At 41.0% G+C, this 91,515-nt stretch carries 91 protein-coding genes and 4 pseudogenes; 50 read left to right on the top strand and 45 right to left on the bottom strand.

Annotated features, from left to right (window positions below):
* The 6 genes and pseudogenes from FV185_RS08420 to FV185_RS08395 all read left to right on the top strand — a co-directional run.
* Positions 1-740 (top strand): IS3 family transposase (locus tag FV185_RS08420; RefSeq protein WP_067496393.1); only part of this gene is annotated, 740 nt, incomplete at its 5' end.
* Positions 741-2,291: pseudogene (locus FV185_RS08415) on the top strand (ABCB family ABC transporter ATP-binding protein/permease); the annotation flags it as partial. It lies immediately after the preceding gene.
* Positions 2,292-2,409: 118 nt separating this feature from the next.
* The gene (locus tag FV185_RS08410) at positions 2,410-3,330 is read left to right on the top strand and encodes a serine hydrolase (protein ID WP_067496388.1); all 921 of its coding nucleotides are present in this window, start codon (positions 2,410-2,412) and stop codon (positions 3,328-3,330) included.
* A gap of 15 nt (positions 3,331-3,345) precedes the next feature.
* Positions 3,346-4,074, top strand: coding sequence for a (Fe-S)-binding protein (locus tag FV185_RS08405; protein WP_067496385.1), 729 nt, complete (start codon positions 3,346-3,348; stop codon positions 4,072-4,074).
* A gap of 2 nt (positions 4,075-4,076) precedes the next feature.
* Positions 4,077-5,492: a LutB/LldF family L-lactate oxidation iron-sulfur protein gene (locus tag FV185_RS08400; RefSeq protein WP_067496382.1), complete on the top strand. Its 1,416-nt coding sequence runs from the start codon at positions 4,077-4,079 to the stop codon at positions 5,490-5,492.
* Positions 5,476-6,123 carry a LutC/YkgG family protein gene (locus tag FV185_RS08395; protein ID WP_067496379.1) on the top strand — a complete coding sequence of 216 codons (648 nt, stop codon included), beginning with the start codon at positions 5,476-5,478 and terminating at the stop codon, positions 6,121-6,123. Before FV185_RS08400 ends, FV185_RS08395 begins: the two co-directional genes overlap by 17 nt.
* Before the next feature lie 7 nt (positions 6,124-6,130).
* Here the strand turns inward: FV185_RS08395 and FV185_RS08390 are convergent, their stop codons facing one another.
* The 5 genes from FV185_RS08390 to FV185_RS08370 all read right to left on the bottom strand — a co-directional run bounded on the left by FV185_RS08390 (position 6,131) and on the right by FV185_RS08370 (position 10,488).
* Positions 6,131-7,441: a hypothetical protein gene (locus tag FV185_RS08390; protein WP_067496376.1), complete on the bottom strand. Its 1,311-nt coding sequence runs from the start codon at positions 7,439-7,441 to the stop codon at positions 6,131-6,133.
* Entirely contained in the window at positions 7,429-7,737 is a 309-nt protein-coding gene (locus FV185_RS08385) for a hypothetical protein (protein WP_067496373.1), read from the bottom strand. Before FV185_RS08385 ends, FV185_RS08390 begins: the two co-directional genes overlap by 13 nt.
* A gap of 38 nt (positions 7,738-7,775) precedes the next feature.
* Positions 7,776-9,116 (bottom strand): HAMP domain-containing histidine kinase, encoded by a 1,341-nt coding sequence (locus FV185_RS08380; protein WP_067496370.1) that lies wholly within the window; start codon positions 9,114-9,116, stop codon positions 7,776-7,778.
* Positions 9,113-9,772 (bottom strand): response regulator, encoded by a 660-nt coding sequence (locus FV185_RS08375; RefSeq protein WP_067496365.1) that lies wholly within the window; start codon positions 9,770-9,772, stop codon positions 9,113-9,115. Before FV185_RS08375 ends, FV185_RS08380 begins: the two co-directional genes overlap by 4 nt.
* A gap of 92 nt (positions 9,773-9,864) precedes the next feature.
* The gene (locus tag FV185_RS08370; RefSeq protein WP_067496362.1) at positions 9,865-10,488 is read right to left on the bottom strand and encodes a cytochrome b/b6 domain-containing protein; all 624 of its coding nucleotides are present in this window, start codon (positions 10,486-10,488) and stop codon (positions 9,865-9,867) included.
* A gap of 574 nt (positions 10,489-11,062) precedes the next feature.
* Here FV185_RS08370 and FV185_RS08365 point away from each other — a divergent pair.
* On the top strand, positions 11,063-12,610 hold the full coding sequence (locus tag FV185_RS08365; protein WP_067496359.1) for a 2-isopropylmalate synthase: 1,548 nt from the start codon (positions 11,063-11,065) through the stop codon (positions 12,608-12,610).
* The gene (locus tag FV185_RS08360) at positions 12,607-13,458 is read left to right on the top strand and encodes a YihY family inner membrane protein (protein ID WP_067496355.1); all 852 of its coding nucleotides are present in this window, start codon (positions 12,607-12,609) and stop codon (positions 13,456-13,458) included. Before FV185_RS08365 ends, FV185_RS08360 begins: the two co-directional genes overlap by 4 nt.
* On the opposite strand, the gene FV185_RS08355 is transcribed toward FV185_RS08360, so the two are convergent.
* The 5 genes from FV185_RS08355 to rplU all read right to left on the bottom strand — a co-directional run bounded on the left by FV185_RS08355 (position 13,455) and on the right by rplU (position 18,097).
* Positions 13,455-15,173 carry a proline--tRNA ligase gene (locus FV185_RS08355; protein WP_067496353.1) on the bottom strand — a complete coding sequence of 573 codons (1,719 nt, stop codon included), beginning with the start codon at positions 15,171-15,173 and terminating at the stop codon, positions 13,455-13,457. The genes FV185_RS08360 and FV185_RS08355 overlap by 4 nt on opposite strands.
* 80 nt (positions 15,174-15,253) lie before the next feature.
* Positions 15,254-16,381 carry a glutamate 5-kinase gene (gene proB, locus FV185_RS08350; protein ID WP_067496350.1) on the bottom strand — a complete coding sequence of 376 codons (1,128 nt, stop codon included), beginning with the start codon at positions 16,379-16,381 and terminating at the stop codon, positions 15,254-15,256.
* Entirely contained in the window at positions 16,371-17,444 is a 1,074-nt protein-coding gene (cgtA, locus tag FV185_RS08345) for an Obg family GTPase CgtA (protein ID WP_067496347.1), read from the bottom strand. Before cgtA ends, proB begins: the two co-directional genes overlap by 11 nt.
* Before the next feature lie 55 nt (positions 17,445-17,499).
* A complete protein-coding gene (gene rpmA, locus FV185_RS08340) occupies positions 17,500-17,769 on the bottom strand; it encodes a 50S ribosomal protein L27 (protein WP_067496344.1) in 270 nt (89 codons plus the stop codon).
* A gap of 13 nt (positions 17,770-17,782) precedes the next feature.
* The gene (rplU, locus tag FV185_RS08335) at positions 17,783-18,097 is read right to left on the bottom strand and encodes a 50S ribosomal protein L21 (RefSeq protein WP_067496341.1); all 315 of its coding nucleotides are present in this window, start codon (positions 18,095-18,097) and stop codon (positions 17,783-17,785) included.
* Positions 18,098-18,357: 260 nt separating this feature from the next.
* On the opposite strand from rplU, the gene ispB reads away from it, so the two are divergent.
* Genes ispB through FV185_RS08315 form a run of 4 tightly spaced genes read left to right on the top strand, consistent with a single transcriptional unit; the run spans position 18,358 to position 21,650 of the window.
* Positions 18,358-19,326, top strand: a complete 969-nt coding sequence (gene ispB, locus FV185_RS08330) for an octaprenyl diphosphate synthase (RefSeq protein WP_156474222.1) — start codon at positions 18,358-18,360, stop codon at positions 19,324-19,326.
* Positions 19,327-19,385: 59 nt separating this feature from the next.
* Positions 19,386-20,234, top strand: a complete 849-nt coding sequence (locus FV185_RS08325; protein WP_067496338.1) for a UDP-2,3-diacylglucosamine diphosphatase — start codon at positions 19,386-19,388, stop codon at positions 20,232-20,234.
* The gene (locus FV185_RS08320) at positions 20,231-21,283 is read left to right on the top strand and encodes a glycosyltransferase family 4 protein (RefSeq protein ID WP_067496335.1); all 1,053 of its coding nucleotides are present in this window, start codon (positions 20,231-20,233) and stop codon (positions 21,281-21,283) included. Before FV185_RS08325 ends, FV185_RS08320 begins: the two co-directional genes overlap by 4 nt.
* Positions 21,258-21,650: a diacylglycerol kinase gene (locus FV185_RS08315; RefSeq protein ID WP_067496332.1), complete on the top strand. Its 393-nt coding sequence runs from the start codon at positions 21,258-21,260 to the stop codon at positions 21,648-21,650. The genes FV185_RS08320 and FV185_RS08315 overlap by 26 nt, the downstream gene beginning before the upstream one ends.
* A gap of 23 nt (positions 21,651-21,673) precedes the next feature.
* On the opposite strand, the gene FV185_RS08310 is transcribed toward FV185_RS08315, so the two are convergent.
* Complete coding sequence (locus FV185_RS08310; protein WP_067496329.1) at positions 21,674-22,570, bottom strand: DMT family transporter; 897 nt, start codon at positions 22,568-22,570, stop codon at positions 21,674-21,676.
* Positions 22,571-22,670: 100 nt separating this feature from the next.
* Between FV185_RS08310 and FV185_RS08305 the strand changes: the two genes are divergently transcribed.
* The 4 genes from FV185_RS08305 to pntB all read left to right on the top strand — a co-directional run bounded on the left by FV185_RS08305 (position 22,671) and on the right by pntB (position 26,528).
* On the top strand, positions 22,671-22,907 hold the full coding sequence (locus FV185_RS08305) for a PP0621 family protein (RefSeq protein ID WP_067496326.1): 237 nt from the start codon (positions 22,671-22,673) through the stop codon (positions 22,905-22,907).
* Positions 22,908-22,918: 11 nt separating this feature from the next.
* A complete protein-coding gene (ampD, locus tag FV185_RS08300) occupies positions 22,919-23,440 on the top strand; it encodes a 1,6-anhydro-N-acetylmuramyl-L-alanine amidase AmpD (RefSeq protein ID WP_197457846.1) in 522 nt (173 codons plus the stop codon).
* 123 nt (positions 23,441-23,563) lie between these two features.
* Positions 23,564-25,129 (top strand): Re/Si-specific NAD(P)(+) transhydrogenase subunit alpha, encoded by a 1,566-nt coding sequence (locus FV185_RS08295; protein ID WP_067496414.1) that lies wholly within the window; start codon positions 23,564-23,566, stop codon positions 25,127-25,129.
* A gap of 10 nt (positions 25,130-25,139) precedes the next feature.
* A complete protein-coding gene (pntB, locus tag FV185_RS08290; RefSeq protein ID WP_067496320.1) occupies positions 25,140-26,528 on the top strand; it encodes a Re/Si-specific NAD(P)(+) transhydrogenase subunit beta in 1,389 nt (462 codons plus the stop codon).
* 69 nt (positions 26,529-26,597) lie between these two features.
* Here the strand turns inward: pntB and FV185_RS08285 are convergent, their stop codons facing one another.
* The 5 genes from FV185_RS08285 to FV185_RS08265 all read right to left on the bottom strand — a co-directional run bounded on the left by FV185_RS08285 (position 26,598) and on the right by FV185_RS08265 (position 31,103).
* Positions 26,598-27,695 (bottom strand): alpha/beta hydrolase-fold protein, encoded by a 1,098-nt coding sequence (locus FV185_RS08285; RefSeq protein ID WP_067496317.1) that lies wholly within the window; start codon positions 27,693-27,695, stop codon positions 26,598-26,600.
* Positions 27,696-27,706: 11 nt separating this feature from the next.
* Complete coding sequence (efp, locus tag FV185_RS08280) at positions 27,707-28,267, bottom strand: elongation factor P (protein WP_067496315.1); 561 nt, start codon at positions 28,265-28,267, stop codon at positions 27,707-27,709.
* Between the two features lie 38 nt (positions 28,268-28,305).
* Positions 28,306-29,385: an elongation factor P maturation arginine rhamnosyltransferase EarP gene (gene earP, locus FV185_RS08275; protein WP_067496312.1), complete on the bottom strand. Its 1,080-nt coding sequence runs from the start codon at positions 29,383-29,385 to the stop codon at positions 28,306-28,308.
* Entirely contained in the window at positions 29,386-29,793 is a 408-nt protein-coding gene (locus FV185_RS08270) for a GlcG/HbpS family heme-binding protein (protein ID WP_067496308.1), read from the bottom strand.
* Between the two features lie 83 nt (positions 29,794-29,876).
* The gene (locus tag FV185_RS08265) at positions 29,877-31,103 is read right to left on the bottom strand and encodes a D-amino acid dehydrogenase (RefSeq protein ID WP_067496305.1); all 1,227 of its coding nucleotides are present in this window, start codon (positions 31,101-31,103) and stop codon (positions 29,877-29,879) included.
* A gap of 108 nt (positions 31,104-31,211) precedes the next feature.
* On the opposite strand from FV185_RS08265, the gene ppa reads away from it, so the two are divergent.
* Entirely contained in the window at positions 31,212-31,739 is a 528-nt protein-coding gene (gene ppa / locus FV185_RS08260) for an inorganic diphosphatase (protein WP_067496302.1), read from the top strand.
* A 6-nt stretch (positions 31,740-31,745) separates the two neighbouring features.
* Here the strand turns inward: ppa and FV185_RS08255 are convergent, their stop codons facing one another.
* Both FV185_RS08255 and bioB read right to left on the bottom strand, forming a co-directional pair.
* Positions 31,746-32,585 (bottom strand): methyltransferase domain-containing protein, encoded by an 840-nt coding sequence (locus FV185_RS08255; RefSeq protein ID WP_067496299.1) that lies wholly within the window; start codon positions 32,583-32,585, stop codon positions 31,746-31,748.
* Positions 32,586-33,560, bottom strand: coding sequence for a biotin synthase BioB (gene bioB, locus FV185_RS08250; protein WP_067496411.1), 975 nt, complete (start codon positions 33,558-33,560; stop codon positions 32,586-32,588).
* Positions 33,561-33,736: 176 nt separating this feature from the next.
* Between bioB and trmL the strand changes: the two genes are divergently transcribed.
* Positions 33,737-34,204, top strand: a complete 468-nt coding sequence (trmL, locus tag FV185_RS08245; RefSeq protein ID WP_067496296.1) for a tRNA (uridine(34)/cytosine(34)/5-carboxymethylaminomethyluridine(34)-2'-O)-methyltransferase TrmL — start codon at positions 33,737-33,739, stop codon at positions 34,202-34,204.
* On the opposite strand, the gene FV185_RS08240 is transcribed toward trmL, so the two are convergent.
* The 4 genes from FV185_RS08240 to FV185_RS08225 are packed head-to-tail and all read right to left on the bottom strand — an operon-like array spanning position 34,201 to position 36,364.
* The gene (locus tag FV185_RS08240; RefSeq protein ID WP_067496293.1) at positions 34,201-35,184 is read right to left on the bottom strand and encodes an NAD(P)H-dependent glycerol-3-phosphate dehydrogenase; all 984 of its coding nucleotides are present in this window, start codon (positions 35,182-35,184) and stop codon (positions 34,201-34,203) included. The two genes, trmL and FV185_RS08240, sit on opposite strands and share 4 nt — an antisense overlap.
* Before the next feature lie 2 nt (positions 35,185-35,186).
* Positions 35,187-35,654 (bottom strand): protein-export chaperone SecB, encoded by a 468-nt coding sequence (secB, locus tag FV185_RS08235; protein WP_067496290.1) that lies wholly within the window; start codon positions 35,652-35,654, stop codon positions 35,187-35,189.
* 13 nt (positions 35,655-35,667) lie between these two features.
* Positions 35,668-35,925, bottom strand: a complete 258-nt coding sequence (grxC, locus tag FV185_RS08230) for a glutaredoxin 3 (protein ID WP_067496287.1) — start codon at positions 35,923-35,925, stop codon at positions 35,668-35,670.
* Positions 35,926-35,944: 19 nt separating this feature from the next.
* Positions 35,945-36,364, bottom strand: coding sequence for a rhodanese-like domain-containing protein (locus FV185_RS08225; protein ID WP_067496284.1), 420 nt, complete (start codon positions 36,362-36,364; stop codon positions 35,945-35,947).
* Positions 36,365-36,485: 121 nt separating this feature from the next.
* On the opposite strand from FV185_RS08225, the gene gpmA reads away from it, so the two are divergent.
* Genes gpmA through FV185_RS08205 form a run of 4 tightly spaced genes read left to right on the top strand, consistent with a single transcriptional unit; the run spans position 36,486 to position 40,646 of the window.
* Positions 36,486-37,235 (top strand): 2,3-diphosphoglycerate-dependent phosphoglycerate mutase, encoded by a 750-nt coding sequence (gene gpmA / locus FV185_RS08220; protein WP_067496281.1) that lies wholly within the window; start codon positions 36,486-36,488, stop codon positions 37,233-37,235.
* Positions 37,236-38,447 carry a murein hydrolase activator EnvC family protein gene (locus tag FV185_RS08215; protein WP_067496278.1) on the top strand — a complete coding sequence of 404 codons (1,212 nt, stop codon included), beginning with the start codon at positions 37,236-37,238 and terminating at the stop codon, positions 38,445-38,447.
* An 18-nt stretch (positions 38,448-38,465) separates the two neighbouring features.
* The gene (locus FV185_RS08210) at positions 38,466-39,872 is read left to right on the top strand and encodes a S41 family peptidase (RefSeq protein WP_067496274.1); all 1,407 of its coding nucleotides are present in this window, start codon (positions 38,466-38,468) and stop codon (positions 39,870-39,872) included.
* Between the two features lie 6 nt (positions 39,873-39,878).
* A complete protein-coding gene (locus FV185_RS08205; RefSeq protein ID WP_067496271.1) occupies positions 39,879-40,646 on the top strand; it encodes a HesA/MoeB/ThiF family protein in 768 nt (255 codons plus the stop codon).
* Here FV185_RS08205 and tsaD read toward each other — a convergent pair.
* Complete coding sequence (tsaD, locus tag FV185_RS08200) at positions 40,643-41,668, bottom strand: tRNA (adenosine(37)-N6)-threonylcarbamoyltransferase complex transferase subunit TsaD (RefSeq protein WP_067496269.1); 1,026 nt, start codon at positions 41,666-41,668, stop codon at positions 40,643-40,645. The genes FV185_RS08205 and tsaD overlap by 4 nt on opposite strands.
* Before the next feature lie 101 nt (positions 41,669-41,769).
* Between tsaD and rpsU the strand changes: the two genes are divergently transcribed.
* From rpsU to FV185_RS08175, 5 genes are all read left to right on the top strand, one after another.
* Positions 41,770-41,982: a 30S ribosomal protein S21 gene (gene rpsU, locus FV185_RS08195; RefSeq protein WP_067496266.1), complete on the top strand. Its 213-nt coding sequence runs from the start codon at positions 41,770-41,772 to the stop codon at positions 41,980-41,982.
* Positions 41,983-42,002: 20 nt separating this feature from the next.
* A complete protein-coding gene (locus FV185_RS08190; RefSeq protein WP_067496263.1) occupies positions 42,003-42,455 on the top strand; it encodes a GatB/YqeY domain-containing protein in 453 nt (150 codons plus the stop codon).
* Between the two features lie 23 nt (positions 42,456-42,478).
* The gene (gene dnaG / locus FV185_RS08185) at positions 42,479-44,227 is read left to right on the top strand and encodes a DNA primase (RefSeq protein WP_067496259.1); all 1,749 of its coding nucleotides are present in this window, start codon (positions 42,479-42,481) and stop codon (positions 44,225-44,227) included.
* A 74-nt stretch (positions 44,228-44,301) separates the two neighbouring features.
* The gene (rpoD, locus tag FV185_RS08180) at positions 44,302-46,188 is read left to right on the top strand and encodes an RNA polymerase sigma factor RpoD (protein ID WP_067496256.1); all 1,887 of its coding nucleotides are present in this window, start codon (positions 44,302-44,304) and stop codon (positions 46,186-46,188) included.
* Positions 46,189-47,380: 1,192 nt separating this feature from the next.
* Complete coding sequence (locus FV185_RS08175) at positions 47,381-48,814, top strand: N-terminal phage integrase SAM-like domain-containing protein (RefSeq protein ID WP_067496253.1); 1,434 nt, start codon at positions 47,381-47,383, stop codon at positions 48,812-48,814.
* 3 nt (positions 48,815-48,817) lie between these two features.
* Here the strand turns inward: FV185_RS08175 and FV185_RS08170 are convergent, their stop codons facing one another.
* The 3 genes from FV185_RS08170 to FV185_RS08160 form a co-directional block, all read right to left on the bottom strand.
* The gene (locus FV185_RS08170; protein WP_067496250.1) at positions 48,818-49,387 is read right to left on the bottom strand and encodes a tyrosine-type recombinase/integrase; all 570 of its coding nucleotides are present in this window, start codon (positions 49,385-49,387) and stop codon (positions 48,818-48,820) included.
* A 363-nt stretch (positions 49,388-49,750) separates the two neighbouring features.
* Positions 49,751-50,200 carry a 5' nucleotidase, NT5C type gene (locus FV185_RS08165; protein WP_067496247.1) on the bottom strand — a complete coding sequence of 150 codons (450 nt, stop codon included), beginning with the start codon at positions 50,198-50,200 and terminating at the stop codon, positions 49,751-49,753.
* A gap of 2 nt (positions 50,201-50,202) precedes the next feature.
* Complete coding sequence (locus tag FV185_RS08160) at positions 50,203-51,075, bottom strand: restriction endonuclease (RefSeq protein WP_197457843.1); 873 nt, start codon at positions 51,073-51,075, stop codon at positions 50,203-50,205.
* A 184-nt stretch (positions 51,076-51,259) separates the two neighbouring features.
* Between FV185_RS08160 and FV185_RS08155 the strand changes: the two genes are divergently transcribed.
* Genes FV185_RS08155 through FV185_RS08135 form a run of 5 tightly spaced genes read left to right on the top strand, consistent with a single transcriptional unit; the run spans position 51,260 to position 57,905 of the window.
* Positions 51,260-51,445: a hypothetical protein gene (locus FV185_RS08155; RefSeq protein ID WP_067496242.1), complete on the top strand. Its 186-nt coding sequence runs from the start codon at positions 51,260-51,262 to the stop codon at positions 51,443-51,445.
* 20 nt (positions 51,446-51,465) lie between these two features.
* Entirely contained in the window at positions 51,466-53,013 is a 1,548-nt protein-coding gene (locus tag FV185_RS08150) for a class I SAM-dependent DNA methyltransferase (RefSeq protein WP_067496239.1), read from the top strand.
* Positions 53,003-54,349, top strand: coding sequence for a restriction endonuclease subunit S (locus FV185_RS08145; protein WP_067496236.1), 1,347 nt, complete (start codon positions 53,003-53,005; stop codon positions 54,347-54,349). The genes FV185_RS08150 and FV185_RS08145 overlap by 11 nt, the downstream gene beginning before the upstream one ends.
* Positions 54,350-54,353: 4 nt before the next feature.
* Positions 54,354-57,449: a type I restriction endonuclease subunit R gene (locus tag FV185_RS08140; RefSeq protein ID WP_067496233.1), complete on the top strand. Its 3,096-nt coding sequence runs from the start codon at positions 54,354-54,356 to the stop codon at positions 57,447-57,449.
* Positions 57,450-57,905: a hypothetical protein gene (locus FV185_RS08135; RefSeq protein ID WP_067496230.1), complete on the top strand. Its 456-nt coding sequence runs from the start codon at positions 57,450-57,452 to the stop codon at positions 57,903-57,905.
* Between the two features lie 77 nt (positions 57,906-57,982).
* On the opposite strand, the gene FV185_RS09735 is transcribed toward FV185_RS08135, so the two are convergent.
* A complete protein-coding gene (locus FV185_RS09735) occupies positions 57,983-58,210 on the bottom strand; it encodes a hypothetical protein (protein WP_197457842.1) in 228 nt (75 codons plus the stop codon).
* Between the two features lie 472 nt (positions 58,211-58,682).
* Between FV185_RS09735 and FV185_RS08125 the strand changes: the two genes are divergently transcribed.
* Entirely contained in the window at positions 58,683-59,120 is a 438-nt protein-coding gene (locus FV185_RS08125; RefSeq protein WP_067496224.1) for a DUF6641 family protein, read from the top strand.
* 63 nt (positions 59,121-59,183) lie between these two features.
* On the top strand, positions 59,184-59,342 hold the full coding sequence (locus tag FV185_RS09590; protein ID WP_156474220.1) for a hypothetical protein: 159 nt from the start codon (positions 59,184-59,186) through the stop codon (positions 59,340-59,342).
* A gap of 520 nt (positions 59,343-59,862) precedes the next feature.
* On the opposite strand, the pseudogene FV185_RS08120 reads toward FV185_RS09590, so the two are convergent.
* The 6 genes and pseudogenes from FV185_RS08120 to FV185_RS08100 all read right to left on the bottom strand — a co-directional run bounded on the left by FV185_RS08120 (position 59,863) and on the right by FV185_RS08100 (position 62,278).
* Positions 59,863-61,002 (bottom strand): annotated as a pseudogene (locus FV185_RS08120) (IS3 family transposase).
* 36 nt (positions 61,003-61,038) lie between these two features.
* Positions 61,039-61,251 (bottom strand): annotated as a pseudogene (locus tag FV185_RS09900) (HAD domain-containing protein); the annotation flags it as partial.
* 1 nt (position 61,252) lies between these two features.
* Complete coding sequence (locus FV185_RS08110) at positions 61,253-61,453, bottom strand: hypothetical protein (RefSeq protein ID WP_067496220.1); 201 nt, start codon at positions 61,451-61,453, stop codon at positions 61,253-61,255.
* Positions 61,450-61,758 carry a hypothetical protein gene (locus tag FV185_RS08105; RefSeq protein ID WP_067496218.1) on the bottom strand — a complete coding sequence of 103 codons (309 nt, stop codon included), beginning with the start codon at positions 61,756-61,758 and terminating at the stop codon, positions 61,450-61,452. The genes FV185_RS08110 and FV185_RS08105 overlap by 4 nt, the downstream gene beginning before the upstream one ends.
* A gap of 10 nt (positions 61,759-61,768) precedes the next feature.
* Positions 61,769-61,960, bottom strand: coding sequence for a hypothetical protein (locus tag FV185_RS09585; protein WP_156474219.1), 192 nt, complete (start codon positions 61,958-61,960; stop codon positions 61,769-61,771).
* A gap of 3 nt (positions 61,961-61,963) precedes the next feature.
* Positions 61,964-62,278, bottom strand: coding sequence for a hypothetical protein (locus FV185_RS08100; protein ID WP_067496216.1), 315 nt, complete (start codon positions 62,276-62,278; stop codon positions 61,964-61,966).
* A 109-nt stretch (positions 62,279-62,387) separates the two neighbouring features.
* On the opposite strand from FV185_RS08100, the gene FV185_RS08095 reads away from it, so the two are divergent.
* Genes FV185_RS08095 through FV185_RS08080 form a run of 4 tightly spaced genes read left to right on the top strand, consistent with a single transcriptional unit; the run spans position 62,388 to position 65,326 of the window.
* Entirely contained in the window at positions 62,388-62,678 is a 291-nt protein-coding gene (locus FV185_RS08095) for a hypothetical protein (RefSeq protein ID WP_156474218.1), read from the top strand.
* Between the two features lie 6 nt (positions 62,679-62,684).
* Positions 62,685-64,592 carry a DUF3857 domain-containing protein gene (locus FV185_RS08090; RefSeq protein WP_067496206.1) on the top strand — a complete coding sequence of 636 codons (1,908 nt, stop codon included), beginning with the start codon at positions 62,685-62,687 and terminating at the stop codon, positions 64,590-64,592.
* Between the two features lie 15 nt (positions 64,593-64,607).
* Entirely contained in the window at positions 64,608-65,048 is a 441-nt protein-coding gene (locus FV185_RS08085; protein WP_067496204.1) for a hypothetical protein, read from the top strand.
* Between the two features lie 26 nt (positions 65,049-65,074).
* Positions 65,075-65,326 (top strand): hypothetical protein, encoded by a 252-nt coding sequence (locus FV185_RS08080; RefSeq protein ID WP_067496201.1) that lies wholly within the window; start codon positions 65,075-65,077, stop codon positions 65,324-65,326.
* 213 nt (positions 65,327-65,539) lie between these two features.
* On the opposite strand, the gene FV185_RS08075 is transcribed toward FV185_RS08080, so the two are convergent.
* Together FV185_RS08075 and FV185_RS08070 are read right to left on the bottom strand one after the other, a co-directional pair.
* A complete protein-coding gene (locus tag FV185_RS08075; protein ID WP_067496198.1) occupies positions 65,540-66,145 on the bottom strand; it encodes a hypothetical protein in 606 nt (201 codons plus the stop codon).
* Positions 66,142-66,615: a hypothetical protein gene (locus FV185_RS08070; RefSeq protein WP_156474217.1), complete on the bottom strand. Its 474-nt coding sequence runs from the start codon at positions 66,613-66,615 to the stop codon at positions 66,142-66,144. Before FV185_RS08070 ends, FV185_RS08075 begins: the two co-directional genes overlap by 4 nt.
* Positions 66,616-66,760: 145 nt before the next feature.
* Between FV185_RS08070 and zorA the strand changes: the two genes are divergently transcribed.
* From zorA to FV185_RS08045, 5 genes are read left to right on the top strand one after another with little or no spacing between them, the layout of a single operon-like run.
* Positions 66,761-68,722, top strand: a complete 1,962-nt coding sequence (zorA, locus tag FV185_RS08065) for an anti-phage ZorAB system protein ZorA (protein ID WP_067496192.1) — start codon at positions 66,761-66,763, stop codon at positions 68,720-68,722.
* Positions 68,722-69,471 carry a flagellar motor protein MotB gene (locus FV185_RS08060; protein WP_067496189.1) on the top strand — a complete coding sequence of 250 codons (750 nt, stop codon included), beginning with the start codon at positions 68,722-68,724 and terminating at the stop codon, positions 69,469-69,471. The genes zorA and FV185_RS08060 overlap by 1 nt, the downstream gene beginning before the upstream one ends.
* Complete coding sequence (locus FV185_RS08055; RefSeq protein ID WP_067496186.1) at positions 69,450-70,931, top strand: EH signature domain-containing protein; 1,482 nt, start codon at positions 69,450-69,452, stop codon at positions 70,929-70,931. The genes FV185_RS08060 and FV185_RS08055 overlap by 22 nt, the downstream gene beginning before the upstream one ends.
* A gap of 59 nt (positions 70,932-70,990) precedes the next feature.
* Positions 70,991-74,926 (top strand): SNF2-related protein, encoded by a 3,936-nt coding sequence (locus FV185_RS09725; protein ID WP_197457841.1) that lies wholly within the window; start codon positions 70,991-70,993, stop codon positions 74,924-74,926.
* Positions 74,923-75,339 carry a hypothetical protein gene (locus FV185_RS08045; RefSeq protein WP_067496180.1) on the top strand — a complete coding sequence of 139 codons (417 nt, stop codon included), beginning with the start codon at positions 74,923-74,925 and terminating at the stop codon, positions 75,337-75,339. The genes FV185_RS09725 and FV185_RS08045 overlap by 4 nt, the downstream gene beginning before the upstream one ends.
* Before the next feature lie 362 nt (positions 75,340-75,701).
* Here the strand turns inward: FV185_RS08045 and FV185_RS09580 are convergent, their stop codons facing one another.
* Both FV185_RS09580 and FV185_RS08035 read right to left on the bottom strand, forming a co-directional pair.
* The gene (locus FV185_RS09580) at positions 75,702-75,851 is read right to left on the bottom strand and encodes a hypothetical protein (RefSeq protein ID WP_156474214.1); all 150 of its coding nucleotides are present in this window, start codon (positions 75,849-75,851) and stop codon (positions 75,702-75,704) included.
* On the bottom strand, positions 75,848-76,285 hold the full coding sequence (locus tag FV185_RS08035) for a DUF6641 family protein (RefSeq protein ID WP_067496174.1): 438 nt from the start codon (positions 76,283-76,285) through the stop codon (positions 75,848-75,850). Before FV185_RS08035 ends, FV185_RS09580 begins: the two co-directional genes overlap by 4 nt.
* Positions 76,286-76,978: 693 nt before the next feature.
* On the opposite strand from FV185_RS08035, the gene FV185_RS08030 reads away from it, so the two are divergent.
* Together FV185_RS08030 and FV185_RS08025 are read left to right on the top strand one after the other, a co-directional pair.
* The gene (locus FV185_RS08030) at positions 76,979-77,653 is read left to right on the top strand and encodes a hypothetical protein (protein WP_067496171.1); all 675 of its coding nucleotides are present in this window, start codon (positions 76,979-76,981) and stop codon (positions 77,651-77,653) included.
* Between the two features lie 232 nt (positions 77,654-77,885).
* Positions 77,886-78,458, top strand: coding sequence for a tyrosine-type recombinase/integrase (locus FV185_RS08025; protein WP_067496168.1), 573 nt, complete (start codon positions 77,886-77,888; stop codon positions 78,456-78,458).
* Here the strand turns inward: FV185_RS08025 and FV185_RS08020 are convergent.
* Complete coding sequence (locus FV185_RS08020; protein WP_067496166.1) at positions 78,451-79,320, bottom strand: hypothetical protein; 870 nt, start codon at positions 79,318-79,320, stop codon at positions 78,451-78,453. The genes FV185_RS08025 and FV185_RS08020 overlap by 8 nt on opposite strands.
* 107 nt (positions 79,321-79,427) lie before the next feature.
* Here FV185_RS08020 and FV185_RS08015 point away from each other — a divergent pair, with 107 nt between their 5' ends.
* From FV185_RS08015 to FV185_RS09470, 5 genes and pseudogenes are all read left to right on the top strand, one after another.
* Positions 79,428-80,060, top strand: coding sequence for a GNAT family N-acetyltransferase (locus tag FV185_RS08015; protein ID WP_197457839.1), 633 nt, complete (start codon positions 79,428-79,430; stop codon positions 80,058-80,060).
* 35 nt (positions 80,061-80,095) lie between these two features.
* On the top strand, positions 80,096-80,959 hold the full coding sequence (locus FV185_RS08010; protein ID WP_067496160.1) for a hypothetical protein: 864 nt from the start codon (positions 80,096-80,098) through the stop codon (positions 80,957-80,959).
* Between the two features lie 134 nt (positions 80,960-81,093).
* Entirely contained in the window at positions 81,094-81,474 is a 381-nt protein-coding gene (locus tag FV185_RS08005; RefSeq protein WP_067496157.1) for a hypothetical protein, read from the top strand.
* Positions 81,475-81,841: 367 nt separating this feature from the next.
* Positions 81,842-82,051, top strand: coding sequence for a TA system antitoxin ParD family protein (locus FV185_RS08000; protein WP_067496154.1), 210 nt, complete (start codon positions 81,842-81,844; stop codon positions 82,049-82,051).
* An 18-nt stretch (positions 82,052-82,069) separates the two neighbouring features.
* Positions 82,070-82,318: pseudogene (locus FV185_RS09470) on the top strand (type II toxin-antitoxin system RelE/ParE family toxin); the annotation flags it as partial.
* A 166-nt stretch (positions 82,319-82,484) separates the two neighbouring features.
* Here FV185_RS09470 and FV185_RS07995 read toward each other — a convergent pair.
* The 7 genes from FV185_RS07995 to trxA all read right to left on the bottom strand — a co-directional run bounded on the left by FV185_RS07995 (position 82,485) and on the right by trxA (position 91,296).
* A complete protein-coding gene (locus FV185_RS07995) occupies positions 82,485-83,357 on the bottom strand; it encodes an MBL fold metallo-hydrolase (RefSeq protein ID WP_197457838.1) in 873 nt (290 codons plus the stop codon).
* Positions 83,358-83,360: 3 nt separating this feature from the next.
* Positions 83,361-83,804 carry an FKBP-type peptidyl-prolyl cis-trans isomerase gene (locus tag FV185_RS07990; RefSeq protein WP_067496152.1) on the bottom strand — a complete coding sequence of 148 codons (444 nt, stop codon included), beginning with the start codon at positions 83,802-83,804 and terminating at the stop codon, positions 83,361-83,363.
* A 32-nt stretch (positions 83,805-83,836) separates the two neighbouring features.
* Positions 83,837-87,559, bottom strand: a complete 3,723-nt coding sequence (gene hrpA, locus FV185_RS07985) for an ATP-dependent RNA helicase HrpA (RefSeq protein ID WP_067496149.1) — start codon at positions 87,557-87,559, stop codon at positions 83,837-83,839.
* 5 nt (positions 87,560-87,564) lie between these two features.
* Complete coding sequence (locus FV185_RS07980) at positions 87,565-89,223, bottom strand: ArnT family glycosyltransferase (protein WP_067496145.1); 1,659 nt, start codon at positions 89,221-89,223, stop codon at positions 87,565-87,567.
* Between the two features lie 60 nt (positions 89,224-89,283).
* Positions 89,284-89,490, bottom strand: coding sequence for a 50S ribosomal protein L31 (rpmE, locus tag FV185_RS07975; protein ID WP_067496142.1), 207 nt, complete (start codon positions 89,488-89,490; stop codon positions 89,284-89,286).
* A 97-nt stretch (positions 89,491-89,587) separates the two neighbouring features.
* Complete coding sequence (gene rho / locus FV185_RS07970) at positions 89,588-90,847, bottom strand: transcription termination factor Rho (protein WP_067496138.1); 1,260 nt, start codon at positions 90,845-90,847, stop codon at positions 89,588-89,590.
* 122 nt (positions 90,848-90,969) lie between these two features.
* A complete protein-coding gene (gene trxA / locus FV185_RS07965) occupies positions 90,970-91,296 on the bottom strand; it encodes a thioredoxin TrxA (RefSeq protein WP_067496136.1) in 327 nt (108 codons plus the stop codon).
* Positions 91,297-91,515: the final 219 nt, after the last annotated feature.

Raw genomic sequence — 91,515 nt, 5'->3', positions numbered from 1 at the left:
CTGTAGCTAATGAGTCGTTGTCTCGACAAATTCGACATTTTTATGATTTAAGTAACGGCATTTATGGGAGTCCAAGGATTTATACCGATTTGAAAGAGGCAGGAATTCATTGCGGTGAAAATCGCATAGCACGCCTCATGAAAGTAGCGCAAATCAAGTCAGTGCGGGGATACAAACGTCCACGATATAAAGTAGGAAGGCCTTCACAGGTTGCTCCCAATAAGTTGCAGCGACAATTCACATATGATCATCCCGATCAAGCTTGGGTGACGGATATTACATATATTCGAACCTATGAAGGGTGGCTGTATTTGACTGTAGTGATTGATCTTTACTCTAGGGCTGTGATTGGCTGGAGCATGAGAAACAGCTTGGAGACCAAAATTGTTTTAGATGCATTAACAATGGCTAAATGGAGACGAAAACCCAAAGGAGAAATCATCATTCATTCCGATCAGGGCAGCCAGTTTGGCAGCGATGAGTTTAATCGCTGGTGCAAAGACAATCAATTAAGCCCCAGCATGAGTCGAAGAGGAAATTGTTGGGATAATGCGGTTGCAGAATCATTTTTTAGTAGCTTAAAAAGTGAGCTGATCAAGCGAAGGATATATCCAACAAGATCAGAGGCGAAGTCGGAAATATTTGACTATATAGAAGGCTTTTACAATCGAACGAGACGCCACAAACATCTCATGCAATTGAGTCCTATGGAGTTTGAAAAACGTCAAACTGCGTTATGAAGTATGTCTACAAAATTGGGGGAATGCCATGGTGTTTTTGCTAAGGTTACGCAAAGTGCCATTCGTCGTATTGCATTAACGGTTTTTAGGCATTTGCATTCTCTTAATCTTCGTTTCCATCTTGAGCGTCAAACAGGTGGGATGTCACGAGATATTGAGCGAGGAACAAGAGGTATTGAGTCACTAATGCGTTTTACCCTCTTTAGTATTATGCCAACTTTGGTTGAAATACTGCTGGTTGCAAGTATTTTGGCTTGGAAATACGACATCTGGTTTGCGTTGATTACATTGATTACTTTGGTTATCTATATTGCTATTACTGTCGTTATAACCGAATGGAGAACGCAATATAGACGGCGTATGAACGAATTAGATTCAAGAGCAAATGCGCGAGCTATTGATAGTTTAATCAATTATGAGACGGTTAAGTATTTTGGTAACGAGTCATGGGAAGCTAAACGTTACGATGAAAACCTAGAAAAATGGGAAAGCGCTTCTGTTAAAAGCCAGACTTCACTTGCTCTTTTAAATGCGTCTCAAAGTCTTATTATTGGTTTGGGTGCTACTATCCTGATGTACCGTGCAGCACTTGGCGTTTATCAAGGTCACTTATCTATTGGCGATTTGGTACTTATTAACTCTCTTTTACTACAACTGTATATTCCTCTCAATTTTTTAGGTGTCATTTATCGTGAGATTAAACAATCTCTCGCAGATATGGATCGCATGTTTCGTTTGCTTTCAGTGAATGCTGAAGTGAAAGATAAAGACAATGCAACGGAATTGGTATTAAAAGACGCACCACAGGTTTGTTTTAATACAGTGGATTTTGCTTATGATGCTCGTCGTCCCATTTTGCATCAGGTGAGTCTGACTATTAATCCTGGGAAAACTGTTGCTGTGGTGGGACACAGTGGGGCAGGGAAGTCGACGTTGTCACGTCTACTCTTTCGTTTTTATGACATTCAAAGTGGCAGTATTACTATTAATGGACATGATATACGTGACTTGAGTCAACATAGTCTTCGTGCAGCCATTGGTATTGTTCCTCAAGATACGGTGTTATTCAACGACACGATTTTTTATAATATTGCTTATGGTCGCCCTCAAGCAACTCGTGACGAAGTGATTGCAGCAGCAAAAGCTGCCCATATTGATGGGTTTATTGCAAGTTTACCTGAAGGGTATGACACGGTAGTGGGTGAACGTGGATTGAAGCTGTCAGGTGGTGAAAAACAACGTGTTGCAATAGCTAGAACCCTATTAAAACGTCCGCATGTGCTGATTTTTGATGAGGCTACCTCTGCATTGGACTCGCATTCGGAAAAAGAAATTCAACAAGAGATTACCGCTTTATCTAAAACGCATACTACGTTAATTATTGCGCACCGTCTTTCAACTATTGTGCATGCCGATGAAATAATTGTAATGGATCAGGGAAGAATTATTGAGCGTGGTCGCCACGAGGAGTTATTAGCAGAACATGGCGCGTATGCAAGAATGTGGGTATTGCAGCAAAAAGAAAAAGTGAAGCAGGAAAGTGAAGTTTAATTTACCTTACAAAAATCGTGTAAATAGTTGATCAATTTAAGGAAAATTTGTAGATTTCACTTGCGTTTAGAACTATTTTTTTGTATTGTTAATGCATTACAATAAAAGGGTCTTAAACGTGCTGACAAAACACCTTTTACGGTTAGTTTCCGTTGCTTTTTCTTTAACCGCTTTGAGTGGTTCGTTTTTAGTACATGCAGCTGACCAGCAACATACACATAAGCATCACCATCGGAAAATTCATCGAGTCTCTTTCGACCCTTCACATATTAATTTGTTATCACGCTCTGCACTCGTCATTGATGAATTAGATCATCATGTGGTTTTTTCAAAAAACCCAGACCCCATTCAACCGATTGCTTCAATTACTAAATTAATGACTGCAGTAGTGGTATTAGAGTCAAATCAAAATTTAGATGAAACTCTCACTGTATCAAAAGATGACGTTGATACCCTACGTTTTAGTAGCTCACATTTAAGAGTTGGTGCGCAAGAAACTAGACTTAACTTTTTGAAAATGGCTCTTATTGCCTCTGAAAATCGTGCAGCCAGTGCCTTAGGTAGAAACTATCCTGGTGGTTTACCCGCATTTGTTGCGAAAATGAATGAAGAAGCAAAAAAACTTGGCATGATACATAGTCACTTTGCCGATTCTTCAGGACTCAATGGGAAAAATGTATCTTCAGCAGAAGACTTAGTGCGTCTGGTTGAAAAAGCTAGAACTATTCCATTAATTCATAAAATCACTACTACATCGGAAGTAACGCTCCCAGTAGGCTATCGTCACCAAATGGTTCGTTTTAAAAATACCAATCCTTTAGTTGCTAAAGAAGATTGGGAAATTGGTTTATCTAAAACTGGTTATATTAACGAATCAGGACAATGTTTAGTAATGGAAGCGAAAATCACGGGTCATCCCATGGTCATTGTTTTATTAGACTCTCACGGTCACCAAGCACGTATTAATGATGCTCGTCGCGTAAGGCAATGGTTAGAGTATCGCTCCAGAACCAAGAACACAACAGTAGGGCAACTTTAAGGTTAGGTATAAATCATGAAAGTTGGTCTTTTCGTTACATGTCTTATTGATATGATGCGTCCATCTATTGGTTTCTCTGCCATTGAGCTATTACAGAATGCGGGTTGCGAAGTTGTGGTGCCAGATAACCAAACTTGTTGTGGCCAACCAGGTTTTAATTCAGGTGATCGAGAATCTGGAAGAACGCTTGCGAAACGCTTTGTTGAACTCTTTAACGGTTGTGATTATGTGGTAGTTCCCAGTGGCTCTTGCACTGGGATGATACGTATTCATTACCAGGATTTATTTCCTGAAAACAGTCAACTACAACTACAAATTAACACACTTGCACAACGTACTTATGAATTAACTGACTTTTTAGTCAATGTTCTAAAAGTTGAGATAGTGCCTAATGAGTTTAAAGGAACCGTCACTTATCATGATTCCTGTTCAGGCTTAAGAGAACTGAATATTAAACATCAGCCTCGTAAACTACTTGAGTCTATGAATGGGTTAACTTTGAAAGAAATGGATCAAGCTGAATTATGTTGTGGTTTCGGCGGTACTTTCTCAGTTAAGTTAGGTGATATTGCAACCCGTATGGCAGATAACAAATGTCATTATGCGCAACAAAGTGGTGCGGAAGTTATTGTGGGTGGTGATTTAGGTTGCTTGTTGAATATTGAGGGTAGGTTAAGACGAATGGGTGACAACACCACACAGGTCAAACATGTGGCAGAAATACTTACACATAAAGGGAAGTAATCATGGAGCTCACTTCCTTTACGTTTAAGAAAAACGTTAAAAAGAAATTATCCGATGCTCGTTTGCAAAACAATATGCGCCGATTTGGAGGTCGTTTTGTTGAAGCGCGCGCAAAAGTCATGCAGGAAGTGGATAACCTTGAAGAGATTCGTGTCGCTGCTGCGGCTATACGTGACCGTTCATTAGATAATTTAGATACCTATTTGACATTGTTTGAAGAACAAGCCACTCAACGTGGAACCGTTGTTCATTACGCAGAAACAGCCCATGATGTAAACCGTATTGTGCTTGAGATTGCTAAAGCCAACCAAGTTAAGAAAATCGTTAAATCAAAGTCTATGGTCAGTGAGGAGTCTGGACTGAATGATGCGGTTATTGCGGCAGGCATAGAAGCAATAGAAACAGATTTAGGCGAATATATTTTACAGTTAGCCAAAGAGCCTCCATCACATATTATCGCCCCTGCTATTCATAAGAGCGTGGAAGAAGTGGCTGAGTTGTTTTCAGAACATCACCACACACCTAAAAGTACTGATATACCAGCATTATGCCGTGAGGCAAGAGAACAGTTACGCCCACATTTCTTAAGTGCCGATATGGGGATCTCAGGTGGAAACTTTCTAATTGCAGAGACCGGGTCAGTGGCCATTGTTACTAATGAAGGTAACGGTAGGATGGTCACCACCATGCCTCGTATTCATGTGGCTATTACAGGTATTGAAAAGGTACTGGGTACATTAAATGACTTCTCTACCATATTAAGATTATTAACGCGCTCTGCCACTGGACAAAGTATAACCAATTACGTTTCTGTGATGACTGGTATACGTGATGCAGATAATGCTGACGGTCCTGAACAATCTCATATCATTTTGGTTGATAGTGGTCGTTCACGTCTGCTTGCTGGTCGATTAAAGCAAGCATTACGTTGTATACGATGTGGTGCTTGTATGAACCATTGTCCTGTTTATCAGAATATTGGTGGTCATGCTTATGGATGGGTTTACCCTGGGCCGATTGGCGCAGTGCTTACTCCCTCCTACGTGGGGTTAAAAGAAGCTCTCGATTTACCGCAGGCCTCTACCCTATGCGGTGCGTGTCAAGTAGTGTGTCCCGTTAAAATACCGTTACCTGAATTGATGCGTGTACTACGTGAAGATTCATTTTCTCAAGGTTTGCGTCCATGGCACGAAAGATTGTCAGTAACTATTTGGCGTTATACCGCTAACCACCCTAAGCTGTATGGATTCATGACGCGTCATGTGGTGAAGTTATTAAAAGTATTAGGTGGGAGCAAAGGACTCATTCACAGGCTACCCGGTTTAGATGGTTGGACTGAGGGACGTGATATGCCGGCACCTACAGGTAAAACTTTTAGAGATCAATATAAGGCTCAACAAGATGAGCGCAAGAGATAATATATTTGCCCGTATTCGTCGTGGTTTAGGTTTACCTACCACTCCTTTAGCTGAAGAACGTGAAAGAGCATTATCTGTCATTAATGATAAACCGCGCGGACCACGTCCTAGTCAAGTATGGCAAGATCCTATTTCTCGATTTATTGAACGCTGTCAACAATTGTCTACTACCACAGAAGTCGTATCTGACATAAGTGCTATTCCTCAAGCTGTATCTAACTATCTCAATCAATATAACTTGCCACGACAGATGGTTATCTGGCCAGATTTCAGTCAATATAATTGGCAAGAAGTAGGTATCACTGTTCGTGTTGGTAGTGCTAAGGGAGATGATCTTGTGGGAGTGACAGGTGCCTTTTGTGCTATTGCAGAAACGGCAACCTTAATGTTACCTTCCGGCGTAAATACGCCTTCCACTGTTAGTTTACTTCCTGAGACTCATATTGCACTATTAGATAAAAAGAGAATCGTCAACTACATGGAAGATGCCTGGGCACTTTATATGGCAGAAAAAGGGATATTACCCAGAGCAGTGAATTTTGTATCAGGACCTTCTCGTACCGCTGATATTGAACAAACTATTATTATCGGTGCTCATGGACCGTATCGTGTTCATATTATTCTTTACTAAGTAGCTGTCAGCGTTCTATTTCAATATTATGTTTCAGTGATCGCTTAAGTAGCCCATTAATCTGTTGTTCTGCTGTATTCAACGAGCTAATAAACGCACTCAGTATCTTTGGCTGCATTTCATGGTTTCGCCAAATATCCTCTAACAATGTTTTAGCAGTTACATTGTTGTTATAGGTCTCATTAATTAAAAAATGAAGCCAAGATATTTTTTTATTGACTTGTTTATTAACGAGTAAAGGAGATGAATGCATCGTTAATAGTTGTTTTTTTAGTTGCTGATGCTCTCGAGTTGATACTAGTTTTAAATCACTCAATCGTTCAATAATGGCGTAGTGTGTCTTGTGATGTAGAGGATTGGTTGTCCTACTATTAAAGGATAAGCGTGACTTGTTAGAATAATAGTAGCGTTGGGTTAGCTGAGCTAGGGAAAGTGCATCATGCAGAGGATTTTGATGAAAGAGTGCTCTTGTCCCATGTTCTTCAAAACATGAATAATAGTGTTGGTAATTCAGTTTACTTAAGGTATTGATTGTATTGATAGGGGAATAGGGACCCCATTTGTTAAGCAGATATTGTGAGCTTAATTTTTTATCAATAAGAGAAGGTTTAATATGAATGACATGTCCATTTAATGAAGTTGACCAGCTAAAGGATTGGTGTTGTGGTATCAATTGAATATGACAGTAATTCAATATTGTTTGAAACTGATCCCAATTACTGTGCGGCATATCGACGTAGTCTACTAATTGATCTTTTAAATAACGACGAAGCCATTGATAAAAGGTAAATGGTTTTGTATGGATAAATTCATAATTATGATCGTTTTTGGAGAAAATTCTAACGTCAGAATTATCCTGATGATGAGTTTTTACATCGCGTTTGAGTGATCGCAGTAATTGTTGTTGGTGATGGTCTGAAAACAATAAAATATGAACATGAGGATGAGGGGTGTTGGTATGGGTGAACCACAGAGCTTGACTATAAAACGATTGATGATGATTTAAAAAACGAGTGAGTTCCTTGTTGATTGATAGATAATCAGTTGAGGAAGACTGCCAACTGATTACGCCATGAACCATGAGCGTATGTGGATTTGCGGTAAGTAAAAACGCTCCTTTGAGTAAGTAGGTCATACTGAATATATCTTTTTTGTTATTAAGTGTGGCTTTAAAGCCCCTTTGTCCCATTAATCCCTGACTTAAACACCAATCTTCCTCTTTGAAGTAATCACGAGTTAAGTACAGTAATAGAGGTCTAAATGAAGTCATTTGACTGGTTGGTTTAATCGACAATAGTTTGAAACTTATCTTTGGCATTGATAAAAAAGATGTATTTCATCTAAGAGCTGACTAAGCTTGTTATAAATACGATTCAGCGAGAATTCATCATATTGAGATAGGTGAGACGTGTTTTCAATAATAAACGATACCATTAGTTTGAGTTCATGTAGTTCAACTAAAAATACTTCAATGCTCATATTATTAAGGTCGTAATCCAATAAGCGAGCCTTGACCCATAGAGCTTCGGGTAGGCCACTTCGCTTAATCGCAAGACGAACAGAGAATACTTCTTTGGCGTTGAGCGGAGCATGGCTAAAGGTAATGGGATCCATGCTGATAATCTGTATCAGTGGAAGTTTTTTAATTAAGATTAATTCTTTTTAAAAAATAGAATACTGACTTCAAACCCACTATGGTTGGCAAGTTGTTGCATATTGATTGAGGCGTGATGAAGTTCAATAATGCGTTGAACAATGGATAACCCCAGCCCACTACCTTGTGCAGTGGTTCCGTTTAATCGATAGAAGCGATTGAAAATGTTAATTTGCTCGTCCGGATCAATACCCTTACCTTGATCAATAACAGCAAGACGTATTCCTTCAGGCGTGTCTGTTAATTCAATATTGATATGTGAATGTTCAGGAGCATAGCGTAGCGCATTATCTAGTAGATTACGTAACACAATTTCAAGTTGCCATCGATTACCAATTACGCTTAAATCAGTCTGACAGTGGCATTGTATATTAATGTGCCGTTGATTTGCGTAACCCGTGAGATCAGATTTAACTTTATGAATAACCTGGTTTAATTCAACCTCAGTCATTTCGTTTTGTGCATTTTCAGGATCAACGCGAGCTAGGATGAGTAGTTGCTCGATTAAATGAGTGGAACGTTCAGTGCCTTGAATTACCTGTTGTAAGGCATGTAAACGGTCATCATCATTGTCCGCTCTCATGGCAACTTGTGCTTGTGTTTTAATAGCAGCCAAGGGTGTTCTGAGTTCATGAGCTGCATTTCCTGTAAATTGTTTTTCACTATCAAGAGAGCGTTTTAGTCGATTAAGTAAATCATTAATGGAGGCGGCAAGGGGAGTGACTTCATCGGGAACTGATGCTAAATCAATCGCATCCATACGAGAGGCATTTCTTTCTACAATCGCTTGTCGTATTCGCTGTAAAGGAGTCAGCCCCATTCTGACTGTAAACCAGATGAGAATACCTAAAATAGGAAAAAAAGCCAGAGTAGGTAACAGTATTTGGAAGCTAATATGTTGTGCTAATTTGGCGCGTGTAGCAACTGGTTCAGCAATAAAAATATGATAAGTGTGATGGCTATCCCACTCATTCAATAATCGCCATTTTTTATTTAAATAGTGTATTTCTTGAAAGCCAGGTTGATCATTTTGAATTAATGGTGTTTCTGGAGCATGCATTGAGCGCATGACAATTCCATCATTATCCCAAACTTGATACAGCATGGTTTGGGCATAAGGTTGACTCTCAGGTGGATTAAATCCACCATGCTCAATAATCTCTTCTTTTTCTCTACGCGCCATACCAAGTAAAATATGAGCAGCTTGCGTAATCTCTGCATCAAATACAGCATCAATTTCATCACGCGTTTCGTAACGTGTTAATAATGCTGTCATCAACCAGGCACTAGATAACAATGCGACCAATAAAACAATTAAACGTCGTCGTATGGAGGTCATAGTTTGTCGATTACATAACCAATACCGCGAATAGTGCGTATTAACTCATTACCTAGTTTTTTACGTAAATGATGGATATGAACCTCAACTGAATTGCTTTCGATTTCATCGTCCCAACCATATAACTTTTCTTCTAATTGTTCCCTTGAGAATACCCGCCCTTGATTGAGTAATAATTGCTCAAGAATACTGAATTCTTTAACAGATACGCCAATAACTTGATTATTCAACATAACGGTATGGGCAGCAGGATCAAGAATCAATTCTCCGCGGATTATGACAGCAGAGCTTTGTCCGCTACTACGTCTCACAAGCGCCCGAATTCGGGCTAATAATTCATCTAGATCAAAGGGCTTGATAAGATAATCATCAGCACCACTATCCAAACCTTTGATTTTATCCGATAGTGTATCTCGCGCTGTTAAAATTAAAACTGGAATTGCGTTTTTTTGACTACGACAATCAGCAAGAACATCTAAACCTGACTTCTTTGGTAAATTGAGATCTAAAATCATGGCACTATAGTCACCGGTTTTGAGAGCATGAGTAGCAGCCATTCCATCTTGTACCCAGTCGGTTGCGTATCCTGCTTGTTTTAAACCGGCACGAATCCCATCGCCTAGAATTGAATCATCTTCTACCAATAAAATTTTCATGATTAGTTCATATTTATTTTAGTATTCATATTAGGCTGTTATTTTTTTAAATTAATTGAATAAAATTAACAGCCCGAACCCTATAAGTATCATTACTCTTTATCATGTTTTTTTATCACACGATATAAATAACCACTGACCATAGCTTGAGCTAATGGCGTTTTATCTTTTACTTCATGCCATATTAAAGCTGCAATATGAACCAGAATAAATGCCCAAAAGAAGTTATAAATGAGTTCATGTGGTTCATGAAATAAATCTTTTAACGACTTATTACCACCTAATAATCCATCTAAGGGCCCCATATTAAGTTTAATTGCAGCAAGACTTAAACCTGTTAAGACCATTACAATTAATAATAAATAGAATAACAGATAAGCAGCACTGGCCATTGTAGAATGTCCCCAACGTTCAGTATCTAGCCATTTTCTGGTTTTAATAAAATTGATCCAAACTTGAGGATGCCATAGATCACTGAATTTAGCACTATTAGGCCCAATCACTCCCCAAATAAGCCTGAATAGTAGCCCGATAGCAATCCCATATCCTACCCACACATGAATATGCCACAGCGTATCTCGTTGAATTCCTTTTTCAATATAATCAGCAATCAACGCAGTAAAAATTTGAATGGTAATGAGTACACCATTCCATACATGAATGATACGTAATAGAGGATCAAATACTTTTTTCCGTTCATAGCTAAGTTGTTCCATGATAGGTTCTCCGGTTAGTTATCATGAATTGTAGTCCCTGATTCTTAATATGATCTTAAATTTTATTATTATCAATTTTTTGAGTAAAAAAAAGGTGGTCTGGGGAAGACCACCGAAAGGGGGAGACAGTGATTGCTGATTCACTCAGCTTACTGTCTAAGTTAATTAAAACATGAATTTCTTAAATGAATCTTAATAAAAAGCTCAGTACGAATAACTAATGGAGTCGTTGGTAGCGTATTTTTCATTTTCTCTAGTGGTTTTCAGTTAAGGAAAATTAATTAACTATGCGTAGAAAATAAAAAATCAGAGTCTACAATTTGTAGAACGAAGAAAAAAGTCTACTGAGAACTGTTGTATAAATGACTTGCTAATCAAGAAAAAAACTTTTATATTGATTATATGAAAAACACATGCATCAAATCATCATTTAATCTATATTTAGGTGGCTCACTAGGCCTCCTACTACTGCGCTCTGCGCGCTAAAACTATCCAATTCCCACAATTCGTTGTATTCTTGTCTCTTTAAATAGAGATAATTCTATTAAACAAATCAGATAGTTAGGAGCTGATCGTGAAACAACAACTGATTATATTTGACACCACTATGCGTGATGGTGAACAAAGTCCAGGCGCATCAATGACCCGAGAGGAAAAAATACGTATCGCTCGCCAATTAGAGAAATTACGTGTTGATGTGATCGAAGCAGGTTTTCCTGCTGCAAGCCAAGGCGATTTTGAGTCTGTTCGAGCTGTGGCATCGGTCATTAAAGACAGTACTGTTTGCGGCCTGGCTCGTGCCCAAGAAAATGATATTCGTCGAACAGCGGAAGCCATAGCACCCGCACAACGAGGCCGAATTCATACTTTTATTGCTACCTCTCCCATTCACATGGAAAAGAAGTTACGCATGGCTCCTGATCAGGTCTTAGAAGCCGCAGTAAAAGCAGTCACTTTAGCCAGACAGTTTACTGATGATGTAGAATTTTCTTGCGAAGATGCTGTCCGATCAGAAACTGATTTTATGTGTCGTGTGATTGAGGCAGTGATTCGAGCTGGAGCGCGAACAATTAATATCCCCGACACAGTGGGGTATGCCATTCCTTTTCAATATGGTGAATTAATTAAAACATTGATAGAGAGAGTACCTAATTCAGACCAAGCTATTTTTTCAGTTCATTGCCACAATGACTTAGGTTTGGCTGTATCCAATTCTCTGGCTGCAGTGTTATCAGGAGCGCGTCAAGTTGAGTGCACAATCAATGGCTTGGGTGAGAGAGCAGGGAACGCTGCATTAGAAGAAATTGTGATGGCAATTAAAACACGCCATGATATTTTTCCTGTGGAAACGCGTATTGATACCACTCAAATTGTTCCTGCTAGCCGCTTAGTATCGACGATTACAGGCTTTCCTGTGCAACCTAATAAAGCAGTGGTGGGAGCCAATGCCTTTGCTCACGAATCCGGTATTCACCAAGATGGTGTGTTAAAACATCGTGAAACCTATGAGATTATGAGAGCTGAGGATGTGGGCTGGAATACCAACAAATTGGTATTAGGTAAACATTCTGGTCGTTCCGCTTTTAAAGCGCGTCTTGCTGAGTTAGGTATTGAACTGGATTCTGAAGTGGCATTAAATACAGCATTCCAACGTTTCAAAGATTTAGCTGATAAAAAGCATGATATTTTTGATGAAGATATTCATGCCATTGTTAGTGAAGAATTAACTGAACCTGAAGCTGAGCTTTATGGTTTGATTTCATTGACGGCACACTGCGAAACAGGTGAAGCGCCTTATGCCCGTTTAGTCATTACTCATCAAGGTAGAGAGAGTCAAACTGAGTCCACAGGTAGTGGTCCGGTTGATGCAACATTTAAAGCTATTGAAGCGATTATTCATAGTGGTGCAGAGCTCCAGCTTTATTCTGTAAATAATATTACCAGTGGGACAGAGTCACAAGGAGAAGTGACAGTGAGACTGAGTCGCGGTGGTCGTATTGTAAATGGCTTAGGGGCTGACACTGATATAGTTGTGGCTTCTGCAAAAGCTTATTTAAGTGCATTGAATAAGTTGGATAGTAAAGCGCAACGAATGAACCCTCAGTCTGCAGGAGTGGTGTGAAACGTATTTCAATTTGGTTGTTCCCACTCACCCCATTGTTAAATACATTGGGGTTTTTATGGTTTGTATTAAAAAAGTTTCATCAAGATCGTTGTCTACAAACTGCATCTAGCCTTACTACTACCACATTATTTGCCATTATTCCCTTAGTGACGCTATCGCTGAGTATGTATTCTCTGATGCCAGGGTCACAACTAATAAGTAAGAGTGTACGCAGCTTTTTAATGGCTAATTTATTACCGGATGTGGCCTCACGGATGATTAGTATGTATACATTACAATTCTCACAACATGCTGAACAATTAACCGTGGTGGGGCTTGGTGTATTACTATTTGCTGTGTTGTCTTTAGTGGTGACTGTTGATCATGCCTTTAATGCAGTATGGGGTAGTACACCTAAGCATCAATGGTACGCACGTTTAATGATGTATTTGATCGTCGTAGTAGGGGGGCCTGTTATGTTAGGTGTCACCCTGTGGGCTTTTACCACAGCGATTAAAACCTCTTTGGGTTGGGTTGGTGAGAGTCACCATCTAATTAATAATGCAATTCAATGGAGCTCATTGATTACCCTGGTACTGATATTAAGCTCAGCTTACTATATTATTCCTGGAAAGACTGTCAAAAAACGTCACGCATTGGTAGGTGGGATAGTTGCTGCGTTTGCTTTTGAGGGGCTTAAAAATGGCCTCACTTGGTTTATCACCCATTTCTCTGCTTATAAAATTATTTATGGTGCGTTCGCAGCACTGCCCATATTTTTATTATGGATCCAATTATCATGGGCAGTGGTACTGTTTTGTGCGGTATTAACTGCGAGTTTACCGACTTGGAAAATGAAGCTTTAGGTTAAAGCGTTAGGCATAATCCATTGACGCAGAGTGTGTGCAAGATCAGTGAAAGACACTTTCTTGGATTCGCTGTCATGTCTACCTTTTACTTCAACAGTTCCCTCTTGCAAACCTTTGTCACCTACTACTATTCTAAATGGAATACCCATTAGCTCTTGATCAGCGAGCATCACGCCTAGCCGTTCATCGCGGTCATCCCACAACACATCAATCCCTTGATGGGTTAATAGGTCATAAATTTGGCTGGAGGTTTCTTCAACCAATGGGCTTTTCTTAAGACCGATGGAAATAAGACTGACTGAAAAAGGTGCAATAGCTAAAGGTAATGTGATGCCATTTTTATCATGGTGTTGTTCAATTGCAGCAGCAACAATTCGGCTTACTCCAATACCATAACAACCCATTTCCATAACTTTATTTTTTCCTTTTTCATCAAGGAAAGTTAAATTCATGGCCTCTGCATATTTGGTGCGTAACTGAAAAATATGGCCAACTTCAATACCACGGCAGAGCTTCAGTGAACCTTTCCCATCAGGAGAGGGATCTCCTTCAACGACATTCCTTAAATCTAGATACTCTTTAGGTTCACTGCAGTCACGTCCAAAGTTTACATTAATATAATGGCTATCGATGTGGTTAGCACCACACACAAAGTTAGCCATGAGTGACACTGAACGATCAGCTAGAACAGTAACTGAAGAAGGAAGATTAACCGGACCTATGAAACCTGAATAAAGACCTAGTTGAGTCAACTCTTCTGCACTGGCAAGTCTTGCTCCTACTATAATTTTTTCTGTTTTAACCCAGTTTAATTCATGATCACCTCTTAATAGAATAAGGTAGGGTTTATTCTCCTGATCAATGATTAAGAGCGACTTCACAATCTGTTGAATAGAGAGATTGAGAAATGTTGCTACCTCTTCACATGAAGTCACTGAGGGAGTATTGACTTGTTCCATAGTCGAGTTAGCTGCTGGGCGCTGACCTGAAGGCATCACTGCTTCAGCCAGTTCAACGTTCGCGGCATAATCAGATTGATCGCTATAGGCGAGGGCATCTTCACCTGAGTCTGCAAGAACATGAAACTCATGAGAGCCAGAACCCCCTATAGCACCTGTATCAGCGGCTACTGCTCTAAAATTCAGACCAAGACGTGTAAATATACGTTGGTAAGTGTCTTTCATGACTGCATAGGTGTCTTCAAGGCTCGTTAAATCGGCATGGAAAGAATAGGCATCTTTCATGATAAATTCACGAGCTCGCATGACACCAAAACGAGGGCGAATTTCGTCACGAAACTTAGTTTGAATTTGATAAAAATTAATAGGTAATTGACGATAGCTTTTAATTTCACGACGAGCTACATCACTAATCACTTCTTCATGTGTGGGACCATAGCAAAAATCACGATCGTGTCGATCTTTAATTTTAAGCATTTGTGGACCAAACTTTTCCCAGCGTCCTGTTTCTTGCCATAATTCAGCAGGGATAACAGAGGGCATCAATAACTCTAGAGCTTCTGCTTTATTCATTTCCTCACGTACAATTGCCTCAATTTTTCTGAGTACTCGAAGGCCCAATGGCATCCAAGTATATAAACCACTGCCAAGACGGCGAATATAGCCTGCTCGAAGCATTAACTGATGAGAGATTAATTCAGCCTCCTGGGGGGCTTCTTTGAGTGTAGAGATAAAAAATTGTGTGGCGCGCATGAATAGCTCGAATAATAAAAACTATTATTTTACTCTATCCTGAAGAATTGATTTGCCTTACTTATGACTGATGAGGGTAACTACGAACAGACTAGGTTATCTCTATGAATTAACTCTTCATCACTGACAAAGCCAAGAGTGCTTTCAATTTGATCACTGGTTTTGCCAAGAATTTGTTGTGTTTCTTGACTGTTATAGTTGATTAAACCACGAGCAATCTCTTGATTTTGCTGATTTAGACAGGCCACCAGTTCACCTCTATTAAAGTGTCCTCTCAGGGATTTGACACCGATGGGTAGCACGCTTTTTCCTTCTTTAACTACAGCCAATACTGCGCCCTCATCCAAAACAAGTTGGCCTTTTACCTGTAATTGACTCGCCAACCAATGTTGTTTGGCATTGAGTTTTTGGGTATTGGCTATTAGTTGGGTTCCAATTAACTCACCCTGGGCTAAGCGATAAAGAACATTACTTTCTCGACCACTCACAATAGCAGTATGTGCACCACGTGTGGCTGCTCGTTTAGCTGCTAATACTTTTGTGAGCATGCCACCTTTTCCTAAACTTGACCCAGCACCTCCTGCCATGGATTCAAGCGTACTATCACCTGCTGTTGCCTCATGAATTAAGATCGCGTCAGGATTATGTCTCGGATCTTTATTGAACAGCCCTGTTTGATCAGTCAGAATAATCAATCCTTCCGCATCCACAAGACCTGCAACAAGAGCGCCTAAAGTGTCATTGTCCCCTAAACGAATTTCATCGGTTGCAACGGTATCATTTTCATTAATAATAGGGATAACATTCATGTCTATTAAGGTTAACAGAGTAGAGCGGGCATTAAGGTAACGTGTACGATCAGCAAAATCCTCATGGGTGAGCAGAACTTGTGCTGTGGTGAGACCATGTTCTGAAAAACAGCTCTCCCACATTTGCGCTAACCCCATTTGCCCTACAGCTGCAGCAGCTTGTAATAGGGGTAGTTCGCGTGGACGTTCAGTTAAACCTAAGCGTTTCATTCCTTGTGCAACAGCACCTGATGACACCAATAACAGTGTTTTATTCGTTTCTTTGTTAAGTCTTACCATCTGTTCAACCCATTGGCTAATGGCATTGCGATCAAGACCTTGACCATCATTGGTCAGTAGGCTACTACCAATTTTGATGACGAGACGGGAGCTGTTTTTAACAAAAGAGTTATTCTTCATGCGCTGTGTTGTCTAGATGTGTACTATCAATTTCACCCGGTTCTTGTTCAATAGGGCTTAGTGTATCTAAATAGTTCATTACCGCATAGGTTACCGCCTTAGTCCCCTCGCCGGTAAGCGCCGAAATAGAAAATACAGGCAGTTCATTGAACTGTTCTTTAATGGTACTCACAACCTGTTGTTGAGTGGCTTCATCCAAGAGGTCGATTTTATTTAATAAAATCCAGCGTGGTTTTTGGTAAAGAGTTTCATCATATTTTTTAAGCTCAGTTACTAGTGCGTGTGCTTGTTCAATGATGTTTATCGATTCATCTAAAGGGGCACAATCAATTAGATGTAGGATCAGTCGAGTACGGGTTAAGTGTCGTAAAAATTGGTGACCTAACCCCGCACCTTCAGCGGCCCCCTCTATTAACCCAGGAATATCTGCAATAACAAAGCTCTTGTTATCATCAACACGAACCACACCTAAATTAGGATGTAAGGTAGTAAAGGGATAATCAGCCACTTTGGGACGCGCTGCTGATACAGAGCGAATAAAGGTGGATTTCCCTGCATTGGGGTAACCAAGCAAACCAATATCTGCGAGAACTTTAAGTTCTAGTTGTAATTCCTTGGATTCACCCTCTTCACCAGGAGTAAATTGTCTTGGGGTGCGGTTGGTACTGGATTTGAAATGTAAATTACCAAGGCCTCCTTGACCACCTCGAGCAAGTAATACGCGTTCATCATGGTGAGTTAAATCAGCTAGCGTTGCTCCTGTTTCTTTATCCTTAATAAGGGTGCCAACAGGAACGCGTAATTCAATGTCATCAGCACTTTTACCATTACAGTCTGAGCCACGGCCAGGTTCACCATTTTTTGCACGATGGATACGGGCGTAACGATAATCTATCAGAGTATTTACATTTCGATCAGCACGAGCCCAAATACTGCCACCACGGCCACCATCGCCACCATCAGGACCACCTTTAGGAATATACTTTTCCCGGCGAAAGCTGGCTGAGCCATTGCCACCTTTTCCTGCGTGAACTTGAATTATTGCTTCATCAATAAATTTCATAATAAAAAAAGCCCTATCGGTTGATAGGGCTTTCCTAAATAGTTTATCTCAGCCCTTAAGCACTAGCTGCGACGGGTTCGATTAAAGCAAATTTGTCCTTGAGTGGACCCTTGGTGCGAAACACAACACGGCCTTCAACCTTAGCAAATAAAGTATGGTCTTTTCCCATGCCGACATTTGCACCGGGATGAATGCGTGTGCCGCGCTGGCGAACAATAATGCTGCCTGCACTAACTAATTCACCACCGTAAGCTTTAACGCCTAATCGTTTCGATTCTGAATCACGGCCGTTACGTGAACTACCACCGGCTTTTTTGTGTGCCATGCGTTTTTACTCCTTAGCCTTTAACGATGCTATCAATTTGCACTTCAGTGAAACCTTGACGGTGACCTTGATGCTTTTGATAGTGTTTACGACGACGCATTTTAAAGATTTTTACTTTATCATGACGCCCATGTGCCAATACTTTAGCAGTTACTTTGGCTCCTGCCACGAGAGGGCGACCAAAAGTAATGTCTTCACCATCAGCAACCAATAATACTTGGTCAAGGTCAACAGTTGAACCGACTTCCACTGAAAGCAACTCAACTTTTAATTTTTCTCCAGATTGCACGCGATATTGCTTGCCACCGGTTTTAATTACAGCGTACATTTGACGCTCCTAAAATAGATCAATAAAACAGAATCCGAAATTATAGAGGGTTTTAGACCCTTTTGTCAAAATCTTCATTGGTTGTCCTTGTTAGCCCAAATTAGGCTTGTTTTGGTGCAAAGAGGCTTGTGAATAGTTAGCTTTCAAATCAACGCCTGGCGTTAAGCTGCAATATAGTTTAAATCTAATAGTTTAGGTTGACTCTTATGTATTGGTCACCCTATTATTGATTTTTCTGAACACACATAATAAAAAACTGAATGAAATTCAATGACATCAAATTATTAGCCCAAGCCGATATGGATGCTGTGGATCATGTGATTCGTAAGCAGCTTTATTCTGATGTGGTTTTAGTTAGGCAAGTTGCCGAATACATCATCCAAAGTGGTGGAAAGCGTTTAAGACCACTCATCACCGTATTGATGGCAAAAGCATGCGGTTATGAAGGGACTCACCACCATACTTTGGCTGCAGTCATTGAATTTATCCATACAGCAACGTTACTTCATGATGATGTGGTAGACAAATCTGAGTTGCGACGTGGGAAAAAAACAGCCAATGAGTTGTTTGGTAATGCTGCAAGTGTATTAGTTGGAGATTTTCTCTACTCTAGAGCCTTTCAAATGATGGTGGGGGTAGGGCAGATGACAGTGATGGATATTCTAGCTAATGCAACGAATATTATCGCCGAAGGAGAGGTGTTGCAATTATTGAATTGTCATGACCCGGATGTGGATGAAGAGCGTTATCGCCAAGTAATTAAATATAAGACTGCACAATTGTTTTCGGCGGCAGGTCAGCTAGGTGCGCTTATAGCCAATCAATATGAGCCCATTCAAACGCAAGCTAAAGAATACGGTACTTATTTGGGTAATGCTTTTCAGATTATTGATGATGTGCTGGATTACTCAGGTAACACAGAAGAGCTAGGTAAAAATCTAGGAGATGACTTAGCTGAGGGGAAAGCCACCTTACCTTTAATTTATGCTATGCAAAAAGCCAATAATGAAGATCGTGATTTTTTACGTTCAGTAGTTATTGAAGGTGGTACAGATCATATGGATCGAGTGATGGCAATTATTAACGCTACAGGATCCTTGATCTATACCAGAGAGGCCGCTGAACGAGAGGCTAGCTTAGCAATCGACTGTATTTCCACATTTCAAGATGGCCCATATAAAAATGCACTGATAAGCCTTGCTCATCTTGCTGTAGAACGCAATCACTAATTCTTCACTTGTTGATTGGTTTAGTCACAAAAATTTAATAAAAATGTCACGTTTCGTTCATGCCCGCATGGCTTAATGGACGCGTGAAAACCAATGACTTAGACATCAATCACCACTACAGAACCATCTGGATTTCAGATACCCATCTTGGAACCCCAGGTTGTCAGGCAGATTATCTACTCGATTTTTTAAGAACCCATGAAGCTGAAACCATTTATTTGGTTGGTGACATCATCGATGGATGGCAATTAAAAAAGGGGTGGTATTGGCCTCAAACACACAATGATGTAATACAAAAATTATTAAGAAAAGCCAGAAAAGGGACTCATGTTGTATACGTACCTGGTAACCATGATGAGCTAGCACGTCAATTTATTGGCTTGGCTTTTGGTGATATCAAAGTATGTGAAGAGGCTATTCATACCCTACGAGATGGACGAAAATTATGGGTAGTTCATGGAGATCTCTTTGATGGAATTACCCAACATGCGAAATGGTTATCGCATTTGGGTGATAGTCTCTACACCATGATTCTTAAATTTAACCAATGGTTTAATGCGGTAAGAGTGCGTATTGGATTACCCTATTGGTCACTGTCACAATATCTGAAACACCAAGTTAAAAACGCTATTAATTATATCGCTTCTTTCGAGGCGGTGATGGTAGCTGAAGCCAAGCGTCGAGGCTGTCAGGGAGTAGTATGTGGTCATATCCATCGTGCCGAAGTAAGGGAGATTGATGGTCTCTTATATTGTAATGATGGGGATTGGGTAGAGTCCCTAACAGCATTAGTTGAAACCCATGATGGTCAGTTAAAAATTGTCGAGTGGCGTAGTCGTGTTGAGGCACCGCTCAATCTAGGTCCGGTTCACCAAGAAGAGCTATTTCCAGAAGGAGTTGTTTCATGAAAATTATGATCGTGACTGACGCGTGGGATCCGCAAGTTAATGGTGTGGTGAGAACATTAAAAAATACTCGTAAAGAATTAGAGTTATTAGGCCATCAAGTGGAGATGCTGACTCCGCAGGAATTTAATACTATTCCCTGCCCAACTTATCCTGATATTCGCTTATCTTTATTTCCAGGGACCAAGGTTCGTGATCGTATTCGTGAATTTAATCCCGATGCTCTTCATATCGCTACCGAAGGCCCTCTGGGTCTAGCTGCACGGGCATTTGCAGTGAAACGTCAACTCGCTTTTACGACTGCTTACCATACACGTTTTCCGGAATACGTAAAGGCACGTTTTGCTATTCCTTTGTCATGGACCTATGCTTTCTTACGTTGGTTTCATGGTCCCTCACATGCTGTGATGGCACCTACTCCAGTTGTGATTAAAGATCTCCAACATTATGGTATGGCAAACGTAGTGCTGTGGACTCGTGGCGTAGATTTGGATATTTTTAAGTTTCAGAAAGAGAAAGGGCTGAAACTTAACACTGCTCCCCCGATTTTTTTATATGTTGGTAGAGTGGCAGTTGAGAAAAATGTAGAGGCGTTTTTGGAATTGGATTTACCTGGTTCTAAATGGGTGGCGGGTGATGGTCCTGCTATGGCTGATATCCGAGCAAAATACCCTGATGTAAATTATTTGGGTGTGTTAAGTCAAACAGAATTAGCTGAAGTTTATGGTTCTGCTGATGTATTTGTTTTTCCAAGTAAAACAGATACGTTTGGATTGGTTTTGTTAGAGGCAATGGCCTGCGGCTGTCCTGTGGCAGCATACCCGGTAACTGGTCCCTTGGATGTAATCGGACAATCTGGAGCGGGGGCACTAAACAATGATTTACGTCAGGCATGTCTTGATGCTCTGACTATTTCTCGTGAGCAAGCCCGTTTACATGCAGAACAGTTTTCATGGTCCAAGGCGACCGAGCAATTTGCCGGATATTTAAAACCTTTACCTGAGAATATTACTAATAATCTAACTCATGAATCCCTCTCCAGAGCATCTTAACGAAAGCCCCTTTAAGGGTAAATCCGGTATACGTCGGATCATTAATGCCTTGGGGTACTCAATTCAGGGATTAAAAGCGGCTTATCATCATGAAAGCGCTTTTCGACAAGAGGTTATTTTGTCTGTGTTACTCATTCCCATTTCTTTGTTTTTAAAAACATCAGGAGTAGGGCATGCCCTAATGGTAGGAAGCGTTTTATTGGTGTTATTGGTTGAGTTGTTAAATTCTGCCGTAGAAGCCGCGGTTGATCGAGTTTCTTTAGAAAAACATCGTTTATCAAAACGCGCAAAAGATATTGGTAGTGCCGCTGTGTTAATTAGTTTGATTAATGTTGCTGTGATTTGGTTACTGATTTTGTTTTACTAAGATTAAACAGTACTTTTACTACTCTACTTTGGTTTTTTAGCACGCACACCTAATAACGCACCAATACTTACCAGCACCACTCCAATACCTGTAGATAAAGTAATAGGCTCATTTAAAAATGGTATTGCAAGAATAGCTGAAGTTCCAGGTACGATAGCCAACGTGAGAGAAGCGGCACCGCTTCCTAACACTAACGTGGCAAAGGTATAACAAAATCCTGCTACCAGCGCAGCAATGATTCCTTGATAAAAGCCCTGTAACAAAATAGTTGAGAAGCTTGCTTCATGGATCCCTTTGGGGAGAAAAAGTAAATATATTGGTAAATAAATTAATAATGAAGTGACACCGATACCACTCATCGCATCAACAGGGCGAATGTTCCATATTCTTACTAAAATACCAAAGGTCGACCAAGCTAGCGCAGCAAGGATAAAGAAAATATCACCCCAAATAACATGGGGAGTATCTGCACTGTGAGTTTGTAGACTATGAAAACTAATGACTGCTACGCCCAAGGCAGCTAAGAATAGAGCCAGGAGTGAGAGAGGCTTTGGTCGGTCTTTCAGAAAAATCCAGGCAATCCCTGCAGTTGCAAGAGGAATGCCACCATTAATAATAATCCCTGCATGGGCGGCTGGAGCAAACATAAAGCCTGAGTAGGCGCACAATGCATAACCAAAGCCACCTACCGTACCTATAATAAACAGTTGTAGTTTATTAAGTTGATTACCAAAGATAAAGAAAATCGGTACCATGAATAAGCCAGATACCAAGAATCTTAATGCAGCTACGTCAAAGGGGGTAAGTACACTTTTACCGCCTAAACGAGAAACAATATTAAAGCCCGTCCAACAGCAAACTACTGTGAATGCGGCAAGATAGCCTTGCCATCTAGGAGTATTGGTACTGTTAATTGACATAGTAAGGTTGCAAATATCTTATAATACTGTAAAAGACATTGAATCTGTTAATTAAAACACTTTAACTTGTCGATTCTTAATAAAAGGGCATTCAGTGATTATGAAATTGCTTTTGTGGTTAGCGGTTATTTATTTTGCTGCAAAGTATGTTTTACCTATTTGGCGAAAGCATCAGGCTACTTTGAAGAAGTCTCAGGAATCTCCCATTGAGCATACTGAGGATATGGTGCGCTGTGCTAAGTGTGGTGTATTTGTTGTTCGCAATGAAGCCATCGCTTCTAAAGGCCGATATTATTGTTCTTTAGCGCACAAACAACAGGACCAAGCAGGTGCTTAATGACTCTTAGAATGAAACCTCAAGGTTGGGTGAGCGAGGCCGCGCAGGTGCTTTCTCCAAACTTCAACCAACGTCCTCGAGAGACAGAGGTGTCATTAATAGTGATTCATTGTATTAGTTTGCCTCCTGGAGAGTTTGGTGGCGAAGCTATCAGTAAGTTATTTTTAAACCAATTGGATTGTGACTCTCATCCTTATTATGAGTCTTTGAAGGGATTGGAAGTCTCCTCTCATTTTTTGATTCGCCGTAGCGGAGAACTGATACAGTATGTATCCTGTAATGACCGTGCTTGGCATGCTGGTATCTCAGTCTGGCAGGATAAGTCTAATTGTAATGATTACTCTATTGGTATTGAGCTTGAGGGAACCACTGATAGGAGTTTTACAGAAGAGCAGTATCTGAGTTTGGTTGAATTGGTAAAGTTATTAAAAAAACACTATCCCATTACTGATATTGTGGGGCATCAACATATAGCACCAGGAAGAAAAGATGATCCTGGACCGTATTTTGATTGGCATAGATTAACTTCTTAAAACAGCTTGTTAGTTGTTCACTTGATATGGGTCACTGTATAAAAGCGTTATCCTAGGATACAATGCCTCATTTTGGTAAAAAGCATTTTCTCGTAAAACGAATAATAGGAGTAGTTCATGGCCATGATGATTGGAGTCCCTCGGGAAATCCACCCAGGAGAGCGGCGTGTTGCAGCCACCCCTGAGTCTGCGTCTCAGCTTATAAAACTTGGTTATTCAGTCATGATTGAAAGTGGTGCAGGTGAATTAGCATCACTACATGATGAGGCTTATCGTGCAGTTGGTGTTGAGGTTGTGGATCGTGATACGGTATGGCAAAAGGCTGACATTATTCTCAAAGTTCGTGCTCCTCAATTTGATGCAACCAGTGGAGTTCATGAGGTCACTAAAGCGCGCCCTAAATCTATCATCATTGGTTTTGTATGGCCTGCGCAAAATGCTGAGTTACTAGAAATGTTTATCAAACAAGGAGTAACCGCCCTTGCTGTTGATACCATTCCACGCATATCGCGCGCACAAAAAATGGATGCCTTAAGCTCCATGGCTAATATTGCGGGCTATCGCGCCATTGTAGAAGCATCCAATCATTTTGGACGTTTCTTTACTGGTCAAATTACTGCTGCAGGTAAAGTGCCTCCAGCAAAAGTGATGGTTATCGGTGCCGGCGTTGCAGGGCTTGCAGCTATCGGTACTGCAAGAGGATTAGGCGCTATTGTTCGTGCTTTTGATACTCGTCCGGAAGTCAAACAACAAATTGAAAGTATGGGGGCCGAATTCCTGGAGCTTGATTTTGAGGAAGAAGGATCAGGAAGCGGTGGTTATGCCAAACAAATGAGCCCTGAGTTCATCAAGGCTGAAATGGAATTGTTTGCAAATCAAGCCAAAGAAGTTGACATTATTGTTACCACTGCCTTGATTCCAGGAAAGCCTGCCCCAAAACTCATCACAAAAGACATGGTTTATTCCATGAAAAAAGGCAGCGTGATTGTTGACTTGGCTGCAGAACAGGGTGGTAACTGTGAGTGTACTGTGCCAGGAGAAGTAGCCAATGTTGAAGGGGTGACAGTGATTGGTTACACCGACTTACCCTCACGTTTGTCAGCCCAATCAAGTCAACTCTACGGCACCAACTTACGTCATTTGTTAACGGATTTAACACCAAATAAAGATGGGCAAGTGCAATTAAATCTTGAGGATGATGTAATACGTGGCGCAACAGTTGTTCATGATGGTCAGCTAATGTGGCCTGCACCACCTTTAAAAATTCCTGCTATCGCACCAGCTAAACCTCAGGCTGCTATGCCTCCGCCAGCACCAAAACATGGTGAATCATCAGGACCGATGAAAGGGTCAACACTCGCTACCATCTTATTAGTAGGTGTGGTCTTATTTGCACTTATCGGCCTCTATGCACCGGCTGCTTTCTTGCCACATTTTACTGTATTTGTATTGGCTTGTTTTGTGGGCTATATGGTGGTGTGGAATGTCACACCAGCTTTACATACTCCGCTCATGAGTGTGACTAATGCAATTAGTGGAATTATTGTTATTGGTGCATTACTTGAAGTGGGAAGTTCTGATAGCGTGGTAATGATATTGGCTTTATTTTCTGTGCTAATCGCTACCATTAATATTGCGGGTGGTTTTAGAGTCACTCAGCGCATGCTTAACATGTTTCGTAAAGATTGAGGAGTGACCCATGAATCCAGGATTAATTACTGTTTCATATATCGCTTCTGCGATTTTATTTATCTTAAGTTTAGGTGGACTCTCTCGCCAAGACACAGCAAGACGGGGTAACTTCTATGGCGCAGCAGGAATGGCAATTGCTATCCTTGCTACCGTGCTTGGTACAGGAATCAGTCAATGGCTACTTATCCCAGCTATTGTGGTGGGTGGAGGGGTTGGTTGGATGCTTGCTGTAAGAGTTGAAATGACGCAGATGCCTGAGCTCGTTGCTGTTCTCCATTCCTTTGTGGGGCTAGCCGCCACATTGGTGGGGTATGCAAGCTTTTTAGATCCTAACGCCCACTACGTCGGTGCAGAACATACTATTCATGAATTAGAAATTTATATTGGTGTGTTTATTGGTGCAGTCACCTTCACAGGATCAATCATTGCCTTTGGTAAACTAAGAGGGATGATTTCTGGTAAACCTTTGACCTTACCTATGCGTCACTGGCTTAATTTATTCGGAATTCTTGTCACCATTTATTTGGGTAGCGTCTTTTTAAGTTCTGAAGGTAGTGCCGGTTTGCCTGCACTATTGATTATGACCGGTATTGCTTTATTGCTTGGTATTCATTTAGTTATGGCCATCGGTGGAGCAGATATGCCAGTTGTGGTTTCTATGCTAAATAGCTACTCAGGCTGGGCTGCTGCAGCAACTGGTTTTATGTTGTCCAATGACCTTTTGATTGTAACGGGTGCGCTTGTTGGTAGTAGTGGTGCAATTCTTTCTTATATTATGTGTCGTGCCATGAACCGCAGTTTCATCAGTGTGATATTGGGTGGTTTTGGGACAGGGAGTGGGACATCCAGTGCCGCTGCCGTTGAAGGTGAAGCCGTCTCAATCAGTGCTGAAGAAACAGCTCAATCATTAATGGATGCAAAAGAAGTGATTATTGTTCCAGGCTATGGTATGGCGGTAGCTCAAGCTCAGGGCGTAATTAGTGAGATCACCAAACGCTTACGCGCTAAGGGAGTAACTGTACGCTTTGCTATTCACCCTGTGGCTGGACGTTTGCCAGGTCACATGAATGTGCTGTTAGCTGAGGCTAAAGTACCTTATGACATTGTGCTTGAGATGGATGAAATTAATGAAGATTTCCCTGAGACTGATACAGTTTTAGTGGTTGGAGCTAATGATATTGTCAATCCTTCGGCACAAGAGGATCCTGGTAGTCCTATTGCTGGTATGCCTGTTTTAGAAGTATGGAAAGCAAAAACCGTGGTGGTATTTAAACGCAGTATGGCAACAGGCTATGCTGGTGTAGAAAATCCCTTATTCTTCAAGGAAAATACCCGTATGTTATTTGGTGATGCGAAGAAGAGTGTGGATGCCATATTGTCACATATCCCAGCTTAACTATTTGTGTTGCTAACCAAAAAAGCTCTTCAAAAAATGAAGAGCTTTTTTATTTTTCAGTGTTAAAGGTTATTTGGTTAATAAAGCCAGAGCCTTATCAATGCGGTGATCGATGCCTGAGTGTGTGCCAGGAAATTCACGGTAGATGTGGTTAATCCCATCACTTTTTAGTTGCCTTGATAGCTGACGCATACCATAGTGAATGTGGTATTGATCATTCCAGCCACAATCAAGATAAAGTGTTTTAAGTGTTCTTAATAAATCAGGTTGCTGTTTAACTCTATGAATAGGGTCCCAAGTTAACCAGTTATTCCAACGCTGATTAATTATTTCACCACTGTAAGCATTAAAAGGAATACGAAAGCCATTTTTAACCTGAGGATCTGGGTCATAGGTTGCTGCCATACAAATATTCATTAAAGCATGACTTTCATGATGGTTTGGGCGTTCATTTTTCCACATATAGTCAAGAAATGACTTCACTCGACCATCATCAATCCCAAGTGACAGTAGGTGGTTTATTTCTTGTGTGGGTTCATTACTGCTTTCAGCAATCAGTTGATCGGGTGCATATTTAGATAATGTTGTTAATGTGTTATGCCAGTCATTACGATAGAGAGCATCGAAAAAGCAATCGCCAGAGAGCATTCCAACGTTACCCCAAGTGGCAGGGTAAAGTAAGGCCGCCATGATAGCACCGTACCCTCCAGAGGACTTACCATAGATGACACGTTTCTCAGGTGCTCTAATTGTCGGTAGAGTGTGATCAACAAAAGCCAACAGCTCTTGGTTTATAAAGTCTCCGTATTGTCCTATGGCACTTGAATTTATGTATTGATTGCCACCTAAACGGGTAAAGGCGTCTGGGAAGACAACAATCAGATCAGGAATGGTTTGTTCATGGTAAAGACGACTAAGTCTATCTACAATATTCTCGTCAAAAGCGCGCCATGCAATCCTACCAGCACCAGTGCCTAAAAAACCAGCCAATTCAAAAACCAATGGAAAACGTTGACCTTGTTTGCTTTTTTCTTCAAAACGGGGTGGTACCCAAACTGGATGCTGACGAATTACAGGATCATTGAGAGGGTTATTATGTAAAACCTGGGAATGGTGTTCAAGAAAAAAAACACGCCCAGGTAAAATGTCTGGGCGTGTAATTAACATAGTGATAACGCTTAGGAGTTAACGCGACGACGATACTCACCGGTAGTGGTATCAATTTCAATTTTGTCGCCAGGTTCACAAAACAAAGGAACTGCAATTTCAAAACCATTTTTAAGTTTGGCTGGTTTTAGCACTTTGCCAGAGGTGTCTCCACGCACGGCAGGTTCTGTATACTCAATTTCACGAACTAATGAATTAGGTAACTGAACAGAAATAGGACGTCCATCATAGAGTGTGATTTCACAAGCCATCCCATCTTCAAGATAGTTTAGCGCTTCACCCATATTTTCTTGGTCCACTTCAAATTGATTGTATTCAGCATCCATGAATACATATGAGGGGTCAGCAAAATAGGAATAAGTAACTTCTTTGTGCTCTAAGATTACTTGGTCTAATTTGTCATCAGCTTTGTACACTACTTCACTGGCAGCACCTGTGAGTAGATTTTTCAATTTCATTTTAACAACAGCAGCACTACGACCACCTTTATTGTATTCTGTTTTCTGAATGACCATGGGGTCTTTGCCAACCATGATAACGTTTCCGGAACGTAATTCTTGAGCTTGTTTCATAATGGATCTCAAAGGATGAATTAAGCCCAATATTATACTCAATTTTTATTGTTTTTTTCTAAAAACTGGACAAGTTGGTCAATTAGGCTTGTTTGAACCAATAAACTATCTTGCCAAATTTGAGCATGTTCTTTGAGAATCAAATAGTTATCTAACAAATCTTGACAGTCTTTTTGAGTAATTGTCAGTCCTTTATTCCATTTTGTATGAAATGAAACCATACTCCTTATGGCGTCAGTTGCCTTCAAATGTTCACAATAACGCGTTAGAAACGCCTCTAATTTAGGCCAATGTGCATCTTCCTCTTGCGGATAAATTTGCCATATCAAGGGTTTTCCCATTAATTGAGCTCTGGCCCAAGTATCCTCACCACGTACAAATAGTAAATCCGCTGTCATTAAGTAGTCATCAAACTCAGTTTGTACAAGACGGGGTAGCCAAAGAAACCTTAGGGTAGAGTATGGATGATGTTGTTGCCAATTTTTAAGTTCTACGCTGAGTGGTAAGTCTTCAGGCACAATGATTTGGCAGACAATACCTAATGTATGCAAACTTGTTATAAAACTGATTAGCGGTGCGCTGTGATAGCAAAAGATAAATATTTTAAAAATAGCTGATGCGTCATCATGAGGGAGAATGGTATTTCTACCTCTAACAGTTAAGTCACACTTATCTTCTTGAATCAGCCCACCGCTTGTTGTGGTAAATCCAGGATAGAAAAAATACTCCACTAAAGGAGGATGGGGTGAGGGTTTTAAATGAAAGGATTCAATCCAACTTTCCGCGCTTAAATGCTCAACATTAACCCATTGTGGTAATGGATGAGTCGCCTTGGCAAGTTCACTATATTCCTTGGGGAGCGTGCAACCAAACAAGCTTATAATTCGCGCTGCAGGTAAAACTGTTGATGGAGAGATGGGCCACTGTTTGACTTCGAATAATTGCCGATCTCTTTTATCCATTAAACTGAAAATAAGAGAGGTATCATCGATAAATAGTGTCACTCGTTGGTGTTGACGAAGAGAGAGTTGCCTACAAAAACGCAGCGCCACACCAGCATCGCCAAAGTTATCGATAACCCGACAAAATACATGCCAGTGTGGAGACTCCTCGCTCATTTATAGTTGAGCAACAAAATCCGCGCCTGCTTGAGCAATGATGCCGTCTTGGAACGATTGCACTCCAGATATGCCAATCGCACCGATTAATTGGTTTTGGTACACTAAAGGTAGACCACCTTCTATAGGGGTTGAACCCGTGAGTTTTAACATGACAGTACGCCCACCACTCACCGCTTCTTCTAATTTTTTCGTTGGTCGATTAAATAAATAGGCTGTTTTCGCTTTTTCTTGAGAAACAACAATAGATCCCTTTTGGGTTCCGTCCATACGTTCAAGATAAATCAGATGACCGCCTTCATCAAGAATTGAGATGACCACGTTCCACTCATTCGATTCAGCTGTTTTACGTGCAGCTTCGGCGATACGCTTTGCATCATTGAGTTCAAGGCTAAAACGACTTTGCATGGGACAATCCTTTCAAAAATAATTAGTTTAGCACAATCATTTTTAGCTTTTAGCGTATAGTGCGAGTTAATAAACCAACTCTATTATGTCTCTTGTAGAATTTGCTCTACTAATAGTTCAGCACTGCCGGCACTCAGTGTCCAGCCAAGCGTTCCATGGCCAGTATTAAAGTAAAGACCTGTTATAGGCGAGGCGCCTATATAGGGATAGCCAGAGGGGGTGACGGGACGAAGCCCCGTCCATGGATTAATTTCATTAAAATCCAAGCCAGTTGGGAAAAATTGCTTGGTCCGTTTAACCAGAGCGCTAACGCGTTGTTGATTCAATGAATGATCCCAGCCAATAAATTCTGCCGTACCTGCAACACGTAAATAATCACCTAAACGCGACATCACAATTTTACCTTGGTCATCAGTAAGGCTTACTTGAGGAATAACTGATTTATCTATGATAGGTAATGTAATTGAATAGCCTTTTACAGGATAAATAGAGACTGATATACCCAGTGGTTTAATTAACTGCTGGGTCATCACCCCAGTACATAATACGATACGCCGAGCAGGTAATTGTTGTTGATTATTAAGTATCACTCCTTGACAACGTTGATTGCTATACCAAAGAGAGGAGACTGAAGCGTTGTTTAAAAAGTGTCCACCTAGAGACATAAAGTGTTGGCAGAGAGCCTGTGTCCATACTTTGGCATCGCCTGATGAATCATTTGGGCAATAGGTTGCGCCACTAAAAGACAGCGGACTAAATTGTAAGGTCGGCTCGATAATATTTAGAGCATTAAGATCTATGGGGTAGCGTTCATACCCTAAATCATTTACTACATGAGCATGGTGTAAGCCACGTTGATAAGCTTCATTGGAAGAATATAGATGAATTATCCCTTTATTCTGTTGTGCAAAATTTATCTGTAAGGATTGTTCTAAATTAATATGTGCAGAACGTGATCGCATGGCCAGAGACAGTAATCGTTTTAAATTATATTGATAACGCTCTGTAGTACCCTGGCGCAAGAAAGACATAACCCAAGCCCATTGTTTAAGATCCAATCTTAAGCGAAAAAGTATCGGCGAGGTTTCATCAAAGAGAGCTTTCAGGATATGTGGGTAAGTCTCTTTTGATGCCCAAGGCTCTACATGGCCATAAGACAATTGAGAACCATTGGCAAAAGAGGTCTCAAGTGCGGCTTCACTGTTTTGATCAATGAGTGTTACCTGAAAACCGTTTTTTTGTAGATACCATGCAGTATGAACGCCAACTACACCGGCGCCAACAACAATAATTGAAGAGGGGTCACTCATATTTTTAAAGACAATGGGTTAGGTTGAGAGTTCAGAGATTAATTGTAGCAAACACCAAAATTTCTGGGTCCGTTATAATAGATGTTTTTTTAAGGGTGGAGAACGACCATGATTTTAGATCGTGTGCCAGCAGGTAAAGATGTACCAAATAATGTTAACGTCATTATTGAAATTCCAATGAATGGTAGTCCTATCAAATATGAGTTGGATAAAGAAACGGGTGCAATGTTTGTAGATCGTTTTATGTCGACTGCAATGCACTATCCATGTAACTATGGTTATATTCCACAAACATTATCAGAAGATGGCGATCCTGTTGACGTACTTGTTATTACGCCTATTCCATTGATTACTGGAGTAGTCGTTCGTTGTCGCCCTATTGGGGTATTAAAAATGACTGATGAGGCTGGAGTAGATGCCAAGTTACTCGCCGTACCAGTAACCAAGTTATGTAATCTCTATGATGCAATTCAACAACCAGAGGATTTACCACCGTTAACCTTAAAGCAAATCGCTCATTTCTTTGAGCATTATAAAGATCTTGAGGCAGGTAAATGGGTTAAAGTTGATGGCTGGGAAGGGCCTGAAGTAGCTAAGGCAGAAATCTTGGCAGGTGTTAAAAACTATAATAAATAAACCAAATCATGTGGAGACCTGGATAGGAATGACAGGTCTCCCGTCAGGTGTTTTAGGTAAATCTTTCTTCCATGCATGTCCATAATTTAGTTCAAGTGTAATTTGGATATCTCCGTTTACACCTTGAGGAAGTTTCCCGAGCTCAATCATCCAAGGAGTGGATCGTTTTAATAACTTAAGTCTTGATTGAGCATAACCAAGATAAGTATAGAAATCATCAATCAATAATTGATGATTAGTAAAGGTTAGAGAAAGATTTTCTCGATCCATAACAGGATGTTGAAAACCGTGATGAATTAGCGCATCTCCCACATCATGCATATCAATCAATTGCTTTAAAAACCGTTGATGTTTAATTTGGTTAGGTATTTCTTTTAATGTATCAGGCCCAAAACTAGAAAAAATAAATAACCCATTGGGTTTGAGTATACGTTTCACTTCTTGTAATACTGTGTTGCCATCTACTACTGGGAGTAACAAATGGCAGATAACCACGTCAATACTATTTGATTTTATAGCTAATTGCTGCGCGTCGGAACAAAGAAAATGAAACTTATTTTTTTTTGTAATTTGTTGCCAAAAAGATCTTTTTTTACCAGAGATAGATGAAAGCATCTGCCAGGATATATCAACATTCAGTAATGAGGCATGAGGGAAGCGACCCATTAGTTCTGAATTGCCCCATCCAGGTCCACTGCCTAGATTGACGATTAAGTGAGGCGAGATATTAATAAAATCAAAATGTTCAATTAAACGCCCAGCAATATCCTGACTCCAGCTAAGATCATGCTGAGCTTCGACAAGTTGTTTCTCTTGATTCAAATAAGTGGGTTTCCCCATCATCATTTAAGCGTTTTCTGCATGTAACCCTAAGCGTATAAAGAGATCTTGATCTTTTTTAACATCAGGGTTACCGGTAGTTAATAGTTTTTCACCATAAAAAATCGAATTAGCACCAGCAAAAAAACATAAGGCTTGATGGGCATCGCTTAATTGTTCTCGACCTGCAGATAATCGAACTCTTGATTTTGGCATTAGAATTCTAGCAACGGCAATGGTTCTAATAAACTCAAAGGGATCTAATTCTTCTGTGCCATGTAAAGGGGTACCCTCAACTTGTACAAGTAAATTAATCGGTACAGATTCGGGTTGAGGAGACATACTGGCTAATTCATGAAGTAGACCAGCGCGCATAGCTCGCGTTTCGCCCATCCCAACGATCCCGCCACAACATACATGCATACCCGCTTGTCTGACTGCTTGAAGAGTATCGATTCTATCTTGGTAATCACGAGTCTTGATGATTTCCTCATAAAACTCGGGGGCGCTGTCTATATTATGATTGTAGTAATCAAGCCCAGCATTTTTTAATTTTTCAGCTTGGTGAGGCTTTAACATACCAAGAGTTGCACAGGTTTCAAGACCTAATTGTTGAACTTCAATGATCATATCAATAACTTGATCAAGGTCCTTATCCTTGGGTGAGCGCCATGCAGCACCCATACAAAAACGGCTTGCTCCTGCCTCTTTAGCGCGTTGTGCAGCCAAGCGTACCTCTTCAATACTTAACAAAGAAGAATTTGCAACTTGTGTTGGATGTCGGATTGATTGGGGACAGTAACCGCAGTCTTCTGGGCAGCCGCCGGTTTTAACTGACAACAAAGTGGACAATTGTATTCCATTGGCGTCAAAATGTTGACGATGAACAGTATGCGCCTTAAACAACAAATCATTAAAGGGTAGGTTAAATAACGCTTCAATATCAACACGACTTGGAACTTTGTGTTCACTGGTTACGGACTTGGTGGAGGATAAAGGCATATCAACTAACTGTGTCATATTCAACTCTTTTGGCAAAAACTTCACACATATTGTCAAATATTGATCAATTTGTCCATGTTATTAACATTTTTGGTGTCAGTATAGAAACGGGTTGTATTGCAGTAAAAAATAATGTTTTAATGGGTCTCTTTTTCTAATAGTCTACAGTTATCGTCATGTTTGATCTCATTTTATATCAACCTGAAATTCCACCTAATACAGGAAATATAATCCGTTTATGTGCGAATACGGGCACCAAATTACATCTTATTAAACCATTAGGTTTTCAATTAGATGACAAACAATTAAGGCGCGCAGGATTAGATTATCATGAGTTTGCGAGTTTATCTCTCTATGATGATTGGCAACATTATCGAAAAACCCATCCACAACAACATATTTTTGCATTAACAACCAAAGGTAGCGGACAAATGCATCGACATCAATTTGTTAGTGGTGATGGGTTTTTAATGGGACCTGAAACCAGGGGGCTACCACAAACGATTCTTGATGAATTTGAGCCTAATATGAGAATTCGCTTACCAATGGTGCCTGATAGCCGTAGTTTAAATTTATCCAATGCAGCAGCAGTAATTGTTTACGAAGCTTGGCGTCAAATTGGTTTTAGTGGCGCGCAAAATTAGATTTCTAACTTAGGCTCTCTATTAAGTAATGACTCTAAGGCTTGGTGGGCAGTGATTTGTCTATGTAGTAACGCTTCCACCATTCGGCTAATGGGTAAATCAACATGGTAAGTGTTGGCTAGATTAACTACTTCGAATGCAGCGCCTACCCCTTCTGCGACGTGTCCTAGTTGTTTTAAGATAACCTCTAAATGTTGTCCCTCTGCTAAAAATTTACCTACCCGGTAATTGCGCGATAGAGGACCAGTAGCAGTTAAAACCAAGTCGCCAAGACCTGAGAGTCCCATAAAGGTTTCACTTTTACCACCCATAGCAACACCAAGACGACTCATTTCGGCAAGACCACGGGTAATTAATGCAGCTCGGGCATTATGACCTAATGACAAGCCATCACTTAATCCTGCAGCGATAGCCATGATATTTTTCATGGCTCCAGCAATTTCAACACCAATTACATCTTGGCTGCCATATAGACGTAAGCGTGGGTGGTGAAGCGCTTGCATCAGGTGTTGTGTTAATTCAATATCATTTGATGCCAGGGTCACGGCAGTAGGTAAGCCTTTTGCGAGCTCTTGAGCAAAGCTTGGACCGGAGATAACGGCGCAAGGATATTTTTCTCCTAATATTTCTGCCGCAATCTGATGTGCTAATAAACCTGTTTTAGGTTCAAATCCTTTGCAAGCCCACAATACTGGATTATGAATAAGAGGTTGTAAGGTTGTTAAAACAGATCTCAACGCTGCAATTGGTGTAGCGACAAGTATTAAGTCAGTCTCATTAATCGTGTTTAAAAGATCATCGCTTAGCTTCAGTGCTGTGGGAAGAGTGATGCCTGGGAGGTAGGTTTCATTGACATGAGACTCCCTCATGTTTTGAATAGCATTGCTGTCTCTACCCCATAGAGTCACTTGATGCTGTTGGGACAAGTGGATCGCTAATGCGCTTCCCCATGCCCCATGACCTAAAACAGATATGTTCACGGTTATTGTGTTATCTGGGCACTGTCAACTTGGTCAATGTTATTTGCATTATTGCGTTGTTGGTAAAGTGCTTCAAAATTAACTGGATTAAGGATAACAGGAGGGAAACCAGCACGGACTACCAAGTCAGAAATAACTTCTCTGAGGTAGGGGAATAACATATTAGGACAGGTCACATTAAGCACAATATCCATGTCTTCTTGAGGGAGGTGTTCAATACGGAACACACCACCTTGAGTCGCTTCAACAAGAAACATGACTTTATCTTTCAACTTAGCAGTAACTGTTACTTTAACTGTTGTATGGTAAAGACCGCTCTCTAATTGGTTATGCTGATTTGAGAGCTCAACTTGTAACTGAGGGGTTTCTCTTTCTAAAAAAATCTGTGGAGCATGAGGTATTTCAAGAGATGCATCAACTACATAAAATTTTTCAACAGCAAAAACAGGTTGGCCAATTGCGTCTGACATAGTTATATTTCCATTAAGATTGTAAAAGTGGAAGGAGCTTACCTGATTTGTCTAAAGCGACTAAATCATCATATCCTCCAACATGGGTGCTACCAATAAAAATTTGCGGGACAGTTCGGCGTCCAGTTATTTCCATCATACGTGAGCGTTCTTCTGGATTGGCGTCAATTTCAATTTTTTTAATTGCGTCAACCCCTTTGCTTTTGAGTAATCGCTCAGCCATTACACAATAGGGGCAATATCCGGTGGTATACATCACCACATTACTCATGTTAAAACTCCTTTTTCCATTACTTACTTGATTTGTCTATCGGTAAACTGGCTTCAATCCAGGCCGTAATACCACCTTTGAGAATCAAAACATCGTTAAAACCTGCCGTTTTAAGAGCATTAATTGCTTTTTGTGGCACGCTACCTGCCATAGGGACGAGAATGACTGGACGGGAAATAAATCTTTTTAAATCAGCCAATTGCTCTTCGATTTGATCTAATTCTAGACGTTTAGATTGAGGGACGTGCCCTAAGTTAAAATCCTCTTGTTTGCGGCAATCAAATACCAAAGCATGTTTCTGGTTAATTAATTGTGTGGCGGTTAAGGGGGTAATTTGGTTTTGCTGCCCGATAAGTGATTGAACTTCAGGCCAAAGTACCATTAATCCGCTCGCAATAACCAGTACTACAAGGGCCAAATGTGCAGTGATGAATTCCAACTTTAAGTACCTTTGATTTAATGAAAAAGATTATTTTACCAGAGCAAAGCTGTTTTTTTGGTCAAAGTTGGTCCTTGACCTGTTAAAATACCGTATTTTGATGATAATTAAGTGATTAAACATGAAGAAACTCGTTTTATTACGCCATGGGCAGAGTCAGTGGAATGATGAAAACAGATTTACAGGTTGGGCCGATGTTCCGCTGACCAATGTGGGGTTACAGCAGGCCACTCTTGCCGGTCGTCTTATGAAAGAAGCAAAAGTGCTGCCTGATCTGGCTTTTACTTCACTGTTGAAACGTGCCATTAAGACGCTATGGTTGTCTTTAGATGAAATGGAAAGACAATGGATTCCTGTCACTAAAGATTGGCGTTTAAATGAGAGACATTATGGTGATTTACAAGGTTTGAATAAGGCTGAAACAGCAGCTAAATACGGTGAAGAACAGGTACTTGTTTGGCGTCGCAGCTATGATACACCACCCCCATCAATTGCTATTAATGACTCACGTTATGAAATTGCTGACCCGCGTTACGCCCATGTGTCACGTGATGTTTTTCCACGAGGTGAAAGTTTAAAAGATACTGTAGCTAGAGTTCTGCCTTATTGGCATTCAGATATTGCTCCGGAAATTCATGCGGGGAAACAAGTGCTAGTGGTTGCTCATGGTAATTCAATTCGTGCTTTGTTTAAGCATTTAATGCAAATAGATGATAAAAGTATCGTGGCAATCAATATTCCAACAGGCATCCCATTGGTTATTGAACTAAATGATGAGTTGATGGGAGTAAATCACTACTATTTAGGTGATGCTGAAGAGGTAGCAAAACAGCAACAAGCAGTTGCCTCACAAGGTAAAGCTAAAGCCTAAATGAAGCAATATGTGGTTTTTTTGGGGGGAGTATTATGGCTATCAACGCTCGCCATGGCCTCCCCAAGGCATGATCTGAATCATGTGCAAAAACAAATCCACCAATTAAAAAAAGATCTAAGTGAAACAAAGCATAATAGAGCCTTGGTTCAAAGCCAAATTAGACAGTTAGAGAAATCTATTGAGACTACGGCAAAAAAACGCTATCAATTACAATTACGTGAAAACGCCTTACGTCAAATTATTGCAAAACTGGAAAAAGAAACACAGCAAGCAGGGCGCGAACAAAATGCTCATCAATCAAACCTGTTTACACTGATTCACCAACGTTACGAACAAAGTCTTTTGCCTCAATCTAATTCGGATCAACAAACCGATGCGCAATTTTGGTTACAACTAGAGTATTTATCAGATCTCGCTCATGATCAAGATGTGGCAGCAAAACTTGCTTTACTCAAAGCCAATCAATTACAACAATTAGCAAATAAGCAGCGTGATAAGGTTAATGAATTAAAACAAGTAGAATCAACGTTTCAACAACAAAGTATCGTTTTGGAGGATCAAAAAAAGAAGCGTGATGCATTGTATGCTGAATTATCTAAAACCGAACAAGGACAGCAACAGCAACTCAATAACCTCATTAAAAACGAACAAGCGTTGACAAAACTCGTCAAGTTGCTAGAAAAAAAGGCAAAAGCCAGAAAGATTCGGCCGACCAACAAAAAGCCTAAACATATTGTCTCCCCTAATGCTGCGCAAGAACAACATATTGGTAACAATACAGTTTTACCGAGTCCAGAAGAGAGTAATTCACAATTCGCACTTCTTAAAGGACATTTACATTTACCGTTATTGGGGGAACTTGCTAATCGCTTTGGTAGTCCACGTTCTGATACGGGTTTAACTTGGCATGGCGTATATATTAAGTCAGATGAGGGGCAGCCTGTAAAAGCTGTGGCTCCTGGGCAAGTAGTGTATGCTGATTGGTTGCGAGGTTTTGGTAATCTAATCATTATTGACCATGGTGCGGGTTATATGAGCTTGTATGGTGGTGCACAGGCGCTATTAGCAGGCGTTGGACATGAAGTCAAAATGGGGGATACCATTGCGACAAGTGGACGATCGGGCAGTAATCCTCAAACCGGGATATACTTCGAATTACGTTATCAAAGTAAGCCATTTGACCCACTGAGTTGGGTTGGCGGCCGTTAATTAAATAAGAGGGATGTTATGGGGAGTCATTTTAAGAAAGTTGGTTTAGTACTAATGGGGGCGTTAATTGGTTTTGCTCTTACATTGAACTTTTCAGCGGTAGCTGATCGATCAAGTACGCTTACTAATGGTTTACCTGTAGACGAATTAAAAGCGTTTACGGAGGTTTATGGTCGAATTAAATCAGACTATGTTGAACCTGTTGATGATAAACAACTATTAAAACAAGCTATTATTGGCATGGTTTCTGGATTGGATCCTCATTCAGCCTATCTTGATCAAGAGGCATACAAAGAACTTCAACAGGGTACTCAAGGTGAGTTTGGTGGATTAGGAATTGAAGTCACTATGGATGATGGCCTTGTTAAAGTTGTTACACCACTTGATGACTCTCCTGCCTCACGAGCTGGTATTAAAACGGGTGATCTGATTTTTAAAATTGATAACGCTGCAGTGAAGGGAATGACATTAAACGATGCAGTTAAGCACATGCGTGGTAAGCCTGGGACCAGTATTGTTTTGACTGTATTAAGAAAGAACACCCCCAAACCTCTCACCTTTACTTTAGTAAGAGACATAATAAAAACCAAGAGTGTCACTATGACCACTCCTGAAAAGGGCTATGGGGTCATTCGTATTAGTCAGTTCCAAGAACGAACTGGGGAAGATCTGGCAAAAGCTATTGATGACTTGTATAAAAAAGACAATGGTCAAGTGAAAGGTATTGTTTTAGATCTCAGGAACAATCCTGGCGGGCTGTTAAATGCGGCAGTGGGAGTGGCAGCGTCATTCCTACCTAAAGATACCTTGGTGGTCTATACAGAGGGTCGAATTCCTGATGCTAAAATGCGTTTAACAGTAGCACCACAAAACTATCTACTATCAGCTAATAGCCCTGACTATATCGCAGATGAACCAGAGGCGTCACAAAAGGTACCTTTAGTAGTATTAGTTAATGGTGGTTCAGCTTCTGCTTCAGAGATCGTTGCCGGCGCACTTCAGGATCAGCATCGTGCAACAATTATGGGCACACAAACCTTTGGTAAGGGATCGGTGCAAACTATACTTCCATTGGGAAATAATACCGCCTTAAAGCTCACCACTGCCCGCTACTTCACACCAAGTGGTCGTTCAATACAGGCTAAAGGTATCGCTCCTGATGTGGTCGTCGCAGAACCCGGCATAATTGATGATGCTTTTGGGTTGCATGAAGCAGATCTAGAGGGTCATTTAGCCAATCCAAATGATGGGAAAAATGCAAAAAATATGGCTGCAGTTAAGGCTAATAAAGCCCCCACATCTATTGATAACGCCCATCTGAACGATAAAAAATCCGCTAAAACCGGTAAGGTTGATCCTAAGAAAGATGTGCAACTGGATGAGGCATTGTCATATTTAAAGCAGCATGCCAATACCAAGAAATAATGCCATATGGCGGAGTTGTTAAATGACAATGAGTTACTACGTTATTCCCGTCATATTCTATTAAATGAAATAGATGTGGCGGGAGTAGAACGAATCAGACGTTCTAAAGTATGTATTGTGGGTGTGGGTGGATTAGGGTCAGTAGCTGCACTGTATTTGTCCGCAAGTGGCGTAGGTGAGATTACACTTATTGATCATGACGCCATTGATTTAACTAATTTACAACGACAAATTGCTTTTAGCATGTCGGATATGGGGCTTAATAAAGCGCAGGCTTGTAAGCAACGAATTCAACAAATTAATCCGGATGTGGAGGTGACTGTTATTAGTGAACGGTTAACTACAGATCAAGGTGACAAGCTACTTCAATCAATGAATGTGGTATTGGATTGCTCAGACAACTTTGCCACCCGTCATGCTCTTAATAGGCTGTGTGTGAAACATAAAATCCCTCTTGTTTCAGGTGCTGCTATTCGTTTTGATGGACAGTTAACTGTTTTTGATGCCAGGCAGTCAGCTAATCCATGTTATGAGTGTTTGTTTCCAGATAGTGGCGTAAATCAAGATGAAGCCTGTGCCACTATGGGGGTGTTATCCCCTTTAGTGGGTATGATAGGTAGCGCTCAAGCAATTGAAGCACTTAAATTACTAGCTAATATTGGACAGAACTTGGTGGGGCGCTTAATGTTATTTAATGCCTTACGCTTTGAGTCACAATCTATTCAATATAAGAAAGATCCCCATTGCACTGTGTGCGCTCAACACGCGCTTTAATTTCTATAAAGAGTTGAATAAGCCTGTAAATCCCAGCGAGGATAAATGGCAAAATTTTCTTTTTGTGGAGAGTGCTGTCCCATTAGAAGCTTTTGTGCGCCTGCGTAGGCAATCATTGCTCCATTGTCAGTGCATAATTTTAGTGGGGGATAAAATACGTCACCGCCCTGTTCTTTGACCACCGTAGTGAGTTGTTTACGTAGTGTTAAATTGGCTCCCACTCCACCTGCGATAACCAATTGTTTTATACCGGTTTGTTTGATGGCTTGTAGTGCCTTTGCACATAAAGTATCCACCACGGCAGCTTCAAAGGAGGCGGCAATATCTTTGTAATCCTCTGCTTGATGTTGGGCTACAGTAAGCGATACAGCTGTTTTAAGGCCACTAAAACTCATCATTAAATCTCCACTATGCATCATTGGTCGCGGAAAGTTAAAGCGTTTAGGGTTACCTGTTTCAGCTAATTTAGCCAAATGGGGTCCCCCAGGATAGGGTAGACCCAATAATTTAGCTGTTTTATCAAATGCCTCACCGGCAGCATCATCAACACTCTCACCAAGCAGCTCATAACTTCCTACCTGGGTTACTTTCATGAATTGACTGTGTCCACCAGAGACCAATAGAGCAATAAATGGGAACTTAGGTGGTGTATCACTTAAGCATGGGGATAACAAGTGCCCCTCTAGGTGATGGATGGGGAGTGCTGGAATAGATAAAGCAAAGGATAAAGACTCAGCTACTGAGGCGCCAACCAAAAGCGCTCCAGCAAGCCCTGGACCAGCTGTGTAAGCAATAGCAGTAAGATCTGTGAGTTGGCAGTTGGCTGAAGAGAGAGTTTCTTTGATAAGGGGAGTAATGCGGCGAATATGGTCACGAGAAGCCAATTCTGGCACAACTCCTCCGTATTCATTATGTAGTTTAATTTGTGAATGAAGAGAATCTGCTAATAACCCTTGCTCGCTATCGTAAATAGCAACACCGGTTTCATCACATGAGCTTTCAATTCCAAGTACACGAACCATAGCTTTTCACATCAAAATTAAGATTTTAACCTGTATAGTGACAAAACTCGAGTTTTAATGCTAAAATATTTGTTTTTAATGATTACTTGTTAGAGGACTGAATGCCAAACATTCGTGTTAAAGAGAACGAACCATTTGATGTGGCCATGCGTCGCTTTAAGCGCGCCGTTGAAAAAACTGGCCTATTAACCGAATTACGTGCTCGTGAATTCTACGAAAAACCAACCGCTGAACGCAAGCGTAAACTGGCAGCTGCAGTGAAACGTCGTTACAAGCGTTTACGTAGTCAAATGCTCCCTCCAAAAATGTATTAATCCATTACTGGTTAGGTTGTATGGCAGGGCTTAAAGAGCAAATTTCTGAAGACATGAAGAATGCTATGCGTTCTCGGGATTCAGCTACCCTTGGAGCCTTGCGTTTGATACTCGCGGCTATCAAACAAAAAGAAGTTGATGAAAGAATCGCGGTTGATGATGCTGCGGTTTTAAATATACTTGAAAAAATGCTTAAGCAACGCCGTGATTCTATAGAGCAGTATAATAAAGCCAACCGCACTGATTTAGCCCAGCAAGAAGCCTTTGAAATTTCTGTTTTAGAAAAATATCTCCCCACGCCCTTAACCGATGCTGAAATTGCGACGCTGGTTAAACAGGCTGTTAATGAGAGTGGAGCAAAGGTAATGGCCGATATGGCTAAAGTTATGGCAGTACTGAGACCTCTTGTCAGCGGTCGTGCTGATATGGGTAAAATATCTCAACTCGTCAAAAAAGAACTTGGCGCAAACTAAAAATTAAATTCTAGGAGAGACGGATGATTCCACGTGATTTCATCCAGACTTTGCTGTCAAGAGTAGATATTGTTGACACCATCGAGCGTTATATTCCACTCAAAAAAGCGGGTGGTAACTTTGTAGCACGTTGCCCCTTCCACCAAGAGAAAAGTCCTTCTTTTTCAGTTAGTCCTGTAAAGCAGTTCTATTATTGTTTTGGCTGCGGTGCTACAGGTACTGCCATCAGTTTTGTTATGGAGTACACTGGCGCGGGCTTTGTTGAAGCGGTTGAAGAGCTAGCAAACCAAGTGGGCTTAGAGGTACCTCAAACTCATTCTAATGATCAACCGCATAACAAGGCTCAAGATCAGTTAGCTCCTTTATTTGAATGTTGCCAACAGGCTATGCTGCACTATCGTGAACAACTTAAACACTCTTCTGTGGCCATTGACTATCTTAAGAATAGGGGAGTGTCAGGGGAGGTGGCAGCTCGCTTTGGTCTAGGTTTTGCCCCTGACGAATGGCGCAATTTAGAGTCGTTTAAGGGCGCTTATACGGACTCTGCATGGATTGAATCCGGCCTTGTCATTCAATCCGATGAAGGAAAGCGTTATGATCGTTTTCGCGGTCGAGTTATGTTTCCTATTCTCAATGCCAAAGGACAGGTTATTGGATTTGGTGGACGTGTCATTGGTCAAGGTGAGCCTAAATACCTTAACTCTCCTGAAACCCCCATATTTGAAAAGGGACATGAATTATACGGTTTAACGCAAGCGAAAGAGTCTATACGCGAACGCTCGCAAGTCATTGTTGTCGAAGGATATATGGATGTGGTGGCTTTATCTCAATGGGGTATAGGCTATGCGGTTGCAACATTAGGTACGGCAACCACGGCTACACATTTACAAAAACTTATGCGTTTGGCAAGACGTATCGTGTTCTCATTTGACGGTGATAAAGCTGGTCGACGGGCAGCGAAACGAGCATTTGAAGGTGTGTTACCACTATTGCAAGACAGTAAAGAATTTAGTTTCTTGTTTTTACCTGAATCAGAGGATCCTGATAGTTTTATACGAGCACATGGCAAAGAGGCTTTTGAACAACAAGTTAACAATGCGCTTCCTTTTTCTGAATATTTTTTTGAAGTAATTGGTGAGGATAGTGATTTATCCACTATGGAGGGGCGAGCAAAAGTGTTAACCCAAGCAAAAAACTACCTCGAACAAATTAAAGCTCCTGTTATGTCAGCTTTGTTGCGCGAGGCAATTGCTAAGAGATTGGGGGTAACTGTTGATTTAGTGAAAGGGGTGGTGGGGGAAGTAAAAGTTCACACTATCGCTAAAAGAACTGCTTTGGTTCCGCGCCGAGATCAGCCAATGAGTTTGGCTTCGAGAATGTTGGTTGCTTTAATTATTGACCCTAGTTTAATTGAACGGTTTGGCTATCCTGAACATTATTTGCGTGGACGTGATGAAGAGGCATTGCTGGCAGTGGTAGATTTGTTACGTGACCAAAGTGGGCCTGTTTCTCCTCAAAGTGTACTTGAATTATTACGAGGCCATACCCACTTTCATCTAATAGAAGAAGCGTTGCGACGCGAATGGGTGGCCTTGGAGCATACTCCCCAAGATGAATTGGATTTGTTTTACCAAGATGGTTTATTAAGATTAGAAGAAGCCTATATTGGAGCAAGAGTCCAGGATTTAATGAGTTTGTCGCAAGAAAGGGTGTTAAATGAGGCCGAACTCGTTGAATTTCAACGACTTTTGAAGCTCAAAAAGAAGAGATAGGTTGCGTCTTTTATGGTAGAATACAAGGTTTTATGTATTAATTTTTAACAATTTTCAAAGGGGTGTCACTGATCATGGCAAATGATAATTCTAAGTCCGAATCCCGCCAAACAGATTTGGAGGAGCAACGGACACGCCTAAAAAATTTAGTGGTACTAGGTAAAGAGCGTGGTTTCTTGACTTATGCAGAGATCAACGATCATTTACCAGATGACATGTTGGATGCTGAACAAATCGAATCTGTTATTGGCATGATCAATGATATGGGTATCGCTGTCTATGACGAGGCACCTGATAGCGAACAGTTACTCATGTCTGATGCCCCACCCCCTGTTGCTGATGAAGATATTGTTGAAGAAGCAGAAGCAGCATTATCCTCAGTAGATTCTGAATTCGGCAGAACCACTGATCCTGTACGTATGTATATGCGTGAAATGGGTACAGTTGATCTTCTCACCCGTGAAGGTGAGATTGAAATTGCTAAACGTATTGAAGATGGCTTGAAGCATATGATTCAGGCTATTTCCTCTTGCCCTTCTACCATTGATCAAGTTTTAGAGCTAGCTGACAGGATTGAAAAAGACGAGTTACGTGTTGATGAGGTTATTGATGGACTCGTTGATCCTAACGGTGAAGAAGAAGAACTTGAAACACAAATGATGTCTGATGATGAGGACATGGAAATAGAAGAAGAGGAGGGGGAAGACGGTGAAGGTGGTGGCATCAGTAGCGCCAACCTGGAACAGTTAAAGGCCGATGCACTGGAGCGTTTTGGTTCAATTCGTCGTTTAAGTAAGCGCATGAAAAAGGCGTTAGCTGAAAAAGGTTCACGCAGTCGCGCTTACAAGGACCTACAAGAAAGTATTTCTCAAGAATTAATGGGTATTCGTTTTACCGCCAAACAAGTTGAAAATTTGGCTAATGGATTACGTCAATTAGTTGAACGAGTTCGTAATCATGAAAAAGAGATTATGAAATTATGCGTGGATATGGCGGGAATGCCGCGTAATCACTTTATTAAGTCTTTCCCTGGTAATGAAACTAACATCAAATGGGTTACTGAAGAGTCTGCTGGTCGCAAAGCTTATAGTGCCTCATTAGCTAGACTTAAACATAATGTGGTTGAGCAACAAGAAAACTTGTTGGAACTGCAAAAAGATGTGGGTCTTCCAATTAAAGATTTAAAAGAAATTGCCCGTCAGATGTCTACCGGTGAAGCACGTGCAAGACGTGCTAAACGTGAGATGATTGAAGCCAACTTGCGTTTGGTGATCTCTATCGCTAAAAAATACACGAATCGTGGTTTACAGTTCTTGGATCTTATTCAAGAGGGTAATATCGGTCTTATGAAGGCGGTAGATAAGTTTGAATATCGTCGCGGTTATAAATTCTCTACCTATGCAACATGGTGGATACGTCAGGCTATTACACGTTCTATTGCTGATCAGGCAAGAACTATTCGTATTCCTGTGCATATGATTGAAACCATCAATAAGATGAATAGGATTTCTCGCCAAATTCTACAAGAGACTGGTCTTGAGCCTGATCCTGCAGAATTGGCTAAGAAAATGGAAATGCCTGAGGATAAAATTAGAAAAATTCTCAAAATTTCTAAAGAGCCTATTTCTATGGAAACACCTATTGGCGATGATGATGATTCCCATTTGGGGGATTTTATTGAAGACACAGCAACCCTGGCGCCATCCGATTCAGCGTTATATTCAAGCCTACGTGATGCGACTAAAGATGTGCTTGATTCATTAACGCAACGTGAAGCCAAAGTACTAAGAATGCGCTTTGGTATCGAGATGAATACTGACCATACTCTTGAAGAGGTAGGTAAACAGTTTGATGTCACTCGTGAGCGTATTCGTCAAATTGAAGCCAAAGCGTTACGAAAACTTCGTCATCCTTCACGTTCTGAACGATTAAGAAGTTTTATTGATAACAACGATAATTAATAGGTAGTAAAAGTAAGGTATGGCTTTTTAATAGTCGCGCCTTACTGTACAATTTACTGTTTTTAAGATCTGTAGCGCAACAAATTAGTGTAAAGATCTAATAATAGAATTAAGTCATGAGTCCAAAACTGTAAATCAACAACTATGATGGTTTAGTGATGATAATAGTAAATATATGCAATACACCATAATGTTTTTTCTTGGTATGCAGTGATAAATGTTGTTATGTGGTTTGAGTAAAAAAAGTAGATTGTACGTAGTGTGGTAGTAAAAGATTGTTTCTATACTGCTTCTTCAGTTTGCACGTTTTGTGTGCGCTTCTTTAGCCAAAAAAATGTGCAACTAAAATTAGCTTCATGGGCCTATAGCTCAGTTGGTTAGAGCAGAGGACTCATAAGAAAGAAGCCCTAGGGGTCTTGTAACAAAGACCTCAATAGATTCAAGAGGTTAGTGGTGAATTAGGCGGTATAAATTCACTACACACCGCTTACACACCGAAGCAAAAACCGAGGTGTGTAGTAAATGCGGTTTTAGTGTGGTTTTGAAGCGGTTAAGAAGTGCAAAATTGCATGTAAAGATTAACGGGCCCATAGCTCAGTTGGTTAGAGCAGAGGACTCATAACCTATTTAACTAAGCGGTAAGTACTCAAAAAACCGCTTATAAATCAACAACTTAGGAGATTTTTAACCTTAAAATAGTGCTTCTACAGTGCTTCTACAGTTTTGCAAGTTTGCAATGTAGAAAAACGTGGAGAATATAGATTTTTCGGGCCTCTAGCTCATGCTTGGTTAGAGCAGCGGACTTAAAAGAAGCCAACCTAAAGCTTAGGCAATGGTTGGCAACGATTGGGTTGCATATAGGTAAGTTAGCTCTGCTTATATGTAGAACTACTCAAAGTCGGGGAAGCCTCTGTGTAACAGCGTGGTAATCCCGAGCGAAGCCAAACAGAAATGTTTGGAACGTGTAGAGACTGTACGGGTAGGTCGTAAAGACAAGAGACAGTCCAGACTACAAACTGGAAACAGGCAGTGAAAACTGTAGTGGTAAGCATAATCCGTTGGTGCCGTGTTCGACTCACGGGAGGCCCACCATATTAGATAAGGGTTGCACATTAGCGTGTGCAGCCCTTTTTTTCTTTCTGCTTCTACAAAATCCGTTGCACGTAAACTGCTAAGACTTTAAAGTAAGCACATGCCCGTAAAACGTGACGACACACATCAACTTATAGAGCGCGAGCTTGTTGTCTTCAAGCGCCCAAACACTGAAGTTTGGTATTGCAGATACAAGGTGGAAGACACGTGGTTTACGCAAACTACAAAAGAGCGTGATTTAAACAAGGCAAATGCTGCTGCACAAAAAATACTGGCTAAAGCTCTTTTGCGAAAAGAGGAAAACTTGCCAGTAGTTACAAAACGACTGCGTGATGTTGCACAGTTAGTTTTGAAAGCAATGGAAGCGCGAATAGCTTCTGGTCACAAAGTCGATTCCTACACACAGTACAAGCGCATCATCGACAAGTACCTTGTTCCGTTTTTTGGAAGCATGGTCATCTCAAATATTACAAGCGAAACCATCGAAGATTATGAGAAGTGGCGCGTGAAAGAGATGGGCAAGACACCCAAGTACAGCACAGTAAGAAAGCACAACGTTGTGCTCAATATGATTTTTAAGGAAGCAATCTCACGCAACTTGATGTCAGGTTTAAAAATGCCCTATCTGGAAACGAAAGGGCAAAAGAGCGAGAGGCACGCAACCTTTACGGTATATGAAACAAACATCATTCTTGCAAACATGCCAGAGTGGGTTGCTAATGGACGTCAACACCACAAAGAAAAGCGTCAAGTAGTACATGACTACGTAAGGGTGTTAGTTGATACAGGAGCGCGACCCGGAAAAGAGTTGTTAGATTTGCAGTGGAAGAACATAGAGTTCGAAGTGCAGCACGAAACAGCAGGTGTGCAGTTTGTTGAAGATGAAGTTGAAAAAGAAGAAATGATCGACTACGAACGAGAGTATGTTGAGTTGAGCAATGGGCCGTATGACGAAGAAGGAAATCCGCTTCCAAACACAGTCTGGACACCAATAGTTTCGTTATTCGTAGATGGCAAAGAAGGTACTAGGCATGCTGTTGGTTATGACATGACATACAGAGTGCTGAAAGAGATTGCGAATAGACGCTATAAAAATATTAGGAAATCAAACAAGTTACAGCACCTCATCGAAACTAAGAATGAAGACAAGATATTCATGACGAGTGACGGCGAAGGCTTGGCAAGTGCGCTGCATATGTTCCAGCACTTTCTTGAAGAGTACAACATGTTGAAAGATAGGAACACTGGAAGAAAAAGAGTGCTTTACAGCTTCCGCAGCTTGTTTAGTACAGCGGTAATGGACTATGACGATGTGGATATGCGTGACTTAGCTAAGGCACTTGGAAACTCGCCTGAAATGTTGATGAAGCGCTATGACCGAGGCACGCTCAAGCAAATCAAACACAAGCTTAAAGCGCCTAATGCTCGTCAAGCATTGTTTAAGCCTGTAGAAGTTCCTGACTTGTACCAATCTGCGAAAGTTGCAGCTAAGGCTAGCAAGGCTAAAAGCAAAGCTAAGACCAAGTCTCAGTAGCTATCAAACAAGTTCAATAGCGTTACGCAGCACTCCTGGACGCAAATCAATGTAACGTTGAGTAGTAGACATTGCGCTATGACCAGCAAGTGCCATCATCACTCTTACGCTAACGCCTTTCTCAGCAAGGTTAGTTAAAAAAGTTCTGCGACCGCTATGACTGCTGCCGCTGTCAAAGCCCGCTTGCTTGTAAATACCGTTAACGATTTGGGTTAGCGAGTTTGCAGTAAACGCTGCGCTGCGCTGCGTAGCAAACAAAGCTTGCTTTACATCTTTAATGCGCAACGTGCGGACGTAGCTTTCAAGCTCGCTGCGCATACGCTCATTTAAAAGCACTGTCCTGCTCTTGTTGCCCTTCGTTTGCATTGCGCTTAAGTTGATTTCATCACGCACTGTTCCGTCTGTAGCAAGCACATCGCAAACGCGAACAGCAGCAACTTCGCCAATGCGCATACCAGCTAAGTGCGTGAGCAGCAGGATTGCACGGTTGCGCTTTGCGCTTTTTGTAGCTGCTGCACTTTCAAGCAATCTTTGCAGTTCGCGCTCGTTTAGTGTTTTTGCTTGCTTCGTCATTTCGTCCTGCTTTCCTATTAAAACGTTGCATGCAGTATGTTTTCTTATGTTCAATATTCCTACCCCTTTTTTGCCTGTTGCTAGCCTATTGAAAATCAACGACTTAGCTGCACTGATAATGTTTTGTATAAAACATGCTCAGTACTTATTTAGCTGTTTTCGTGGCAGATTAGCCACTAACAATGCGTGATTTGCGCACAAGCCCTGCAAGCGTTTTGAAGGTTGAGGGCTGGCTTGGGTAGCAGAGCTGACACTAGCGCAGCTTGTAGGGCTTAAAAAAGGGTTACAGCAGACAAAAAAATAGCCGTGCAAAAAACGGCTATGGAGTACTTACAGATTTGAGGTGGTGATTTACAACCCCATCTATGTGTTTTGCTTTAAGTAGCTAGTTACTGAGTTCCAATCAGGAAAGTCGTTAGTTCCAAAGTGTATGTGAACGCCTTTGAATCTATCGACACCGTTCTTTGTTCTGTCGTCTACTAAGTAGTGACCATCGTTTAGATTTTTATGGTGCGACAGTATCAATCGCTTATGTGCTGGTTTCCCCAAATACTTCTTCACCCAATCCAACTTATCGCTCCAAGCCGTAGCATTTTCCCAAGGCGCAGTTGAGAGGATATAGGTATCAAATAATGTTGAAAGTTCTTCGAATGCAGCAACAGCACCTTCGATAGGTTGCATTTTTGAGAAGATGTGCGGCACTTCATCAAGTCTATCTTCATACTCCACTTGCACTGCTTCAGGCGTTTGTAATATGCCTGATGGAAAGTCCACCAACACGTTATCCATGTCGATATAAAGTGTCTTTTTCATCATTAAGCCCTTATTAGTCCAATACGTAACCCGAGTCGGTCTCTAAACTCTGTTGGCAAGTCTTCCCAGTGTTCAACTAACAAATCTACAAGCTGTTTGCCGTTTATTAAGCCGATTCTTGGGAAGCCTGCCTCTACTGCTACATCAGCAGCAGCACTTTGAAAGTCTGCGGTAGTAATAAAAGCACCTTGACCACCAACAGGTATAGCTGTTCTTAGTTGCTTAACAACGTTCGCATTTATTTTCGAACCACGCTTGTAACGCTTTGCCTGAACGAAGACCTTAACCTTTGCAAGGTTAGCTACGTTCAATATACCTGTCGCATCAACACCGCCATCACCCGTCTTGCCTGTAACTTGGCTTTCTTCAAAGCCTATTGCAGTCAAAAGGTATCCAACAAGTATTTCAAACTCTTTGTCATCTAACTCAAGAACTTGCTCGAGCACTGATTCGTAGGGGTCATAAACAGCCGTATTCTTTTGCGACACATGACCATCTGCTTTGATTACCGTTAGGAACTCATCTTGTTGGCTAATGCCGAAAACGGTTAGCGATGAACGAACGGTATTTTGAAATGGGACAGAGAAAGCAGACCTACTCAACTTTTCACTAGCCCACTCAACGCCGCGCTTGTGAAAGTATGGGCATCCATCGCTGTTCACATCATCAAACCAATAGGTTTTATCGGTTAGCTGTCCATAGTGCAGCCACTCGGTATCAGCTGCAGGGGTAATAACGTAATCACCCTCTTTCATGTCAAGAAGGAATCGTGCGATTTGTCCAACTTGCTGCCCGACAACCAAGTTACTTGTTTCTTCGGGGTGTGCAGCTTTATACAAAGAAGTCAGTTCTTCTCTAGTCGTAACGCTAGCCAAGCTAGAAGTTAAACCATAGCCGATACCAACGTAACCACCTTTTACAAAGTGGTTGGTATACGTACCAAACTCAGCTCTCACACACCAAACGTTTTTCATAGTCATATTTGCCTATATTTTCTAGCACCAGTCTACACCATCTGCTAGACTGTGGATACACATTGTGTAACCTAGAAAGACAGCTATGAAAGATGCAGGAATGCGCATACGGGTCGAGCCAGAGCTTCGCGAGGAGTTCGTGGAGCTGTGCCGAAAGAATGACGTACCAGCTGCACAAGTGCTAAGAGCATTTATGCGAGATTTCATCAAAACCAACAGTTCCAAAACAAAGCAGCTTGGTAGCTTCAATGCCAAAAAAGCTCTCCGCTAATAACAACGAGAAAAATACAAATGCTGGACGATATTAAAAAAACGCTTTGGGCTACTGCTGACAAGTTACGTGCAAACATGGATGCCGCTGAATACAAGCATCTTGTGCTTGGTCTCATCTTCGTAAAGTACATCTCTGACACCTTCTCTGCAAAGCAACAAGAGCTAACACAACGGTTGCGTGACCCAAAAGATGATTACTACATAGCTGATGCTAGCGATGAAGACATTGCAGTAGAACTGGAGGAACGTGACTACTACACAGCAGCTAACGTTTTTTGGGTTCCTGAGGCTGCACGATGGGAGGCTATTCGGGCTGCGGCAAAAGCTCCCGACATTGGCAAGCGTATTGATGATGCACTAACAGTCATTGAAACTGAAAATCCAAAACTTAAAGGCATCCTCGATAAACGCTATGCACGTGCGCAGTTACCCGATGGCAAGTTGGGTGAACTCGTTGACATGATTTCAACGATTGGGTTTGGTGAAAACCCAAGCACTGCCCGTGATGTACTGGGACAAATCTACGAATACTTTTTAGGAATGTTTGCTAGTGCGGAGGGTAAGCGTGGCGGACAGTTCTACACACCTGCATCAATCGTCAAAACATTGGTTGCCGTTCTCTCGCCGCACGAAGGTAAGGTGTACGACCCATGCTGCGGCTCTGGCGGCATGTTTGTGCAATCCGAAAAGTTTATTGAATCGCACGGCGGCAAGATTGGTGATGTAGCTATTTACGGACAGGAAGCAAACCCAACGACTTGGCGGCTAGCTGCTATGAACTTGGCTATTCGCGGTATTGACTTCAATCTTGGCCGCGAACCAAATGACACATTTACGAAAAATCAACACCCCGATCTTCGTGCTGATTACATCCTAGCTAACCCACCATTTAATATTAGTGATTGGTGGCATGGCAGCTTGATGGGAGATGCACGTTGGGTTTATGGTGACCCGCCTCAAGGCAATGCTAACTATGCATGGTTGCAGCACATGCTGTATCACCTTAAGCCAACGGGTCGCGCAGGCATTGTCTTAGCTAACGGCAGTATGAGTTCTACGCAAAATAGCGAAGGAGCGATACGTGCAGCCATGATTGAAGCAGATGTTGTTGAAGTAATGATTGCTTTACCGAGTCAACTATTTTTCAACACCCAAATACCAGCTTGCTTATGGTTTTTAGTTAAGAAAAAAACGGAACGCAAGGGTGATGTACTTTTTATTGATACTCGCAAGATGGCTACGATGATTAGCCGTGTTCAATCAGAGCTTACTGATGACGCTATTGGCTTAATAGAAAGAACAGTGGCCGCATGGCGTGGAGAGAAAGGGATTTATGAAGACGTTGCTGGTTTTTGCCGTAATGTAAAACTGGCTGAGATTGCAGAACACAACTATGTACTAGCTCCTGGTCGATATGTAGGGGCTGAAGAAGTCGAAGACGACGATGAACTTTTTGCAGAAAAGATGCAAATGCTGACTGAAAAGTTAGGGGAGCAAATGAGAAAAGGTACAGAGCTCGACATACTTATTAAAAATCAACTTGGCGCATTAGGCTATGACTTTTAATCACCAAATGGTTCGACTAGATAACATCGCAAAAATCAACCCTAAACGGTCTATTACAAAAGGGGTTGAGATTCCATTTGTAGACATGGCCGCAGTGCCGCAACATTCACGAAATATAACTGTAGATAGTATTGAAAAGCGAATAGCAAAAGCAGCTGGCTCACACTTTCAAAATGGAGACACACTTTTGGCACGCATCACACCGTGCCTTGAGAATGGCAAGACAGCACAGGTAAGCTGTCTTAATGAAAATGTTGTCGGCGAAGGTTCTACAGAGTTCATAGTTTTATGTGGCATCGATGAAGCTGACAATGATTTCATTTATTACCTCTGCAGAGAGCCTTCGTTCCGTGAATATGCGATCAGCCGTATGGAAGGCACTTCAGGACGGCAAAGGGTCTCATGGCAATCTATTGCAGAGTATGAGTTTTTTTGTCCTCCACAAAATGAGCGAAGACAAGCGGCTCAAATACTTTCAACTATAGATAATCGTATTCAGCTTTTACAAGATACAAATAAAACATTGGAGCAACTTGCGCAAGCCCTATTTAAGTCATGGTTCGTAGATTTCGACATAGTTCATGCCAATGTATCTGGGTTACTTCTACAAGGCATACCTGAAGCAACAATGAAACTTTTCCCTAAAGTTTTCACTGAATCTAAAAAAGGATTGCTTCCTGAAGGTTGGAAACTAGTTCCCTTCGGCGAACTGATAACGAATACGATTGGCGGTGATTGGGGCAGTGATGTTTCTGATGAAAAAAATAACGTTCGGGTAGCGATTATTCGTGGAACTGATATCCCTGACTTGCAAATGTCTACTAACAATCGTGTTCCCATACGCTACACATCACAAAAAAAACTTGCTACTCGAAGACTTCAAGATGGTGATATTTTGATAGAAGTATCTGGTGGTAGCAAAGAACAGCCCACTGGTCGTTCTCTTTTCCTATCTCAAAACTTACTTGATCGATTTGACTGCCCTGTCGAGCCCGCCAGCTTTTGTAGACTGATGAGACCCATCAATAAAAATATTGGTGTTCTACTAGCGCAACACTTGACGTATATATATGCAATAGGCAAAACGTGGGAATACCAAAACCAAAGCACTGGCATTGCAAACTTTCAAACATCACATTTTTTAGAAAATGAGTTAGTAGTTATCCCATGCGAGAGTGTTTTGATTGCATTTGCTGAAGCAGTGGAAGTTTTCGTCAACAGAATCCAAATGATGCAAATAGAAACACTGTCGTCTTTACGCGACACTCTACTCCCACGCCTCATCTCAGGTCAGCTTAGCGTTAATGATGTTGAACTTGATTCATTAACGGCATAAAACTATGACAGAAGACCAACTAGAACAAGAAACGTTAGGCTGGCTAAGCGACATTGGATACAAGTTGCTAAAGGGTCCTGACATTGCTTTTGACGGCATTTGCCCTGAACGAGTTGATTACATTCAAACGTTTCTCCCATTTCGCCTACGTAAAGCAATCAATCGCCTTAACCCAACTGTACCAACTGCCGCACGTGAAGATGCATTTAAGCAAGTACAAGACCTAGGCATCCCATCACTACTATCTGCTAACCGTCACTTTCATAAGCTGCTTGTTAATGGTGTACCTGTTCAGTATCAAAAAGACGGCGAAACACGAGGTGACTTTGTTAAGTTAGTTGACTGGCTGAATCCAACAAACAACGACTGGGCAGCAGCTAATCAGTTCACCATCAAAGGTCCCCGTCATACACGCCGCCCTGACATTATTTTGTTTGTTAATGGACTGCCGCTATCTCTCATCGAGCTAAAAAATCCAGCAGACCTTAATGCTGACGTTTGGAAAGCGTTCGACCAAATCCAAACCTACAAAGAACAAATACCTGACGTCTTCCAGTACAACGAGGTCTTAGTTATTTCGGATGGTACAGAGGCACTGCTTGGGTCGCTTTCTGCAGATGCAGAACGCTTTATGGCATGGAGAACTATTGATGGCTTAACGATTGACCCACTTGGACAGTTCCACGAACTCGAAACATTAGTGCGCGGTCTGTTTGACCCGCAATACTTCTTAGACTATCTCCGCTTCTTTGTTCTGTTTGAAGATGATGGCAAGTTGGTTAAAAAGATTGCTGGCTACCACCAGTTCCATGCTGTACGTGCAGCTATCAATCAAGTCGTAACTGCTTCACGTCCTAATGGGACGCATAAAGGCGGCGTTGTTTGGCATACGCAAGGCAGCGGCAAGAGCATCACCATGACATGCTTTGCAGCTCGCGTGATGCAAGAAGCTGCAATGGAAAACCCAACAGTCGTTGTTATTACAGACCGCAATGACTTAGATGGTCAGTTGTTTGGTGTGTTTAGCTTGTCTCAAGATTTACTTCGTGAACAACCTATACAAGTGGCATCACGACAAGACTTACGTGACAAGTTAAGCAAACGCCCTTCTGGCGGTATTGTGTTTGCAACCATTCAAAAGTTTATGCTGGATGATGGCGAAAACGCTTTCCCTGTTTTATCCGACCGCAGCAACATCGTAGTGATTGCAGATGAAGCGCATAGAACTCAGTATGGTTTTGAGGCGAAGCTAAAAGGTAAGGCTGGCGAAGAACGCTATCAAGCTGGTTATGCACAGCACTTACGTGATGCCTTCCCAAATGCAACCTTTGTAGCCTTTACTGGAACGCCTGTAAGCAGTGAAGACCGTGATACTCGCGCTGTGTTTGGCGACTACATACACGTATATGACATGCAACAGGCTAAGGAAGATGGCGCCACTGTTGCGATTTACTACGAATCTCGTTTAGCCAAGCTAAGGCTAAAAGATGAAGACTTGCCAACGATTGACGCTGAAGTTGATGAACTGGCAGAAGATGAAGAAGAAGGCGCACAGGCAAAGCTGAAATCGAAGTGGGCTGCACTTGAAAAGGTCGTTGGTGCTGCCCCTCGGGTCGCGCAAGTTGCCGCTGACTTAGTGCTGCACTTTGAAGAACGTAATAAGGCAATGGCTGGTAAGGCAATGGTTGTTGCTATGAGCCGTGAAATCTGTGTCCACTTGTATAACGAGATTGTCAAACTACGTCCTGATTGGCACAGCGAAGACCCCGAAAAAGGCGCAATCAAAGTTGTGATGACTGGCAGCGCAAGTGATAAAGCCTTGCTTCGACCGCACATTTACGATGGCAAAACTAAAAAACGTCTTGAGAAACGATTTAAAGACCCTAACGACGAACTGAAGCTGGTTATTGTTAGGGACATGTGGCTAACAGGCTTTGACGCTCCCTGCGTGCATACGCTGTACGTGGACAAGCCGATGAAAGGCCATAACCTAATGCAAGCGATTGCACGGGTGAATCGTGTGTTTAAGGACAAGCAAGGCGGCTTAGTCGTTGACTACATCGGTATTGGTAACGAGCTTAAAGCTGCCATGAAAGAGTACACGGGCAGCAAAGGCCGTGGACAAATCAAAGTCGATGCACAAGAGGCCTATAGCGTACTAGCTGAGAAGTTGGATATTCTTCGCGGAATGCTGCATGGCTTCGACTACAGCAACTTTATGACGGCTGGACACAAAGCACTAGCAGGCGCAGCTAACCATGTTTTAGGCATCAAGGATGGCAAGAAACGCTTTGCTGACACAGCAGTAGCTATGAGCAAGGCATTTACCCTTTGCTGCACATTGGATGAGGCGAAACAAGTACGCGAAGAAGTGGCGTTCATGCAAGGCATTAAGGTGCTACTGACTAAGCGTGACCTGACTGCACAGCGTAAAACTGACGAGCAACGTGACCTAGCTATCCGTCAAATCATTAGCTCAGCATTGGTCTCCGATAGCGTTGTAGATATCTTCGATGCTGTTGGCCTTGAGAAACCAAACATTGGCCTACTTGATGATGAGTTCTTGGCTCAAGTCCGAAACTTGCCTGAGCGTAACTTGGCAGTTGAACTGCTTGAACGATTACTTCAAGGCGAAATAAAGAGCCGCTTCAAGAGTAACGTTGTGCAAGAGAAGAAGTTCAGCGACCTTTTAACCAGTGTCATTCAGCGTTACCAAAATCGCGCAATCGAAACAGCGCAGGTGATGGAAGAGCTGATTGAAATGGCTAAGAAGTTCCGTGAAGCTAGTGGACGTGGCGAACAGCTAGGACTGACTGACGATGAAGTTAAGTTTTATGACGCATTAGCGAACAATGAATCTGCTGTTCGCGAACTGAACGATGAGATTTTGAAGAAGATTGCGCACGAACTAACTGAGAACCTGCGTCAAAACTTAAAGGTTGACTGGTCTGAGCGCGAAAGTGTTCGTGCAAGTTTGCGATTGATGGTTAAACGTATTCTGCGCAAGTACAAGTACCCACCAGACCAACAAGATGCTGCTGTAGAGTTGGTGTTGCAGCAAGTTCAGGCGCTAGGTGAAGATTGGATGGAGAAGGTTTAAATGAATAAACAAGAGTTAAAAGACGAATACCTAACAGAACTACATAAGCTCTTAAAAGTACTTATTGGTAGGTTTCACCAAAAAAATAATGGCGAGCATGAGTTTGTAAACAGCCTACTTGTTGCACCATGTGACAGAGAGTGTGGTACTGCTGGTCACGATGAGATAGATGAAGCAATCGAAGCATCGATAGCTTTCAATGATGATATTGCTGAAGCATCTGGCGTTTTGTTCTACGGCCTCTCTCTTACAAGTGACTTTGAAGTTGAATACACATTCAAACTATTTTCTAATGACATCGGCGATGTAGACTTAACATACAAAGCATCAGAAGAAGCCGTTACGCTAAACGAGTTCTTTAGCAATCAGTTTGATTCACTTAATGAAAGTGAACTTCAAACATTGATTCAAAACGTCAAGTCACAGTCTACTTTTGGTTTGTTGAAGAAAAGCTAATCACATTTCAAACAGACATGACAAAGAACTATGGACTCGCTAGCAGTCCATAGTTGTCAAATAAACTAAACGTAACTTCAGTCTGCGTTTAGCGCGGCGTGTGGTATCCAGCAGTTATTAACATCCCAAATACCATCCGTTGCCCATGCTTTGCTTGGTGCCTGTTGTGCCTCTTTTAGCGTGTAGCCGAACCAAGTGCCTGTCTGTTTTTTATAAACCTGTATATCCTGCGATAAGCCGGCCTTTTCATGCCAAGCGTAGCTAAACAAAGTCTGTATTTCTTCAGTTGTTAGCACTGTTGGCAAGTTGCCTATAGCTATATTGAAATGTATTGTTTGCGCCTTGTCGGTTGTCTCTCTAGCGCCTTCTATAGTTACAAAAGTGAGTGGCCTGTAGATGTAAGGAAAGCGTGTAGGCTTGTTGCTGGCTGAAGGGTATAGCAGCTTGTTAAAGCAGTTAAGCGCATACCTGCAGTCTTTGCTTGCCTGTTCTGCCATCTTGCCTATGCGTATTTTGTTGTTGCCTGTGTACTTGCTATGTGGGTTTAAAAATGGCCTGAAATGTGTGTGCGCGACTATGTAGTGGCTTACGTGCTTATCGTAAGACTGCATAAAAGTTTCGATGTTTTTAGCTGTGTATTGCATGTTTTATTTAGCCTAGTGATATGGATTTGCTTTTATTTATATCCACTCCATATCAGCCTTATTTTTTCTCTTGCCCAACCTTAAAGTCAGGCCATAAAGTTGCTTTGCCCAGTTAAACAAAAGGAGAAACACTATGGCAACACTTGCATCACTAAAGCTCGTAGCAGCTAAAAAACCTACTAATCAGCCACCTGTTGTGCAGCGCCGCAATAAGCTAAGCAGCAAGGTGTTCGAACAAATCCAGCTGGCACATGCACAAAGTCGCGGCGAAAGTTATGCGCCAACTAAAAACAAGACAGTTACAAGTACAGGCGGTGAGCGTGTCGTTGTAACAGTGCCTAAACGCATTAAGCCTTGGTGGTTTGTTGCAGAAAATGGCAAGTGCTGTATTGCTATACGTTACGGTGCAAAGGTTATTGAACTTGCAAAAGGCAAGACTGCTATTGAAGTTGCTAATCCTGATGCGCTTATTGAAGCTTTGGAAGCGGTAAACGTAGCAGTACTCGCGGGTGAGTTAGACAGCCAGATTGAAGCTGTTTCAGGTCAGCTGCGGAGTGGCTTTCTAAAGTAAGCGAAAGGGTGTGTTTGCCAAGCGCCAGCACACCCATAAATACTTTTTTAGAGAGGTACTGAAATGAGAGCATTTGAGTTTGTGGATGTTGGGCAGCAGCATGTAGATGCAATAAAACAGCAAGCAAAGGCTGCACAAAAACGAGCTAAGGAAGCGGCGTTGCGGTTAAGGTTGCAGCAGACGCAGCAACGCTTAACAAAGATGTCTACGCAACCTGCATGAAGCTAACGCTGAAATCCAGTCAAACGATTCAAAAGAGCAATGTTGATGAACTGACGCTATGCATTGCGTAAACATGTATCCATGACGTGTCTTGTATAGCTAAAATAGTCACTCAAGATGGCTGTTCTTTAGCAGTGCTAGTTTTACGTAAAATGCTACTTACTTCTACAGTTGCTTCTACAGTCTTGCAAATAGCCCGCTAAGCCGCATAAACACTAGGTTTATTTTTAGTTAATCGTCTCATAATCTATTTACTTAAAACGTTTTTTGGAGAAAAACATAACAAAAACAACAGGTTGTAGCCTGTTAAATCCGATAAATTTGCTTCTACGGTGCTTCTACGGTTTTTTGTAGTTGCCCAGCCCTTAAAAGCTGTCAACGTAGAATCTGTCTTTCGGGCCTATAGCTCAGTTGGTTAGAGCAGAGGACTCATAGCGTAAGTTGTGCACCAGATGGAGAAATCCGCTGAGTGAATGGTGTCAAATTCGGTGTGGCATTCCCCCAATTTTGTAGACATACTTCATAACGCAGTTTGACGTTTTTCAAACTCCATAGGACTCAATTGCATGAGATGTTTGTGGCGTCTCGTTCGATTGTAAAAGCCTTCTATATAGTCAAATATTTCCGACTTCGCCTCTGATCTTGTTGGATATATCCTTCGCTTGATCAGCTCACTTTTTAAGCTACTAAAAAATGATTCTGCAACCGCATTATCCCAACAATTTCCTCTTCGACTCATGCTGGGGCTTAATTGATTGTCTTTGCACCAGCGATTAAACTCATCGCTGCCAAACTGGCTGCCCTGATCGGAATGAATGATGATTTCTCCTTTGGGTTTTCGTCTCCATTTAGCCATTGTTAATGCATCTAAAACAATTTTGGTCTCCAAGCTGTTTCTCATGCTCCAGCCAATCACAGCCCTAGAGTAAAGATCAATCACTACAGTCAAATACAGCCACCCTTCATAGGTTCGAATATATGTAATATCCGTCACCCAAGCTTGATCGGGATGATCATATGTGAATTGTCGCTGCAACTTATTGGGAGCAACCTGTGAAGGGCCTTCCTACTTTATATCGTGGACGTTTGTATCCCCGCACTGACTTGATTTGCGCTACTTTCATGAGGCGTGCTATGCGATTTTCACCGCAATGAATTCCTGCCTCTTTCAAATCGGTATAAATCCTTGGACTCCCATAAATGCCGTTACTTAAATCATAAAAATGTCGAATTTGTCGAGACAACGACTCATTAGCTACAGACCTTGGCGACAAAGGCTTCTTGAGCCAAGCATAGAAACCGCTTCTATGCACCTTCAGAATGCGACACATGCTCAGCAACCTAAACTCACCTCGGTGTGCTTGAATAAAAGCGTACTTCACCCTTGCTGCTTTGCAAAGTACGCCGTTGCCTTTTTTAAAATATCGCGCTCCTCAGTCGTTCGCTTTAATTCAGCTCTGAGCCTGGCGTTTTCCTCACGAATAGATTTCATGTCGTCAAGCACCGGCTCTTGAGGTAGTCTACTCAACCTGACCCAGTGATATAAAAGTCCTTCGCCAAAACCTAAGCGTTTGGCCACATCAACAACAGAATGACCTTTTTCAACAACTTGCTTTACCGCTTCAGCCTTAAACTCAGCCGAGTAGTGAGTTCGTTTCATGATTTTCCCCTTTCTTAGTTGATAATAATACATGTCTACTAGATTGGGGGAATGCCACTTTTGTAGTTTTTCAAGATTGTGTGTAAAGCGCCAGCTAGATGAAATCACAATCTTGGGTGATAGTAAGGCAAAAGATTCTTCCAAAAGAGCTGCGCGTGAGAATGGAGATTCGCCCGCAAAGTGAGTTGGATGCAAAACCCCATCAAAATCTAAAAATAATAGTTTTTCTTTGGAGGGGCTATGGGACATCCTAAAGCTCGTCTTCAATTTCTTTTTCAAGAACTAAAAAATTACGTTGGATTGCGTTGTACTCGCTATCTCTGGCCCACAACTTTTGAATGCCGATAAAACGATAGCCATCTGATCCTCGATCATTAAGAATCTCTTGTGCGGTATCGCAGTCTGTTTCTACAGGCTCCATTTTTACTAATTCGTATTCAAAAGTCTTCATTGCCTTGATCCTGTTGGCGAATAACCAATTCGATTGCCATTGTTATCAAAAATGTTAGTCACGCCAGTGGGCGACTGAGTTTCGTAACCAATTCGATTTCCATTGTTGTCATAAACCCCATTGGTTGAGTTGTAGTTAAGGGGGCTGTTTTGATAGTTCAATGGTGAATTGCTGTAATTCAAAGAAGAGTTGTTGTAGTTAAGGGGGCTGTTGTTGTAATTTAAGGGTGAGTTATCCCAGCTAGTCACTTGGGCGTAGCTGAGGCTAGAAATTAGAAGGGCGCCTGTAACAAGTAATCGCTTCATTTAGATCTCCTTAAGATTTTTTGGCATATTTGTGGCGGGACGGCGTGTAGTTGGTGTTCAAATCTTTCCAGCAGTAGTAGCAATTCTCATGCCCACTAGGATTGCTATATTTTTGCGAGCTATTCTTGCCGCCGCCATCAGTACGTGCAAAAACAGGAATGGCCATGCTAATTAACATCGCAGCAATGACTAGCCTTTTCATTTTTTACCAACCTTTCGCAGAAGGCGCTTGAGGTGCTTGGCGCGGCGTATTGATAGAAGTGTTTGGCGCACCATAAACAGGTGTGGTTGAAGTGCCTTGATATGCGCCCTGAGGACTATAAAAACTGGTCTGCCCGTTATCGGTTTGAAATGACTGAACGTTCTGACCGGTGGCGTTGTAAACATTGGTGACACCGCTTGGTGCTGTTTGGCTATAGCCGAGGTAATACCCAGTTGGTCCATAGATAGCCTGAGCCAGTGCTCCCCGCGCCGTTAGAGCGGCTTGGGCTATTAAAAATAGAGTGATTAGATATTTCATGTTTACCTCCAAATAAGTCTTGATGGGGTTAGATTAAAAGTAATAAGGCTCACCCAATGAGCTAGTGGCTCAAGAAAATGAAATATCTAACAAATTTCATAAAGAACGAATGCTTACTAGTGCTTTGGTACTTATTACTATCATCCCTTTGCAGGTATCGCCTAGCGGCAAATCGGCTGTCTCACTGAGTACGCCATTGGCTGTAGCAGCATTTGTGGATACAGCGAAGATCTTGGGCTTACCTAAATTTAGACTGAGGGATTCAAGTGGCAATCCATACCTTCCAGACAAGGCTCTCTTACAAGAGCCATTAGCAACGGTTCACGACCAGGCGGGAATTGTGTTTACGAGTGAAGTTAACAAAAGAAAGGCTTACATACGTTCGTATGTAAGACGTTGAGAAATTATGAAATTTGCACTTCAATCAATCAGTAGCCTTGGGGCAATACTTTTAGCGTTTTTATTGCTAGCCAACGTAGGTATTAGTAGTGCAGGGAGAGGCGAGCTTGAATCACTCTCTGCGGTTGAAAGAGCCGTCATCACAGAAACTATTCAGGCAGATGGCACGGTAGTAGAGATTGATGAACTCACTACCTTGGTGAAGTCACAGCTAGTGGTTGACTCCGAGTCACAGGCGGACTTGCCATATAACTCCACGCTATCCAAGTTAGAAGTGCTTGAAGCCTACACAATTACCCCTAAGGGAGAAAAAATCCCGGTAGCAGCCAATGCCATACGCACAGTAGAGGATGACAACAGCACTGGGGCAGCAATGTTCTCTGACCAGAAGCACAAGATAATCATCTTTCCAAAGGTAACCCCTGGTTCTAAGACCTATTACAAAACTAAGCTCACAACCTTTAAGCCTCTATTGCCAGGATACTTTTATACGCGCCTGACGTTTTCTCCGAATGCAGAGGTATTGTCTTATGAGTACAACTTAAATTATCCCGAAGATCTAAAGCTCTATAGCGATATCAAAGACGTTAAGCAAACCAGGGATGAGGTAATAGATGGTGTACGCCATGTGAGCTATACCTATCAAAACCTGAAGATGAAAAAGAAGGAGCAGCTTCAGGTGGCTAGCAGTGATTTTTCCCCTCACATCTATATCTCAACCTTTTCTAGCCAGGAAGACTTTGCTAAATCCTATGAGGCTCGCATTGCAGATAATTCATTGGTGACTCCTGATATTCAGAAGATGGCTGATGAAATTACTAAAGATGTGGATAAGAAGGTGGCTGCAGATAAGACGCTGAACCTAAAGAAGGAGCAGGCTCGAGCGCTTTATAACTGGGTATCTCGAAACATCCGTTACGTAGCTATTTACCTTGGGGACGGAGGTATCGTGCCCCATGATGCTACAAGTATCCTGAAAAACCGCTATGGTGACTGCAAAGACCACAATGCCCTTTTGATAGCTTTATTAGCAGCCAAGGGAATTGACTCAAGTAGCGCTTTAATTAACTCAGGCGTAGCCTACACGCTTCCCAAATATCCTGTTATCGGGCCGTTTAATCATGTCATTACTTATATACCAGGTTGGAACCTGTATTTAGACTCCACTGCGGAGATGGCACCATTTGGTACTCTGCCATCAAGCGAGGTAGATAAGCCGACCTTATTAACTAAGCTTGCAAAAGTGGGTCATACACCTAAGCCAAAAAAAGAAGATAGCAAAATCATTACCGGAATTACTATGCAAATAGAGAAGGACGGCCGGATTAAAGGTAAAACGCACACCATGTATTTTGGCGGCGCTGAAATTAATGCGAGGTATAGATATGAAGGCGCGGAAACTACGCTTTCAGAAAAGCTCGTCAGAAGTGACCTCGCTAAATTTAGGCAGACTGGTGAAGGAAAGATTACAACCAGCTACGTATATGACTTAAATGAACCCTTTACTACCAATACAGAGTTCATTTTGGATGCTATTGCTAATGTACCTGGTCCAGGAGCTATAGCTATACCTGTAGGCCTCGCGCCCGGTGAGCTGGCGCTCATTGCAAATGACAGGCCTCCAGAGAAATTCACCGTGCCATATACATGTGCCACTAAGTGGATAGGGGAGAGCTACAAGATTGGATTCCCAAGCAATGCCAAGGTAACGCGAATCCCGCCAAATACGAGCTATAAGAAGGGCGGCATAGAGTATGAGTCAACTTATGAAGAATCCAAAAATGTTGTCTCAGTAACAAGGGTTTTGAAAGTGCAGCGACCTGGTGCCGTATGTCCGCCTGAAGAGCTGCAGAAATGGAAAGACTTTTACCAAGTTTTCATAAAAGATATGCGAGCACAGGTTTTTTATGAGTAGGTGGTTTTATTAATCATGGCAAAGATTGAATTACTTTTTGGAGGTCCCATTGCCCATGATGAGGAAATCTCGGTCGAAAATTACGCGTACAACTGGGATGTATCTATAGAGACTGCTATAATAAGGAAATTTAAATCCTGGATAAGTTACCTATCAATTAAGTCCGATGATAAAGACAACACTTTTTTTGAATTACTCCTTTTTATTGGGATTAACCAGATGCTTAAGCTACCAAAGATAACGTCAGGAACCTATCGTCACAAGGGCTTTGTACTGCCAAAAATCATTATTCATGGTGATCACGGCGTAGATAAGCAAACAGGTAATTCAGTCCCACTGACGAAAAGTTGCATCAACATTATTGGCAATAATTTTGAGGATGAGATTGGATATGAATACTTTGAGTATCGGCAGATTGAAAGCGGCAGATTGCCCCAGCTGTCTGCTTATTTGTAATGTAATTTTGCAAAAAGGAATGAAAAATGAATGATGGGTTAACTATACGTAATTGCGTATTTGCATTTAAATGTACGGCACAGTGGAGTGAGTTAACGCCTACGGATGATGAAAAGATAAGTTTCTGTGACGTTTGCCAAAAAGAGGTTCATCTATGTGAGGATGATGAAGAGTTGGTGAAGTCTGTCCGTTTGAATCGATGTATTGCCATTTATCGCGAGGATGAAATTGGGCGCGGTGGAATGCTCCTTGGTGATGTTGTTTTAACTAATCGGTAGTAAAAAACAGCCGGTCTTTCCCGGCCGTCCGCTTGCTCGCACCCTGAAAGGAGTCCCCAAGGATATGGGTATAAAAAGAGCGCACAAACTGGTATGGTTTTTTCATGAAAAGACTCTGTCTTCTGGTCTTAGGGTACTCATACCTTATCCCTGCAACCACAACAAATACATGCAATAGAGTTATTAAAACAAGCTTAAAGCTCAAATGATGAGCTAGTCCGATTCGGTTATGAATTCGCCTAAAACCTTGCCATTGCGGACCCTTGCGTAACCTTTGATATCGCTGGTTGCAGTAATGCGGTATTTCCCATGCTTACTTCCCTTGGGAATGAAGAAAGACCACATCTCATCCCGCTCATCAAGTATGTCAGCTAAGAAATTTGCCCAAGCTTTATTAAGATGCCCAAATGGGATTGCTGGTACTGTTCCAAGCGGATCAATCACGTAGCTGCTTGCTTCAGCTTCAACCTGATTAGCTTTATCGATTAGATGCTCGTGAAGGCAATTAAATTCAGGCTCGTCATAACGTTTTTGTCGAGCAGCCTCATCAAGCTTATCTTTAACAAGCCAAACCAAGAATCCCGGCCAACCAACCAGTACGCAAGTCATTCCGAAGCTAAATGCAACTGCCTCTTTAATTTTATCTAGCCAAGTTTCCTCTTTGCCAATAATTCGAACAAGGCTCTTTGCAAAGCCTGAGGGCGTGTCTAACAGGATCTTCACAAGTAGAAAGGCGATCATAGAGGCGCCTGACAGCATATATAGAAGAAGGTAATCAACCCATGTGCTTGGGCGCCATGCTGCTAGGGCCTCAATCATTGCTGCTTCCTTAAAAAGCTTGGGATCTTATCGATATCAATGGATTCATCTGGAGCTTTATTATATTTGGCATGCTTGGCTACAAGGACCCCTTGTTTGAATTCCATCAATAAGTCGTATTCATAAATACTTCCATACCCCATATGCCTATATTTCAGTTGGGCACCTTGAGGGCAGCGTAACTCGCCCGTAAACCAGTGGGCAAAGACTTTGTCGTAGCCAGGGAAGACATCCGAGAGCCCAATGATTTCTTCATAAGTCTTATGGGCTGAAAGCTTAACCAGGTAAAGACGCTCAACTCCATCGGATTCGATGATTTGCCATGTTCCAACGTAGCCTCGCCAATTGGCCGTATGCGGGGATTCAAAAGAAATTCTGGTTTGCTTCAAGTATAGGGAAAGCGGATTGGTAAATAAGGGAATTTCCTTTCCTCCATAGATTAGCTTTTCTGAAACCTGTGCAGTCATCATTTCCTTTCGGCGTCATGTATGAATGCAGTATGGTCGAGATAAAGCTCATAGTTTGAGCCCCTTAGATAAATTACCTATATAAAATAGAATAATTAAGGTGTAACTGTGTTATACTAGATAAAAACACAAAAGAAAGAAGTAAAAAATGAGTTTTTTAGGAAATTTAAATTGGCTAATTTTGGCGCCAGTTTTAGCGGTTATTGGTTTTCTACTATCCCGCTTTATTACTCAGTATCAAAATCCAGCAAAAAAACTTCAGTTGGAACTAGTCAAGATTGCTGATGGACTCCAAAAGTATAAAAAAGAAAATATTCAAATATTGGATATAGCTAATTTAAAACCCATATTTTCTGTAGAGCCATTTAGGCATTTATGGGCTGAGTATGAAGATACTCTGCATTTAGTGAGGGCACCAGATGGCGAGCCAATATCAATGAGAGCTACGGCCACTTCGGAGCTTTATTTTTCTAAAGAGTCGGTGGTAGATACTCAAATTGATGCTGATTTTTTTAGGCACTTACCAGGCATATTGACTGGTATTGGAATTATTGGAACTTTTAGCGGTCTCGTCTGGGGTCTATTTCAATTTAATCCTGTAGAGCCTGATAAAACCCTTGAGTTACTTTTGCATGAAGTAACTTCTGCATTTATTGGATCTGGAATTGCAATTCTTGCAGCTATCGGTATTACATATTTTGAGAAGACTACATTAAATAAATGTTACCGGCTATTAGAGACTGTTAACAATCGAATTGATGATTTATTTTCAAAAGGCGTTGGCGAGGAGTATCTGTATAGGTTAGTTAGCGCCTCTGAGAAAAGCTCAGCCAATACAGCAAGCCTTAAGGATGCATTAATTGATGATTTAAAGCAGTTAATGCATGAGGTAGCAGATAAACAAATCAATGCTCAGCTTCAGTCAGCACAAAACTTCTCATCACAGGTATCGGGTGCTATTAAAGAGAGTCTAGATGCTCCGATGAAGGATCTGATGGAGGTCGTTGCTAGAGCATCGGGTGAGCAGGGTGGTGCTGTAACAGGCATGCTGGAGAATTTACTGAGCGCATTTATGGCAAAAATTGATGAGACCTTTGGATCTCAAATTCAGAATATCAATACAGCAATTCAGAAGTCATCTGACTCTATGACTATGGTTCAAGAGGCAATGACTCGTTTGATTACGGATATCTCAGGCGCTGGTCAAAAAGCCACATCTGAAATGTCTGCGAAGATGGAGGAGTCAATGTCTAAGGCTGCTCTTGCACAAGAGCAGATGAACCAACAGTTGCGCAGTTTTGTTGAGGAGTTGCGTAAGTTAATCCTTGAGCAGCAAAATCAAACGAAGCAGGCAATGGATGAGACTATGCAAAAAATCTTATCTGAGCTTGAGAAATCAATCTCCGTAATTTCTGCAGAAAGAGAGAATCAGGCTGTAGCAGATAAGGCCCGGGCAGAGCGCTTAGTGGCAGAAACAGAAGGTCTCTATAGCGGCTTAACTGATAACGTTGTTCAGTTAATGGGCGATGTGAAGGATGCTGCTTTTAAGACCGAGGAAAATATTAAAGCCATTCAAAATGCTGCCACCGTTGCAATATCCGGAATGAATGACGGAGCTCTTGTGATGCGTGATGCAGCAGATCGATTCACTAAGGCTGGCGATAGTATCGGAGGTGTATTTGATAAGAGTCGTGTGGTAACTGATCAATTAGAGCAAACAGCCTCTACGCTTCAAATGGCTTCTGCATCGGTAAGAACTGCATTCGAGAAATATGATGAGTCTCGGGAATCTGTTCAGGGTTACGTGCTCCAGCTTCAAGCTCTTGTGGAAAACGCAAAAAAAGAAGCTGGATTAAGCACGCAAATGCTTTCAGATCTGGAGAGAATTTTAGGTTCATTGCAAACTGCTGAAAAGCAAAGTACTGACTATTTAAATCAAGTTAATTCGGTACTCAAGGGATCATTCCAGCAGTTTGGGCAGGAAATGGTAGCCCAGGTCGAGGCGCTCAAAGTGTCGTCTGATACTTTGTTAACGGGCTCCTTAAGCGCCTTAGAGGGTGCAGTTCAGTCAATGCTGATGTCAGTCGCCAAGCTTAAAAAGTCTGAATAATGTTTAACCAAAGATCTTCCAAGAAGTCGTACAAGGATGAAGGTGAGAAGCCCTTTTGGATTTCCTATTCAGATCTAATGACTGCATGCATGACACTTTTTCTAGTAGTTATGGCGGTAACAATTGTGATGTTGAAAAAGAAGTATGAAAATCAATATGCTGCCGAAGCAGCCAGAGAGGCAACGATTTCAGCTTGCGCAAAAGATCTTCAAGGAATTGCAAACCAACGCTTTCCTGGTCAGGCTCGTATTGAATATAGCAAGGGAGATGCAATACGGATTGATTTGGGGTCAATCGTTAAATTTGATGATGGCAAGCACGGAATTAGTTCAGAAGCCTCAAAGTTCTTAAGGGACTATATCCCAACAGTACTTAAAACAGTTAAGAATAATGAATGTAAGCAGTTTTTCAGAAGGGTGATAGTTGAGGGGTATACCAGTAAAACTGGTAACTATATGACTAACTTAGACCTGTCGTTAAAGCGCAGTAAAGAGGTTATTTGCGAACTCGCCAAAACCGATCCTGATGGAACTGGCGGATTATCGCTAGATGATAAAAATCAAGTTAAAAGCCTTTTTCTTGTCGGCGGCTTTTCATTTAACTCGCAGAAAAGAAGCGATGAAGAAAGTCGGCGGGCTGAGTTAAAGCTTGAATTCTGGCAGTTGGGTGACGATAAAAAGAGGCAAGAGGAATCTACGATTGATTTATCTGGAAAAGATTTTGGCGTATGTCCTTCACAGACCTATTAAAAAATTCACTTGCTGATTTAAATAGTACTTTTCAATATGAATTGAAGAGTGATCGTGGGGAGAGTTATCCCAAGCTTTCTAAAATCCATAAAAAAATAACTGATGAATTTACTTTCATCTTGAAACCAAAAGATGAAGTTGCTTATGCTGCAGCACGTAACTTTCTTGATGGCTCGTTAAATGGTGATGTTGGCGAGTATGAAATCATCTCATTTGTTTTAACAAAACCCATTTCTGAATTAGGCGGCATATCTGTTGCCTCAGCTTCTGAAAAGCTAAGGTCTCTTTTGGATCGTTATGCAAAAGAGTTTGAAAGTGATGAGATTGATGGAATATTTTGGTTCGGCGTTTTTCAATCTTATTTTCAGGCGCAAAAGCTGAATTACCAAGGGGATAGTTTCTTTAGCTCCCAGCGAGCTATAAGGAGCTTCCTAGTTAAAACTTGGCCAGATGTAAAAAAGAATGCAGCTTTCTCAACTAATTGGATGAAAAGTATTGAGGCAAATCAGCATTTGCTTGGTGAGTCACCATGCGAGGTTTATGGCGCTGAGTGGCTTGCCGGAAGTGAGGTTCGGGTTAAGCAAATTAAGCAGGAGTTGCATATTCCGGATACAAGTTGGTTTTGGGAGGAATTTTTTAAGTCATGCTTAAAGGCTTCGTTATCTCAATCAGATGCTAAGTTTAAAGAATCTATCCCACTTATTATTGCCCTACTTAAAAGGCATCCATCCTATTTAGATAATGGACTGCGTGCCTTATTGGATAGATATCGGGCTTCCTCAGATATACGGGTTCACAGGGAGCTCAAAGAATTTGCCCTAGAAACATGGAAGAGTCCCAAGCTACGAAATACAGGAGCTTCCAAATGGATTCACGTGTCAGAGCCAACTTGGCGAATGGTTTTAACTTGGGTACAAGAGGCCAATCTAAGGCTGTTCTTTGAGTTACTTAAGCGCCGTGGTGTTCCAGATCTACATGGAAGAGTTGATTTTTGGATGCAATATATAAATCAAATAACCTTTACTCGACTTGTATTGGGCGAGGATATGCGCAGATATTTGACGGCACATCCAGAGTTAAAAGAGCACTTTAAAAATGATGTCGAGTCATATGCCAATCTAATGGGGGCGAAAGGCGAGTCTTCGCTAGATGCATTCATTATGGAAATTAGCGGACATTTAATTGTTGAATTTAATCCCCATGGTGGATGCTACATCTATCAAAAAGGGGAAAACACATTTAATGTAAATGCCGTTAGTCTTGATGCCTCAACTAGCCAAAGAGGCTTAAAAGAGCGTTATTACACTGGTAGCGCCAAAGGTCCTGACATAGTTCATAGAGAGGGATGGCAATATAAAGCTAGAACCTATCAATTGCCTGCATTTGGCATCTTTGATGATGTCCGAGCTGGTAAAGTGGGTTCAGGAACAACCACATTTTCAATTGACAAATATTTCTGATGAATTTTCTTAGCAGGCTTTTTAAATCACGTCCCGAAGTTAAAAATGTTTTCGAGGAAATGGGTAATAATCCATCTTCCCAAAAGTTAATTCAACCTGCATTTTCTAACGATAGGATCTCTTACCTTATTGACGTTAATATCGGGTTAAGTGCCTCGAGTCAGTTAATGGATATTGCAACCGATCCTGTTTCTGGTAGTCAGCAGTTAATTTACCTTGCTCAGCTAGTGTCCGATGGCGTGGCAGCATTCAATAATTCCGAGATAGCTATTCCTTGGTCTGATCTTTACGCTTTATTCGAAGATGCTGAACATGAAGATTCTCTATATCTGCTGTCGCTTCCAAAGATTGATCATTCAATCCCAATTCTTGGGGAAGATGGAACAGTTGCAGATAAGTTCTTTAGGTTAAGAATTGATGGTTGGCGAGAGGTTTCAGGCCGTAGCATTAGAGTTAGAAAGTGGCTTGGAGGTGCTTTTGTTGATGGGTCTACTTACTCACTTCAATCAAAGGATTCTTGGCAATTAATAGACTTTATTAGTCGCAATCATGGATTTGAAGCCCAGTCACGCTCTCAATCTGAAAATGAAATATTGTGGGGTGAGGCTCGCAAATTCGCCTTGTTAGCAAAGGCAGAGCTTTCACCTTATTTGGCTGCAACCATTGTTTTAGTTCCAAGCTTGCTAAAGATGCGTTACATCAGAGCGCAAGCTCTGGGAACCAGTGTTGTCACAATTGAACCATATTTTGATGGGGCACCTGATGATTGGATGGGGCAATTTGATTCATTCAAATTCATTCCTGAACACAGTGATTTTCCAACGGCTACAGGCAGAACAAGGGTCATTTTTCCTGAGGCGATACGAGATGTTCTAACGGTTATCAAAACACAATTTGATGGGCGCAAAGTTGCTGGTAGTAAGGCTGAAGCCTTTCTTAGAAATCCTTTCGCTTATCTTGGTGAGGCTGCCTCCAAAGTATTGGATGAGAATCAGATACAAGAAGCCAAAGAAGAGGCTGGAATCTTTTCTACTCGAATATCACTATTTCCAGATATTTCAAAGGGTGCCATTGAAAGCGTAACAGCAAGCGTTTATCAAAATCTTGAAGATGGAATGGCGAAGGCCGATAGATCAATTATTTCAACTGCCCATGAGCTTAACTTGTTAATACAAGAAATTGAATCGGCTCTCTCGGAAGAGCGTCAATTTTTTACTTGGCGTAATTTTGTAATTGATGTTGATGGTGATCTTTATCAGACATTGGATAGTGCTAAGGCTTGGTTCAATGTTTGGAAAGATCAGGTAAAAAATTTCATAGACTTTAACGACATTTATGCTCTCGATAATTATGGTGGGCGAATTGATGGTATTGGAGTTGCAAAACCCATCTACTCAGCTTACATAAAAAAAGAGGGTGGAGATGACTCCTCTTGGGCGCCACCGCTTCTCGGTGTTTCATTAACTCCAGGCTCAGCGCCTGTTTTTATAGCTGTTGATGAAATATGGGTAACGGAATTTGAGGCCAAGATTGAGCAGGCAAAGGCAGCAGGTGTCGACAAAGTTGCCGATCCCCGATTACCAATTCCTCTTTCAATACCTGAAGCTATTGATTTGGTAAAAGATCTAAAGGTTTTACTTGGAATTATTGGTTCAGGGGGTGACCCTCTGCCACCTGACCCAACTCCTCCGGGGCCAACTCCTCCAGGGCCGACACCACCTGGCCCAACTCCTCCAGGGCCGACACCACCTGGCCCAACTCCTCCAGGGCCGACACCACCTGGCCCAACTCCGCCAAGTCCAAACCCGCCCGGAAAGGGGCGCAAAGAAACACTCTTGGTGAAAGTCAATATTACACAGCTTGACTATAGCGAAACTGCGGCAGAGGAAATGCGTGCGGCAATACTTAAGGTGCCCGAAGGCTTTTCGCCTCAATTGCCTACTGATCTGAAGAGTGAAATTAAGTTAAAAAAACATCAGTTAGATGGATTAGCTTGGATGCAGTACTTGTATTCAAAGGCTCCAGAATATTGTCGAGGTGCATTGTTGGCTGACGACATGGGTCTTGGGAAGACATTACAACTTCTATCATTGCTTTCTTGGTTTTATGAACGCAATCCTGAGGCGCCACCATCATTAATTGTTGCTCCCCCGGTATTAATGCAAAACTGGAAGAATGAAGCTAGGAACTTTTTTAATAATTTTCCAGAGATTTTATTGCTCCATGCTGAAGGATTGAGCGCTAGAAGACAGCCTAAGCAATTTATTGACCAGTCATTATTAGATAAAAAAATCGTTAATTTATTAACACCAAATTGGTTGGGTTCTGCTAAGGTAGTTTTGACCACATATGAAACTGTTCGAGATTATGAATTTAGTTTAGCCAGACAAGAATTTACCTTCATGATTTGTGATGAAGCTCAAAAAATTAAAACACCTAATGCGCAATCTACAACAGCAGCTAAGAAGCAGAAAGCTAAATTTAGAATTGCATGTACAGGAACGCCTGTAGAAAATAGTTTGGCAGATTTGTGGTGCTTGTTTGACTTTATACAGCCCGGTTTGCTCGGGGCATTAGACGAATTTGGTAGAACATATAGAAAGCCCATTGAAGCGAAGGAAGCTGGTGATGAAAAGGCAGCAGAAGTAATTGAACATCTGCGTGCAATAGTTAGCCCTCAGATATTAAGAAGGATGAAGAGCGATATTGCTGATGAGTTGCCTCAGAAGATACTGGTTTCAAATGATGAATATGAGTTTGATGGAGCCCTTAGAAAAAGGTTATCTGTGCCTATTTCAAATCATCAGAGAAATTTATATGCGCAGGGATTACGACAAATCGCTGCAGCAGCCCAAGAAAAGGATGCAAAAAGAAGGTCGAATGTTTCTTTTGCAGTTTTACATTTTGTAAGAGCCTTGTGTTCTGAGCCATATTGTCTGCCAAAGACAACGTTTACTATTGATGTAAACGGAATAGACGCCCATTTAAACAATGCCCCAAAACTAAAGTGGCTATTGAGTACCCTGGAATTAATCGCGCAAAAGCAAGAAAAAGTAATCATATTCACAGATATTAAGGAAATTCAAAGATCATTGGTTATGTTTATTCGTAAGCGCTTTGATTTTTCCGCGCAGATTATTAATGGAGATATTGATGATCGACAGGATTTAATTGATGCGTTCCAATCACGCGAAGGTTTTGGCGTAATCATTCTCTCGCCATTAGCCGTTGGCTTTGGAGTAAACATAGTTTCAGCTAATCATGTTATTCATTTCACGAGAACGTGGAATCCGGCTAAAGAGGGTCAAGCAACAGATAGGGCATATCGCATTGGGCAGACCAAGGATGTATATGTTTATTGCCCAACTATTACAGCTGAAGACTTTGTGACCTTTGACGCCAAGTTAGATCGATTGATGACTTTAAAGATGGATCTTGCTGGAGATATGTTAGATGGAGTGGGCTCTGATATCCCAACCGGAACATTGATGCCTGATAGTGGACCTGGCGGTATTCAAGTTGACGCGGATAAGTTAGTTGATATAAGCCGTGTGGATACTTTGGATGGAGCTACGTTTGAAGTATTTTGTCAGCTTTTATTTGGCGCTTATCCAAATAAAGCCTACATTACCCAGAAGCAAAGAGGCGACGGTGGCATCGATATCGTTGTTATTGGTAATGATGGCAAAGGAATGATTTGTCAGTGCAAATATAGTATGCAAGATGAGCTGGGTTGGGATGCGGTTAAAGAGGTTGCTGCTGGTAGTCCGGCTTATCAAGCACGACATCCGGGCGTAATGTTTCAAAAGGTTGCAATCACCAATCAAAAATTCAACTCTACAGCTATTCAACAAGCTAATACTTTAGGGGTAAAGCTGATTGGAAGGGCTGAGTTGATTGAATTGTTGAACAAAGTAAAGCTTAAGCAGCTTGCTTTAGATGAGGAAATTTTTAAGTTTTATATGAACACATCTAAATTTTCGGCCAATGTATGAGTAGAAGTTGGAATTGGGATAAAAGGGACGATCAAAAAGTACTTGCATGGGCAGCTAAAGCCAGTGAAGAAGCTTTACTTGAGGGTAATGACTATCTTGCTGCAGAAATTTTAAAGGGTGCTAGCAATTTTTTTTCTATCAGGACACTTGCAATGCTGGCAGGCAGCAATGCTGCACTCGTAGACAAGTGGATATATGGCATTCACTCTGAAATATATTCAGGCACCTCAAATATAAGTAATCTAGAAATTGAGTCTATATCAACTCGTCATTCGGTTATTGATTGCTTTAGGTTACTAAATGCATTTTATGATTTAAATGATTTGCATGTACCCAAAGCTATAACTGCAGGGACAGTAATGGCGGATTTAATAATTCCTGAGCCATTTCAGGATGATGGAATTAGTTGGTAGCACCTATCCTGAAATCGTGGCATTTAGGCGTTACTTTAAGTAACGGTGGCAGAGTCATCTGAAACCAGTCTCGCATACTTGTTCAACCCCATAGCAGCTCAGTGCTATTTTGCAATTAGAACCGCCAAAAACCAGCCTGATTTCACTCGAAATGAATCAAGGTCTCGAAAGATTAAAAATCTTACGCTGGGATTTAATAAGATTTTGCCGCTCTCGTTCAGCCTTATAAAGTTTTTTGGCTCGTTCGCTCGATTGCTTGAGGTGGGCAAGGCGTGCTTTTTCAGGAGTTAGGGCTGATAAGGGTTTAATGGATTTAATGCCAAATTCATAGAAGCGCATTACTGTATTTAACCTAATGCTTATTATTCATGAATTTCTGTGTAATTAAGTACATTTCCTATACCGTACTGCATCTCACCCAATTGCTTGGCTTGATATTGACCTTCTGCATACACAACCGTATGGGCTGTTTGGGTTTGGTTAATACGTACCCATAATAAGTATTTCTTCATTTGGCAAACCCTTCTTTAAGCAGTCCAGCTGCCCGCTCTATTTGTGCATCTAGCTCGCCAGCTTCTACAGCCGTTTTAATCATCTCTAATATATGTATAAGCTCATCGGGCTTATCTAGCTCAATAGTCGATTTACCTTGTGATATTTCTAGCGTTTTGGATCCGTACCTGACAACAAGGCAGGACTTGCCATTTTGGGCAGTAAACCACCAAGGCTTGATACGTTTTGGCACTTCTAAGATTTTGATATTGCCTTCAATATCTTTTAATCGTTTGGTTTTTAATGGGGCATAGCTTGTGCCAGCGCTTTTAGCTTCAGCTAATTGGATCTGTTCCCACAGCTTATCGGATAGCTTATTACGTCTCTGGACAACAGCGGGTAATTTAGTGGGTTTAGTAACGCTGACGAATTTCAGTGTTTCTAGTGTGCTCATGTATGGCTCCTTAATAGTGAATGGGCACATATAACAATATGATCAGAAATAGGGGTTGAGCAACCTGAAAATAGGCAACCAAAAGAATCCAGAATTAAGCAGGAATTTGTGTGGTTTGCTAAATAACTATGACGACAAAACAAAAGAACGTTTTGTATGCCATTACTTATTACTACCGAAACAAGGGCTGTGACACCTAGTCGTTATGTCACCCGAAAACTGGACATTGTTGATCACGGAGACGGAAATTCTGGGCGGTAGCAGAGACTTAATTCACTATCCTTTACAGGACGCCATTAGCCTTGCTGACTAATATGAATCAAGTATATAAATTAGCACAAAGATCATAAAACCTAGTTTTATGGATCACGAGCAAGAAGCTTACACAGCGAACTTGCGATTTAGTGCAAAGGTAGCCACTTATTGCTTTTGTATATATTGCGTTTCAAGCCGCACATAAAAGGAGACAGCGAAACCGCCCTTCCCAAATTGGTTGTGCCCATAAGTGGTGTAGCAAAGAACTCAGCGAAAGTCCTTTCCTATTACTGAGCCTGTTGCTTAAGGCTCAGTGTAGGTTGAATCTAGCGAAAATCATCAAAGATATGAAAAATGTGATGAGCGATAAGCGAAATCACAGGCGAAGCCATTCGCCTTATTATGTAGAATGGCTTAACTCAATTGAAAATGTGAATTATGTCTAAACATAACTTAGAGATGAAGATCTCAGGTCCTGGAGTGCAGATCAATCTTTATTGCATTGATAAGACCACTTTGCAGGCCTTGAAGGCCAATTCAAAATCTAATACTCCCAAAAAATACCATGAGATTCTCAATCTAAAAGGAATTGATGGTGAATTAATCTGTTGGGGCATAGATGTATTTGATGGTCCTCGTGAAATTTCTATCGAAATTGATGGCAAAACTTTTGAGATGGCCGAAGTTAGAAATGTGGATGATGAAGATGCCTCTCTTGAAGACTCAATGGGAAACATCTTGTTTTACAGCGATGAGACTATAAATGAGCTGGATGGTGAAATAGCTTCAGATCAATATGCATTAGTGGTCGTTGATAGATATAGCCTAGCAACTTTAAATGCTGGCTTTGAAACGGATGCTCCTATAGACATCAAAAATCTTAGACTGGAATTAAAAGACCTAGATACATCATCAGATTATTCAGGCGCCACTTGGCAGTTGGGCTTGGCTGATGATCTCGAGAAAGATGTCCAATCAATTTCTTATAACGGCCTTACTTGCGATTGTGAATTTCAGTGCTCAAATTTCGATTCTCAGGAAATATATCTTGTAGAGCGAGATTCCCAGGGTGACTGGCAGATTAGTAAGGATTCAGAAGCTTTGTTCCGCTAACGCAAAGATCATGGCATTTGAGCCATATCTTTTGTCATTTGCGCCATAGTTTTCCAGTAAAAAGTAGCTAAATAAAAAACTACACTTTTTCATGCAAAAGTGTAGTTATCTTGTAAGTCATTGAAATCGAAAGCCCTTTTTTCTGTGGCATTTAAGCCATAGTCGGTTGTCCAAACCAAACATCAGAAAACATACTGTAGCTGCGTATTTATTACAATTAAAGGACAGCTATATGCCACAAGCAAAATCGTTTAGTAGTACAGAGCTAACCCAAGTTTTGACATATGTAAAAACCACCAAACACAGCGTACGTAACCGTGCTATGTTGCTATTAACCCATTGGGGTGGGCTCAGAGTAGGGGAAGTAGCAGCCCTACGTATATGCGATGTTTTAGACCCTGAAAACCAGGTGAAAAGTGAGATCCGCTTATTGCCGGAGCAAACCAAGGGACGCCACCCAAGGACAGTCTTTCTCAATGAGCGCTTAAAAGCAGAGCTACAAGCGTTTGCCAATGAGATCACCAATAAAGACCGCAACCATGCCTTCTTCCCCACGCAAAAGCACCCAAAGCGAGGCTTTACAGCCAATACGCTGACGCAACACTTTAAAAGTATCTACAAAGCTTCTGGTATATCTGGTGCTACTAGTCACAGCGGGCGTAGAAGCTTTATTACTAACCTTGCAAGTAAAGGCATCGGAGTTAGGGTGCTCATGAGTCTAGCGGGTCATCGCAATATCAGTACTACGCAGGCTTACATTGATGTGAATGACGATATGAAGCGCATGGCAGTAGAACTCATTTAACTTTGCTGGGTCTGCCTACTTTACGGGTCTTTGATTCAAACTTGATAGCAAATGTACAAGGGGCATCTGTGGGAAAGCGTCCGCGAGCAGCATTTTCAGCAATAAGTTCTGCTTTTGCAATTAATTTGCTAGCGAGTACTTGTAAGCGCATCTTTTTTTCTGGCAAATTAAGCTCATTAGAAATAGGTTTACCATTTTTATCAATTTGAATTGCATGAGCTGGCGATAAACCTAGCTCATTTCCTATGGCCCAAAGTGGTTTGCCTACTTGATACATCTTTAATGCAATGGTGCCTAGCTTAATGGTGGGTTCACGCAGTTTTGATCGTACCAGCTCGTATTTCGGTTTTACAAGCTTGGGTTTTGACGTAATAAAAGTATTACTTCTTATGATTGCATTAATTTGCCTTAGTACCATCTGTTTGGTTTGATTAGTGGGAATAGCAACGATGAGACATTCTGGCTGAGCCATATCCTCCCAGAGCTTTTGTGAGTTAGAAATAATATTGCCACTCATAAGATTCTTATCGTCAGATTTGCCCACGGTAAAGCTTTGTGTCTTTGCTGCTTTAATGCCAAAGAGTTCTCGTCCGCGACTATCCCACCAACGACTCTCCGGTATGCGCCAAACATCCCCAAAATCCTCATAAGTCTTAGTGAGCTTGCTCCAATCCCGAGGCGAATTGGTGGGCAGGGTTTTTTGCCCCCTTTTAGTCCATTCAGACACCAGCTTGTAGCTGGGACTAAGTTTTAAGTAATCAACCAAGGCGTCATAGCGCCAATCAATAGCTGCGTATAAGCCGGCGCTCTCCCAACTACTGCCTTGATCCTTAAAACGAGGTAATTTTTGTCGATTTGCCATATTTAAATATTACCAGAATAGTGATTTATATATATGGTAATTTTTACAAACAGTAATAAATGAGATTCTTTCAATACGGGGTCTTCCCGTGATTAATGAAGGAATCAATGATGAAAACCGTAAGTCAAAATTTAATCAGCAAGCCCTCTATTACTCACTCTGCGGAGTGGTATGAGGGGTTTATGAATCTGAGAATGAAATCTCCCTCGGAATCAAAATTGGGTTACTCGAAAGAGATTGGGGTTTTGGATCCAGAAGTGATTGAAGTAACTAAATTAGCGGAGAAAATTAAATGGTCAAGTTATTTTATAAAGGCCTATTCAGGCGAGGCTAGAAAATTAAAACTTAATTCTTATGATCCAGAAGAATCTCGTATGTTTATTGCAAAAATTGGGAATAAGGAATTGGGTTTTATTCGTATTACTAACCACACAGATTATTTCCAGGGGCTTTATAGCGGTGAGATTTGGGGTATTGCAGAAGTATATGTGAAGCCACCATATAGAAGTCACGGCGTTGCATCGAAACTGATGAAGTATGTTTTGAGGCATAACCAGGTTAAGTCGATTTTCCTGGAGGAGGATCGATATAAGGAAAAGAAACGTTATTTCAACAAATTTGGATTTACGTATGAGGTACGAAGTGGCAATGGTCTTTCAAGATGCTACTTAAATTCTTTTGAAGAAGTTATTAGTAAAAAAGTATCCGAGATAAACCGGTCCAGTATGCTTTTTTCTTGAACCACATATCACTAGAATAATGAAAGGGAATAGTGATGAATTTGATTAATGAAGTGCAAGAAATAAATGCATTCAAGAAAGCTAGTCTAGTTATTGCTAAGACTTTAATTGGCCAGGCTGATGAATTAGCACGTGAACATGAAGAATTTAATGATAGATATATCATTTCAGGTCGAAAAGCCTTGTATGAGCTACTTGGAAAAATTTATGCCTTAGCTGAACGGTTGGATAGGAGTATTGATAGGGAAGACCAGGTTGCCATCTTAAGAAAGGTTTTATCTGAAAAGTACGGTATCCGTACACAGGAAAATACTTCAGATACTACAGTTCTCATACGTTATATAACCCAAGCGGATCGTAAAACTGCCCACGTCTATTCACGTGCAATTGAGACCGCTCGCCTGAATAAGATTGATAGCTCTAAATTTCCTGAGTATGTCGACCAGGCGGGTGGGGTAGAGCGTATACGCTCGGAGTCTGCTTGTAATCTCTTGATCCCAGATGAAGCTGTTGAAGTCAAGAGAACAAGAGAGAAAAGGCTTGAGCTAGCTCGGAAGTATCTAATAGCTCGCACCGAGCTCCCTCTTGCTAGTTTTAAGATGGGTAAGAAATATTTAAATACGCCTAAATCTGCCTCATTTATGCAATTTATTTGTTTGGAGCGTGATGGAAGATATTTTGTACTTGCGGAACAGGTACTTGAACAAAAAAATGATCATAGGATGTTGGAGCAGATTTCGGATAAGTTTTGTTCAGATTTGAAACGTGCAACTAATAGCGTTGATATTTTTTATAAAAAGGCTATGCAAAAAAGAAGGCGAAGGATAATCAAGGAAATATGTAGGAAGCGCCCCGAGTTGGCTAATGGAATGCTGGCAGCATTTCGCCGGAAAAAGTAAAGTGTGCCCTCTAATTCTGTTAATTAGACATAAGGCGCCTTAAATAGGGGCTATTAATACAAACTTCTTTCAAATTAATTATTAATGTAATAAGCTTTATGAGCGACTATTTAACAAGTAACTAAGGATTAATTATGTTTGGATTTGGGAGCAAGAAACAAGAATCCGCAATGGATCAGTTCATTAAAGCCATTTATGGAGACCCGCCACCAGCAAAAAGAGCGAATTTATCTGCCGCTATTGATCTTGCTGGAGAGTTATTAATGGGAGAGGTGTCAGAGAAGGAAATCTCAATTATCGGCACCAAACTTGAGAGTGGCCCTATCCCCTATTCAACACATGATTTGGCTCTGTCCATAGCTTTGAATTTTTTCAAGGATCCGCAATACTTACCTAAGCTTGGTATGGCTCAGATGATGGCGAGAATGACAATGCTTGAGTGGTTCCAGGAAAATAAAGTAGCTCCCTTGCTTGTTAAGAGTTTTGAAGACACCTTGTATAAGTTATATAAGTAAAGCTTGCTCACTACACATTTGCTTACACACCGACACTGACCACCCGCAGATCCCCTGTTTGTGGGGGTCTATCATGGGCTTCTGCTCTCATAATCCTTTGGTCCCAGGTTCAAGTCCTGGTGGGCCCACCAACATAAAAGCCTCTAACATTTTTTGTTAGAGGCTTTTTCTTTAAGCATTTATCAATCAAAATACCCATAGTTAATAATTTCTGGAATGCTAGTCAAATTCGGGTAATCCCAATCAGAGCAAGAAGTAGGCTCAAAAACAGCAATTGGCTGCCTTATAGTAGTCAAGCAGTCTTTTAATATAGGTTCCAAAAATAAACTTTTCAATCTATGATGGAACCTTCTAACGGAGATCCATCATGTCTATTAACGTGAAACTGTCAGAAAAGCTAGTTGAGCAAGCCAAAATGATTGGAAGTATTGAGCATCGCTCAGTGCCCAAACAAATTGAGTATTGGTCTCAGATTGGCAAAATTGCCCAAGAAAATCCAGACTTACCTTTTTCTTTGATTCGGGAAATTTTAATTGCCGATCAAGAGTCTACTGTTGGCGATTACGTTTTTAACTAATGCGTTTACTGGTCGGCTACTTTTATAAGGGCCACTAAAAAACTGCATACCCCACAAAAGTTAGAGTTAGATGCCGCGCTCAAACTTATCTGCAAAGATCCTACTATTGGAGAAGCAAAGCTAAGAGATTTATTGGGGATATATGTCTATAAATTTAGACTATTTCAGCAGCGGTGTTTATTAGCTTATCGAATTTTAGATGCAGAAAGCATCAAGCTTTTAACGTTTCGATCGCATGAAAATTTCTATCGAGATTTAAAGCGCTAAGATGAATAGTTCATTAGCTCTCCAAGCCTTTCGCAAATACGGATCAATATTCTTTTGTCTAAGTAGAGTATCACTACTTATAGTCACTAGGAACATCCGCTAACAGCACGACCTTAACTAAATATTACAGGACACTATTTATCTCTTTGGTTGATGAATGGATTTATTAGATAAAGTAATTTATAGGTGTTTTTAAGTAACTTACACCATTACTTTCAGGAGTGGGATACTTCCCTGCGCGAATATTTATTTGTATAGATGGGATAATTAAGTTAGGTAAAGTTAATGTTTTATCTCTATTTGATCTAAGCTCGACAAATTGTTCTTCTGTTACCCCAGTATGAACATGAATATTTTTTTCTTTTTGTTCCTTGATGGTGGTCTGATAAGAAATATGTTGTCTATCTTGAGGTGGATAATCGTGACAAAGATAAACTAAGGTATCATCAGGATAAGAGTAGAGTTTTTGAATCGACCAATACAATGAGCTCGCATCTCCTCCAGGAAAGTCACAGCGTGCTGTTCCTACATCAGGCATGAATAATGTATCACCAACAAAAAGACAGTTTTCAATTCGATAAGCTAGACATGCAGGGGTATGACCAGGGACGGTAATTGCTTCGCAGATGGATTCACCAAATTGAATACAATCTTTATCATTCAACAGAATATCAAAGTCGCTTCCATTAGGTATAAATTCATTGCCAAGATTGAAAATGTCTTTAAATACAGACTGAACACCTGTAATAGTCTTACCAATAACCAATTGCCCGCCCAGTGCTTGTTTTAAATAATAACCTGCACTGATATGGTCTGCGTGAGCATGGGTTTCTAATATATAGTCAACAATAAGATTGTTTTGTTTAACAAAATGAATGATTTCATCAGCTGAATGAGTATGAAACCGCCCAGATTTTTGATCAAAATTTAATACCGAGTCGATGACTAAAGCATGTGCATCATTAGGGGAATAAACCACGTAAGAAAATGTCCATGTCTCTTTATCAAAAAATGGATGTATTACGTGGTTTTTCATCATTGATTAATTGACTTCCAGTAATTCCACATCAAAAATAAGTTTGGCATTAGGGGGAATAACACCACCTGCACCACGGCTACCATACCCTAAATGAGGAGGAATAATTAAGGTTCTCTTACCCCCAACCTTCATTCCAGCCACGCCTTCATCCCAGCCTTTTATAACTTGTCCTGCACCAAGTGGAAACTGAAAAGGTTGGTTACGATCAACTGAACTATCAAATTTTTGGCCTTTATGATCCGTTGCGTTAGGATCATATAACCAACCAGTATAGTGAACCGAGACTTCTCGTCCTGCTTTAGCAGTGGCCCCTGTCCCAATCACATGATCAATCATTGTTAAGCCGTCTAGTGTCATTGTGGTTTTCTCCGTAGAACCTGAAAAACTATTATGGGCTATGAAAAAAGAAGCAAAAAAAGCAATAAAAAAAACCAGCAGTTTTTTCATAGAATCTCCTCAAAACGTAAATAGTAGCATGATTATTTTAAATGCTCAGTCCAATATTTCTCTAATCGTTGTAGCGAAATGGGAAATGTGGTTTTCATGGGTTGAGCGTATAAAGAAATATAAAATTCTTCTAACATTTTAGCAAATTGTTTAGTATGTGAGGATTGACCATATTTTGAGATATGGTCAGTCAGTCTTTTCTTAAAAGGCAGAGACTGTTTACATTTTTCTAAATCCTGCCGAGTATCTAAACTATACCTTTCAAGACGAATAATGAGTCCCTCTAGATAGCGTGGTACCAGCATTAGTTCATCAAATGTCAGATTAGTCCACATTGACCAATTCATTAAGGATTCAAAATGGGTAGCTATATCTGTTAATGAGACATTATTAGAAGATTTTTTTAACTTGTCTGTATGTGAGTAATAACGTTTTGCCAGTTCGATTATCTTTCGATGAACATTATTTAACTGATTAAGATAGGTGGTTAGGTTTGATTTAGTAAAGAGATAGAATTGATTAAATGCTTCTTCATCTTTAATAGTGGTATTAAAAGTAGTTAAACAGTGTCTTAGAAGAAGGTGAAGCCATGCTTTTTTTAGCCATACCTCAATAGGAGAAACAGGAGGATGTGCAAGTTTCGATAACAATAATCCCATTTCTTTACTATTTGAGAAATTTTTATCAATGTTATTTAACCAAGATTTAAATTGAATTTCAAATAGTCTTACAATTCCTTGCTGCGTTGTATTTTTTGCTTCAGTAGGATCTTCAACAGCACGAATAAAGAGATGATCGTTCTCATTAACGAGAGCAGGAAACACTCTAACTGTCATCTCTTGTTTTACAATATCAATGTACTCAGGTAAGGTTCCAAAGTTCCATTGTGTGATTTCTGCTAATTGTAAAAGCGGATGGCTAAGTTGTTGTTTTTCTTTTTCTAGACGTTGCTTGAGCTTATCTTTTAACGTGCTTAGAGACCTAGATTGAGCGATCTCTTGCAGAGAATCATCAACCACACGGATATTCATTAATAAATGATCTGATAGTGTATTAGGCCAATTATCTGGTTGTATTTTTTGTTGATAACGCTTTGCAATAAATTCTTCTAAACAGTTTTTTAGTGATCCATTTTTTTCTGAGTAACAATCTAAAAATTCTGTGATGAATTTTGGAACAGGAACTAAGTTACGTCTTATCTGCTGAGGTAAGCCTTTAATTAATTGTTGAATTTTATCTCGTATCAATCCAGGAACAAGCCACTCGAGGTTACTCTCCTGTAAGGTCACTAACAGGGGAAGTGGGACAGTAATGGTTACTCCATCAAGAGAATGTCCCGGTTCAAATCGATAGGTTAAATCGTAGGTATGATTGTTTATAGTTAAGGTATCAGGATATAAAACGATGGTTGTTGAAATACTATTATGTTTTTTTAATTGGTCTGGTGTGAATAATAGCTGTTGTTTTTCTAGTGATGAACGCTTTTGATACCAATTTTGTAACTCTTGTGCTTTAGTAATGTGAGAGGGAATATATTGTCGATATAAATTTACTATCGCCTCTTCATCGATAAGTACATCTTGGCGTCGTGTTTTATGTTCAATCAGAGCCACATTTTCAATAGTTTCATGATTAACTCGTATAAAGTCAGGTATGTTTTTTTCAGACTCTTGTAGTACACACAGATGACGAAGCAATAGTGTGTGTGCTTGTTCAGGATCACGTTGTGATAGTGACACCTTTCTTCTATTTATAATTTGTAAACCATACAAAGAGCCATTTTCATAGGCTATAGCTTGACCTTGTTGAGGATCCCATTCACCTGGAGTCAGGGTATAGTGCATTAATTGCTTAGCATATTCCTCAACCCAGTGATTTTGAATTTGACTTACTATTCGTGCTTGTAACAATCCTGTATCAAGAATATCTGCTGCCATAATCCATTTTGGTTTTTTCGACGCTAAAGTAGATCCTTTACTTATTTTAAATTTTAAGCTTCTCACACCCTGATAGTGCTCTAACTCCGTATGATAATAGCCAATTTGACTAATTAAACCACTTAACAATGCACGATGTAATTGTTCATAGGTGGCTTCTTTGTCGTTAGGTATGATATGAAAACCTTGAGCAGTTTGTTTGATTTGATGATGTAATTCATGCCACTCCCGCATTCTTTTGTAGTTTAAGAAATGTTCGTGACACCAACGTATTTGTTGTTTTCTACTTTTTCCTTGTTCTTTTAGGTAGGCATGCCATATGTTTATGATAGTAACAAAGTCAGATTGAGGGTCAGCAAAGAGTTTATGTTGTTGATCAGCTTGTTGTCGCCATTCAAAGGGACGTTCACGTGGATCTTGTATACTCAAAAAAGAGGTAATAATGAGAGCTTCCGTGACGCTATGATAATCTTGTGCGGCAATTAAAATACGTCCTAGATGCGGATCAATAGGAATTTTAGCAATTTGTTTCCCTAAAGCTGTTAGTTGGTATTGGTGATCAATGGCACCTAGCTCGAGTAATTCAATACGTCCACTTTGTATGGCTTTTGGTGAGGGAGGGTCGATGAAGGGAAAGTGTTCTATTTCACCCAGCTCGAGATAAGCCATTTTTAGCATGACCCCTGCCAGAGAACTTCTCAATAATTCTGGAGTAGTGAAAGCGGGTCGACTGAGATAATCCTCCTCACTGTAAAGGCGAACACAGATACCAGGGGCAATACGTCCTGAACGTCCTGCCCGTTGTTGCGCTGAGGCTTGAGAGTTTTTCTCTATGAGCAATTGATCGATTTTATTACGTTGGCTGAAGCGTTTAACTCTCACTAAACCACCGTCTATCACATATCGAATTCCAGGGACAGTGAGTGAGGTTTCAGCAACATTAGTAGATAAAACGATTCTTCTTTGGCCAGTTGTTTTAAAAATTTTATCTTGTTCCTCTTGAGATAACCTAGCATATAAAGGAACAATTTCTGTATGAGGAGGTTGTTGTCTTTTCAACGAATCGAGGGTATCTCTGATATCTCTCTCGCCCGGAAGAAATACCAGAACATCTCCTTGATAGGTTTCTTTCATTAAGTCATCTATTACATGTAAAAGATGACTTTTAGTATCTCGTTCTTCTTCGTCTTCTTGTTCATCATTTTCATCAATTAAAGGAGGACGGTATCGTATATCCACAGGATAACTTCTGCCACTCACTTCAACAATTGGAGCGCCATTAAAAAACGCTGAAAATTTTTCTGTTTCAATGGTTGCTGAGGTGATAATCAGTTTTAAGTCTTGTCGTCTGGGCAGTAAATTTTTTAAATAGCCCAATAGAAAATCAATATTTAAACTTCTCTCGTGAGCCTCATCAATAATAATGACATCGTATGCTTTGAGTAGGGGGTCATGATGGATTTCTGCTAATAAAATACCATCTGTCATAACTTTTACTGAGGTAAGCTTGGGGTTTACTCTGTCCTGAAAACGAATTTTGGTGCCTACTCCCACACCAACTTCAGTTTTTAATTCAAAGGCCAAGCGTTGTGCAACCGATCGTGCAGCCAGACGTCGGGGTTGGGTACAACCGATCATTTTGGTTTGTCCAAAACCGAGACTAAGACACATTTTAGGGATCTGAGTGGTTTTCCCTGATCCTGTTTCACCACATAAAATTAGTATTTGATGACTTGATATAAGAGATTGAATCTCTTCTAGATGTTCATGAATGGGCAATGAGCCATCAAACTCTGGACTCAAGGCAGTTTTTTCCATGGTAGTTATGATTTAGAGTAAAGATATAAGCGCTCGCTGTGGTCACCAGGACGAGATCCACTCCATAGTAGTGTGCCTTTTATAGAGGGATAAATACGGTGACGAGGATTATCTTGAATGAGAATTAAGTGGCAATTTTTCCCACGATTAATTTCTTCGCGCTCAGTATGTAGGTTAAGGTAGTACTCGAGTAAACCACGTTGTGGTTCTCCTAAACCAAGGCTTGCTACACAATCTTGATTATTAACTAAATGAGTTGATAAGGATGCCATTACAGAAGTGTATCCTCTAGCACGTTCTATGTAAGGTAACCAGAGAGTCATTAATAATAACCATGTGACAGTTAATCCGACAGACCAATTTATCAACGCTCGTCTGGCATTTTGATGAGAGCGCATAATGGTTACTATCCATAATAAGCTGATAAATAAAGCAAAGAGAAAGGGCAGAACATGAAACTGTGCTCTATAACCGGGTAATTTGTCATCTAACACATTTACAATACTTTCTGGAAAATTCAAAAGTTGCGCAATCCAACCAAGCCAAAGAACAAGGGTGATTAAACCGAAAGTAATCATCCCAAACCAATCAAGCGCGTGAGCTGTTCCTCTTTTTAATAAATCAATATTTCCGCCAGCCAATAATGAGAGAGGAACTAAAAGTACTAGTGTATAAAATTCATTAGGTTGTGTACAAAAGCCCAGCACAAAGTAAAACCACAATATGGTTAACATAATAAAGCGTATAGATGGTCTTGATCTTAAGGCTTTCCCCCCATACCAAACTACTCCTAAAGCAAGAGGGGCTGCAGGAAAGGCGAACCAAATACTTACACCAAGATAATACAGTGGACTTGTTGTAAGAATAAACCATTTTTCAGGATGCAAAAATGGTTCTACAAGTCTAATCCACCATTGCTGAAACTCATGTGGATGATGTAAATGAAGCGCGTAGGGCCAAATAACCAAGAAAGGTGCCAGAGTAACTGCAATAGCAAATAAATAAAAAAGTGGGTTTTTGGGTTTTACGGGTCTAATAACTATCGGACTAAAAATCATCAGTGGTAACAATAGCCCAATAGCTATTGGACCAATAGATAAAAACGCTATACCAAGCCCAGTTCCTGCTAATAAACCAGCCCATACAGATTGATTCCTCGACCAAGGAATAGCTACCAATACCATGGTAGTACCCGTAATCCAAGACAGATGTGAACTCATCTCATGGGCGCGTAGCAACAATCCCACGCAGCCCATAAGCAAAATGACGCTCGCACGCATTGCCCTAACACCAAATAAAGTGTATCCACCTAATGCTGTAATAATAAAAGTGAGAGCCATGAATAGACCGCTTGCGAGCCTTGCTGCATCTGCAGGATTAATCCAGCCTTCAAAGGCTCGTTGTATTAGAGCTGCGACCCAAAAATAAAAAGGGGGGGTATTGAAATAAGGCTCTCCACCCAAAGTTGGATACAACCAATGTCCACCATGATTTAAGTGGTAAACAATACCTTGGCTGACGGCTTCGTCATATTTCCAGGGAGAGTGACCTGTGAGACCGGGAATAAGCCATGCAAAACAGATTAATACAAAGAGTATGGTTTTACCTGGGGTAAATTTTCCGTCAAAACTTAGGGACTTTTTGTTGGAGAGAAGTGATAGCACGTGATCTCCAGTTAGACTAAAGGCAGCGCGATCGCTGCCTTTTTATGCTGTATAAAATGATTACTTACGAGCGTATTTTTGGCGGAATTTCTCAACACGACCTGCAGTATCCACAATTTTTTGTTTACCGGTGTAAAAAGGATGGCAAGCTGAGCAAACCTCAACAGAGAGGTTTGGTTTACCAAGTGTTGATTTGGTAACAAATGAGTTGCCGCAACTACAAGTAACAGTTACGTCTTGATATTCTGGGTGAATTTCGGGTTTCATAATCTTTTATCCTAAACAATATGTCGGGGTATACGACACTAAGCCCAATATTATGACTTAAAACGCTATTTATGGCAATAAGGATGTTGGAACTTAACTATCCTCTACGCATAGAATCAAAAAAGTCCGCATTGTTCTTTGTAGCTTTAATTTTATCTAGTAAAAACTCCAATGCTTCAATCTCATCCATTGGATAAAGCAACTTACGTAGAACCCAGATTTTCTGAAGAACCTCTTGTTTGAGTAACATTTCTTCACGGCGTGTACCTGAGCGGTTAACGTTAATAGCTGGATAGATTCGTTTTTCGGCCATTCTTCTGTCCAAATGAATCTCCATATTACCCGTGCCTTTAAACTCCTCGTAAATCACATCATCCATACGAGATCCAGTATCTACAAGCGCTGTGGCAATGATGGTCAGTGACCCACCTTCTTCAACATTGCGCGCTGCGCCAAAGAAACGTTTTGGACGTTGCAAGGCGTTGGCATCAACCCCGCCTGTTAGCACTTTACCTGATGAGGGAATAACGGTATTGTAAGCTCTGGCTAAACGAGTGATAGAGTCAAGTAAAATAACCACGTCTCGTTTGTGTTCTACTAAACGTTTTGCTTTTTCAATAACCATTTCAGCTACTTGTACATGACGTGTGGCTGGTTCATCAAAAGTAGAAGAAACCACTTCACCACGAACTGAACGTTGCATTTCAGTTACTTCTTCGGGACGTTCATCGATTAATAAAACGATTAGATGTGCATCCGGATTATTTGAGGAAATAGAATGTGCAATATGTTGCAACATAACAGTCTTGCCGCTTTTAGGGCTTGCAACGAGTAACCCACGCTGTCCCTTACCAATTGGCGCAACAATATCAATAACGCGACCAGTGAAATTCTCTTCTGCTTTGATATCACGTTCTAATATAAGTGGTTCTGTTGGGAACAGTGGAGTAAGGTTTTCAAAAAGAATCTTGTTTTTTGCTTGTTCAGGTGGTTCACCATTCACTGCATCCACTTTAACTAAAGCAAAATAACGCTCACCTTCTTTAGGAATCCTAATTTCACCTTGAATACTATCGCCGGTATGTAAATTAAAACGCCTGATTTGTGAGGGCGAAATATAGATATCATCAGGGCTTGCCAAGTAAGAGGTTTCAGGTGATCTGAGAAAACCAAAACCATCCTGGAGAACTTCAAGGGTACCTTCTCCATATATACTTTCGCCTTTTTTAGCTTGATTTTTTAATAAAGCAAATATTAACTCTTGTTTTCGTAGTCGATTGGCACCTTCAATTTCATTTTTAATAGCCATTTCGACTAATTCGGTAACGTGAAGTGTTTTTAGGTCAGATAAATGCATAGAATTAATAAAAATTTAAAAATATGATTTTGGGAAAATATATAGTGGAATTTGAAGGTTAAGATTACTGTTGGTTCTGTTACACAGTATTTACTGATACTGTGCAACAGAATTTACGCTTTTTAAAGGTGACTGTCAATAAACGCGCTTAATTGTGATTTTGATAAAGCACCAACCTTGGTTGCTTCAACATTACCATTCTTAAACAGTAACAATGTTGGAATACCTCTGATACCAAATTTTCTTGAAGTTTCAGGGTTATCATCAACATTTAATTTAGCGATTTTTAATTTACCTGCGTAATCCTTTGAAATTTCTTCAAGAATAGGGGCGATCAATTTACATGGACCGCACCACTCAGCCCAGAAATCCAAAAGTACAGGGGTACTGGCTTGTAAAACGTCAGCATCAAATGAACGATCACTCACGTGTATTATTGATTCACTCATGATTTTCCTCTGAAAAAACAAACTTGAATTGTGTTTGATGAATCAGATGATTCATCGAAATTTAATTCATTTTAACCCAATTCATTATTGTCGCATAGTAGTTACAAAGTTGTCAGAAAAAGCAATTAGTTGTTTAAAATGACAAAATACTCTCGCTTACATAGACATTTTAAATCTTAATTAATTCAATTTTAGTATTTGTGATAGGCCTTTTAGTGC

Origin of the sequence: Ferrovum sp. PN-J185 (assembly GCF_001581925.1) — a bacterium.
Taxonomy (GTDB): Bacteria; Pseudomonadota; Gammaproteobacteria; order Burkholderiales; family Ferrovaceae; genus PN-J185.
The sequence above is the reverse complement of the archived record's forward strand: the minus strand, read 5'-3'. Positions and strand labels throughout refer to the sequence as shown.

Coding starts and splice junctions, on each gene's coding strand:
- FV185_RS08405 (WP_067496385.1), top strand. CDS start 3,346: ATGAAAGTTGGTCTTTTCGTTACATGTCTTATTGATATGATGCGTCCA.
- FV185_RS08400 (WP_067496382.1), top strand. CDS start 4,077: ATGGAGCTCACTTCCTTTACGTTTAAGAAAAACGTTAAAAAGAAATTA.
- FV185_RS08395 (WP_067496379.1), top strand. CDS start 5,476: ATGAGCGCAAGAGATAATATATTTGCCCGTATTCGTCGTGGTTTAGGT.
- FV185_RS08390 (WP_067496376.1), bottom strand. CDS start 7,441: ATGCCAAAGATAAGTTTCAAACTATTGTCGATTAAACCAACCAGTCAA.
- FV185_RS08385 (WP_067496373.1), bottom strand. CDS start 7,737: ATGGATCCCATTACCTTTAGCCATGCTCCGCTCAACGCCAAAGAAGTA.
- FV185_RS08380 (WP_067496370.1), bottom strand. CDS start 9,116: ATGACCTCCATACGACGACGTTTAATTGTTTTATTGGTCGCATTGTTA.
- FV185_RS08375 (WP_067496365.1), bottom strand. CDS start 9,772: ATGAAAATTTTATTGGTAGAAGATGATTCAATTCTAGGCGATGGGATT.
- FV185_RS08370 (WP_067496362.1), bottom strand. CDS start 10,488: ATGGAACAACTTAGCTATGAACGGAAAAAAGTATTTGATCCTCTATTA.
- FV185_RS08355 (WP_067496353.1), bottom strand. CDS start 15,173: ATGCGCGCCACACAATTTTTTATCTCTACACTCAAAGAAGCCCCCCAG.
- proB (WP_067496350.1), bottom strand. CDS start 16,381: ATGAAGAATAACTCTTTTGTTAAAAACAGCTCCCGTCTCGTCATCAAA.
- cgtA (WP_067496347.1), bottom strand. CDS start 17,444: ATGAAATTTATTGATGAAGCAATAATTCAAGTTCACGCAGGAAAAGGT.
- rpmA (WP_067496344.1), bottom strand. CDS start 17,769: ATGGCACACAAAAAAGCCGGTGGTAGTTCACGTAACGGCCGTGATTCA.
- rplU (WP_067496341.1), bottom strand. CDS start 18,097: ATGTACGCTGTAATTAAAACCGGTGGCAAGCAATATCGCGTGCAATCT.
- ispB (WP_156474222.1), top strand. CDS start 18,358: ATGAAATTCAATGACATCAAATTATTAGCCCAAGCCGATATGGATGCT.
- FV185_RS08325 (WP_067496338.1), top strand. CDS start 19,386: ATGCCCGCATGGCTTAATGGACGCGTGAAAACCAATGACTTAGACATC.
- FV185_RS08320 (WP_067496335.1), top strand. CDS start 20,231: ATGAAAATTATGATCGTGACTGACGCGTGGGATCCGCAAGTTAATGGT.
- FV185_RS08315 (WP_067496332.1), top strand. CDS start 21,258: ATGAATCCCTCTCCAGAGCATCTTAACGAAAGCCCCTTTAAGGGTAAA.
- FV185_RS08310 (WP_067496329.1), bottom strand. CDS start 22,570: ATGTCAATTAACAGTACCAATACTCCTAGATGGCAAGGCTATCTTGCC.
- FV185_RS08305 (WP_067496326.1), top strand. CDS start 22,671: ATGAAATTGCTTTTGTGGTTAGCGGTTATTTATTTTGCTGCAAAGTAT.
- ampD (WP_197457846.1), top strand. CDS start 22,919: ATGAAACCTCAAGGTTGGGTGAGCGAGGCCGCGCAGGTGCTTTCTCCA.
- FV185_RS08295 (WP_067496414.1), top strand. CDS start 23,564: ATGATGATTGGAGTCCCTCGGGAAATCCACCCAGGAGAGCGGCGTGTT.
- pntB (WP_067496320.1), top strand. CDS start 25,140: ATGAATCCAGGATTAATTACTGTTTCATATATCGCTTCTGCGATTTTA.
- FV185_RS08285 (WP_067496317.1), bottom strand. CDS start 27,695: ATGTTAATTACACGCCCAGACATTTTACCTGGGCGTGTTTTTTTTCTT.
- efp (WP_067496315.1), bottom strand. CDS start 28,267: ATGAAACAAGCTCAAGAATTACGTTCCGGAAACGTTATCATGGTTGGC.
- earP (WP_067496312.1), bottom strand. CDS start 29,385: ATGAGCGAGGAGTCTCCACACTGGCATGTATTTTGTCGGGTTATCGAT.
- FV185_RS08270 (WP_067496308.1), bottom strand. CDS start 29,793: ATGCAAAGTCGTTTTAGCCTTGAACTCAATGATGCAAAGCGTATCGCC.
- FV185_RS08265 (WP_067496305.1), bottom strand. CDS start 31,103: ATGAGTGACCCCTCTTCAATTATTGTTGTTGGCGCCGGTGTAGTTGGC.
- ppa (WP_067496302.1), top strand. CDS start 31,212: ATGATTTTAGATCGTGTGCCAGCAGGTAAAGATGTACCAAATAATGTT.
- FV185_RS08255 (WP_067496299.1), bottom strand. CDS start 32,585: ATGATGATGGGGAAACCCACTTATTTGAATCAAGAGAAACAACTTGTC.
- bioB (WP_067496411.1), bottom strand. CDS start 33,560: ATGCCTTTATCCTCCACCAAGTCCGTAACCAGTGAACACAAAGTTCCA.
- trmL (WP_067496296.1), top strand. CDS start 33,737: ATGTTTGATCTCATTTTATATCAACCTGAAATTCCACCTAATACAGGA.
- secB (WP_067496290.1), bottom strand. CDS start 35,654: ATGTCAGACGCAATTGGCCAACCTGTTTTTGCTGTTGAAAAATTTTAT.
- grxC (WP_067496287.1), bottom strand. CDS start 35,925: ATGAGTAATGTGGTGATGTATACCACCGGATATTGCCCCTATTGTGTA.
- gpmA (WP_067496281.1), top strand. CDS start 36,486: ATGAAGAAACTCGTTTTATTACGCCATGGGCAGAGTCAGTGGAATGAT.
- FV185_RS08215 (WP_067496278.1), top strand. CDS start 37,236: ATGAAGCAATATGTGGTTTTTTTGGGGGGAGTATTATGGCTATCAACG.
- FV185_RS08210 (WP_067496274.1), top strand. CDS start 38,466: ATGGGGAGTCATTTTAAGAAAGTTGGTTTAGTACTAATGGGGGCGTTA.
- FV185_RS08205 (WP_067496271.1), top strand. CDS start 39,879: ATGGCGGAGTTGTTAAATGACAATGAGTTACTACGTTATTCCCGTCAT.
- tsaD (WP_067496269.1), bottom strand. CDS start 41,668: ATGGTTCGTGTACTTGGAATTGAAAGCTCATGTGATGAAACCGGTGTT.
- rpsU (WP_067496266.1), top strand. CDS start 41,770: ATGCCAAACATTCGTGTTAAAGAGAACGAACCATTTGATGTGGCCATG.
- FV185_RS08190 (WP_067496263.1), top strand. CDS start 42,003: ATGGCAGGGCTTAAAGAGCAAATTTCTGAAGACATGAAGAATGCTATG.
- dnaG (WP_067496259.1), top strand. CDS start 42,479: ATGATTCCACGTGATTTCATCCAGACTTTGCTGTCAAGAGTAGATATT.
- rpoD (WP_067496256.1), top strand. CDS start 44,302: ATGGCAAATGATAATTCTAAGTCCGAATCCCGCCAAACAGATTTGGAG.
- FV185_RS08175 (WP_067496253.1), top strand. CDS start 47,381: ATGCCCGTAAAACGTGACGACACACATCAACTTATAGAGCGCGAGCTT.
- FV185_RS08170 (WP_067496250.1), bottom strand. CDS start 49,387: ATGACGAAGCAAGCAAAAACACTAAACGAGCGCGAACTGCAAAGATTG.
- FV185_RS08165 (WP_067496247.1), bottom strand. CDS start 50,200: ATGAAAAAGACACTTTATATCGACATGGATAACGTGTTGGTGGACTTT.
- FV185_RS08155 (WP_067496242.1), top strand. CDS start 51,260: ATGAAAGATGCAGGAATGCGCATACGGGTCGAGCCAGAGCTTCGCGAG.
- FV185_RS08150 (WP_067496239.1), top strand. CDS start 51,466: ATGCTGGACGATATTAAAAAAACGCTTTGGGCTACTGCTGACAAGTTA.
- FV185_RS08145 (WP_067496236.1), top strand. CDS start 53,003: ATGACTTTTAATCACCAAATGGTTCGACTAGATAACATCGCAAAAATC.
- FV185_RS08140 (WP_067496233.1), top strand. CDS start 54,354: ATGACAGAAGACCAACTAGAACAAGAAACGTTAGGCTGGCTAAGCGAC.
- FV185_RS08135 (WP_067496230.1), top strand. CDS start 57,450: ATGAATAAACAAGAGTTAAAAGACGAATACCTAACAGAACTACATAAG.
- FV185_RS08125 (WP_067496224.1), top strand. CDS start 58,683: ATGGCAACACTTGCATCACTAAAGCTCGTAGCAGCTAAAAAACCTACT.
- FV185_RS09590 (WP_156474220.1), top strand. CDS start 59,184: ATGAGAGCATTTGAGTTTGTGGATGTTGGGCAGCAGCATGTAGATGCA.
- FV185_RS08110 (WP_067496220.1), bottom strand. CDS start 61,453: ATGAAGACTTTTGAATACGAATTAGTAAAAATGGAGCCTGTAGAAACA.
- FV185_RS08105 (WP_067496218.1), bottom strand. CDS start 61,758: ATGAAGCGATTACTTGTTACAGGCGCCCTTCTAATTTCTAGCCTCAGC.
- FV185_RS09585 (WP_156474219.1), bottom strand. CDS start 61,960: ATGAAAAGGCTAGTCATTGCTGCGATGTTAATTAGCATGGCCATTCCT.
- FV185_RS08100 (WP_067496216.1), bottom strand. CDS start 62,278: ATGAAATATCTAATCACTCTATTTTTAATAGCCCAAGCCGCTCTAACG.
- FV185_RS08095 (WP_156474218.1), top strand. CDS start 62,388: ATGCTTACTAGTGCTTTGGTACTTATTACTATCATCCCTTTGCAGGTA.
- FV185_RS08090 (WP_067496206.1), top strand. CDS start 62,685: ATGAAATTTGCACTTCAATCAATCAGTAGCCTTGGGGCAATACTTTTA.
- FV185_RS08085 (WP_067496204.1), top strand. CDS start 64,608: ATGGCAAAGATTGAATTACTTTTTGGAGGTCCCATTGCCCATGATGAG.
- FV185_RS08080 (WP_067496201.1), top strand. CDS start 65,075: ATGAATGATGGGTTAACTATACGTAATTGCGTATTTGCATTTAAATGT.
- FV185_RS08075 (WP_067496198.1), bottom strand. CDS start 66,145: ATGATTGAGGCCCTAGCAGCATGGCGCCCAAGCACATGGGTTGATTAC.
- FV185_RS08070 (WP_156474217.1), bottom strand. CDS start 66,615: ATGATGACTGCACAGGTTTCAGAAAAGCTAATCTATGGAGGAAAGGAA.
- zorA (WP_067496192.1), top strand. CDS start 66,761: ATGAGTTTTTTAGGAAATTTAAATTGGCTAATTTTGGCGCCAGTTTTA.
- FV185_RS08060 (WP_067496189.1), top strand. CDS start 68,722: ATGTTTAACCAAAGATCTTCCAAGAAGTCGTACAAGGATGAAGGTGAG.
- FV185_RS08055 (WP_067496186.1), top strand. CDS start 69,450: ATGTCCTTCACAGACCTATTAAAAAATTCACTTGCTGATTTAAATAGT.
- FV185_RS09725 (WP_197457841.1), top strand. CDS start 70,991: ATGGGTAATAATCCATCTTCCCAAAAGTTAATTCAACCTGCATTTTCT.
- FV185_RS08045 (WP_067496180.1), top strand. CDS start 74,923: ATGAGTAGAAGTTGGAATTGGGATAAAAGGGACGATCAAAAAGTACTT.
- FV185_RS09580 (WP_156474214.1), bottom strand. CDS start 75,851: ATGAAGAAATACTTATTATGGGTACGTATTAACCAAACCCAAACAGCC.
- FV185_RS08035 (WP_067496174.1), bottom strand. CDS start 76,285: ATGAGCACACTAGAAACACTGAAATTCGTCAGCGTTACTAAACCCACT.
- FV185_RS08030 (WP_067496171.1), top strand. CDS start 76,979: ATGTCTAAACATAACTTAGAGATGAAGATCTCAGGTCCTGGAGTGCAG.
- FV185_RS08025 (WP_067496168.1), top strand. CDS start 77,886: ATGCCACAAGCAAAATCGTTTAGTAGTACAGAGCTAACCCAAGTTTTG.
- FV185_RS08020 (WP_067496166.1), bottom strand. CDS start 79,320: ATGGCAAATCGACAAAAATTACCTCGTTTTAAGGATCAAGGCAGTAGT.
- FV185_RS08015 (WP_197457839.1), top strand. CDS start 79,428: ATGATGAAAACCGTAAGTCAAAATTTAATCAGCAAGCCCTCTATTACT.
- FV185_RS08010 (WP_067496160.1), top strand. CDS start 80,096: ATGAATTTGATTAATGAAGTGCAAGAAATAAATGCATTCAAGAAAGCT.
- FV185_RS08005 (WP_067496157.1), top strand. CDS start 81,094: ATGTTTGGATTTGGGAGCAAGAAACAAGAATCCGCAATGGATCAGTTC.
- FV185_RS08000 (WP_067496154.1), top strand. CDS start 81,842: ATGTCTATTAACGTGAAACTGTCAGAAAAGCTAGTTGAGCAAGCCAAA.
- FV185_RS07995 (WP_197457838.1), bottom strand. CDS start 83,357: ATGATGAAAAACCACGTAATACATCCATTTTTTGATAAAGAGACATGG.
- FV185_RS07990 (WP_067496152.1), bottom strand. CDS start 83,804: ATGAAAAAACTGCTGGTTTTTTTTATTGCTTTTTTTGCTTCTTTTTTC.
- hrpA (WP_067496149.1), bottom strand. CDS start 87,559: ATGGAAAAAACTGCCTTGAGTCCAGAGTTTGATGGCTCATTGCCCATT.
- rpmE (WP_067496142.1), bottom strand. CDS start 89,490: ATGAAACCCGAAATTCACCCAGAATATCAAGACGTAACTGTTACTTGT.
- rho (WP_067496138.1), bottom strand. CDS start 90,847: ATGCATTTATCTGACCTAAAAACACTTCACGTTACCGAATTAGTCGAA.
- trxA (WP_067496136.1), bottom strand. CDS start 91,296: ATGAGTGAATCAATAATACACGTGAGTGATCGTTCATTTGATGCTGAC.